This is a genomic window from Flexithrix dorotheae DSM 6795 (assembly GCF_000379765.1).
In the GTDB taxonomy this organism is placed as follows: Bacteria; Bacteroidota; Bacteroidia; order Cytophagales; family Flammeovirgaceae; genus Flexithrix; species Flexithrix dorotheae.
Genome location: NZ_KB903446.1, coordinates 1 through 108,737, shown reverse-complemented (window position 1 = coordinate 108,737; position 108,737 = coordinate 1). Strand labels below are relative to the sequence as shown.

Genomic DNA, 108,737 nt, shown 5'->3' with positions numbered 1-108,737 from the left:
GCCTCATTGTCGGGTTTAAGTGTACCGATAGGTTTATTTGAGAAACAGCGAAATGGTTCATCAGATGGAGCCCCCATGGAGTGGGAGTTTCCGGTTTCGGGCGGAACACAGGTGAAGGTAAAAATATTTTTAATAGAGTTATTCAATGGAGTAACCGGACCAGGCCAGCGTGTATTTGATATAGCGCTTGAAGGAGTAGTACCCTCAGCGATGGATGATATAGATATGTTTGCCAGAGCAGGGGCCAAAAAAGCATTTATGATAGAAAGTGTGGTCACGGTTTCAGGAGATGGAATCCTTGATATCGATTTTATCAACACCGGATTGGAAAACCCGGTGGTTAGTGGCTTTGAGATTGTTGAATTTAATGAGGCATCTTCCAGAAAGGCAAGTCAAACCCTGGTTGTTAAAGAACCACAAAATACTGATTATCAATTTGATGTATATCCGAATCCAACTTCAGGAATCTTGAATTTTGATTTGGAAAACAACAATGAATTACCATATAAACTAGAGGTTTTTAATACATTAGGAATTAAAATACACGAGCTTATGGGCAATGGCTCCGGGAAGGAGCAAATTGATCTATTTAAGTTGGGAGCCAGTCATGGCATGTATTTAATCGTATTAAAGGTTGGAAATTCAGATCGGGAACTTCATAAAATTATTCTGAGATAAAATGCTTGAACCTGAATTTGTTTAAGGTAATATTTTGTAAAAAACGAAGATTTCTCAAGACGGAAACGGAGAAAAAAAGGGGATGAATCTGAAGGAAGGAATAACCATAGGCAATTTCTCGCAGGAAAAATTTTTCATAGGAATCAAAATTAAATAAGATTATATTGAGCTAGATTACTGATTTATTTGAGGTTTTGTTCGATAATGGGATAGAGAATTTGAGGACTCTATCACCCTGATTGGCCTCATATCAAATTTTCACATTTTCATAATCTCATAAACTTCATTAATGCTAAGTTACAATTGGTATTTTAATAGGCTAAAAACGATGTCTTCACGGGAAATTCTTTTCAGAATTAACCAAAAAATACAATCCTCAGGAGAAAAGATTTTTAAAATGGGATGGAAATGCGATAAAAAGCTAATAAGCCTTCCCCCTTCCATTTTACCGAAAATTAATTTTGAGGCAATTCCCATGCCTCCCAACTACATCCAAATATTTGATTGTCAACTGAATTATTATGAAAACATAGATTGGTCTTTGGATTTGTCATCGAATAAAAGATTTCCAAAGACATTTAGTAAAAACATTGATATAAGGACAGATCAATTTGGAAGTGCCAAACATGTTTGGGAGGTTAATAGATTGCAATTTTTAACCTATATAGCTATTCATTACAGGAAAACCAATAATGAAAGTTACCTGGAAAAGTTTGTTGAAATCTTGGAAAGCTGGATAGATAATAATGGCTATTTGGAGGGGGTAAACTGGTATAGTAATATAGAGGTAAATATCAGATTAATCAATTGGTTTTTATGTTGGGAACTATTAGATGTAAATCAACTACTGAAGGGAAATCAAAAATTGAGTGAGTTTGTTCAAAACAAATGGATTCCTTCGATTTATCAGCATTGTGTTTATAGTTTCAATAATCCCTCTAAATTTTCATCAGCAAATAACCATTTAATAAGCGAATATGCCGGACTGTTTATAGCAGCGTCTTTTTGGGAATTTAAAGAATCAGCTTTATGGAAAAAACATTCGAAAAAAGGACTGGAATATGAGATTATTAACCAACATACTGCAGATGGGATAAATAAGGAGCAGGCTGCAGAATATATCCAGTTTATTACTGATTTTTTTCTCCTTTGTTATATTGTTGGTGAAAATACCAAGGACCAATTTTCAAGTGAATATAAAGAAACTCTTCATAAGATTATCTCATTCATATTTAACTTAATGGATAATTATGGGAATATTCCATTTTATGGGGATGAAGATGATGGGAAAGTTTTCATTTTACATACGAGTGCCCCTTTTGATAACTTCAAATCTTTATTAATATCAGGTTCTGTTCTCTATAATAAATCTGAATATAAAAAGAAGGGAGGTGGATTCGATTCAAAAAACCTGATACTATTTGGACAAGATGGGCTCGAGAAGTTTAATAAACTTGAGGGCTCAGAAAAAACAGATAAGTCAAAATATTATAAAGAATCCGGACATTTTTTATTCAAAAATAAATTTTATGACCAGGATGTCTACATTTATTTTGATGCGGCTCCATTAGGATACCTTTCCATTGCGGCTCACGGTCATGCAGATGCCTTATCCTTTGTATTATATTATAAGGGGCAACCTTTATTCATAGATTCTGGTACTTTTACTTACCATACTCAAAAAGAATGGAGGGAATATTTTATGGGTACCTCCAGCCATAACACCATCCGAATTGATGGCCAGAATCAGGCAGAGATAGCAGGTCCTACCATGTGGCTGAATCACTTTTCAACCCGGGTATTGTCCCACGGGAAAAATGAAAATTTCGAATGGATAGAAGCATCTCACAGTGGTTATCATCATCTTGGAGTTGAGCATCAAAGAAAGTTATTAATTGATATTAACCATTCAACTGTTTTTTTAGAAGATAAAATTGTTAACTTGGATAATAAGGCACATAAAATTGAAGTGTTTTTTCATTTTCATCCAAATGTAGAGTTGGGTCAGGAAAATTCACATGCTTTTTCCTTAAGTCTTGGTCAGAAAGAAAAAGCTTTACTTTCATTGGATGACAGATTGGAGGTAGGGTATGCAAAAGGAGGAACTGATCCTATTTTAGGCTGGTATTCAGAAGGTTTCCAAAAAAAAGAACCATGTGGTGTTTTGATATGTAACTATTCATCAGAGAAAACTATCACACTAAAGAGTCATATAAAATTTATACCATAAGTGCGAATACTCAATACAGATTATGTTCATCTTTTTTGAAGGTACTAAAGGTTCAAATTTTACTTAATTAGTCAAAGAGTTAATCCAAAATTATTATGAAAATAAGTGTTTTTGGTTTAGGTTACGTAGGAGCTGTTTCTTGCGGATGTTTTGCAAAAGAAGGACATCAGGTAATTGGGGTTGATATCAACGAGCATAAAGTAACTTTAATAAATAGTGGAAAATCTCCGATTGTAGAAAAAGGCCTTGATGATTTAATAGCTTTTGGAAACAGAAATAAACTTTTAGGTGCCACAACTGATGTTGAAACTGCTATTCAAGACACTGATTTATCCATTATCTGTGTTGGAACCCCGAGCCAGATTAATGGCAATATTGACTTGAGCTATATTTTTAAAGTGTGCGGTCAAATTGGGGCTGCACTTCAGAAAAAATCATCCTTTCATACCATTGTAATTAGAAGTACAGTAGTACCTGGAACAGTAAGGCAATGTATAGAAATAATCGAAGATGTTTCCGGTAAAAAACATAACAAGGAATTTGGCCTTGGGTCTAATCCTGAATTTTTAAGAGAGGGAACTGCTATAAATGATTTTTGGCATCCACCCTATACTATTATTGGAATTGAAAGTGAAAAAAGCCAGGAATTATTGAAAACACTTTACCAAAATATCGATGCCCCTATTCATTTTCTTAAGCCAGAAGAATCTGAAATGATAAAATATGCTAACAATAATTTTCATGCAGTGAAAATTACTTTTGCCAATGAAATTGGGAATATCTGTAAAGCACTTGGAGTAGATGGCCATGTGGTAATGGATATTGTCTCAAGAGATAAAAAACTTAATTTGTCTTCCTATTACATGAAACCCGGTTATGCATTTGGAGGCTCCTGTTTGCCAAAGGATGTTAGAGGCTTAAATTATAGAGCAAAATTACTGGATGTGAAAACACCATTGCTCAACAGTCTATTAAGTAGCAATGAAAATCAAATAAAAAGGGGCCTTCAATTAGTTTATAATACCGGAAAAAGGAAAATTGGTGTTTTGGGGTTTGCTTTTAAGGCAGGAACTGATGACCTTAGGGAAAGTCCAATGATAACCCTGATTGAAACCTTAATAGGGAAAGGTTATGATTTGGCTTTATTTGATGCCAATGTATTGATATCAAAGTTAATGGGAAAAAATAAGGACTTCATTATTGGTCGGATTCCACATATTTCAAGATTGCTAAAAGCAGGAGCCGAACAGGTAATAGAAGAATCTGAGGTGATCATATTAGGAAATAAGTCAGAAGAGTTTAAGGAATTGCTTCCCAGCATCCCCAAAAATAAAACCATCATTGATTTAGTCAGAATAGATAAAGATAAAATAACCCAAGATAATTATGTCGGTATTTGCTGGTAAACACATATTAATAATTATTGAAAATCTACCAGCACCTTTTGACAGGAGGGTTTGGCAGGAGGCAAATACCCTAAAGGAAAATGGGGCACATATTTCGATTATCTGTCCTAAAATGAAGGGGTATACTAAAAGTTATGAAGTAATTAATGGAATTGAAATTTATCGACATCAATTACCATTGGAAGCCAGAGGTGCTTTGGGCTATTTACTTGAATATACGGCCGCCATTTTTTGGGAATTTTTTCTAAGCTGGAAAATTTTTTTTAAAAAACCTTTTCATGTAATTCATGGATGTAACCCTCCAGATTTGATTTTTTTAACTGCATTGCCTTTCAAACTCTTTGGTGTAAAATATGTTTTTGATCACCATGATATCAATCCAGAACTTTACATTGCAAAATTTCAGCGGAAAGATTTTTTTTATAATCTAATGGTTCTTTTTGAGAAACTGACTTTTGCTGCTGCAAATTATTCCATTGCCACCAATGAATCCTATAAGGAAATTGCAATTAGAAGAGGGAATATGCCTGTTGACAAAATTCAGGTGGTGAGGAGTGGGCCTAGTTTGAAAAGACTCAAAATTCTTCCACCTTCAGAAAAAATTAAAAAAGGGAAAAAATTTTTAGTGGGTTATGTAGGTGTAATTGGGGAACAAGAGGGATTAGATTTATTAATGGAGTCTGCAAGCATTTTAAAATCTGAAAGAAATGATGTGCAGTTTGCCATTGTGGGTGGAGGAACAGATTTGGACAAGATCATTAATATTACAGCTGAAATGGGGCTAAGTGATATAGTGGATTTCTATGGACGAGTTAGTGATGAGGTATTATTGGAGGTATTAAATACTGCTGATGTTTGTGTTAATCCTGATAAACCGACCGAAATGAATAATCTTTCTACAATGAATAAAATCATGGAATACATGGCTTTGAAAAAGCCTATTGTTCAGTTTGATTTGAAAGAAGGTAGAGCTTCTGCTCAAGAAGCGTCTCTTTATGTCTCAAATAGTGATGTGAAGGAATTTGCAAATAAAATCTCCTATTTACTAGATAATGAAAAAGTTAGATTAAATATGGGTGAGTTTGGATATAATAGAGTATTAAATGAGCTTTCCTGGGAGTATGAATCTGAAAAATTAGTGAGGTTTTATAAGAAGGTTTTCAGTCTTTCTGAAGTAAAAGAGAAAATTGTAAAAAAACAGTTAAGTTAATTCTGGAGTTGGTCATCAATTTATAATGAATCCAAAACATTCCTAATGTTGTATAAAAAAAAGCAATACCGAAATGATATTGCTTTTTTTTCAGGTGAAATTTTTACTAAAACTACCTTTTATTAATTTTTAAGGTTTTGATTTTACCTTCCCAAAAAATATGAACCAGGTACATTCCAGAAGCATAACTATCAAAGTTTTGCTCTACGATTAATTCTTTTTGGTTTTTTTGAAAAAGGTTATTTTCTACGGTTTTCCCAAATGCATCCATAATCCGGATATTTATCTTTCCTTTATATGGGTGGTTAATGCTTAAATTTAATTTAGAATCTACGGGGTTTGGTCCAAAATTTACCTCAAGAGTAGCTTCTTCCAGTGTTTCCGATTCTAACTCAGGATCGAAGGCTATAGGATAAAACTCTTTAGGCTGTTCCTTTGGGTATGAGCCATCGGAATTTAAAACAACAAGATTAACAGACTCTGAAAAGGATGAATCCCCATCATTATCATAGGCTAATGCAGAAATGCTATAAATTCCTGGCTCAGGATATTTCCAGACATACTGATACATTCCTTTTGGCAATTCTACCAAAAAATCTGAGCCATTGAATAATTTGATTTTTTCAATATTGCCATCTTTATCTTCCGCTGCTACCTCCAACTCTACATTTGATCCAAGTTTATACTCAAGGCCAGGTTGATTAATTAATGAAACATTGGGTAGAAGGTTGGTAATTTTTATTACACCAACATGTACTTCTGGTGTAACTCCCAATTCTGCTGCATCAGGAGATAGTGTAACCATTTTTGCAGTAAGTTTATAGGCACCTTTAGTGAAAGTACTCCAATTTAACTGAAAAGGGTATTCAAGGGCTTCGCCTATTTTATAGTCATTGGCAAAGAACTCAACTTTCACATTTCCTGTTCTCCCGTTTGAAGAGTTTGGGACATTGGCTGTTAATGCAATCACTTCACCGGTCTCAAATGATTCACCATAGGTAGGTGAAACAAGAGTGAAATTATCTTCAATTGAGAAATTAAGAGTATATGTTGCCAACTTTTCTCCTTTACCTTTTCTTTCAGAAAATGCTTTGGCCTTTAGTTGGTAATTACCAGTTGGTAAATTTGCTGGAAAAAAATCTCCATTATCATCTCCTGCAAAGGCATAAGGTGCTGAATTTTCTGAAGAATACAGCTCTCCATTCAAATAAAATAAAACGCTCCCAAACTTTGATCTTGTTTTAGCTTCAAAAGTAATTTGTTTTGATTTCAGGGTAGCCAGATTAATTATTTGGTTGTTTCTAATTAAACCCAACATTTTATCATTTTCGGCATCAACAAGTTCAAAACCATCAATTAGGGATTTAATGATAAAAACTGTTATTTCATCTGAATCTAATAAATCTCCTCCACCATCTTTTGAAGCAAAAACTTTTACTCCAATTTTATGTTCTCCCAAATCTGGGTTCCAGGAAAAATAATCTCCATTTTTATCACCGAACATAGTAAAGGGAGCATTATTTTCAGTTCGAACTAAATTTCCATCCAGGTAAAACTCCACACTTCCTGGTTCTCCAGCTACATTGGCTTCAATATTTAATTCATTTGTATTTAAATAGGATAAATTAATTTTATCTGAATTTATTACTGTACCTAAGCCTTTTTCTTCCGCTGCATCTATTAAGGAAAATCCATTGAAACTAACTTTTTCAACTTCTGGCTGATCTACAAATTCAAAAGTTATGGATTTACTTTCTATGAGGTTCCCTGTTCCTTTTTTTTCCGAATAGATTTTTACAGTTAATTCATATTTTTGCAATTCCGGGTTCCATGGATAATAATCTCCATTTTTATCACCAAACAAAGTAAAGGGAGCCTGGCTTTCTGTTCTTACAGCCTTTCCATTTAAATAAAAGACAATACTTCCGGGGGCTTCTTCTGTGTTTACCTGAATATTAAAACTTTTATTTAAGAATGAATCGATATTAATCTTTTCATAATCATTAATTTTTTTAATTGAGCGGTCCTCTACTGCATCATATAAAACAAATTCCCTGATAAATCCGAATTTTGAGTCATCGTTATCATCATCACTATTTAATACATATCCTTCAGGATGCACACATGATTCTATATATTCATCACTGCCCAATCCATCCTTATCAGCATCAAGATACCATTTTGTGTTAGGATGAATTTGATGGTTTTCATCATCGCAATCGTCACTATTGTTGACATAACCTATAGGCTGTTCACAAGCGATAACTGATTCCGATCCTCCAAAACCATCATTATCTTTATCTACATACCACTGTGAAATTTCCTGATTTGGATTAGCCTTATTAGGGCAATTATCCTTCGAGTCTTCTATCCCATCATTATCGCTATCAAAATCTGATTTTAGAACATTGATAATTATTGGTTCAGAAAAGGTGGAGTTATTGTGGTTATCAATAGCTTTGGCTTTAATATTATGCTGTCCACTCTTTAGAGGTTCCCATTCTATAGAAAAGGGCTCGGCAATGGCAATTCCCACCTTAATTTCATTAATGAAAAACTCAACTGATTCCACTTCACCATCAGGGTCAGTGGCACTTGCCAAAACAGTTACAATTTCGCCAATATTTACTGGGTTAATTCCAACTGAGGTGGAAAGTTTAATTGTAGGAGGTTTGTTTTCAATAAAAGCAGATTTTCCTTCTCCTTTTAAAATAATAGTTAAAATATCATTTTCAGCATTTGAAATTATTTTCAAAATTCCATCAACTTTACCCACCGAATCAGGAGAAAAAGTTAAGGTTAAGGTTTTAGATTTTCCTGCGGGAATAACTTTATTGTCAATATTTCCGCTGAAATTTTTCGGGAATTCGATTTGACTAATTTCAATATCTTTATTGCCCTGATTTTCTAATGTTACCGCTTTTGTGATTGTACTATCAATAGAAATTACTCCAAAATCAATTTCATCAACTGTCTTCAATATAGCAGTTGGATTTCCTGATGCAGGAGAACTTTCAAATTCCTTTGCACCAATATCGGGTCCGTTTCCATGATAAGTTAAATTAACAGGATCATTAGTCTCCCATGCGACTGTTTCATTTACATAAATGATATTATTTTTATAATCTATTTTAGATATGGTTGTAACACTTTTTCCTATCTGAATTCTGTCTCCTGTGGTAATTCCAAATCCATCGTAAAAATATCTTGCATCACTAATTTTAATTTGTTTCCCAGACCCTTTTTGTTGATTTACAAAAGCTAGTGGTTCGCCTGCATCAATTAAAGAACTCTTAGGATTTAAATTGAAATTGCCATCTGCTTCCGGGTTTGATGAAAGGAAATTTGGATCCTGATTTCTATTTGAATGAACAAACTCTTTATATTTATTTTCAACTTCTAAAGCTCCCTGAAGCCCTATATTTTTTATGTATATTCCATCACCTGTGGTTTTGGGTGAATAAAAGCAGTTTCCTATGATTTTATTTTCATTAAAATAGCCATTATTTGCTTCGGCAACATTTAAAAACACATGACCACTAAATTTTGAACTTTTAGGTTTAGAACCTACTTCAACGGAAATATTATTTTTAAAAATATTGTTTTTACTTTCCAATCCTCTTGATTGCTCCAAAAGCCAACTTGGGCCTCCACTATTGCAGATGGTGTTATTGTAAATCCTCTGGTACAAAGCATATTTTACAGCATTGCTGGCAGTTCCGCTAATTCCAGAGTGAACACTATTATATATGACATTAAATCTCACAATTTGATTTTCGCCCTGCGCTTTCATTGCGTGTGGATAGTTATTATCCGAAGCCCTATAAGAATTTCTTACAACATTGTATTCGAAAATATTGTATCCCCCAATCGTATTTGAACATGATTTACCATCCTCATTTGTTATGGCTAAACACCTGTTTCCTATAGGGTTTCCATTCCCATCCTTTCCCCAGGAGTTGTCAAAAATATTATTTTTAATCACATTAAAACTACCAAAAACAGATAGTAGATTATGGCCTCCATGGGTTAAATGATTTCCTTCAATCAGGTTATTGTTAGCGCATTTCATAGAGATTGCATCTCCTTTATCCTCCCCCTTTCCATCGTTCCAGGTACCACAATAGTCAATTCTATTATTCAAAATTTTATTGAAACTACTGCCATCATCCAGACTTACACCTGACCATCCTTTTGCGTATTTAAAGTTGCATGATTTGATTATACAATGATGGGAATTGTGTAATTGAGCCCATTGTTGGACTCCTGACGTTTCGTAAAGTTTCTTTCCATCTATATAAATTCCTTCTACAATTATATATTTTTTATTATTCAACAAAATACCAATTGAAACATTGGTAAGGATAGGTTTTTCGTTTTCAAATGCTATATAACTGATTGGTTGCCCACTAGTTCCTGAGTTTTTGGGAGCGATTTGTTGACCAGAGAATTCTCCTCCTCTTAGAAAAACTTTATCTCCTGGCATTAAAGAATTATTTGCCTTTTCTATAGTTTTCCATGGTGAGGAAAATGATCCTGAGTTGCTATCATTTCCTTTGTTTTTATCGATGTAATAATCCTTTGCAGTTAATTCAGAAGTAAAATGTGTGAAAAGTAAAGTTATGTAAAAAGATGCCAGAAGGCATTTTTTTAAAAGATGAGTATTTAACATATAAATCTTGTTAATGTTTGTTAATTGGATTCTTCCACCTTTTTACAAGATTATTGCCAAATCGAAAAAAAAAAATATTATCAATATAGACTTACAATTGTTTGGAAGTTTAAAGATGCAGTCTTTAAATAACTATTTAGCCTTAAAAAGAGGGTTAAATTTTGTGAAAACAACATATTTGCTTTGTTTATATTAAACTGTTGATAAAAGAATGTTCAGATTGATGTAAGAAATTACCATTTATAAGACTACTTTTTATTTAAAAATCGTTGAAAAAGCTACTAAATTCTTGTTTTTGGGTCAATTAAATTGTGCTAATAACAAATGTTAATAGTTTCCAACATTTACAATTTTTCTAAATCCGAATTATTTTTTTGGTTAAATTTACTATAGCCTAACTCCTGATTTGAATCTGATTTCTACTCCTATAATCTGCTTTAGATGAATTTAACTTATGCTATTTATATCCAAAAAGCCAAAACTTAAAAGGGAGAATGTTTTTTTAATTTTTTTCCTGGTTTTTCCTTTATCAATATTTTCTCAGACCATTAATTTTAATTCGAGTGGATTAATTGGTGAAACTTCATATAACCCCACATCTCTTGATTTTGGCCCAGATAACAGATTGTATGTTGCTCAGCAGGACGGATTAATTTATGCCTATACCATTACCAGAGCAGGAGCCAACAACTATATAGTCACCTCTACTGAAACAATTGATATTGTTAAAAATCAGACTCCTAACCATGATGATGATGGTACCCCTAATAGCAGCAAGAAAAGACAGGTAACAGGTATTTTTCTTTCCGGGACTGCTATGAATCCAATTATTTATGTCAGTTCAAGTGATTGGAGAATTGGAGCAGGCGGTGGAGGGAAAGATTTAAATCTTGATACTAATTCAGGCATATTACACAAACTTACTAAAAATGGGAATGGTTGGGATAAAATTGATCTGGTAAGAGGCTTCCCCAGATCTGAGGAAAATCATTCAGTAAATGGAATAGTTGTAGATCCTTCAAATGAAGATATTTTATACCTGTGTATCTCTGGAAATACTAATGCCGGAAGTCCCTCTATTAATTTTGCATTTTCTACGGAATATGCATATGCAACCAGTATAGTTAAAATAAATCTGGCTGCACTTAATTCCATGCCTGTTAATTCTTCAACAGATTATGGATATTTATACAAATGGGTGTATGATTTACCCACTGTAGATGATCCTACAAGAACAAATATTGACAATAAAGATCCTGGAGATCCATTTGGAGGAAATGATGGTTTAAACCAGGCTAGAATTGATCCTAAAAGTCCAGTTCAATTATATTCCACTGGTTGGAGAAATGTATACGATGTGATTATTACAGAAACTAAGGGTAAAGCAGGAAGGATGTATGCAGTGGATAATGGGGCTAATCCTGGTTGGGGAGGGCATCCTGATGGAGAGCAAGATTATCCTTCGGAAATGACTATTTCCAAAGCAACTACAAAATACCTGGAAGGAGAGCCAGGTTCCTCTAACCCTGGGCAGGGTGGAGATGGAGCTGTGAATAATAAAAATGGGTTGCATTTTGTAAGAGAATTAGTGCCCGGTGATAAGAATTATGTAAAACCCGGAGAGATATACTATGCAGGTCATCCTAATCCTATCAGAGCAAACCCTGCTGGAGCCGGCTTATTTACAAAAGGTGCTCATACAGTTAATCCCAACGATAAATCTGATGCTTATTGGAGGAATAAAATACTCTCTGAAAGCGATCCAAACTTTGCAACATCATCATTGCCAGTAGATTGGCCCCCGTTACCTCTAAGTATGGCTTACCCGGCAGAAGGGGATTTTAGAAATTCGGGGATTACGGATGGTGCACTAGCTAACTATGGACCGTCAACGAATGGTCTCTGTGAATATACTGCAAGTAACTTTAATGGCGCAATGCAGGGGAATATTCTATTGGCTGGATTTAATGGAAAAATATACAGGGCTATATTAAGTGAAGACGGAAAAAAAGTAACTAATTGTCCTGATAATACCGAAAACAGTTGTAACAAAATTTTTGCCTCAGGTTTTGGATCTCAGCCTCTTGATGTAATAGCCCAAGGTGATGATGATGTATTTCCAGGTACTGTGTGGGCTGCTACTTATGGTGATGATAATATTATGGTTTTTGAACCAGGAGATTACGATGGTTCTGGCGGAACAAGTTGTGATGCCAAGTTTGAGTTTAATATCGATTCAGATAATGATGGTTTTTCAGATGCAGATGAATTTGAAAATGGAACAGATCCATGCTCAGGTGCTGATAAACCCGAAGATCATGATGGGGTAAAGGTTAATGGCTTTTTTGTATCAAATTTAAATGACCCTGATGACGATGAAGATGGAATCCCGGATATTATTGACCCTTTTGCATGGGATCCTGAAAATGGAAAAACTACAGAACTTCCTTATTTCAATGATTTATTTAATATTCTTGGATTTGGGTTTGGAGAAATTGGATTTACAGGATTGATGACCAATGGTGAAACGGATTATCATGAGCAATTTGATGCTGAAGAGACTATTTTTGGGGGAACAGCAGGTTTATTTACCATTCCCAAAACAACTTTTGGAGATCCCAAGTCCAATAATAACACCCAGGATAATGCATTTCAGTTTGGGATTAACGTAGGAGAAAGTACTGGGTTATTTACAGTTAGTTCCAAAATTAATGGACCCTATTTTAACGGAAATACTCCAATAGATTATCAAAGCCAGGGCTTTTATATAGGCAATGGGGGTCAGGACAATTTTTTAAAGGTAGGGCTTTCTTCAAATGGTGGGTTTGGGGGATTACAGGTGTATTTGGAAGAAAATCAAAAAGTAATTTTAGATGAAACCTATACTGTTCAAGATATTCTAACTGCAAATGAAATAGAGCTTTTCTTAACCATTGACCCTATTTTAGGAATAGTTCAGCCAAAATATGCAGTTGATTTAGGAGAAATTAAATCTTTGGGAAATGAAATTGAGGTAAATGGGGACCTCTTATTGGCTATAAAAGGATCTTATTTAATTCAGGGTAAACCATCTTCACTTGCCATTGGAACTATTTCCACCTCCTATAAAAGTGGAACTCCCTTTGCGGCTACATGGGATTATTTTAAGGTACAATATGGGGATGGGGAAATCAATCAATTACCAATTGCTAATGCAGGTGAAAATAAAACTATATCATTACCAAATAACACCGTAATTATTAATGGTAAAGCCGAAGATTTTGATGGCAAAATTGAATCCTATTTTTGGGAATTATTATCAGGTAAAAGTGCCTCTCTAAAAGGGATTAATACACCAACTTTAATTGCTGAAAATTTAGAAGAAGGAGAGTATAAATTCAAATTAACAGTCACCGACAATAAAGGTGGAAAGGGAGAGGATGAAGTAATAGTGAAAATTCTACCCGAAGGAAGTGGTGGTACGAATCCGATACAGCTGGCTGACATAAAAGCACAAAATCATTTGGAAAATGATGAAATTTCCCTTGCAGTAATTGCTTCTGGAGGAGCAGATAATCTTAAATATAGCGCATCTGGTTTACCAGCCGGTTTGGACATTGAACCCACAAATGGACAAATTTTTGGGCAATTGGATCCTGGTTCATCTATACTTAGTCCGTATGTTGTTACAATAACGGTAGATGATGGTGGCCTTAATGCGGCTCAAAATACCACTTTCTATTGGTTTGTAAATGACAACAGTATTCCAAATTCATGGGACAGTATCCAAAATACTAATGAACATATTGGTCGGCATGAAAATTCCTTTGTTCAGGTTGGAGATAAGTTTTACTTATTGGGAGGAAGGGAATCAAACCAGGTGGAAATTTATGATTATAAAAATGACACATGGACAACAGGAGCCGAAGCCCCTTTAGAATTAAATCATTTCCAGGCGGTTTCATTTCAGGGTTATATTTGGGTAATTGGGGCTTTTAAAGACAATGAATATCCTACAGAGAAACCTGCGGAAAATATTTATTTATATGATCCTGTGGAAGATTACTGGATAAAAGGTCCGGAAATTCCTGAAAATAGAAGAAGAGGTTCCGCTGGCTTAGTGGTATACAATGATAAGTTTTATTTGGTGGCAGGAATCCAAAATGGCCATACTGATGGTTGGGTCAACTGGTTTGATGAATATGATCCCGTCACTGGAACTTGGACTGAATTGCCAGGTGCTCCAAGAGCCAGAGATCATTTCCATGCATGTGTAATTGGGAGTAGAATGTATGTCGCTTCTGGAAGAAGATCATCGGATAATTCTGAATTATTGCCAGAAGTGGATGTTTTTGATTTTATTGAAAATAAATGGATTGAAAATAATCTTCCGGATAATTTACCAACCCTTAGGGCTGGAGCCAGTAATGTTGTATTCCAAAGTGAACTGGTGGTAATTGGTGGTGAACCTAAAAAAAGGGGGCCGGCTATATCAAAGGCTGAATCATTGAATATCCAAACAGGAAAATGGAAAGAGTTAGCTGAAATGAATTATGGTCGACACGGAACTCAGGCAATTGTTTCAGGTGCAGGTATTCATATAACTTCCGGATCTCCAAACAAAGGAGGCGGAAATATGACTAATATGGAAGTCTACGGTGAGAACAATCCAACAGGAAATAAAATAATTCAGGGTAAAATAAATTCATCTGATATTGAATTCTTTCCCAAAGAGAAAAGTGAAAAAAGAATCCTGATTGAGAATTTGTCGGATAATCAGGGATTAATAATTGATACACTAATTTTAGAAGGGCAAGATGCAAAGGAGTTTACAATAGAAAACGGTGAATTATTAGGTAATTTGTGGTTTTTACCCTACCAAAATCCATTTGAAGTGATTGTTGCCTTTGACCCTCAAGATACTGCAGATAAAGAGGCCAGTTTATCAATATTTTATGGAAATGGGGAAAAAACAAGTATATCACTGATTGCCAAGGACACTATTATAGACCCACTAGTTCTAACTTTACTACCCAATCAAAAAAATATTGAAGAAGATATAATTGATTTAACCATTTCTGCTAAGGGTGGGAGTGGAGAATATTCTTTCCATGCAGACGGATTCCCAAGTGGAATTTTATTGGATATTAATACAGGAAAGTTTTCAGGTACAGTTTCACCGGGTGCTTCTAAAGAGGGAACAAATAACTCCGGTATTTACTTAGTAAACCTGAAAGTAGAAGACACAATTAACAAAAATTCCGAAGAATTTACATTTCTCTGGACCATTCTCCATCCTGACTCTTTAAAAGGAGCTATTCCCTTTATTGCCCCTCAGGAGGATTTCATAATATTGGAGGGAGAAAGTGAAATCAAGGAAATATTAATTTTTGATCCGGATGGAGATAGCTTGGATATTAAGGTAGAAGTTTCTCCAACTGATAAAAACTTTTATTCCCAAAAACTAACTCAAAATGGGGAAGGCGATTACACGATAAATCTTTCTTTTTTTCCTACTTCAGAAGACTTGGGATCATATACATTTAAAGTTTCTGCAAGAGATAGTTTAAATTACGCTGAGTCAGTATTTAAGGTAAATGTGCTTAATGATAGCCTAACTCCGGGGAAAATATTATATCGGGTAAATGTAGGAGGGCCAACTGTGTTCCCCTTAATCCCGCAGGAACCTGCCTGGGGGGAAGATACCAATGGTTCCCCTTCTTTATACCGGATACAGGGAGGGGAAGAAACATTTTATAGTAGTTCAGAAGATGCTTATGAGGGAGAAATTGGTACTGACCACAATTCGATCAAAAATGAATTAATACCAACTTTGATTTTAGAATCTGAAAGATGGGATCGTAGGGATAGTTTAGAAATGAAATGGAGTTTTCCAATACAGCAAGGTACAGAGGCTTTGGTCAGGTTCTATTTTGCGGAAACTTTTAATTTAATTGACAGTGCTGAAAAAAGAGTATTCTCAATAGAACTTGAGAATGAGCCAGTAAAAAGGCTTTCGAATATAGATCCATTTACTATTGCAGGCCCCAATAACGCCTTTATTCTGGAGGCTACTGCAATTGTGAAAAATGATAATTCACTGGATATTGAATTTATCCATAATAAAGAAAACCCCTCAATTAAAGCTATCGAAATTATTGTTCATGATAATCGTAATTTGAACCACTTACCTTTAATTTCCGGATTTCAGGAGAATTACGAACTTTTTGAAGGAAACTTACTGGATATTTCCATGCATATTTCAGATTTTGAAAATGATAGCCTTTCAATACTCTACAGCATGGTCGACTTAAAATCTGGGAAGGAATTATTTTTTGATTCCATTTATCATGAATTGGATATCTGGCATTTCCAGGTTAACACCCTCAAGAGTAACAAAGGTGAATATTTAGGGACTATCAAAGTGCTGGATGGGAATAACACTATTGTGAACAGGCATTTTACTGTGCTCATTAAATCAAATTTTGCCGATGCATTCGTAAAATATAATTTTAGATCAGGGAATAAAGTTTATTCCCAAGTATTTCAGGACTCAGTGGAATTTTATCTATACAATCCCGATGAAACCAAACCACGATATACCATTCAAATTCGTCCAAACATAAAAAATGAGATTTTTCTTGAAAACATTCTACCTGGTCCCTACCTGATAAGTATGAATCCTAAAGGTGGTTTAAAAACAGCTATCACTGCCAACCTGGAAAAAGGAAATAATTATTTGCATTTTGGAAGTGTTCCTCATGGCGATTTAAACAATGATAACTTAATAAATGAGGAAGATATAGGTTTGCTTAAGGATAAATTTGGCATTAAGCCTTCCTCAGAAAGCAATGTACAATTTTTTGACTTTAATAAAGATGACATTATTGATATCCGGGATTTTTCAGTAATTGCGGGAAATATTGATTTAAATGGCTTCCAGGTTACAAAAAACTCATATAATCAATTAAAACAAATAATAATTGATACGGCTGTATCTGAATTAAAACCCTTTAAAAAATCAATTCTAAATATCGAATTTGAAAAAGATATTAATTTTGATTACAACCAATTCTTTTCGATTGTTTCCAAAATCGACACCCTTGAAGAGGGAATAAGTGGAATAAAAATCAATATGTTTTATGATATTGATATTTTGAAAGTTAATGATTTGATTATCAATGAAGATTTATTTCCCTTGATTTTTGAAAACAGGGTTAAAAAAAGTACTGGAGAAATAAGTTTACAAGTTGGAAGAATTGAAAAATCTGAAAAACAAAAAATAGAAGTATTTAGAATTGATGGAAGTGGAGTGGGCAATAATGAAGAATTTTCTTTAAATTTTAATGAAAATAATTTTATTTCAAAAGAAGGGTTTAATGCTGAATATGAGATAAAGGCCGAAGAAATTTTTCTGGAAAAGTTGGATAAAAAGGTTTTAATTTACCCCAATCCTTCCTCTGGAATTTTTTCTTTGGTTTTGAGTAACCCGGAATCCGAACAAGTTCAGGCAACAATTTACGATTCTTCAGGTAAGAAAGTATTTGGTTCAAAACTTAAAGGAAAAGAACACCAATATAATTTTGACTTAACAACATACACTCGTGGGCTTTACCTTATGTCCGTTCAAATTGGTAATTCAATATTTAACCACAAGTTTGTTATCATTAAATAAAAATTATTGAGAAAAAAGAGTTAATAATAGCAAATAATTTTTCATTAGTGAAGAATTTTTTATTAAATTTATAGACCATCAAATCCAATCTTCATTTAACCTGATATGGTCTAAATTTTAGACTAGGATAAGCTAATCTTTTTATTTAACTAATAATTCAAGTTCATCGATTTCTGCTGATCTCAGTGAATAATTATGTAATTATTTATGGCATACATCCATCAGTTAATTGAAAATAGGGTAATTGTTACGAAAACAATTACTACTAAGAAACAAAACAAGAAAAGATACGGGGAATTCATAAAAAGTATTTTTATTTTGATGGATTTAATATGCCTGAATTTTATTTCCATTGGAATTGTAGTTTTTTCCGGTTTAGTTTTAAATAACTTTTACTTTATTGTTTTTTTCAACCTATCCTGGCTTTTTCTGAATTTCTTTATTCGAAGGAATAATTTCGATAGAAATATTGAAACTTTAAGAATACTTTTTAATGACTTAAAATTAGTTTTCATTCATTTTTTATTCATAGCTTCCTTCAGCCAATTTATTTTTTTACCGGATTTGAATATTCTCAATTTGGGCATTTGGTATTTGGTATTTTTGCCTGGACTGGCTATTTCAAGGATTGTTCTATTTTTTTTACTAATCGAATACCGAAAACAAGGATATAATTACAGAAAAATCGCTATTGTAGGTGGAGGCCCCATAGGTCATGAATTACATGAATTTATAAAAAATAACCTCAAACTAGGTTATAAATTCTGCGGAATATTTGATGAAAAAGTTTCCCAGGAAAAATCTGATTTATACAAGGGAAATATTGAAGACCTTTTCAACTACTGTTCTCATAACAAAGTAGACGATATTTTTTGTGCATTATCCTCTAATAAATCAAAAGAAATACATCAAATTATGGAGTTTGCGGATAATAATCTAATTCGATTCCGATTAATACCCGACTTCAAAATGCTTTTTAATCCAAATAAAAAAATCGACCTTAGTTTTTATGATGGAATACCGGTCTTAACACCCAGGCATGAACCCCTTGAAAATGTACATAATAGGTTGATAAAAAGAGGTTTTGATATATTCTTTTCCTTTTTTATGATTACGATTTGTATATCTCTGATTTTACCCCTGTTAGCTATATTAATAAAGTTATCTTCTAAAGGACCTGTATTTTTCAAGCAATTAAGAACAGGAAAAGATAATAAAGAGTTTTATTGTTATAAATTTAGGACAATGGTGGTAAATCCCGATGCGGATAAAACTCAGGCTACCAAAAATGATTATAGAATAACTAAGCTTGGAGCTTTCCTTCGGAAAACCAATTTGGATGAACTTCCGCAATTCTTTAATGTGTTAAAAGGAGAGATGTCGGTTGTTGGACCAAGACCTCATATGCTTTTGCATACAGAAGAATATTCTAAAAAAATCAACAAATACATGGTTCGACATCTTATCAAACCAGGAATCACCGGATGGGCACAAGTAAATGGTTATCGAGGAAATACAGCTAATAAGTTTCTAATGGAAAAAAGGGTTGAACATGATATGTGGTATCTGGAAAATTGGAGCCTGTGGCTTGACATAAAAATTACTTTTTTAACAACCTGGAATGTTTTTAAAGGGGAAAAAAATGCTTACTAAAACTACACCTTTCATTAATAATCCAGACCTCAATTAACCTTTCAAAAATTCTTTCCTACATTTGAAGGAAAAGTTTGATTCTGTTCATCATAAATTTTTATTCAGATAAAAAGCTGAAGATTACTTTCTAATTGATTTTAATGGAATATATTCCTTTATGAAAAAACTACTAGAGCTGCTAAATATCGATATTTTCAAAAAATATTTTGATTTTTTGCTTCATATAAGTAAGGAAAATAGCCAAATTATCAAATTTATTATTGCAGGAGGAACCGGTGCAGTTTTAGAAATTGCACTGTTTATATTATTTAATGAAACATTTGGGATTCATTATCTTATTTCAAACCTTGTGGCTATTACCACTGCCATTTATGTAAACTATCTTATATCCCAAAAATGGGTTTTTGAATCCGGAAGATACTCTAAAGGAATGGAGTTAGTGGCTTTTGTAGGAATTTCAATTTTAATAATAGGGCTAAATCAGTTAGTGATGTGGGCATTTGTAGATGGATTAGATATCAATGAGAGAATTAGTAAAGTCACCTCTATTTGTATTGTGGCGGTTGTTAATTTTTTTGGAAAAAAATATTTAGTATTTAAGAATTAAAAAAGGGGAATATGCAATTCAATAAATTATCCATTATTATTCCTGCCTACAATGAAGGAAGAACTATTCATTTGATTCTGGATAAAATTAAGGAAGTGATCCTTATGCATAATATTCAAAAAGAAATAATCATTGTAAACGATTATTCTAAAGATAATACTGAAGAGGCAATCCTTGCATATCAATTTGACAACCCTGAATTAAACATTAAATATTTTAAACACGAAAAAAATAAAGGGAAAGGAGCTGCTTTGCACACGGGTATTAAACAGGCTACAGGAGAATATTTGGTTATTCAGGATGCAGATCTGGAATATGATCCGCAAGAGTATAATAATTTATTAAAACCTGTTGTAAATGGATTTGCAGATGTGGTTTATGGTTCAAGGTTTATGGGAGGAAAACCACATAGAATATTATTTTTCTGGCATTCTATAGGCAACAAGTTCCTTACATTTTTGTCAAATATGTTTACCAACCTCAATTTGACAGATATGGAAACATGTTACAAACTTTTTAATACAGCAATTATCCAGCAAATACCTTTAAAGGAAAAAAGATTTGGATTTGAACCTGAAATCACCGCTAAAATCGCAAGGATTCCTAAAATCAGAATTTATGAGGTGGGGATATCTTATTATGGAAGAACTTACCAGGAAGGGAAAAAGATTGGTGCCAAAGATGGTTTTAGGGCGATTTATTGTATTTTGAAATATGGGTTATTTAGGACTGGAAATTCCTTTTTGAAAAATTTACAAAAAGAAGAAAAAGATGAATTAAAGATTATGAAGTGAACCGTAATCGTAACTTTTTTCTTCAAATTGATATTGGAAGATTCAAGTCATTAAATAAATATGAAAAATGCACATTTGTTGATTCTGGCCTCCTTAATATTCTTTTTAAGCAGATTAAGAGTATTGTTTAATGAATATGTAATTTCAAATGACTCCAGTCAACACCATTTTTGGATGTATAAATTTACCGGAGCGTTTTTTAAAGAGAAGGACATTATAGCCCAATTTGCAGAAATTATCCAACCTAAGGCATACGTCCTGATATATCAATTCTTATTAAAATTTCTTGAATTGAAATTTGCTATTCTTACTGTTGAATACCTCATTTTTATAATTACATGTATAGCACTTTTGGAAATTTGCAAAAGATACTTTCCGAAAAATACTATCCTTTCCTTTATATTAATTATTGCGACTTTAAGCATTCCTGATGTTGTTGGAGGCTTTTCTCGTTCTTTTTCATTTTTTATTATCATTATTCCAATTTATTTCCTGACGTTTAAATTTGATCATTTATTAATTGGAGCATTTCTTTTCCTTTCAGGTTTTTTATATCCTGTCTCTTTTTTAATAAGTGCAGGTGTTATTCTGAGTTTTTATGGGTTTAAATATGTGCTCTCAAAAGAAAATAAGTATTTAAAAAAATCAGCAGTATGTATATTTTTTTGCCTTGGTGCTATATTTTTTTTGAAGCAGAAGTCAGAAAAATTTAATGAAGTAAAATTTGTTGGTCCTGTGATTACCAAACAGGACATCTTAAAAGATCCTTTAATGGGCAAAGAAGGAAGAGTTCACCTAAAACCCCAATTTGAAAAGTCTCCTTTGAGATTAATTGGGGGGCAATTTTCTAAAGCTACTTCTGCCTTTATCCAAATACCTGATTTATTTAAGAGAATAAACATTTACCTTGTTTTTATCCTTGGGCTCACACCATTTTCTCTTTGGATAAGAAGGATTTTTTTGGAGAAAAGATTGGATGAAATAAGTATTTTAATAATATCCCTATTGTTCACAGGTATTATTCTATTTTTTGCGGCCAGATTACTACCCTTTAAATTATATATGCCACTCAGGTATTTGGAGAAAACATTTCCAATTGCTGTAACCTTGGTTGTATTATATTTATTTAATCATTTAAGGAGTATAAAATTTTTTTACGCCATAAGCTATTCATTTTTTGGAATATTATTAATTGGAGCAATTTATAATAATAATTATCGGGGATTTAATGATTATTCGGAGTATAAATTTGTTTTTTCAGAATTAGAAAAAACAGATAAAAAATCACTTATAATCGCACCTCCCTTAACAGCTGACATGATTCCTTTTTTTAGTAAAAGGTCTGTTTTAGTAAGTAAGGAATCCTGTCATGGAGTATATTATCAGTATTATAGGGAGGATCAAATGCAAAAAATGTCTGATTTAATTAAATTATATGCGGCACCTGACCTAAATGACATAATTAAAATTACAGCAAGACATCAAGTTGATTATATTGTTTTAGATAAAAATTTCATTCCTTTTAGTGACCTAAACGAAGAAATGGAAATATTCTCTCCTTTCAATAATAAATTGGAAAATCTTTATGCTCAAAAAATGATAGATAAAAGTTTCTTTATTAATTTGCCTGAGGCAAAATTGCCAATTTTTGCAAAAAATGATAGATTCCTTATCGTTGAATGTGAAAAATTTAAAACTATCCAGAATATTTTTTCTGGGGATCAAAAATCCACGGTAGAAGTAAACTATTAATAACCTAAATTAAAAGTTCTTACACTATTCAGATTTTAAGGTAACTGTATTATGAAACTCACTATTATCATCATTTTTATTTTTTCGGCTACCAGCCTAAAGCTTTGGGGACAGGTTTATGATTTTGATTCTCTATACCAAAATGATGAGGAGTTTAAAGAGTCAATTTCTTCCAATAAAATATTTCAAAGCTTATTTGAAAGTGATGAGATTCTCAGAATCACTATTGAATCGGATTTCAGGAATTTAATCAAACGAAAATTTAAAGGAGAGTATCAGCCAGCTGTCCTCAAATATTTTTTAAGTGATTCTATTGTAGTTACCAGAGAATTAAAAATAAAACCAAGGGGAAATATGAGAAGACGTACTTGTTATTTTCCTCCAATCACGCTTAATTTTCCCAAAAAAGAGGTAGTTCTAAAACAGATTCAGGAATTTGATAAAATGAAAATGGTGCTTGACTGCAAGCGGGGAAAACTTTATGAACAATACCTGCTTTCAGAATACTATGCCTATAAAATTTATAACCTGGTTACCGACTATAGTTTTCGTGTAAGGTTGTGTGAAATTACACTGGTGGATTCCAACGATAAAATGAAAAGCCTCAAGAGTTATGCATTTATCATTGAAAATATGGAAGAACTTTCAGAAAGGTTAAACTCATTACCCTACGAAACCCAGAACATACGCGATCAATATACCGAACCGAAAACCCTGAGTAAAGGGTACTTGTTCCAGTATTTGATTGGCAATACAGACTGGTCAATTCCAGCCTTGCACAATGTAAAACTGGTGACCTCCAAAGACCCCACTAAACAAGGGCCAAGCTTCATTCCTTATGATTTCGATTATGCAGGAATTGTCAATACCCTTTATGCTGTTCCCGATGAAAACCTGGGTATAGAGTCGGTAAAGGAGCGGGTATATAGAGGGGTTTGTATAGAAGAAAAATATATTCTGGAAGCAGCCGAGAGCTTCAAAGCTGTAAAGGAAGATATTTACGGATTGTATCAAAAATCACCGTATATTGATAAGAATAATTTGAGTTATACCATACGATATTTGGATGAGTTTTTCCACATTATTGAAAATGAGGGTTATTTAAAAAGAAATATAATTGACCAATGCAGGGAATAATAACTGCCATAAGGAAAGAGAAGTAAAAGAATTGGCAGAAGATGCCACAATTGGCATTAAATCATGAATAACAACATTTCAAATTACCGGGATTTATGAATGAAAACCCAAATTGCAAACTTGAAAAAAGGAGTTATATTTGGGCAGAATTTTAACGCTCAACAAAAATCGACCACTGTATGCTGGATCATTTCTACTTCAAAATAAACGCCTTACTTTTTCTTATTGGTTTTACTTCTTCCATTTCATTTGCTCAAACTATTGATAGCACTCAGATTGGAAAGGAATATCCTTATGCACTACCGATTTTAGGAAAAAAAGCATATGAAAAGGGATATAAACTCCAATTGCCTCATGGCCTTTCAATAGGTACAATTTTCAACAAGCAAGGAATAGTTCTGGAAAACTTTGAGATGGCATTTACAAAACCAGGGGAGGATCCAGATTTTGGGAAATTGCAGCCCATTAGCGATCTGATTGAATTTGGCCCATCCAATGGTAGAATTAACACCTTAAATTATCGGTTTGATACATGGATTTTACCTTTTTTATCTGTAGGTGGATATTATGGAAATGTTTGGGGAGAACAAGTGGTAACCCTGACTGCTCCCATTGAGCTTTCCAGTGTTACCGACATAAAAGGGGAATATTATGGAATGAACCTGGTTGGGTTATTTCCTGTGGGTCCGGTAGTGATTTCGGCAGATTATTCCTGGTCATGGACCACTAATGTCAGATTGGATGATCCGGTGAAAGTAGAGGTAAGTGGCATAAGAGTGCTTAAAAGGGTGGTGAGTAAGAAGCGGTCCGACCGTTTTTGGGCTTTTTGGATAGGTGCTCAGCATCAAAAACTGGCCAACAGAACTTCTGGTAAAATAGGACTTGGAGAGGCATTGAGTATTGATGATGGTTTTGTGGAGGACATGGATTCAAAATGGGAGGCTTATAAAATGACACCCGATTATGAAAACTTACCTACTGGCGAAAAAATCAAAAAAGAAGCTGCATATCAGATTGTAAGAGAAGGAGTGATAAATGTCAGTGAAACCACTGTTCACTATAAATTCGATAAAAGATTGGAATATCCCTGGAATATGCTCCTTGGGGCCAACTGGAATATAAATGATCGTTTTCAGGTAAGGGCTGAGTACGGTTTTTTAAAATCTAAACAACAATTAATGGTAATGGGCAGCTACCGATTTGGTTTATAGCGATTATAGGCTGTTTTACAAACATGCCTGGACCATCATATTACCAGATTGGAAGAATAGGGGTGGTCCGAAATATATATATTTAAGCCATTTTCTACCACATTCAAAATTTGTAGGTGGGTTATTCATTTTTGTTGGTGATTAGTATTCTCGCCAAAACATCCAGGGTTCTTTTTGCTTGTCAATGGATAAGCCATTATATTCATTTTCCGGGATAAAAGTTCACCTCACTTATTGGTGTATGAAATCCCTATATTACAGCAATTTACAAAGAAGAATTTGCTGGAAAGAAAATTTGCAATAGCTACATGAATTCCAGAAGAATGGATTTTTTAAAATACTTAAACAGGATAAATTTTTTTGATCGACCTGATCCAACCCAAGAATCTTTAATCAGGCTTCACCAAAATCATCTTTTCCATATTCCTTATGAGAATCTTGATATCAGATTGGGGGAAAAGATTCTTCTGGAAGAAAAAAAGATATTTGAGAAGGTTATAAATCAGCATAGGGGAGGTTTTTGCTATGAATTAAATTACCTGTTCTTTAGATTATTAATGGAGTTGAATTTTAATGCAAAACTCATTTCTGCCCGAATATTTAAAGAAGGTGAACCTGGACCGGAAGGTGATCATATGGCCATTGTGGTTGAAATTGAAGGTGAAAAATGGTTGTGCGATGTGGGGTTTGGAGATTTATTCCTTAAACCCTTAAAATTTGATTTTGAAATCCCACAACCAGATGGAAATTATGTATTTAAGTTGCAGCAATTGGATGAAACAAGTTATTTGTTATTCATTTCTGAAGATGGATTAACCTTTGAAAAAAAATATATTTTCGATCTGGAAGACAGGAAACTGGAAGATTTTATTGATGAATGTGAATATAAACAAACTTCTCCAGCGTCTTATTTTGTGGAAAATAACATTTGTTCCATACCTACAAAAACCGGAAGAAAAACAATTTTTAATTCAAAATATACAGAGAAAATAAATGGGGAAAAATTGGAGACCATGATCACCTCTGTTGAGCAGGAAGATGAAATATTAAAAAAGGAGTTTAATATTATGCTGAACAGAAGGTGACCAAGCAACTGGCTACCCCTTTTGTTGAAAGAAGGACTAAAAATTAAGAATAAACTCCGCAAGATTTATTTCTCTGGTCAGGTTGAGCTTTTTCCTTAACCTGTACCTGCTAATTTCCACCCCTCTAATGGTAATATTAAGCAAACTCGCAATTTCTTTGGTGGTCATATTCATGCGGAGATAGGCACACAAACGCCTGTCTTGCGGACTTAATTTTGGGAATTTCTCAGTCAGTCTTTTAGAAAAATCTCCATGTACCTGATCGAAATATACTTCGAAATGTTTCCAGTCATCATCCCGGCTCATATTTTTTTCAATGCTTGCCATTAGTTTTTCTAATTCTCCTATAGGTACTGACCTGGAGTTCTTTTTGGTAAGGGAAGTTAAGTCCTGCTTGAGATCGGAAAGAAAATCGTTTTTATCGATGATGTGCATGGTGGCCGTTGCAAGTTCTTTATTTTTATGCCGAATTCTGTCCCGAAGTTTACCCGTCTTTAGTTCTTCTATTGCTTTTTCCGACTTTGTTTTGATCAGGTCCAATTCCTGATCCTTCTTTGTGAGTACATTCTTCTGCTCGTTTAATATTTTACTTTTCTCTTTTTTAAACTTTCTGCTTATAAAATACAGGGATGCTAATAACAGAATACAACCTAAAAACAAATAAGAGAAATAAGCCAGATTGGTTTGGTACCACGGAGGTAAAATAACAAATTTATAGCTTTCTTCTTCGCTTACTTTTCCTGTGAATATTTTAGCTCTTACTTTAAATTCATACGCTCCATAATCCAGATTGGTGTATTCTTTTTCATGCCTAAATTCCCATTTACTCCAGGAGTCATCAAATCCCTCCAGTTTATATTGGTATTGAGTCATTTGCTGAGGATCTATGTAAGTAGCACTATAGCTAAACTTTAATGAATTTTGATGATGGAGTAGTTCAGGTTTTGGTATTTGATTATCATCAAAGGTATTTCCAAAGTAAATAACAGAATCCGGGTCCTTGGATAAAGAGAAATTCCTGATCAGGACTTTAAAATTTTCTTGATCATCAACTTTTGCCAAAGGATCATAAATAATGAAACCATTTTTTGCACCAAATAGGACCTTGTCGTTGGGAAGCACAGTTACAAAATGAGGAGAATTATTTAGCATGTTTAAAATCTTACTAAATCTTGTTGTAAACTTGGTATAATTGTTACTCGCCTCTTTTCGTAATACGCCAACTTCTCCAATTCCCACGTAATAAATATTTTCATTCGCATCCTCTGCTAAATGAAAAATTCGAAAATTTGGTTTGAAAAACTGTTGATAAAAGGGATGTTTTTCAAAAGAATCACTTTTACTGTTATACCTGTATATGCCATCAGGAGTTGAAAAACATAGTTCTCCTCTTATTTTATTGACGATAATTGAGTGATCCGAGGGTAATCCATGGTCAATACTATACTCTTTTACCTCATTGGCGGTTTTTAAATCCTGGGTAAGCTTTATCCTGTAAATTCCTTTATAACCATGTGCCAACCAAAGGTTTCCCAAATCATCCTGTTCAAAATTTTGGCACGATTGGATAAAACCCTTAATCTTTCCTAAAAACCTCACCTCATTATTGTTCATTTCATTTAGTTCAAAGCCATCATAAGTCCCGTTAATGACATATTGCGAGGTGTGATTGAGTTTGCTAAATTTCCATGTACCTGTTTCATTAATCTTTACAGGTTTGTCATTGTCTAAATAATATGAATTTCTATATTGCCCGATTAGAATCTTATGATTGAGTTTAGAAAGCCCATAAATTTGTCCTTCCAATAGTTTTACAGGATGATTGTCTTCAGAAAGAGGTTTGTCTATATTCCATTTAAAAAGACCATTATTAGTACCTAAATAGAGCGAGTTCCCTTCCTGAAATCCGGTATGTCCCGAACCGGGCAAACCTACATTTTCATTGATAAAGGAAAAAGGAAGACCCAATTCCAGACAACTGATACCGTTATTATGGCCTGCCCAAAGGTTGTTTTGTGCATCTTCAAATAGAGAGTTTATGGTCAGTTGATCAAGGCCGGTATTTCTTGACAAATGACTTTTTAAAAATCCATTCCAGGAAAAAATCATCAGTCCATTTGTCTGAGTCCCAATAGCCAGGTCTCCGTTTCGTAGCCTGATTATAGTATTAATAATATACTTTGAGAATAATTTCTGGTAGGGAGGGTTCCAGGGGCGTAAGGTCTTTGCGCTTAAGATATAGATGCCATTGACGTTTGTGGCCACTAGTATTTGGTCACCTTTCATGCGGATCATATCCGAAACATAAAGACCTAAAATTGCTGGATCACTACAGACGGAAGTGAGTTTTCCATTCTTAAAAATTGAGATCCCTTTTTCAGGCTGATACACGTAAATTTGGTTGTTGATCAGGAAAAAATTATCCATTTTATTTTCGAATGGAAAAACGGTAATAGAGTCATTTTGAAGTTCTACGATATTATAGCTGCCACAGAAAAATTTGGATTGACCAATATGAAAAGCTTTCCAAACTTCATCGAATTTCTTGTCAATTTTAGTTGAAGTAGGTTGATATTTCCAGTTTCCATACTCGTCTGTTTTGAAATACCCAAATTTACCTGATCCTGCAATGGCTATTTCATGGTCTGCATTAATACTTAAGTGACGTAAAACGCCAGTCTCTCCTGTTTGCAAAAGTCTCCAGGAAGTACCATCATACTCAAGTAATCCAAAATTATTTGCGACATAAATAATTCCTCTTTCATCCTGCGCAATATGCAAATTATTCATTCCGGCACCATACTCATCCGTTGAATAGTATTTGATTAATGGAAGTCCAAAATGAGTTTGTGCAATTGTCGGTAAAGCTGACGCAATGAAAATCAGAAAATGAAGTGTAAATTTCATTTTTGGTAAATACTTCAGGGCTTTCAGCAATTTTCTCATTTTATGGTAAGGTAATAAAAGTGAAACTGAATCTGTAGGTGATATATGATGTAAATTCAGATTTGGTAAATGTAGCTCTGATTACTGAATAAACCATATTTTTTTAACATATGATGTATTTTTGATGTAGTTAAAATTACCGTTTGATGTAAAAATGATGTGTATCTTTTTTTGTTCTCTGGCTATCAAAAGTCTTCTTTTAGGGATTATTTAACTTAAAAGTATGATTATGAAAAAAATTTATTACTTTCTTATGTTTTCACTTATCCCCTTGTGTTCGCATGCACAAATTCTAGTGAATGGGAAGGTGACAGATGACTCAAGTGGAGAAGGCCTCCCGGGTGTCAACGTTGTTGTGAAAGGAACAACAACTGGTAGTGTAACAGATATAGATGGAGCCTTCAGGTTATCGATTGAAAGTGGAGAATCGGTATTAGTATTCAGTTCAGTTGGATTCCTTTCTCAGGAAATTACGGTAGGCAGCCAAACAACCTTTAATGTTTCATTAGTTCCTGATATCCAGCAATTGGAAGAAATTGTAGTGATTGGGTATGGGGAAATGAAAAAAAGTGACCTTTCTGGAGCTTCAGTTTCTTTGGATTCTAAAGATATTGATGAACAGGCGGCAGTTACACTAGAGCAGGCTTTACAAGGTAGAGCAGCAGGTGTATTTGTGACCTCCACATCGGGGCAGCCTGGATCAAGTGTATCTATGAGAATTCGGGGTACAAATACCATCAACTCAGATGCAGAACCCTTGTACGTGATTGATGGAGTTCCTATGGGTACAACTAATGTCAATAATTATGATATTGGGCTGGGTGGTTTACTTGGAGGAGGAAAGTCTCCGATCAGTGGTCTTGCAGGTCTTAACCCCAATGACATTGAGTCAATAGAAATTTTAAAGGATGCTTCTGCCACGGCCATTTATGGTTCCAGAGGGGCGAATGGTGTGGTACTTATTACCACCAAAAGGGGAAAGGCTGGGAAAGCCAAGTTTAGTTATGATGGATACTATGGTGTTCAGGAAATACCTAAAACCCTGGATATGATGAACCTACAGCAGTATGCGGTATTTAGCAATGCATTTAATACACATACCGATAGAATTCCAGTACCTGAATTTGCAGATCCCTCTTTGCTTGGAAATGGAACAGACTGGCAAAATGCAGTATTTCAATCGGCTCCAATGCAAAGTCATCAGCTATCTGCTTCAGGCGGGACCGAGCAAAGTAAATATGCCGTTTCAGTCGGGTATTTGGATCAGGATGGAATTGCGGTATCCTCAGGATTTAAACGATTGAGTACCAGGGTAAACCTGAACTCAAAACTAAATGACTGGTTAACCTTGAATGCTAACATTGCATATAGCCGTACAGATGAAGATTTAAACAACTTTAATGGGGAAGGGGGAACAATTAATGCGGCCACTCAGCAACCACCTAATATTCCGGTAACTAACCCTGACGGATCTTATGCAAGTGGTACCGGACAATATGCAAGAGTTAACCCAATTGCTTTAGCTGAATTATCCACAAATGAATTAAAGCGGGATTTATTTAATGGTAATCTGGGCCTTGATTTTGATATAGTAAAAGGATTGGTTTTTCATACCAGAGCTGGTGGTAATGTGAATTATTCAGATGTACTTACCTTTAGCCCAACTTATGATTTTGGCCCTCAGGCTCAAAATAATACAAACTCAGTAAGCCATAACAAAAGTCAAAACAGTTTCTGGCAGCTTCAAAATTATTTTACCTACTCCAAACTTTTTGCCGACAAACACGATTTTACTTTAACTGTAGGGCACGAAGCATCGGAGTGGGCTTTTACTTCAACATCAGGAGGTGGAACAGATTTGCCATCTAATGATATTCCTGTAGTTGGACTGTCTGACCCTGAAACTCGCATTGCTGGCTTTGCCTCAAGTAGCGGAGCGCTTCAGTCGTTTTATGGTCGATTAATGTATAATTACGATGGCCGTTATTTCCTAACCTTAACTGCAAGAAGGGATGGTTCATCAAACTTTGGTCCTCAGAATAGATACGCTAACTTCCCTGCAATAGCAGCATCATGGAGGGTGAGTGATGAGCAATTCTTGAGCGGAATCAGTGCCATCGACAATCTTAAAGTTCGGGCTGGCTGGGGAATTACCGGTAACCAAAACATTCCTGGATTTAGATATGATGTAAGTATGGCCACTTTACCCACCGGGCTTGGTCAGGGTTTCAGGGTAAGAAACTATGCCAACCCAGCAGTAAGATGGGAGGAATCCAAGCAAATAAACGTAGGTTTTGACCTTGATTTGTTTGACAGCCGAATCGGAGTTATTTTCGACTGGTATGACAAGAGAAACACTGACATGCTAATGGAATTTCCTTTTCCAGCCTATATGGGAGGTGTAGGAAATGATGCATTTAGATTACAAAATCCATGGGGAAATTTTGGTGAAATCAAAAATACCGGATTTGAAATAACCCTGAATGCGGATATTATCAGAGGAAATGACTTTACCTGGAATTCCAGCCTGATTTTTTCTCAGAATCATAATGAATTGGTTGATCTAGGACTTGGAGACCGGTATTTGGATTCAAATATTCAGTGGTTTACCCACGTGAGTAGAGTTGGAGCTGGTGACCAGATTGGATCTTTTTATGGTTACAAAGTTGCTGGAATATTCCAGGATAAAAATGACATCATTAATAGCCCAAGACAATATGAATTGGATGGGGAAAATAACCCCATTTTAAACAGAGCCAATACCGTTTGGGTTGGTGATTTGAAATTTGAGGACATCAATGGTGATGGGGTGATTGATGATGGTGATAAAACTTACCTGGGTTCACCACAGCCTAAATTTACTGGTGGTTTCAATAATACCTTTTCCTACAAAGGTTTTGAATTGAATTTATTCCTGCAGGGATCATATGGCAATAAAGTATACAATTTTACCCGACAAGGAAGAGCCTCTACGGATAATGGATTAGATGATATGTCAAGTGCAGTTAAAAACCAGCTGACTTCTGTATCGAATTTTGCAGATTATGAAATGATCGACCCCAATAAGGAATATGCGGAAGACGAAGACTGGAGAGATGATATAGACAATATCAGACTGGTTAATCCTGGAACTGATATGCCAAGGATTACTGCAAATGACCCCAATAATAACCAAAGGGTGTCCGATAGATACATTGAAGATGGTTCTTACCTGAGAATTCAAAACGTGTCTTTGTCCTATACCTTTCCAAAACAATGGTTAGGTTCTTCTGTTGGACTGAAAATTTATACTGTAATTAGAAATGTTTACACTTTCAGTAATTATTCTGGATACGATCCGGAGATTGGGCAGGATAGATTAGTTTCTACACTTTATGGCGTAGACAATGGTCGTTATCCTACACCTAGAATCTATACATTTGGTGCCAATCTTAATTTCTAAGCAACTAAATTTTAAAGAAATGAACAAAATAAATATATATATTAAAACATTTTTGTTGATCGTGACGCTTACTTTATTGAGCGCATGCTCTGAAGATTTTTTAGAGAGATCTCCAGAAGACAACTATGTAGCAAGTAAGTTTTACAATTCCCCAGATCAGATTAGAGCGGGAGTTAATCCCTTATATGGAGGGGTTTGGTTTGATTATTACCGATCTCTTTTGAACATCGGAGATGTAATGGCGGGAAATAGAAATGCGGGAAATCAAAATGCATTCTATACCTTTTCTATTACCCCTACTTTTGCCGGATTAAATGAGGCTTATGCTTCTCTTTGGATGGCTGTAGCCTATTCCAATAGTGTTTATGCCAACATCAAACAATATGCGCCAGCAACCATTAGTGATGAAGTCATAAATACAGCTATAGGGGAATCCTTAGTGATGAAATCTATGGCTTATTTTTTCCTTGTAAGATGTTTTGGAGATATTCCTATCATCCACAACAGTAATGAACTGGTGGCCACAGGGGTAGACAATGTAAGTAAGCTTCCCAAGAATAGAATGGAAGACGTTTATGAGTACATCACAATGATGCTAAAGGAAGCGGCTACCCTTTTACCTCCAGAAAATGAACCGGGAAGGATTCACAAATGGAGTGCCTATGCCCTGTTGGCAAAAGTATATTTGACACGTTCAGGAGTTGGACAGACAGGTGCACGTGCTCAGGAACATCTGGATGAAGCGAAAAAGTATGCTGCAATGGTAATCCATGAAAGTGGACTGCAATTATGGCCTTCTTATAAAGAATTATTTTGGATTTCTACCGGTAATTTAAATCCGGAAAATCTAATTTCCCTGCACTGGACTATTGCAAGTGACTGGGGAGCTCAGAATGCTTTTCAAGCGGATTTGGCTCCTGTGGGAATGACTTCGCATGGTGATGGATGGGGAGCCTGGAATGGGGTGACCTTAGATTTGTTGAACCTTTTTGGAGAAGATTCAAGTCTGCCTGGTGAGGAAAACAGGGTATATGATGATGAAAGAAGGAAGGCAACTATCATGATGGATGGTGACCACTATCCGGAAATTTGGCGTGGTCAGGGTGGATATACCTTACACTGGAATGGAAACCTGAGTGATGAGGAAATAGGAGCGGGAGGAAGAATTCAAAATAATACCGGATCGATGGTTAGAAAACACATTGTGGGTCATGCCGATGATCACCGGGCGGAAGCAGGACGTCCTAGTCAATTCATGAAAACAGATTTGTCTACACATATTCTCAGGCTTGCAGATATTTATCTTGTATATGCAGAAGCCATTTTGGGTAACAATGCCTCAACAACTAATGCTGAAGCACTTCAGGCTTTTAATGCGGTAAGAAGAAGGGCTGGTCATAAGGAAGATATAACTGAGCTTACCCTTCAAACCATTTATGATGAACGAAGAAGAGAGTTGGCTTTTGAGGGAGATAACTGGTTTGATTATGTAAGATTGTCTTACTATGACATGGATAAAGCCATTCAGTTATTGGCTGATCAGGAAAGAGGAAACTGGGATGGAGGAGATGCTTATGCTCCCGATGGCCTTGAGCTGAATAGCATATCTTATGCGCCAACCCCCAGCGATTTCACTTTACCCGTACCCGAGGTGGAAATTCTGGCTAACCCAAAGTTAGCACCTGAAGTCGAACCAGAGCCATTCGATTTTAGTTCAATCGAATTTTAAACTATTAATTGTGAGACTATGTACAAGATTAAAAATATTATTTTAGCCGTCTCTTTGTTGTCGGTGGTCCTCTTCAGTGCTTGTTCGGAGGATGAAATGCAAATACCAGTTGTTGAAAATGTAAGGGTAGTGGAAAAAGATTCGTCCATTACTGGAGCAGAATTTGGAACCTATCTGGCCCTTCAGGGTAGAGGATTTGATGATGTAGTAGACGTAGTTTTCAATACGGTTATTGCAGATCTAAATATCAATTATGTTACTTCAAATAATATAATTGTTCAGGTACCAACTGAATACCCGGAGGAGGTCAATGATATTGTTACTTTGATTACTTTGAATGGAACCAGATATGATTTCCCTTTTCAGATTGAAGTACCAGAACCGGCAATAGCAAATATTTCTTACCAGTTAGCCACAAACCTAATCCTAATTGAAGGAGAAAGCTTTGCACACATTAAAAAGTTAACTCTTGGTGGAGTGGAAATTACCAATTATGAAGTATCAACTGGGTTGGATAAGATTACCTTTCAATTGCCAGACGGTGTGCCCGTAGGTGTTATTAAGGTCGTCATAGAAACTCCGGCAGGAACAGCTGAGACTGATTTTGATCTGGAAGCTGCATCCAGTCCATCCATTATAAATATTCCTGTAGAATGGGTTGAAGCGGGCTTTAATATGAGAATTAATGGAATTAACCTGGCCAGAATCAGCAAAGTAACGATAAATGGAACAATAGATGTCACTTCAGGTTTTGAAACCAATGACATCAATTCCTGGTTGGAATTCCCTATGCCTGCAGATGTACCATCTGGAGATATGACTATTCAGGTTACCAATGAACTGGGTTCAGCTTCAAATAAAGTAACCTCTACTTACAAGACAAGTGAATACTTATGGTGGAATTATGATGATGTGGCTTATTGCTGGGGTGCTCCGGCAAGTGCTGTGGGAGAGGATCAGGTCCGTCCAGTTTCAGCTAAATTCGGCATGTTTCAGGGTGACATCGCACCTAGCTGGTGGGATCAGAATAACATGTTTAACGGATGTTTTGATGTACCTGCTGAAATAGTAAGTTCACCAAATGATTATGTATTGAAGTTTGAAGTGAATGTGTTGAACCCATGGTCGGTGGGTGTGTTTAGAATATCTTTTGGTGGAGAAGGAGGTGAAGAACAGTTTGGGTATGATTGGAAACCATATGCAGATGGGGAATCCTTCACTTCAGAAGGTTGGACTACCGTGGCCATTCCTTTGAGCGAATGGAATATCGATGGCTCTTCAGCTATACTCAATAACCCAAGGTTTAAGTTTTTTATAGCGGGAGATGCTACTAATCCATCTGAAAATACCGCCATTTATATCGATAACATTAGAATAGATTCTCTATAGTTAATGTTTTGAATCAACTAAACAGTCCCTGAATATGAGGGACTGTTTATCTTTTTTTGTTCACCCACATGAAAACCAGTTTTTGGTGTTTTTCAGCATTTCAATAAAACACCATTACCCAAAACGTATGAAAATGAATAAAATCTTAATATGTATCCTATTCCCCCTTCTCACCATTATTACCAAAGCCATCGGGCAAACAGCATTTACGGGGATGAGGGATATCAGTGGATTGGAGCTAGCAAGGGAAATGGCCCCCGGACTCAACTTATACAATACACTGGATGCAAGCTGCTGGTGGCTTCCGGTACCCCATGGTCTGGAAAGTGAAGTTTGTTGGCAACAACCCTATACCACCCCGGAAATGATTGCTGCAATAGCTGATAGAGGATTTAAATCCCTTAGAATTCCAGTAACCTGGTATAACCACATGGGTGCAGCCCCCGACTATGCCATCGATGAAGAATGGATGAATCGTGTGGAAGAAGTGGCCAATTTTGCATTTGATAACAACATGTATGTCATTATCAATATTCATCACGATGACCTCAAGGAAGACCAATCTGGTTCCTGGCTTGTCACTACCTATGCCCAACAGGAGAAAGTAACCGATCAAATAGAAAAGGTTTGGAAACAAATAGCAACCCGGTTTAAGGATTACGGAGATTACCTGATTTTTGAAACCATGAATGAACCAAGGGAAGTTGGGTCTTCCCACGAATGGAATGGAGGTTCTGCAGAACACAGGGAAGTGGTTAATGCGTTAAATCTGGCCGCTGTGAATGCGATAAGGAGTACTGGTGGGAATAATGCTTCCAGGTTTATAATGGTCCCCCAGGTGGGCGCGAATGTCAAAGCAGCTTTAGAAGACATGGTTATCCCTAATGATGATCCTAACATTATGGTTTCTGTACATAATTACGACCCATGGTTGTTCACTCTGGCTGATCCTGGAACTGATACCTGGGGAACGAATGCTGAAAAGGAGGAACTTGAAAAAGCCATTAAATCTATTGGTGATCATTTTGTAAAAAATGGCAGAGCTGTGATATTGGGAGAGTGGGGTGCAGGTGATAAAAATAATTTAGTGGACAGGATAGATTATTATGATGTAATGGCTAAAGCCTGCCGGTTAAATGGCATTACACCAATTTCCTGGATTTATTCATTAGACCGAAAAACCTTAAAATGGGAAACCCCTGAATTGGAGGATGCCATCCTGGATGCTTTCGATCCCAACCTGATCCTTGGAAATACGGAGGTTGAAAATAATGTAGGGATTTATCCTAATCCGGTAAGCAATACGGTAAAAATCAAATTAGCGAGTTTGCCCTCTCAGATTGAATTGTATTCTGTAAAAGGTGAGCAGACTCTTCAGTTGGATGATACCAGATCTCAGTTTGAAATAGATTTGTCTGGTTTTGAAGCAGGAGTTTATATGCTTAAATTGCAAATAGGAGGGAAGACCACCATACGAAAAATTGTAGTGGAATAATGAAATAATAGCAAGGTGAAATCTAATGGATAAAATAGAACGATTAGATTTTATTAAAATAAATTATTGAATTGAAGTAAAAATTCATGAAAAACAAAAGAAACACGAAAACTAAAAACCTCCTTACTAAAATTGCCCTGTTCCTTTTTGCTTTTAAGTTTGTATTTCCTGCAAGTGCCCAGCTACAGGAAACAGAAATGTTGAATGAACCAATTGATATAAGTGGGGACTTCTGGGATTTCCGAAATACGCATTACCTGGCAGACGAACTGACTTCATTTGATCCGAAAACCGGAAAAGGAACGGTAAAATACCTGAGGCATAATCTGGTAACTCGTCAGGCTTTTAACAATATGCTGACGGGATTAGATCCTGCAGAAGCTAACGAGTTCCCCTCCACAGAATATGCGGCTTCCCCAGAGCTGCCTTTCTCCCTGGAATTTATATCCTCCCGTACCTTGAGAATCAAAATGACTTCGGGACCTCAGTTGAGAGGTGAGGAGGAATCACTAATGTTTGTATCGGGGAAAGTTGTGGAAGATAGATCGGGTTGGAAGTATCTTAAAACTGAAGAGGGGCATGTTTATGAAAGTGAAAATGGAAGGGTAGTGATAACCGAAAAACCATGGCATGTTTATATTTATGATGCGAAAGGTAAGTTGCTGACGAGCACAATTCATAAATCAGACGTCAGTAATACCTTTACCCCAACAGCGCCATTTGGGTATATCCGAAGAGCCAAAGATTATTCCCGAAGTATGAATGCAGTTTTTTCCCTTTCTCCTGATGAAAAAATCTTTGGCTGTGGGGAATCTTATACTAATTTCAACAAAAGGGGCAGCAAGGTTATATTTTGGACAGATGATGCGAATGGAGTTCAAAATGAGACCATGTATAAACCCATTCCATTCTATCTAAGCAGCCGTGGTTATGGCGTTTTTATGCACCATTCATCACCAATTACCTGTGATTTCGGTAAATATTACAATCCGGTAAATAGTATGATGATCGGGGACGATGAACTGGATTTATTTATCTTTTTGGGAGAACCCAAGGATGTTCTTGATGCTTACACCGATGTAACAGGGAAAGCTTCATTACCTCCGCTTTGGTCTTTTGGATTTTGGATGAGCAGGATTACCTACTTTTCTGAAGAAGACGGGAAAAAAGTAGCCAAAAAACTGAGGGAGAATAAAATTCCCTCTGATGTCATTCATTTTGACACGGGATGGTTTGGTGTAGACTGGAGAAACGATTACAAATTTCCTGTAGATCGTTTTCCAAATCCCGAAAAAATGATTGAAGATTTTCAGGAAGACGGTTTTAAAATTTGCCTTTGGCAATTGCCATATTTCACCCCTCAAAATGCACTTTATAAGGAATTGACAGAAAATAACCTGGCGATTAAGGACAGGAAAGGGAATATTCCGGTGGAGGATGCCATACCTGATTTTACCAATCCGGCAACAGTGGAGTGGTATCAGGATAAAATCCGGGGATTAATGGAGAAGGGTGTGGGTGTGATTAAAGTTGATTTTGGTGAAGCGGCACCAGCGGATGGCCTGTATAGTAATGGCAAAACCGGATTTTATGAACACAATATGTACCCGTTGCGGTATAATAAGGTTGTGGCAGATGTTACCAGGGAAGTTACAGGGTATCCTTTCATCTGGGCACGGAGTACCTGGGCAGGTAGCCAGCGTTATCCTGTTCATTGGGGAGGAGATCCGGCAGCAACCAATTCTGCCATGTCTGCCACTTTACGTGGGGGACTTTCCATAGGATTATCCGGTTTTTCTTTTTGGTCTCATGATATCGGAGGTTTTGTTACCGCTACTCCCGAAGATGTTTACAGAAGATGGACACCATTTGGAATGCTCACAAGCCATGTCCGAAGTCATGGTAACCCTCCAACCGAACCCTGGGAATATGGGGAGGATTTTATGAATGCTTTCAGGGATGCAGATAATATGCGCTATCAATTGATTCCCTATATCTATTCACAAGCAAAACATGCAAGTGAAAATGGTCTGCCTATGCTAAGAGCCTTATTCATTGAATATCCGGATGATCCTGGATCGTGGTTGATAGACAATCAGTACTTATTTGGACAGGATATGCTTGTGGCACCGCTTTTCGAAAATACAGAGGGAAGGGATGTGTATCTTCCTCCGGGAAACTGGGTGGATTATCAGACTGGAAAAGCCTACACAGGAGGTTGGCACAAGATTATGGCAGGTTCCATTCCTATTGTCGTGCTGGTGAGAGCAGGAGCAGTTATTCCCCATTGTGAATTGGCTCAATCTACCAATGATATCGACTGGTCCAAAATAAAACTGAAAGTCTATGGAAATGAAGAAAATGCAACTGGTAAACTTTATTTGCCGGAAAAGGAATCGTTGGAAGAATTGACCTTACAAAAATCTAATTCTGGATATGAATTGAAAAACAATCCATTTAGTGGAGGTGTAAAATTTATTTTAGAATGATTTAAGGATTATAATTCAATTTATAGAATAATCGATTAAAGGGTTTAATTTTCCAATAGCACTTTATTCACTTTTTTTAATATCAGAGCAGCCATTGATAATTGGCTTTTCAGGGTTTGGAGTGGAATACTTTTGATTGGACAAGCACAAAATAAAAGGAGAGAAGCTGGTCAGTTTGATGAATTGATCTTTAGATAAGCACTAATCTCTCAAAATAGGGAGAATTACCGGTATTATTAAAATTCTTAATTGTAGAAATTAACAAATGAAAAAAGCAGCATTATCCATCCTGTTGGCTATGTGTTTATTAAAGGGCATGGCTCAGGATCTTACAACTCATATCGTAATTGATCAGTTTGGTTATCGACCATCTTCAGAAAAAATAGCTGTGATCAGAGACCCACAAACTGGTTTCGATGAAGGAGAATCTTTTATCCCTGGTGACAGCTATGCTTTAGTAAATGCTACTAATGACCAACATGTTTTTACGGGGGCTCCTATGTTATGGAATAATGGTGCAGAAGATACTTCCTCAGGTGATAAAGCATGGTGGTTTGATTTTAGTACCTATAGTTCTCCAGGAACTTATTATATTTTAGATATTAGCAACAATGTCCGATCTTTTGAATTTGAGATAAGAGAAGATATTTACAATGAAATACTCATTCAAGCAGTAAGAACTTTCTTTTATCAAAGAGTGGGGCAGGCCAAAGAGGCTCCTTGTGCGGAAGACGGCTGGACAGATGGTGCCAGTCACATGGGACCATTGCAGGACACAGAAAGCAGGGTATATGATGATCCAAATAATGCCGCTACCGAAAGGGATGTAAGAGGCGGCTGGTACGATGCGGGAGACTATAATAAATATACCAACTGGACAGCTAATTATGTACATACGATGTTGCTGGCTTATGAGGAAAATCCGGAGGTATGGGGAGATAATTACAACATTCCCGAGTCAGGAAATGGGATCGCAGATATCCTGGATGAAGCAAAATGGGGGATGGACCATTTATTGAGAATGCAAAAAAGCGATGGCAGCATGATTTCAATTGTAGGTGAAAGTGGAGCAAGTCCTCCTTCAGCCACCACAGGTCCCAGCTTGTATGGTGGGGTAAATACCAGTAGCACCTGGAACGGTGCAGGTACTTTTGCATATGGAGCTAAAATATATGCGTCATTAGGTATGGATGGCTATGCAGATACTTTAAAAAAAGCAGCTTTAAACGCCTGGACCTGGGCTGTAGCTAATCCCAATGTGATTTGGAAAAATAATGATGCTGCTTATGGATCTGTGGGAATCGGGGCCGGACAACAGGAAACGGATGATTATGGAAGGGAAATGGGTCGTCTGAAAGCAGCAGCGCATTTGTTTGAAATTACCGGTGAATCCACTTACAAAACACATTTTGAAAATAATTATAAAAAGACCCACATGATGGAATGGAATTTTGTTTTTCCATTTGAAACAAAGGAACAGGAAACTTTGCTCTACTATACTCAATTAGAAGGAGCTTCGCCAAGTGTGGTCAATGACATTATTACCACCTATAATAATTCAATTAACAACAATGACATCAACTTCCCTGCTCATGATGAGGCCGTTGATCCTTATGGAGCATTTATAGATACTTATACCTGGGGTAGCAATAATACCAAAGCCCAGAAAGGATTAAATTTTTATGTGGTGAAACACTACGGGTTAAATGCTTCTAGGGCGATAGATGCTGAAAAGGCGGCTGAAAGATACATACATTATTTGCACGGTGTAAATCCTTTAAATAAATTGTATTTAACCAATATGTATGCCTATGGAGGAGACAATTGTGCAGACCAAATTTACCATACCTGGTTTCATGATGGTACCGACTGGGATGAAACAGGAGTATCTAAATACGGGCCAGCACCCGGATTTGTACCAGGTGGACCGAACCCAAGTTATGATTGGGATAATTGTTGCCCAAATGGCTGTGGAGGTGCTTCAAGTAATGAGAAATGTCTTTCGATTGAAATTACCCCTCCCAAAGGACAACCAGCTCAAAAATCATATCTGGACTTCAATGAAACCTGGCCAATAAATTCCTGGTCAGTAACTGAAAATAGTTGTGGCTATCAGGTTTCCTACATCAGACTCCTTTCCAAGTTTGCTACTAAAAATGACAAATCAGTACCAGTGGAAAAAATAGTTTCCGGATTACCGGAGGATTTCATATCAGATTTGAAATTAATACTTTACCCCAACCCTGCCACCAATAGTGTGAAAATCAAACTTCCGGAAGGATTTAATGGGCAAAAGCTTTCCATATATGCGCTGGATGGGAAAAAATTATTTGAAACAGAGATAAAGGGAATTAATTCCATAGATATACCCCTTTTTGAAAGAGGTGTTTACCTGGTGAATGTGGAAGGTTTAAATGGTGGGTTAAGCCAGAAACTGGTCATTGAATAGGGGGGGTGAATGAAATTTAATGGCATTAACTACCGTATTTTGTACCAGCTTTTGAAGTAGTAATTCAAAATTAACCGTGTATTATCTTGCCATAAAATACTGATAGAGAGATTACTATATCTCGGAAAGAATACTACCCCGTGTGGAGCACCCGATGTGGAGTACCCGGTGTGGAGCACTGGTGCTTATTTTTAACTAAATACGATTAAAATTTACAGAAATGTCAAAATTTACCATACTCCTTCTAATTTCAATTTTGTGGTCTTGTGGAAACCAAAAGAATAATACAGACCAGACTGTAGCTAAAAAACAGCCTAATATCATCTTTTTTATAGCGGATGATATGTATCCCGAAATGTTTAATTGCCTTCCGGAAGGAAAGGGTAAAAATCTAACACCAAATATGGATCGTTTGGCAGCAGAAGGAACATTATTAATCAATCAGTATGTCGTTTCCCCAGTCTGCACTCCGAGTAGATATAATACTTTAACTGGTAAGTATGCAAGCAGGGCTAAAAACAAAACATTCCAGCAATTTACCCAAAAGAATGGAGGTCAGACTGTAATTCAGTGGAATTCTTTTATCACAAATAATGACAAAGTTTTACCGCACTATCTAAAAGAATTGGGATATAAAACAGGAATGGTTGGCAAAAACCATGTGATTGAAGTGGATAGTCTTTATCGCTTTCCGGACTTTTGGGCTGATCCAAAAAATCCTGAAATTAAGGAAAAGGTGGAAGAAAACTATTACCGCTGTGAACAAGCTATATTAAACAACGGTTTTGATTATGCTGGTGCCATATATCAGGATAATCCCGATTTTGTGGGACTTGGAGAATTGGCTGTTCAAAACATGGATTGGATTGCCGAGGCAGGCCTGAACTTTATTGATCAAAACAAGCATAACCCGTTCTTCCTTTATTTTGCTACAACTATTCCGCATGGACCTACAAATGCAGAGAGGTCCTGGGAAGCTAATCCATTGGTGACTGCAAAGGGTTATCTTGATCAGGCCCCGAATGTTTTACCTGCCAGAAATACATTATCCGCAAGAATTAAGGAGGCTGGTTTAAGCGGAGGAAACAAAGAAAATATACTTTGGCTGGACGATGCCTTAGGCGCTTTATTGAACAAATTGGAAGCAAACAATATTCTCGACAATACCATTATATTTTTCTTTAATGATCATGGTCAAAAAGCCAAAGGAACATTATATCAGGGTGGTGTTTTAAATCCAAGTATAGTCTGGAAGAAAGGTGGGTTTGAGAGTGGAAATGTGTGCCATGCCAAAGTACTGAATATTGATTTTGCACCAACAATAGTAGAATTAACCGGTGGAAAATTAACAGAAGGGCAATTTGATGGGAAAAGTTTTGTACCTGATTTAAATGGTGAGGAGAATCATTCTGATGAACCGCTCTTTTTTGAATTGGGATATGCCCGGGCGATTGTTAAAGGTGATTATAAATATTTAGCTGTCAGATATCCTGAATTTGCCGAAAACATGAGTAAGAAAGAAAGGGCTGAAGTCCTGGAGAAATACAATGAAGGCAGACGCTTCAGAGGAATGAATACCAATGATAGTGATCCAATGACTCCGTATAGTCATTTTTCGCTCATTCCAGGAGGCCAGGATGCAGAACATGGTTCTTATGGGAAGGTTCCCCATTATTTTGACCGTGACCAGCTTTACAACCTTAAAGAAGATCCTAATGAACAAATAAATTTGATTAATAGTGAGGCTCACCAAAAAATTTTCCAGGAACTGAAAGCTGAATTAACAAAACATCTCTCTAATATGCCTGGAAGCTTTGATATTTAGGTTCGCTCCAGGACGGTTTTTTTTATTTGAAAACCCTACGGAGGTACCCCTATAACCTTTTAATGACTTTGATTTGAAAAAGGATAAATTAGACATTAATTTACCAGCAAAATTAGTTGCTGTGCTTCAGCTTAATTCTAAATAATCCCCCAAAAACCAGAATTGAAGGGGGAAGTCCTTATTCATTAAAGCAAAAAAATGGATTCCAGAAGCGAAGCAAGCTGTTTTTTTACTTTTTTCTTTAAAATTAAAATGAGAATCAAACTTCTAATTTCGCTTCTTTTTTTATTTCAGTTTAGTGTTATAATTGGACAAAACCAAAAACCAGCTTTTAGTCAGTTGGATGTTTTTGAACTGGAATGGGCCTCAGATCCTCAAATTTCCCCAGATGGACAAAAAATTTTGTACCTCCGAAACGGGATGGATATCATAGAAGATAACCGTTTCAAAAGAATCTGGATGATCGACAGTGATGGCACAAATCATAGGAAATTAACACCTCATGATCAGAATGAATCTTCCCCGAGATGGTCTCCGGAGGGGAAAAAAATAGCCTATACTTCTTCTACAGATCAGGGTTCGGAGATATTTGTTTACTGGCTGGAAACCGGCCAACATGCCAGGCTATCCCAACTGGATCGATCTCCTGGAAATATCGCCTGGTCTCCTGACGGAAAATGGCTGGCTTTTTCCATGAAAGTGCCGGAAGAACCACCGTTTCTGGCTAAATCGCCTCAAAAACCTAAAGGCGCCAATTGGGCGGAGGCTCCCAGGGTAACCACCCGGATGAAGCACGAAGCTGATGGTTCGGGTTTTATTGAACCTGGATTTTACCACTATTTTGTAATACCATCAGAAGGTGGGACACCCCGACAAATTACCTCTGGAAATTTTCAGCACCAGGAGTCGGTACAGTGGTCGGCAGATGGAAAAATGTTGATTTTTTCAGCGAACAGACATGAAGACTGGGAATATGACTACCGCAATTCGGAAATATATTCAGTTGAACTTGAAACCGGCAAGATTAATAGTTTAACAGATAGAAAAGGACCCGATTATAATCCCGTGATTTCTCCTGATGGTAAAACCATTGCTTATTTGGGTTATGAAGATAAAATTCAAACTTACCAACTCCCTGAACTTTATACCATGAAAATAGATGGTAGCGGGAAAAAGAAAATCAATTTAAAACTGGACAGACAAGTTTCGAATATTACCTGGAATCAAAAAGGAGATGGCTTGTATTTCCAATATGACTCTGAAGGAAATTCTAAAATTGGCTTTACCACATTAGCTGGAAAATTCGAATTAGTGGCTGAAAATGTAGGTGGAACCGGAGTGGCCAGACCTTATGGCGGGGGTTCATTTTCAATTTCCCAAAATGATTTACTTGCTTTTAATATCACTACTCCAGAATATCCTGCTGATTTAGCCACTATCAGAAAAGGCAATCAGGTTTCCAGAATTACTCATTTAAATGGGGAATTACTGGATTATAGAACCTTGGGTGAAGTAGAAGAAATTTGGTACAATTCATCATATGATGACCGGAAAATTCAGGGTTGGGTAGTGAAGCCTCCATTTTTTGAGGAAGGGAAAAAATATCCATTGGTGGTAGAAAATCATGGTGGGCCCATATCCAATTACGGGGACCGGTTTTCCCCGGAAATGCAATTGTATGCCACAGCCGGATTTGTGGTTTTTTATCCCAACCCCAGAGGTAGTACCAGCTATGGTGAAGAATTCGGGAACTTATTATATCACAATTATCCTTCCCAGGATTATGACGATGTGATCTCCGGAGTGGATGCATTAATTGAAAAAGGCCTTGTGGATAAGGACAGTTTATTTGTAACCGGAGGAAGTGCCGGTGGAATCATGACTGCATGGATAATTGGAAAAACAAATCGATTTAGGGCTGCTGCAGTGGTAAAACCGGTAATGAACTGGTACAGTAAAACTTTGGTAGCCGATAACTGGTATGGATATTACCATTATCGATATCCCGGTTACCCCTGGGAAAATCAGGAGGCTTACATGAAATTTTCTCCGATTTCTTTAGTAGGAAACATTGAAACTCCGGCTATGGTGATGGTAGGAACCAATGATTTGAGGACACCTATTTCAGAAGCCAAGCAACTTTATCATGCCCTGAAGATCAGGAAAATAGAAACTGCTTTGGTAGAAATTCCGGGAGCTTACCATTTTATTGCCAATCGTCCCAGCCAGTTAATTACCAAAATCGATCATATTGTAGCCTGGTTCAATAAGTTCAGAGGTGAGAATGAATAAATTTCGATTAATTTTGCCTGAGTAAAAAACCTAACGATCAACCATATGAAAAACGACATGAAGATAGCCATCATAGGAACAGGAGGAGCCGGAGGTTATTTTGGGGGTAAACTGGCACAAGCCGGATTTGACGTTACTTTTTTAGCCAGGGGAAAACACCTGAGTGCCATAAAGGAAAAGGGATTAACAGTCAAAAGTATTTTAGGAGACTTTCATGTGGCACAGGCAAAGGCCACGGATAAAATTTCAGAAATTGGAAAAGTTGATTTAATAATTCTTGGGGTAAAGGCCTGGCAAATTAAAGAATTAAGTGCGGAATTGATACCATTACTTCATGCAAAAAGTTTGATTTTGCCTTTGCAGAATGGAGTTTTGGCCACCGAAGAACTGACTGAAAAAATTGATGCTTCCCATGTGTTGGGAGGAGTTTGCCGGATTATAAGTAAAATTGAATCTCCTGGGGTGATTAATCATTTTGCTGCTCAACCCTCAATCATTTTTGGGAAAATTAATGAGCCGGTCTCTGCACAAATGCAAGATGTGAAATCTGTTTTTGATACTGTGGGAATTGATTCTAAAATCTCAGAAGATATTGCTTCGGAAATATGGAAAAAGTTTGCTTTTATTTGCGTAGGAGGACTATTAGCAATCACAGGACAGACTTTAGGTGAACTTAGGACCCTTGAAGAAACCAGGGAAATGATGATAAAATTATTGGCAGAAATTCACCTGCTTTCCACTAAAACTGGTATTTCGATTGGGACTGATTATGTGGAGAAAACCGTAGCTTTTATAGATGCCCTTCCTATGGATTCTACCTTCTCTCTTGCCAGGGATATCTGGGAAAACAGGCCATCAGAAATTGATTACCAAAATGGCAGTGTAGTTCGGTTAGGGGAAAGGTATGCAGTGGAAACACCTTTAAATAAATTTGTATATCACAGTATTCTGCCAAAAGAATTGAAAGCGAGGAAGGAAAAGTAGCATTTTAGCCAGAAAAGATCTGAACAATTACATGAATGTTCGAGTAATAGGGACTGCAATTTTATAAACAATACTTATTTAAAAATACTCCCTATGCCGAACATCAATAAAAATGGTTCTTCTCTTGATCTTCCAGCACTCAATTGCAAGGCAAATTGCTCTTTGAAGGGTACAAAATAAAATCCTGCTCCATAGCCTCTGTGCCAATAGTCCGCGGATTCCGGATCGGTTTCGGCCCACACTCTGCCTATATCATAAAAAACACTCATCCCAATTTTGAATGGGATAAAAGTGTTTTTCGTTTCTACAAATTGCCACCTTAACAGGGAATTCAAAAAAGCTTTAGACTCCCCGGTAAACCGGTTCCGTCTGTATCCCCTCAGGTCATTGAGCTGGCCCAGAGAAAACAATTTGTAATAAGGCAACTGGCCGCTTGTAATACCTCCTCCTACTCTCAATCCGAAGGTGAGCGGATTTTTAGCATAAGTAGACAGGTATTGTTCCATTTCCAGGGCTGAGATATTGACAAGCTTATCTTCTGATTGGGTAATGTTGCCGGTAAACTGTGTCAGTTTTAATCTGAAACCTCTTTCTGGTAAAGCCACTCTGTCCCGGAAATCCAATTCCAATAAACCTTTGAAGTAAATTAAATCCAAAGCAGAGGTCCCGAAAATGTCAGGGTTTTCAGCCAGAAAACTGCCTGCTCTTACCAGTCCTCTGTTTTTTTCATACTTTCCGGTCAATTCGATCAGACTTTGTTTCCAGAATTTTCGGGAAAGACCCAATGAAACTTTGATAGAATTGTACTGGGCCCTGTAGAAATCTTTGTCCTTGTTCTGGTCATTTTCGGTATCATTTCCTATGCCAAAGAAATAATTATAATTTAAAGGCTGGGAGATTTGAAATTCAGATATACCATCCCATTTTCCTATCAGGTACCGGATCTGGTTAGAATAACTCAATTCAAAATTACCCTGGGTAGTGACCGAACCTTTGATATGGTGCTTGGCACTAAAATCTGGCTTGGAAAAATTTTGTCTGGTAAAAGTGATACCACTGTTTAAAGCTAGTCCGATAAAGGGGTTGTAGGTAAGGGAAATCTGAGGGAAATAGGTGTTGTACTTAAAAGCAGTCCGGTTGTAATAATACAGGTCATCCTCTTTCGGGCGAACGCTCTTGCCCTCATTTCCCAGTTGATAACTGCCAGCCTCATCTTTATCATAAACCAGTGTATGTTTTCCCCCTTTTCCCACAATGGATTGATCTGTAATTTTGTCTTCTCCAAATCCACTGATTATTCTTACAAGAATAGAGGTTTCTGCCTCACCTTCCAGCAGAAAAACATCATCATTCATTAATCCAAATAAACGAATTTCCTGAGTTTCTTCCGGGTAAAAAATTCTTTGGTAATATTTTCGGTTTTCAATCGGCTGTTGTGTTTTTTTATCCAAATCAGTGACTTTTACCAAGACACTTCCATCAGGATTTCTTTTCACATAAAAATATTCAGATTTATTTGATCCTACTACATCCACTTCTTTGGCCAGTAATTTATAATATTCCTCTGCATATTTTGGCAGGTCCTTAATTCTGGCTTTTAGTTTATTTTCAATGATTTTTCCATCCGTTTCATAGATTTCCAAAGGCATATTTTTTACAGCTGCTTCCAGGTCTTTTGCGGAAATGATGGATTGGATTTCCCCTGCTGCTGCAATCCAGTCCTCTTTCGTGAGTTCATTGCCTAAAAACCGGTCCAAATGCCTGGCCTGCCACATGAGGCTTCTGAGGCCTTTAAGTTCATAATCAAAATTTTCCCCGCTTGGTTTAGCCCATTCCCTGTCAGCCAGGTAGGGGAATACACCGTCCCAACTTGAAAAAACATGATCGCGATCCCGAGGGATGGGTCTGTATCGCTTCCCGCCATCAAAATCATATTCTGCCCATTTCCAGTTATCTTCATGCTTTCCCCAGTCGCCTACAAGGATATCAAAAACCCTGGCTTTACAGAATTCTCCCTTCTCAATATAGCTGTCATGATCTTCATATAATTCTTCAAATAATTTATAGCTTTTTACAATGTCATCTGCGTCACCAAAAATTTGCTCATCATCTACATTGTCGGTAGGCCGGTCTTCCAGCATCCCCAGCAGGTTTTTGTATTGAGTTCTAAAAGTCCCAAGTTTATGGGCGTCAGGCAGTAGGTATAGTTTGGGATGGGCATGTAAAATCCCGATTTTGTTGAGTAAGGGATCTACCGCCATAGCCCCATAGGGTTGTTGGGTAGTGGTCTGATCTTTTACTACCTTGGACACAATTGTTCCCCTTAGGTCATAACTAATGGCTTTGGAAGGGTCTTTATCCACCGACCGAAAAACATATTCTTTCCCATTTCCAGCTTTCATTTTTAGGGAAGTAGTTTGCCGGCCACCACCTTTTTCCTTCACTGTTAATCCATTGAAAGTCGTATCTAAATTTAAATAAGGAACTTTCACCGGAGTGGTCCATGATTTCCGGTAATGTTCCCCCAGCCAAAACTTACCAAAATTACTCATCTGGTACTGAGGCCCGGCCATTACATGCACTTGTTTACTATAATCAATGGTGTCATTCTCTGGATTTGGCGGTGGGGACATACAAGGTTGATAGGCCTGGTTTCGCTGTGTATCTTCTGGATTTTTACAGGGAGACTTCAGTATTACCCCGGAATTTGCTGTTTGTAAATATTCTTCCTTCCACTGGTAAAACTGATAACTAATTTCTCCATTCTCTTGATAATTTAATTCAATAAATCCCTGTCTTTTAGATACAAAAGCAGGCTTCCCTAAATGGCTTACAAAGTGGCTTTTTCCAATACCCCCGCTGTTTACATAAAAGTTTTGATTTACCTTGATAATGGAATGGTTTCTCTCGTGACCAGAAGCAAAAATGAGGGAGTTATATTCCAGTAAAATATCATTCAGTTTATGTCTGAAAGCATCAAATTCCTCATTTACAATATCGGTACTTTTACCAATATTCTGATGATAAGCCACTACTGCATTCCCTACCAAAGGAGGAAAAAGGTAAGCAGACACTGGAAATTTCCCCCCATATTTTCCCATAGATTCTAAAGGGAAGTGAGAAATAAGCAACTGGTTTTTATTGCCACTTTCGTCCAGAATATCTTTAAATTCTTCCAGAAAAATATCCTCATCTGCATGATCGCAGATATCCATTGAAGGCAGTGGTTTTTCAAATGGATGGTTCCACCATTGCGAGTTAATGATCACCACTTCGAGCATGGGAGAAAAATTGAATACCCAGGGCCCCGGACAACCTTCCTCCAAATACAAGTGAACCCGTGAATGCTTTTTCTTTTTCAGGTTTTTTTCAAGTTCCTTCACCTGATCCCATCCATTTTTTCCGGAGTTATTCCAGTCTCTGTCCCCCTGAGTGATAAGCAATTGTAAATTTTGGTGTTGGTCAAGTACTTTTTCAGCTTCTGCTATCCAGTTTACAATATCTTTTTCCTCCAATTTTTTATGAAACAAATCTCCATTTATGACCCATAAAACTGGTTGCCTGTTTTGTTGGCAATACTGATCAATCATCTGAAACAACTGTTCGGGCTGCTTCAGATCGGTGGTATTTCCAGTGAGCACTACCTTAACATCCTGGGAATAAACATTAAAAGAAATAATCAAAAAGAATGGAAAAAAAAGTAAGTTTTTGCTCATGTGGACCAGAAAAAAAATTAAAACTGTACACAAATAAATTGAAAAAAGTTGGCGGATAGTGATTTTTGACTAACAAATAAAAAGGTTAAGGTGTTTTGGTTAATTTCAGAAGGGACATTTTTTTATACCTCCAAAAATCCAGGTTCAAAATAAAAGAAATATAATGATCTTTTGATTGGAATAGTTTCATCTATTCACCCGGAACAATTTTATTCGCATTTTTAATTTTTCTGATTATCTCTAAGTCGTTTAACCTCAGCTTCCAGGTATTGAATATATTCAAACTGCGGTGCAAAAGCTTTTTCAATTTCCTCCTGTGTAAATCTTGGAGTAAGGTGTTGCGGACAATTCCAGTCGAATGCTTTGATATGAAGCAAAATAACCCGCTCAGGCCTGTGTTTATAATCTGGCAAAGAAAGTCGTGCAGTCAGTTCGGGATTTTCCTCAAGCGAAAGCACTTCCAATTCTGCATAAATTTTTAACCTGGCCCTGGCCGGATAATCCACCAAAATGAGCGCCACCTTATTGTTGGTTTGGGCATTTCCCACAGTAATGTACTGTTTATTGCCCGAGAAATCGAGAAAGCCAAGAGTCTGGCTATTTAGGACCTTTAAAAACCCGGTAGGTCCTCCTCTGTGCTGAATATACGGAAAATCATTTGCGCCATGGGAAGCCATGTAAAAACTATTCCGGCCTTCAATTAATTTCGTTTCTCTTGGGCTTAATCCTTCCTGATCAGAGAAGCGCTCCATTTTTTCATAATTGGAGCGACTTCCATAAGCTTGCTGCAATTTTTTTATGGCCTCGGTAAAGGCAAGTTTTGCATAGTTCATGGTCGTTTTTTTAAAGAGTTAAGATTTGTCTAATCATCTGACTGGTAAATCCCCATTCATTGTCGTACCAGGTGAGCACCTTCAATAAATCCCCATCCACTACTTTAGTCATGGAAAGATCGGCTATAGAAGCAAATGGACTTTTGATGATGTCGGTGGAAACAAGAGGATTATTCGTAACTGCAAATACATTTTGATACCTTTCAGAATTGGCCTCCTGGGTTAAAATCTCATTCACTTCTTCCACTGAAGTAACACGATCCGTCACCAAAGTAATATCGGAAATAGAGCCGACAGGAACAGGCACTCTTACAGATAATCCATCAAACTTTCCGGTAAATTCAGGTAAGGCTTTGGCGGTGGCTTTTGCAGCTCCTGTTGTAGTGGGAATAAGGTTGTGCAAACCAGACCTGCCCATTCGGAAATCTTTTCCGGAAGGTCCGTCTACGGTTTTATTAGAGGCAGTGTCTGCATGGATAGTTGTCATGATGGCTTTTCTAATTCCAATTCTTCTGCCTAAAATTTCCATTACAGGACTGATATTATTGGTGGTACAGCTTGCACAGGAAAAAATGGAAGTTTTACCCTTCTCTGAATTCACTCCATGAACTACGGTAGGTACATCAGGGCTTTTTGTTGGGCCGGAAAGCACTACCGTTTTTGCTCCTGCAAGAATGTGTTTGGTGGCATCTTCTCCACTGGTAAAAATCCCTGTGCTTTCAATCACCACATCAATTTTTAAATCCTTCCAGGGTAAATTTTCAGGATTTTTCTCGTTGAAAAAAGCGATTTCCCTTCCATCAATAACCAGTGCCCCATCCAATACTTCTACCTTTTTCTCAAACCTGCCATGTACACTATCATATTGAATTAGGTAAGCGATGTTATCAATGGGTGCAATATCATTTACTGCTACCAATTCCAGGTCAGGATTTTCCAAAATTATTTTAAGGGAAGTCCTGCCGATTCTTCCCATTCCGTTTATTGCAATCTTTTTCATAAGCCTTAAAATTTGCGGTCTTTTTCTTCAATTGCTAAATCATTAATACTGGCAAATCTTTTCGCCATCAGTCCATTTTCATCAAACTCCCAGTTTTCATTGCCATATGCCCTGAACCATTTTCCTGATGCATTTCGATATTCATATTCAAACCGAACAGCAATCCGGTTTTCGGTATGTGACCAGTATTCCTTCTTCAATTTATAATCCAGCTCTTTCTCCCATTTTTCAGTGAGAAATTCAACAATAGCTTCACGTCCGTTTATAAATTGATCCCTGTTTCTCCATTCGCTATTCGGAGTATAAGCCAGGGCTACTTTTTCCGGGTTTTGAGAGTTCCAGGCATCTTCGGCCATTTGGATTTTTTGTTTTGCCGTTTCCTCATTAAAAGGGGGCAGGGGATGTTTTTTTTCCATTTGAGTTTCTATTTTTTTTTTGATTAAAAAGGAGCCTCCTTTCGGAGACTCCCTGCACATAGGGTGATTAAACAATCAATTGGGTTATCTCTGCCTTTACTCCTTCTTTACTAATGGTATTTGATTTTCTTTTAACCAAATCTCCCTTGTTAAAGAAAAGCAGTGTAGGTATACTTTTGATGCCATATTCACCAGAAAGCTCCGGGAATTGATCTACATTCACTTTTGCCAGTGTGGCTTTTCCTTTGAAATCATCAGATATATCTTCCAGAATGGGATGGATGGCCTGGCATTGGCCACACCAGTCTGCGTAAAAATCGACTACCACGACATCGTTATTTCTGATAGTCTCTTCAAAGTTCGAATTATTTAGAGGCTGTAACATGTGTTTTAAAAGTTTCAGGGTGAAGAATTAAGATTAATGGAATGGCATAGAGCCAGTGTCTGGTCAGGGTGATCAGGGGTACAAGAGGACCCAGTTTGGTTCCGGCAATTCCAGCGCCCAAAAGCGGTAACATAAAAAGCCAGACTAAGGCGATTGTTTCAGCTGTTGTAAATGTTAATGCTCTTGCCCAATTCGGACCCCATAAGGATGGAGCAACTCCGGCATAGATTACTGCCAGTAGAATTCCGTTGGCATAATGCCCGATTACTCCAAAAGCGAGTCCCAGTTCCGTTTTTTGACCAATAATGCCGGGAATATCCCACCATTGGCCTAACAAAACAAACCCTGCCAGGTCGAATGCAACTGTTCCCAGAACACCTGCAACAATGGCCTTTAGCCAGTTAATTTTTGTTTCCATGATGATTAAAATTTAGATTGAACATTTTATGGAAAGGGAAGTATTCCCTTTTCTGGTTTTATTGATTATTGATTTTCGATAAGAATTTTAAAATAGTGTTTGACATTTCTTTTCCATAAGTTTCCAGGGCAAAGTGCCCTGTATCATACAGATGAAATTCCAGATTTTTTAAATCCTTTTTATAAGCCCTGGCACCACTTTCCGGAAAGATTTCATCATTTTTACCCCAGATAATCAGGGTTTTAGGCTGGTAGTTTCTAAAATAAGCCTGCCACTCAGGATACCGCTCCAAATTGGTTTGGTAATCATAAAACAAGGTCAGCTGAATGTCCCTATTTTCAGGTCTTTCAAGATGACGCATGTCTATTTCCCAATTGTCCGGACTAATTAATGAGGGATCATTCACACCATGTGTATATTGCCACTTTAAGCCTTCTGGGGAATGAAATTTCTCCAGTTGATGAGCAGCTTCAGTGGATTTATTTTTCCAATATTGTTTAAAAGGAATCCAAAAATCTTCCAGCCCTTCTTCATAGGCATTTCCATTTTGGATGATCAGTGAGGTTATCCGCTCCGGATATTTTTGGGCAATTCTAAATCCTATAGGAGCACCATAATCCATGAGATAAAAGCTGTATTTTTCCAGCTTTTTCAATTTTATAAAGCCCTCTACCGTATGTGTAATATGCTTAAATGTGTAATCAAATTCTGCCATAGGAGGTTGTTCGCTTCTGCCAAATCCAGGATAATCGGGAGCAAGTACATGATACTGAACAGACAGGTCTGTTATCAAATTGCGAAACATATACGATGATGTCGGATAACCATGCAAAAGCACTATAGTTGGGTTTTCAGGATTTCCAGCCTCCCGATAAAAAATAGAAAGTCCATCAACCTGAATAGTATTGTGTTGGGTCGGATATACCATTTTAAGTTGTTGTGCTCCTAAAGAAACATCCTTAAAAGAAAAAATGCTGATTGTGGCTATTGAAAGAAACACAAGGGCCATTACAGAGTTAAAGATTTTAGTTTTCATGATGGTATTTTGAATTATCCGATGAGATAATTTTTATTTTTTTAACAGACTTTCAACTTCTGCGGTAGAAAATACATGACTGGCCAGGAATCTAAAATTGGTTTGGGCCGCTGCGTTTCCATCCAATCCGGGAACAATAGCAGAGGCAGTGGCATCCCCAACTACAGCGACTTCAAAGCCATCTTCCAATAATTCCCTTAAATGAGATTCTACACAAAGATTTCCGGACATTCCCGCCAATATTACCTTATCTATTTTTTGCTTTCTAAGCTGTAAACTCAAATCATTTTGTTCCGGACCGAAGACTTTATGAGGCCCCACCACAGTGACCAGTTCTTTTTCAATATAGGGTTTGTAACGGTCCAGGAAATCGGCTCCTGAGCCTACAAAACCTTCTACAGATAATTGATCTCCCCGGTCGAACATGGAAATATTGTGCATAAGTTTTTCCAATGCTCCCTCAAACTTCCAGTGATGGTCGTGTTCATAATAATAGTGGGGTGAAATAAACACTTTAATGTCATTGGCCTCTGCGAGTTTAAAAAGTGTCTCCAAATTGTCTACAGTGTTATTTTTTGTGACACTTTCCCCAATCACCCCCCAGGATACTCCATCCGGACTCAGAAAGTCATTTTGAGGATCAGTAATCACAATTGCTGTGTATTCATCAACTTCGAAACCTGGATCAGGTATCTGTGCATGAACGCCAGAGCCAGACAGGATGATTACTACAATAAAGATAATGAGATTGAACATTTGCTTTTTCATTTTTTGTTTTGTTGGGTTATAGTAAAAAATTCATTTATATACAGACAAGTCTGTTTGTTTTGATTAAAAAAAATTCCCCTTTATTTGTTTAATAATTTTTGGCAAACATTTTTGGCTTTTAAAATTGGCCAGGCTGCTTTTTGAATTTGGGACAACATAATTGCCCCCTCAAGTAGTACCATGATTTCATCTCCGAGTTCCTCGGCTTCATTTTCTGAATATTGTTTATCCTCCTTTACCAGGTCCTGAATCCATTTCCTGAGCACATTTTTATGATATAGTGTCTGGGCTTTAATTTTTGTGTGGTCTTTTGGTAAATCCGTGATAATATTCTGGAAGCCACATCCCCTGAACCCAACCTCAGTTAGCCAGCTGTTAAGGTACTCAAAGCTTGATAACACCTTATTTTTATAATCAGTTTGGCCAGAAACAAAATCGAATAGATTATTCATCCAGATCTGGTGTCTTCTTTCCAGATAAGCCACTGCGATGTCTTCTTTAGAACGAAAATGTTGATACATACTCGCCTTTGCCACATTGGCCTCCTCAATAATCTGATTTATACCAGTCTGGTTATAGCCCTCATTGTAAAATAATCTTGAGGCTGTTTCAATTATCCGTTCTTTTACTCCCGATCTTTTCATATTACAACAATACGGGGAATTTTCCTAAATGAACAGACTTGTCTGTATTTTTAACATTTTTTAACATTTAGTATTCGCACAATTGTCCTGATTTTCATTTTCAGATTTTTAATAAATGTTCCTTTTTTGATTTCCTCCTAAAATAAGACCTGGATTTCCTTTCATTCCTGTTGCCCATCCTTAAAAGGTCCTGATAAATAATTCCGGACGAATAAGGGATCATCTCACCCCAACTTTGAAGTATTAAAATTTTTGAAAATCAAAAAACATCATGAAAAACTATTTAACTCTTGTTTTACCTATTGTCCTGGTTTTAATTCAAATTTCCTGTAGCGAGGATGACCCGGCTCCCGCACCAGTTGTGGGGACTTACACCTCTGCCAGCGCATTTTTGGAAGAAATTGAATTTTCGGGAAGTATTCTCATCAGGAAAGGGAATAAGGATATTGTGAGATCTGGTTTTGGTATGGCGGACAAATCTACTAACATCTTCAATTCCACAGCACACATTTACCGGATTGGATCAATGACCAAGGCATTCACAGCCATTGGAATTGTCAACTTGAAAAGGGATGGTTTCATCCAGAGTTATGACCAGCCCATCAGTGATTTTATAGACGACTTTCCAAAGGGGAATAAAATAACATTACGTCATCTTTTAACCCATTATTCGGGCATCCCAGACTACTTTGCCCATGTAGATCCATTTTCCCAAAATCAAAATGTCTCCATTTCTACAGAAGATATTTTGGATTTAATAGTGGAAGTGGCCACAACTGATGGATTATTATTCGAGCCGGGAGCGGAATATTCTTATTCGAATTCAAATTATTTTATGTTGGGATTGCTCATAGAAGATTTAACAGGTATGAGCTACCATGAATATTTAAATCAAAAAATTATGGAGCCTTTGGGACTTTCTACCATTAAGGAAGGGCCAAATGAAATGACAGATGAAAGTTATGCCAAAGGTTATAAGGATGGGGTAGAGGTGGCCCCGTATCCCATGCATTTTGCCTTTAGTGCCGGAGACCTGATTAGTAATATAGAAGATATGGAAAAATGGGGTGATGCCTTATTGGGAAATCAATTTTTAACAGAAGAAGAGAAATCAGAAGTATTTGTGGCAGCACCTGCGGAAGATGGTTATTATGCCATTGGTTTTGGCTGGAATACCATGAGAGAAAATGGAAACCTCATGTATTTCCACGGTGGGGATATTGATGGATATAGCAGCCTGATTGCATTGCTCCCGGAATCGAACAGCTTGATTGTAGTATTGGGAAATGAGGAAGATGGAGGAACCAAAAGAAACCTCATTCTGGAAGCGCTGACCAAACACGAATTTCAATTTAATTAATACCTAAGTACTCAAAATAATTATTTCCAATTTTCTTATTAAAAACTCAAAAAATGAAACAATTAGTTTTTTCAGCAATACTGTTATTCACGGCTTTTAATGCCTTTACTCAAAACATGACGCATACCACACCTGTAAGGAAGCGGTTTACCATTGGCGCATCTGTGGGTGGAGGAGTGATTCACTTTACAAATGGATTGGAATCATCCGAAACCCAGGGAGGATTTTCATTACTAAATTTAAAACTAGGATGGTTTGTGAATAATGATCTGGCAATTTATCTTAATACCCCAGGCCAAATTTATGAGCTCAATAACAAAGACCGAAGTTTTGAGGGATACATCCCTTCGGTGCAATATTGGGCTGCTGATAAATGGTGGGTAAGTGGAGGATTCGGAGTAGCCCTGGATATGCCTGCGATTTACGAAAAAAGAAGCGAACTGGATGAAAAAAATAATTGGGGAAAAGGGGTTTTGCTGGGTACCGGATATGAAATTAAACAGACTAAAAAATGGGCATTGGATTTACAGGCACATGTGTTTATGGCCAGTGTTAAGCTGGATAACGGAAAAAGTAGAGAAGGAACTTCATTCACCATGGGGCTTGGTTTTACATTCTATTAAATTTAAAAACAGGCTCTTATTTAAATAAACACAACAAATGAAAAAAATATTAGTAGCAGGATCGACCGGATACCTGGGAAGTCATTTAATAAAAGCACTTATTCAACATGACGTGGATTTTAAAGCGATTGCCAGGAATCGTACTAAGTTGGTGAACCTGGGTGTAAAGAAAGAACAAATGATTATTGCAGAAGCTACAGACCCAACTTCGCTAAAAGGTACATTTGAAGGGTTAGACATGGTGATTTCCTCATTGGGAATCACCAGACAAAAGGACGGGCTAAATTATATGGATGTGGATTATCAGGCTAATATGAACCTCTTAAACGAAGCGAAGGCTGCCGGAATTCAAAAATTCATATATGTTTCGGCCATTAACGGGGATAAGATGAGGCAACTAAAAATAATGGAAGCCAAAGAAAAGTTTGTGGATGCCTTAAAAGATTCAGGTTTGGACTATATCATCATCCGGCCAAACGGATTCTTTTCAGACATGAAGGATTTTTTAGAAATGGCAAAAACGGGAAAAGTGTACCTTTTTGGCAGAGGAGAATATAAGCTTAATCCCATTCATGGGGAGGATTTAGCCAACTTCATTTTGGAGTCGCTGGATTCTAAGGAAAATCAAATTGCTATAGGTGGTCCGGATATTTTAACACAAAAAGAAATAGCAACCCTGGCCCTGAAAGCTTTTGGCAAGCCAGAAAAAATTATTCATCTACCGGATTGGATCAGGAAAGCCACTATTTCAGTAATGAGGATTTTTACTTCCGCCAAAACTTACGGACCTTTTGAATTCTTTCTTACCATGATGGCCCAGGATAATATAGCCCCCAGGTATGGAATCCATCGCTTAAGTACCTTTTTCCACCAGGAAGCTGATCAAATATCAGTTATGGAAAGTACGGTTTGAAAGCAAGGGATGGCCCGGGAGTTTGATTTGGTTTTTCCCATGGAGAAAAAAAATCACCTTTTGGAAAGGGAAGAAATTGTTTACAAAAAACTAAAATCAGACTTCCATATACAAGCAAAAATTAACTTGAATGTAAAGCAGGTAATCATTTGATCCGGTGAATACCCTTTAAATTCTAATTTGTAACTTTCACATTTTCAGCAGGGTGTCTTATTCATTCAGTGTGAACAAGCATTGAACCGACTTTGGACGTCTCAAATTTTTCTTCTGTGGATTAAGCATGGTAAATTGAGATGAGTTATTCACTAATCTTTATTCACATGCTGCTCAAAACTACTGTTCTGCTGGTCTTTATTCTTTCCTTTATTTTTGAAATACAAACAACTTTAGCACAAAATGAGAACCCAAATATTATCTGGCTTTTAGCCGAAGACCTTTCTCCGGATCTAGGTTGCTATGGCAATGGGATTGTTCAAACACCAAATATTGACCAGCTGGCCAGCAATGGCCATTTATACCACAAAGTTTTTACCACTTCTCCGGTTTGTTCCCCAAGCCGGACTGCTTTGGGCACGGGAATGTACCAGAATTCCATTGGGGCCTATCACATGAGATATGCTGAAAAGGATAAGCCCGAATTGCCGGAAGGAATTATACCCCTCACCAAAATTTTTAATGATAATGGATATTTCACTGCAAAAATCAAAGATGAGATAGGGACAGGGAAGTCGGATTGGATGTTTAAAGTACATCAGAAACCTTTTCAGGGAAACAGTTGGGAAGATATTAAAAATCATCAGCCATTTTTTGCCCAGGTAAATTTCAGGCTGACCCACCGGGATTTCGAAGAAGACAAGAAACGGCCAATTTCTCCTGAAGAAGTAAGTGTTCCTCCCTATTATCCGGATCATCCTGTGGTGAAACAGGACTGGGCAAGTTATCTGGAAAGTGTGCAATTGTTGGATGCGCAGGTAGGACAGGTCATTCAAAAGTTAAAGGAAAACGGTTTGTATGAAAATACAATAATTATTTTCTTTTCCGATCATGGAAGGCCATTTACAAGAGGCAAGTGTTTTAATTATGAAAGTGGTCTGCAAATTCCCCTCATTATTTCTATCCCCCAAAACATTAAGGTGCCCAAAGGTTATAAAAACGGGAAAGAAAATTCCGATTTAATCAGTGCTATTGATGTGGCGGCCACTTCTCTGGCACTGGCAGGCATAAGCAAGCCGGAATATATGGAAGGGAAGGTTTTTTTGGGAAAGGAAAAAGAGGTTAAAAGGAAATATATTTTTAGTTCTACCGACCGGATTGGGGAAACCTTTTTCAAAACAAGAAGTATAAGAACGGAAAAATTCAGGTATAACAGAAATTATAACCATGGCTTTTCCATAAATGAAGGGGCTACCTATTACCGCAAAGCCAAACATCCAGTTTACCATGTACTGAATATTCTTGATGAAAAAGGAATGTTAACTTCGGATCAGGCCAGGTTATTAGCCCCATTACCTGAAGAAGAATTATATGACCTGGAGCGTGATCCTTTTGAACTACAGAACTTGGCAACAGCTCCGGAATGGCAAAAAGAAAAAAAGCGACTTTCCGATATTTTGGACAAATGGCTGGAGGATATCAATGACAAGGGCCTGGAAGAAGATTCAGAAAACATTAAGCAACATTTTGAAGACTATAGGAAAATGTCTTTTGAAAGGTATTCGGAAGCGATTGAAAAGCAAAAAGCAAGGGTAATGACTGCCATCGAACAAAAACCCTGATTCAGGCCTATTGAGTACCTCATTTTCAGGATAAAGAAACGATGAAGACAAAATAATTCCTTAAATTATAAAAAAAAACCTTTCCCATGGGGTCAAATTGAAAAAGGGCTCCCTATAGCTTACAAAGGGTTTCAATTTTTATCGAGCCTTTTTCAAACTTTCATCAGCCTTAAGTTTTATTACTATCCTTTAAAAAAGGAAATCTTACTATCCACAAACTGAATATGAAAAATGAAAGAACTAAATGCGGAAGGCTCCGGTCCTGAATATAAAGTTGGAAGTTTTAGCGGATCAGCTTTCAGCTCTGGTCAAAAGGAGGCAGGAAGGAGCGATTATGAAATTTGGATTTCCTTTAAAAAAGGGGATGAATCGGCCTTTAATCTTATCTACAGAAAATACACTGCTTTGTTGTTTAATTTTGGATACCAGTATACTGATAATATTGAGCTTATCCGGGATTGCACGCAAAACATGTTTATCGATTTGAGGAGGCAAAGAAACAACCTTTCGGATGTTACTTCTATAAAAGCCTACCTGTTTAAAGCTTTATCAAGAGAAATCATCAGGAAGCTTAACAAAGAAAAGAGGTACATTTTTAATTCCACTACTATTGAGGAAAAAGGATTTGGGATTGAATTATCTACAGAGACAAAAATAATTCGCGAAGAATTTTCCAAAGAAAATCTGGAAATGCTGAGCAAGGCACTGGAAACCCTTACCTCAAAACAGAGACAAGCCATATTGTTATTTTATAAAGAGGGATTTTCCTACATAGAACTGGCTCAGGCCATGGAACTCAAAAATGCAAAGTCAGCCCGGAAACTACTTTACAGGGCTTTGGCAGCCTTGAAAAAAGAGTTTGGAGAAGGACATAACGATGGATTTATGCCTTCTGTGCTTCTTCCGGTTTTGTTAAGTTCTCTGGGAACTTTCACCGCTTACCATTCAATAAAATAATTGAAAATTGAACAGAATGAATTATTCAGAATATCATATAAATGACTTCCTGACAGATGAGTTTTTTGTAAGTTGGGTAAGAGAACCAAATGAAGAAACAAATCATTTTTGGAGCAAATGGCTTGTAAATCATCCTGAAAAAGCTAAAGATATTAGAAAAGCCCGCCATTTAGTCAGCCTCATCCAATATAAGCGAAACATTGAACTGGAGGATAGCATGTACACCGGCATGTTTGAAGAGATCATGAAAGCTGAAAAAAGACAACAGGAGAAGCCAATATCCCGTCACTTTAAATTTCCCTTTTCCACCTGGATGAAAGGACTAGCGGCCTCTCTGTTAATAATGGGAGGACTTTCCTATTACCTGTTTTTCTTTGTTTTTCAACCTGGTCCCCATTCAGACACTGCTGTAAAAATTATTGAAAAGGATAATCCTTTTGGTGTGAAAACCTCATTTTCACTTAGTGATGGAACAAAAGTAAAACTGAATTCAGGGAGTAAGCTCCGTTTACCGGAAACATTCACAGGGGCGACCAGAGAGGTGGAATTAATTGGAGAGGCCTTTTTTGAGGTTAAAAGGGATACAGCTCATCCTTTCATCATTAAATCTGGAAATATTTCTACGCTGGTGCTGGGGACTTCTTTTAATATCAAAGCTTTTCCCTGGGAAAATTCTATTAAAGTTTCTGTAGTGACTGGAGAAGTAAGGGTAGAAAACCAGACAAAAAATGAGGCCATTACCCTATTGCCAGGAGAACAGGCAAAATTTGATATATCTTCTCTCTCGCTAAAAAAAGGGTGGTTTGAATCAGATGAAATCAGCTGGATAGATGGAAAAATTATTTTTAAGGCGGCTACATTCCCTCAGATAATCGACAAACTGGAGCAGTGGTATGGTGTAGAATTTATTCTGGAAAGGGAAATCAAATTAAAGAAAGGATTTACCAGTGAGTACCAAAACGAGTCTCTCGATCACCTGCTGGAAGGCTTAAGTTTCATTGGAAAATTCGAGTTTGAGATTAAAGATAAAAAAGTCTACATCAGATAAGGACTTTTTTAAATCCTCAATAATTCACAAAACCCGATTGAATAATGCATATAGTTTTCAACACTTCCTAAAAAATAAGCCAGTCCTACGATGGTAAAACTGGCTAAAATGAACAGGAACCCCTGAATAACACTTTGGCGAGCGGTCTCAGGGATATCCTTCAGATTTTTTCAAATAATTATTTTTCAAAAACCTACATAAAAATATGAAATTGAAAACATTACGGCAAATTATTATAATGACAAAATATGCCTTTTACGGATTGTTTTTGCAGTCCTTATTATACAGTATGCTTTTGGCCAGCAGTTCGGTGGCTCAAAAAAGTGTGGACGATATATTTTTAAGCATTCAGTTTAGAAATGATAATCTTGATGGAGTTTTTAACAAGATACAGGCGAAAACAGGTTTCATTTTCGCTTACGATGAAAAGCTGCTTGAAACAGAGAAGGAAATTGATATCGCTTTTAAAGACGAATCTCTTGGAGATATATTGAGGTATATTTCCAAAGACATGAAATTGAGTTTTAAGCGGGTAAATCAGCATATCAATGTTTCCCAAAAATCTTTTATCAATAAAAATGTAGTTGAAGTAATTGATAAATTTAAAGTCCCTCAGGTTCAGATAAGTGGGAAAGTTACCAGTGATGAAGCAAACGAACCTCTTCCCGGTGTGAGTATCCTGATTAAGGGAACCACAAACGGAACCACCTCAGATTTTGATGGCAATTATTCCCTGATGGTCAGCCCGGGAGCTATTTTAATGTACAGTTATATTGGTTATGAAACCCAGGAGGTAGAAGTAGGAAACGCCAGTGTCATAAATATTACCCTTAAAGCAGATTTGGAGCAATTGGAAGAGGTGATTGTGATTGGATATGGTACTCAGAAAAAGGAAAATCTTACCGGGGCAGTGGGAATTGTGGAATCAAAAGAGATTGTAAAACAACCTGTGATGCAGACCTCTCAGGCTTTAATGGGTACTGTTCCGGGGGTTACCGTATTACAAAACTCAAGTCAGCCGGGATTTGATGAAGCTACAATCAGAATCAGGGGAATTGGTACATTAAGCAATTCCGATCCGCTTGTATTGATTGATGGAGTTCCCGGTAATATCAACGGCATTGATCCCAATGATATAGAAAGTCTTTCCGTATTAAAAGATGCAGCTTCAGCCTCTATTTATGGCTCAAGGGCTGCCAATGGTGTGATTGTGATTACCACCAAAAGAGGGAAAGAAGGCAAATTTTCAGTTTCCTACAGAGGATATGGTGGATGGCAGGAGCCCACCAATTTACCCAATTACCTGGATGGTCAGGGTTATATGGAAAATTATAATCTTGCATTTGAAAATCAGGGCTCAGCACCGCCATTTTCCCAACAGGAAATTGACGATTGGGTAGCCAATCATCAAACTGACCCGGATCATTACCCCAATACAGACTGGCTAGGTGGAACTTTTACCGAAAGTGGTTTTCAACAACACCATAATGTAACTATTTCAGGTGGAAATGAAATGGCTCAGGTTTTAGCTTCTGTTTCCATCATGGATCAGGATGGAAACATTCCTAATTTCAATTTTAAGCGGTATCAGGCCAGAATAAATACTGACTTGAAAGTTTCGGAAAAAGTAGGGTTTAATTTTGATTTAAATGTGAGACGATCCATCCGGCAGATGTCTGCTGCTAGCCTGAGTGAAATCGTACAGCAGGCCAACAGAATCCCTCCAATATTTGTAGGACAGTATTCAGATGGTTCCTGGGGTCCAGGATGGAATGGTATTTCCAACAGTATTGCCCAGTCTCAGGCTTCCGGCTTTAACAGAGATCAGTTCAATTATTTCAGGGGAATAATTAAAGCCTATTACAGACCGGTTAAAGGTCTGGAGCTTTCGCTGAAGTATGCACCTGAATATTCGGGAAGCTTTGAAAAAACCATGCGAAAATCCTACAATGTTTACAACATTGACACCAAAGAGCTGGAACAGGTAGTTCCCCCATTAAACAACCTCTGGCAACAGCACTCTCAGGGATTCAATAATTATTTCAATGGATTGGTTACCTATGAAAAAACCTTTGGGGAAAATTATTTTAAAGTATTGGGTGGTTATGAATTGATCACCGATAAATATGAATATTTCAATGCTTATAGAGACAATTTTGCCTTGCAGGATTATGAGGAATTGAATGCCGGTGCACAGACCAATATGCAAAATGAAGGTTCAGCCAGAGAATGGGGATTACAGTCGTATTTTACCAGAGTAAATTATGATTATAAAGGCAAATATCTGCTGGAAGGTAATTTAAGATATGATGGTTCTTCCAGATTTTCGGAAGGAAATAAATATGGGCTTTTTCCATCCTTTTCTGCCGGGTGGAGAATCTCGGAGGAGGCTTTTTTGTCTTCAGCCACCCTTATCAATGAGTTAAAAATAAGAGGTTCCTGGGGGCAATTGGGAAATCAGAATATAGGAAATTATCCATTTGCTTCTACCATTGCTTTAGGCAGAGATTATATTTTTGGAAATGCACCAGCAAGTGGGGCTGCTCAGCTGGATATGGCTAATAATGACATTTCATGGGAAACTACTGAAAGTATTGATATTGGGCTGGACCTTTCGATTTTGGAAAACAGATTAAACTTTACCTTCGATTACTTCAAAAGAAATACATATGATATTCTATTGGAGTTGCCAGTGCCAGCCACAATCGGGCTGAATGCCCCCACCCAAAATGCCGGTGAAGTAGAAAACAAAGGCTGGGAAATGAGCCTGGGCTGGAATGATGAAAAAGGAGATTTTTCTTATGGAATTAATTTCAATATCTCAGATGTCATCAACAGAGTTACTGATCTAAAAGGTACAGGACCCTATATAAATAATTATTCTATCATCCAGGAAGGTTATCCTATTAATTCTTTATATGGTTACAAAAACACTGGTTTCTTCCAATCAGAAGATGAAATTGCCGGTAGTCCATCCCAAATCGGAACTCTTGCTCCTGGAGATTTGAAGTATGAAAACCAACTCACAATTGATACTAATGGAGATGGCATTCCGGATGAGGCTGATGATGTCATCAATTCCGAAGACAGGGTAGTGCTCGGTGATCCTTTTCCAAGAATGACCTATGGCATTAATCTTTTTGCGGGATTTAAAGGATTTGACCTGTCTGTATTTCTACAAGGCGTGGGGAAAAGAGATGTTTACATGCAGCAGGATGCTGTTTGGGCATTTTTCAATGGGGGAAAAATTCAGGACTGGCATTTAAATTACTGGACGCCTGATAATCCAAATGCTGCTTATCCACGGCTTACCGCAGGAACTACCGGAAACAATTATCAGGTTACCGATTTCTGGATGTGGAGTTCTGCATATTTAAGGATGAGAAACCTTACCATCGGCTACAATTTCCCAACTTCAGTATTGGAAAAAGCAGCCATTAATAAGCTCAGGATTTATTTTTCCGGCCAGAATTTATTTACCCTGGATGACATGCCCCAGGGTTATGATCCGGAAGCACCTAATGGTGTGAATGGTACGCTTTACCCAATTACTGCGGTGTATACATTTGGCCTTGATCTTTCTTTCTAATTTAAATAGTCAGATATTATGAAAAAATTATATATAAAAATCACTTTTCTCCTTTTCATTTTTTACCTGGGTTCATGTGAAAGTTCCTTGGAAAAATTTCCATTGGACCAGCCTTCCGATGCTACTTTTTTCTCTAATGAGGATGAACTCAATCTTGCAGTCAATGGTGCATACACTGATATTTGGTGGAATGAAGGGAGGGCTTCACTTTCAGTCTTTCTGGACGGGGTAACAGATTTGGGCTTCCTGAGAAGTAATTATTATGGGGGCCTGCAAACCATAAGCCTGGGTGAACACACCACAGAAACGGGAACATTCTATAACACCTGGAAGCATATGTACAATGGCATTTCCAAGTGCAATAACCTGCTCAACAATATGGATAAGGCTAAAGATGTAGTTCCGGAAGCCAATTATAATTTAATTGAGGCACAAGCCTTGTTTTTAAGATCATATTATTACTCCTGGTTAATTTCACTTTATGGGGATGTACCATGGATTACAACCTTGCAAACACTGGAGGAGTCGAAAATTCCAAGAGATCCCAAAAGTGTAATCATTACCAACTTATTCAGTGATTTGGATAAAGCTGCAGGAATTTTACCAGAAGAATGGTCAGGTTCTGATCAGGGAAGGGCTACAAAGGGAGCGGCCATGGCTTTAAAAGCCAGAATTGCCATAGAACATAATATGTGGGAGGAAGCTGCCGCTGCAGCTAAAGCGGTTATGGATATGAAGACGTATGCCCTCTTTCCGGACTATGAAAAGCTTTTCACTTATGAAGGACAAAGGAGCCAGGAAGTGATTTTTGACATGCCATTTCTGATTGGTTTTCAGGATGCAAGGCTTCCGAGATACCAGTCCACCAGAAATACAGGTGCATGGAGTACCATAGTACCTTCGCAGGTTATGATTGATTCCTACGAATGTACAGATGGCAAACTGATAAGTGAATCTCCATTATATGATCCAAAAAATCCATTTAAAAATCGGGATCCCCGAATGTTTGGATCAATCATTACCCCTCAGAGTGTATGGGCAGGCTTTATATTTGAAACCCATAAGGATAGTACAGAAACTTTCAGAGTAGAAAGTGATGGCTCAATGACAAGAGTCGCCAACCAGGATGCGACTAATCCTTTTGCCTCCTACACCGGATACTGCTGGAAGAAATATACAAGTGAGGCTGATTTACCCGGGAATATAGATCATTCTGAATTGAATGAAATCCTGATAAGGTATGCAGAAGTTTTATTGATTTACGCAGAAGCTAAAATTGAACTAAACCAGATTGATGCCTCTGTTTTAGAAGCCATTAATTTGGTGAGGGCAAGAGGTTATGGAGTAGATGCTGGCGATACGGGGAATTATCCTGCAGTAAGCACTACGGATCAAAACGAATTGCGCACTATTATCAGGAGGGAGAGAAAAATCGAACTGGCCAATGAAGGGTTTAGGTTAAAAGACATCCGAAGGTGGGAAATAGCAGAATTTGTAATGCCAGGTCCTTTGTTTGGAAGACCAAATAAACCGTACTCTTATGATAACCTGACCTCAGCCCCAACATTTGACCAATTTGGACACCCATCTTACGGAACAGATGCCGATTTTTATAGAGTTGTTCATGTGAGAACTTTTAATCCTGATCGGGATTATTTATGGCCTATTCCGCAACGGGATGTGGATATTAATGATCAATTGGTTCAAAATCCAAATTATTGAGCATAGTTGTATGTCCTGAATGAGGCTGAAGTTTATCTTAAAATTTTTGTATCAGCGGGGTCATAATGAGACCCCGCTTTAATCCAATCGCTTTAGTCCATGTAGTGGAAATTTCTCCATACACATGGATAATCAGGGCGTTTTGTAGCCAATAAAGGTTGTTTTCATTCTACTGGACATTTTTAAAAATTAAGGTAAAAATGAATATTGTTTATTTCCTCCCCCTAGCCCCCTCAATTGAGGGGGAAATTACTTTTTCCTCTCTGGAGTGTTGCGCCATTCCGAGGATACAGGGGAGGTTTTTAACTAAACAATAAGAAATAGCAAAGTTGATCTAAGTTGGAAAACTTCCATCTAAGATTAGTTATGTGCAGTAGTATGGGTTGTTTTTCTTTAATTCTGGGAATAATATTATGCTAATCAAAAACGTCATTTTTTTTATTTTACTGGTCCAAATTATGGTGGCCTGCTATCCAGTATATAAATCGGATGAAAAGCCACCCAATATCATTATCATTCTTACCGATGATCAACAATTTGATGCGGTTGGCCATAATGCCAATCCAATTATCCAAACTCCCGCACTGGATAATTTTGCCAGTAAGTCAATGCAGTTTTATAATGCGAATGTCGCTTTTGCACTCTGTAGTCCGAGCAGGGCGGCAATTCTTACCGGAAGATATGGAAGTGCCAATGGCGTATTGGAATTGGGAAGCAAACTTAATTCAGGCGAAGTGAGTATTGGCCAGTATTTGAAGGATGCAGGATATATTACCGGATTTACCGGAAAATGGCATATTGACCAGCAACCTCAGCAATTAGGGTTTGATTTCCATTCTTATTTTTATTCAAATGGGACTTATTATGGTAGAAAAACAATGGATATGGGAAAAACCATCCATCCGGAAAATCATTGTGATGAATATGCAGCCAAAAGGGCTATTGATTTTTTAAGGGAAAATAGCCAAAAGGAAAATCCCATGTTTTTGATGTTTTGTACCCAAACTCCACACATGGATCATCGGCATACCTGGCCTGCAAAACAAGCTACTATGGAAAAATACAAAGTGGAAGAAATGCCTGTGCCCAAAAATCATAAAGACAATCTGGCAGGTAAACCTGAATTTTTGAAAACAGTGAGGAATAGGACTCAGGCATTAAAGTATGGTTATCCGGATAGTACCGCCATTCAAACACATACACGTGATTATTATGCAGTCATTTCAGAAATGGATGATTTTATTTCTGGTGTAGTAGAAGAAATCGAAAGGTTAAACTTATCGGAAGATACCTACATTTTTTTCCTCAGTGATAATGGATGGATGTTGGGAGATCATGGATTCACCAGTAAGGTTTTACCCTACAGGCCAAGTGCGCAAATCCCGTTCTGGGTGAAAGGTCCGGGAATTAAAAAAAATACCCAGCAGGCATTGGTATCCAATATTGACCTGGCTCCTACAATAATGGAATTGGCAGGTTTGGAAGTTCCGGACAACATGCATGGGAAAAGCCTACTGCCCATTTTAAAAGGCGAATCTGAAAAGGTGAGAGAAACTTTTGTTTATGAAGGTTTAGGGAATTATGGAGGAGCAAAACCAAATTTAACTGTGATCAACGAAAATTTCAGGTACATTACTACTTATCAGGATAATAGCCTTCAGGAAGTGATTTTTGAGGAGTTATACCATCAGCAAAATGATCTCCTGGAAATGGAAAATCTAATAGATCACCAAGAATATGATGATCTGAAGATGCAATTAAAAAATGCTTTAGAAAAGCATAAAACTGAAATTCTAAACGGGCATAAAACATCGGAACATGGACATAATTAATTTGAAGGGATTTTTCATTTTCCCAATGCTCGTACTTTTATTTTCTTGTGGTAAAATACAACATAAACCAGTTGATTCAACCAGGCCCAATATTCTGCTAATTTATACAGACCAACAGCGATACAACACCATAAGGGAATTGGGAAATAACCATATTGAGACACCAAATCTGGATAATTTGCTAAAAACCGGAGTGGCTTTTAGCAATGCCTTTGTGACTGCGCCTGTCTGTACTCCTTCAAGGTGGAGTTTACACTCCGGTATGTATACCAGCAGTCACCAAACTTACTCCAACCACCATATTGGCAAAAGACCGAAAACAAGTCTACCCCTGGAGTTGAAGAAAATCGATTATACCACAGCGCTTATTGGTAAAAACCATTCCTTTCTTGATGAGAAGGATATGGATATAATTTATGACACGCCAAAATTTAAAAAAATGCCAGAGGATGGCAGAAGTGCAGCCATTCCCATGCCCTGGAAAGTTGAAGAAGACCCCATGCACCTGCTTACCGATTCAGTTATTAATTTACTGAAATCGAATGAGGGAAAGCCAACTTTTGTATGGTTATCTTATTTGCATCCTCATACCCCGTATGCTTTACCAGAGCCCTATTTTTCCATGTATGACCGTGTAGAAATTCCAGAGCCGGCAGTAGAACCTGAGGGATTAAAAGCGGCTGGAAAACCTTTCCGTCAGGTGTTTCATCAGGAAAATAATGACAGACTTATTCCCTATGATAGAAACAAAATAATGCGGATGAAAAGAAACTATTATGGTATGATAAGCATGGTAGATGATGAAATTGGACGTCTGCTTTCGTATTTGGAAAAAGAAGGATTAAAGGAAAACACACTGATAATCTTCACCTCCGACCATGGTGATTATATGGGTGATCATCACATGGTTACTAAAAGTCCAGCTATGTACGATTGCCTAATCAGAGTGCCTTTAATTTTTAATTGGGAAAAGAACTTTCCTAAAAAAATGGTAACAGATCATTTGGTTTCCCATGTGGATATTATGCCTACAATTTTAGCCTTGTTAGGTGCAGAAGTCCCTGAACAAGTACAGGGAAAAAGTTTTGCAGATTTTTTGAAAGGTGGGGAGATAAGTTCGGCCGAAAGGGAATATGTTTATGCAGAGTATGGAATTCCGGGTAAACCAATAGATGAAAAAAGCCTTCAAATGTTTATTCCTGATTATCAGGAGCGACCCATTTATTATAATAATCCAAAAATTCCCTGGGAAGCCAATCCGATTTCATTAACCGGAAGGTTTAGGATGATCAGAAACAAAGAATGGAAATTTGTGCAGGAGGAAAACGGCATTTCAGAACTTTATAATCTTCAAAATGACCCTGATGAATTGGTAAATCTTTGGCAAAACCCAGCATACCAGGCAATACAAGAACAATTAGAAAGTGACTTGAATCTATGGAAAAAAAATCTTCCAGGCATTGAAAAGGATACTTTAAACATGGGTAAAGAAAATATTTTAGCCTATCTCAAGAAAAGAAAAAATTAAAAAATAAATTAATTTCAAAAATGAAAAAAATAAATACGATAGCAATTTTATTCCTGCTTGTGTTCTCCTGCCAAAACAAGGTGGCAGTTGAGCAGGAAACAACCAAAACATATCCAAAATTTAGCGGAATTTATCCACACCTGGCTTACTATAATAATGAAGGAGAATGTGGTACAGGAGCAGTGGTACCCTGGGCCGGGAAACTTTGGGTAATAACCTATGGCCCCCATCTACCTCATGGATCTTCAGATAAACTCTATGAAATATCTGCGGACCTGGAACCAGTTGTAAGGGACGAGAGCACAGGGGGAACACCAGCCAACAGAATGATTCACAAAGAAAGTAACCAGCTTTTTATTGGCCCTTATGCCATTGATAAGAACAGAAAAGTGAGGGTAATATCTTATAAAGATGCTCCTGGTAGGTTTACCGGACTGGCCAGACATTTAACTAATCCTGCAGAAATGCTTTACCTTGGGACGATGGAAGAAGGTTTTTATGAAGTTGATGTGAATGCGCTGTCAACCAATACCCTGTATGTTGATGGAAATGTGCTTAGAAAAGAAAAAGACATGCATCAGTTTGGCCCGCTTTTACCTGGTGCCCATGGTAAAGGTTTGTATTCAGGACAGGGGGTAATGGTTTTCTCCAATAATGGTGAGGCAAACCAGGCTGCTTTGAAACAGTTTGATATTGAATCTGGTGCTTTAGCTGAGTGGGATGGAAAAGACTGGAAAGTGATCAGAAGAAATCAATTTGTGGAAGTTACCGGCCCGGGAGGGATATATGGGAACGAAAATCCAGATACAGATCCGGTCTGGGCCACCGGCTGGGATCATAAATCTGTCCTTTTGGGTACAAGGGATAATGGGAAATGGTCTTTTTTCCGACTTCCAAAAGCCAGCCATAGTTATGATGGAGCACATGGCTGGAATACAGAGTGGCCGAGAATCAGGGATATTGGCACAGCCGAAAATCCGGATTATTTAATGACCATGCATGGCATGTTTTGGAAATTTCCACAAACTTTTAAAAGTGACAATTCGGCTGGAATTAGGCCCAGATCTGCTTATTTAAAGGTAATTGGAGATTATACTCGATGGAATGGGCAACTAGTTTTTGGATGTGATGATTCTGCCCAAAAGGAATTTCTGAATAAAAGAAAAGTGAAAGGAGGAATAGAAGGACCAGGTCAATCCAACTCCAATTTATGGTTCACTGATTTAAATAAACCAGATCAGTTAGGCCCTAATACAGCTTCAGGAGCGGTTTGGCTTAGTGAAGAGGTAAAAGGCAATGAACCTTCGGAGCCGTTTTTATTTGCAGGATGGCCCCAAAGAAATGCCTGGATAAAAAATCAGGGTAAAGTGACAGTTTCATTTACGCTGGAAGTAGATTTAGAAGGAAATGGAAACTGGTCAACGCTTGAAAAAATTTCCTTAAACCCGAGGGAAGATACCAGAATTAATTTTTCGGAGAATGAAGCAGGAGAATGGATTAGGGCGATTTCCGATAAGAATACCAAAGCAACTTTACATTTTTCTTATTCCGATGAGGAGAACAGAGAAATTCAGCCTGACGCCAAATTTGCAGGTTTAGCCAGGGCTGAAAGTACAAATGTGAAAGGAGGCCTTTTGTATGGATTGGGGGATGACCGGAGGGCATTAGGGGTGGCAGCCAAAGTGATGGATGAAAGTGGTTTATCGGAAGTGGGCTACTATGAATTGGACGCACAGATGAACCTCACCCCAAAAGAAGATGTTGGAACCCATACTTTTATCAATGAAAAATTCGCCATTCCCGAAAATGTGATTACTATAGAAGAATCCTCCATTTTAATTGTGGATGATCAAAACAGAAGGTGGCGACTTCCCAAAGGAAATCAGATGTTCGATGGATTGATCAATAGTGCACAAACCAGAATTTGCCGGGAAGTAGCTACTGAGCGTGATTTATTGAATTGTCATGGTACTTTTTATGAACTTCCCGCTGAAAATGCGGATGGTTTTGCCAAAATCCGGCCGGTGGCTTCACATGATTTTAAAATTCATGATTATGCTTCTTACAGAGGATTACTGGTGATGACCGGAATTGATCCGGAGTTGGGAAAGGGAAATGATCACATTATTATTTCTGAAGATAAAAAGGCAGCCCTATGGGCAGGGACAATTGATGATTTGTGGGAAATGGGTAAACCTACCGGAGAAGGAGGTCCATGGAAAGACAGCCAGGTTTTGAAAAACATTCCCTCGGATCCCTACCTGATTGGTTTTTATGATAAAAAATCAGTGTCACTTTCTCATGATCAAAACAAGGAAGTAACTTTCACTTTGGAAGCTGAGCCCGTTGGTCATGGCCCATGGATGGTTTATAAAGAAATAAAAGTTCCGGCCGGGGAAACTATTTCGCATGAATTTCCAGCAGATTTCCAGGCCAGATGGATTCGTGTGAAATCAGATTCAGATGCAAAAGCCACTGCCTGGTTTGTGTACAAATAACACTTTTTAACAGGAACGCCAGAGAAATTTTTACAATTTCTCCTTTTACAAGTAGTCATAAACAGGGCAAATCGAATTTATATTTCGATTGCCCTGTTTTTGCTATGACATATTTTGAAAGAATCACTTCCTTTCGAACTACTTTTTTGCTATTGGACTTATTCCCCAAATAAATCTTTAAATCCGAAATCAAAAAAAGTAACCTAACCTACAGATATGCGTACCAGAGGAGCTTTATCTGGTCATTAATTGATGTTTCTGGAAGCGTCCGATCATTTGGAATTTAGCAAAACTTATGATTCTTTTATCGAATAATAAGGAGTGAGGACCGGAACTGATAATACCTATGTATAGTGAAAATTTGAATGAGACAGAGGATGAAAATCTCTGGAATCAATTGAGAAATGGGAGTGTGAAAGCATTGGATATTATCTACCAGCAAAATTACCAGGTACTTTTTAGCTTTGGTTATAAATTGATTCCTGATAAAGAAATTGTGAAAGATGGGATTCAGGAGCTATTTGCCAATTTATGGAATAAACATGCCGGGCTAAGTCAGGTAAAAAAAATAAGAGCCTATCTATTGAAAGCCTTATTCAATGCTTTAATCAAGCAGAAGCAACTAAATGGTTTGCAGGAAATTTTGCCTGATTATGATGATTACAAATACCTGGCTATTTTTTCGACCGAACACCTTTTAATTGAGCAGGAAAAAAACGAGGAACGATTAAGGAAACTCAAGGAGGGTATTAAGCAACTTTCTAAAAGAGAGAAAGAAATTATTTTTTTGTTTTATTATGAAGGTTATAGTTACAAACAGATTGAAAAACAAACAGGTCTAAAATATCAGAGCATCAAAAATTTAATGTATCGGGCCTTGCAGCGCTTAAAAGGCTTCATTTATATTCTTGCTTTTCTTATACTTCACCTCATAATATAATTGAAAGCATTCTTCTTTTAAACAGGGGATGAAAAATTTCAGAGATACTTCACCTCAATTTTTTTGGATAAAAAATGGCTTTAAGACATTAAGGAGAGGCTTTTTTAAACTTTTGTTAATTTTTTTTTAAAAAAAATGAGTACCAAATTTCACTTTTCAGATCAAACTAATAAACGACCTTATTAAATGGATTACAAAAATTTTGATATTGAAGATTTCATCACGGAGCAGTCCTTTATAAATTATTATTTAGGAACAAATCTGACGGATATCGAATTTTGGGAGGAATGGGTAAAAAGAAACCCGGATAAATCTGAGTTAATCATTGAGGCAAAATCGAGATTGGATGATATTTTTATAAAGCTTCCGGATAATGAATATGAGGAGGAATATTCCAGATTTCAAAAATCTATTGGGATCACTAATTCTGCTCCAACTAAAATTAACCCGGTAGTAAGGAAAATGCCGGGCTGGTGGTCGTTGAATAAAGTAGCAGCGGTAGTTGCTTTTCTTGTAGTTTGTAGCCTTTTATATTTTACCCGAAATGTGCAGGATTCAGGCAAAAATTTGGCTGAGGCTGAATTATCGGAGCCTAAAATAATTGAAAAATTTGCCAGGCGTGGACAAAAAAATACGATTGTTTTAAAAGATGGCTCCAAAATTAAATTGAATTCTGGCAGTAAGATTGAGTTTCCTGAAAATTTTGGTGAGAAGACCAGAGAAGTTTTTTTAGAAGGAGAAGCTTTTTTTGATGTGGAACATGATGCCACCAGACCTTTCATTGTAAATAGTGGAGGAGTGCGGACAAAAGTATTGGGAACTTCTTTTAACATCAAAAATTCAAAAACTCATAACAAAGTGGAAGTTGCATTGGTGACGGGTAAAGTCGAGGTGTTTCAGCAGGTTTCTCAGGAAAAAATCACATTAGCACCTCATGAGCTTTTAGAAGTAAACAGCGAGACGAATCGTGTAGTCAAACGAAATTTCGAGCCCGGAAATGAATTGGGCTGGAAGGATGGGATCATTCAATTCAAAGAGGCTAAACTAAATGAAATTGAAGAGGTGCTGGAGAGCTGGTACGACATTGAGATTCAATTCAAGCAGATACCCCACAATAAAGGTTTTACCGGAGAATTTGACAATGAAAGCCTGGAAACGGTGCTTCAGGGATTAAGTTATGCTATTGGATTTAAATTTAAGCTGGAAGGAAATAAAGTTACTATATATTAAAAATAATCACTTAACCACAAAATATAAATATATGCCTATGATATAGCTGAACAATAAGAAGTAGTAGTGAAATAAGGTAAAAAAACTCTTAAGCCAACGGGTTTGGTAGACAGGTTGAACTTAAGAGCTTACCGTTCTTGATTTTTTCAAACAAAAACATTTAAAAATATGAAATTGAAATTACTAAGACAAGTAATACTTATGTCAAAATATGGATTTTTGGGAATTTGCCTTCAAGCTTTTTTATGTACTTTTCTAATTGCGAAGGAAACAAGCGCTCAAAGAGTGAGCATTGAGGATGTGTATATCACCATAGATCTTGAAAATGCCACCATAGAAGAAGCTTTCGATCTCATTTCCCTTAAAACAAATTTTAAGTTTGCCTATGAACTTAATAAAGTGGATTTAAAGGAGAAAGTAGGTTTAAAACGCCTCAAAATGAACTATCAAAAAGAGACTTTGGCAAACCTGTTAAGGGATATTTCCAAAAGCTCCAACCTTAAATTTAAGCGAATTAATGATAACATTTTCGTAAGTTCAAAGGGTGTATTTTCCTCTCCAATAGAAGAAATAATTCTGGAGCAGAATCAACAAAAAATTACGGGTACTGTTACTGCTTCAGAGGATGGTGAGCCCTTACCAGGGGTTAGTATACTGATAAAAGGAACCAGTAAAGGAACTACCACCCTAATCAGTGGAGAATTTAGTTTGATGGTCAATCCGGGCGATGTGCTACAATTTAGTTTTATCGGGTACCAAAATTATGAGGTAGAAATAACAGACCAAACCACCATTGATGTGGCGTTGGATCTGGATATGGAACAATTGGAAGAAGTTGTGGTAGTGGGTTATGGTACTGCCAAAAGAAAAGATATTACCGGATCGGTGGTCAGTAAAAATCTGGAAGATTCTCCTGAGTCTAATTTACCAACAACTAATGTATTGCAAAATCTGCGGGGAATGGGTGGTGTAAATGTAGGCATTCAAAATTCACCGGGTTCCAACCCAAGCATTATTATCCGGGGACAAAATTCGATAAATGGCTCCAATTCACCCTTAATAGTATTGGACGGAATCATATATTTGGGTAATCTTTCATACATCAATCCACAGGATATAGCCACAATTGATGTTTTAAAAGACGCTTCCGCCACTGCGGTGTATGGATCCAGAGCTGCCAACGGTGTAATTGTCATCACCACCAAAAAGGGAAGGTCTGATAAACCTGTTATTAGCTATAATGCTTCTGTCGGTTTCAATACCTGGCAGAATAAATTCGACATGATGGATTTGGACAGGTATAAAGAAAAATATGCCGCACAGCAGGGACTTTCTTCTGTAGACGATATTGTTTTTGATGATGAAACCTCAAATGAATACCTCGCTCAGGGTGTTGATACCGACTGGATGGATCTTATTTCAAGAAACGGGTTTTTCCAGGATCACCAGGTTTCTGTTGCAGGAACTTCCAAACGACTGAGTTACTACTTTTCAGGGGGGTACAACAATTCTAAAGGGGTTATTATCGGAGATAATTTTGAACGAATTGCCGTGAGTTCAAAATTGGATGCGGATATTACCGACTGGCTTCAGGTAGGAATTGACGGTTCGTACAATCGGGGTGATTACTCTGGAATTCATGCCAATGTAGGGTTGGCTGCCCAGGCAACTCCTTTTTCTTATCCTTACCGGTATGAGGATATGCCATTTAATGTCAGTTCAGCCACAGGAACTCTTTTGGAAAGATGGCCTAAAGGTCAATCTGTACAAAATGCTTTATGGGGGACCGATGGAACCATTGATGATGTAAATGTCAATAATTTCTTCAGGGTAGCAAGTTATGCCAAAATCGATATTCCAAAAATAGAAGGATTGTCTTATAGGCTCAATTATGCCCTCTATACCAATATAAGGACTCAAAACAGATTCACTTATGAAAACTATTATATTCAAGAGGCTTCTAGTGGATATTATATAGAGCGGTATGATGATGCTGAAATACAAAAGCTACTTTCACAAGCCAATGGATACAATACCAACCGTACAGACTATAACTATGTGGTGGATAATATTGTTGATTACAAGAAAGAATTTGGAAAGCATTTTTTAAATGCCACACTGGTAGCTACCAGGGACTTTACATCCATTAAAACTTCCACAGTAAGTGGAAATGATTACTCTGTAGCAGGAAATACTTCATTGGGATTTAATGGTATTCAAAAAGCCAATAATATATTGTATAGTAACGATCTGGTAGAACGTGCAAACGTTGGATACCTGGGTCGGTTGAGTTATGTTTTCAATTCAAAGTATAACCTTACTGGTTCTATCCGTAGGGATGGTGCTTCTGTTTTTGGATTGGATAGAAAGTGGGGAACTTTTTCTTCTATAGGGGCTGCCTGGACGATAACCGAAGAAAACTTTTTGAAGCTTAATCCCATTGTAGACTATTTGAAGCTAAAAGTTTCTTATGGTAAAAATGGTAACCAGGGTGTTGATCCTTATTCAACTTTAGCTAGAGTGGCCAGTGGTAGTGATGGGGGCATTCGCTATGAGTTTGGAGATAATCCATCTCAGGTGTTATATGGTATTGCCTTATCGAACCTGCCTAATGATGCACTGGGTTGGGAGGAAACCACTTCCTTCAATGGAGGTTTTTCCTCGGCATTTCTAAACAACAGGATTTTCCTTGATTTGGATTTTTACTTTTCTAAAACTACCGACCAGATTTTTACCCGGGGAATTCCTATCATGACTGGTTTTTCTTCCATTATTACCAGTTTGGGACAGGTTAATAATAAAGGAATTGAAATCAATTTACGGACAGAGAACATAAAATCTGACGATTTCAGTTGGGAGTCAAGTCTGGTTTATTGGAAAAACAGAAACATTGTAGAAAGTCTGTACGGAGATGACATTGATGGAGATGGAGTAGAGGATGATGACATTGCCAATAGCCTGTTTATAGGAAAATCCCTTGGAGCTATTTATGGTTATGATTACATAGGTGTAGTACAGGAGGATGATACAGAATACATAGAGAATACAGGAGCTGTTCCTGGAGATCCAATGTTTAGGGATTTGAATGGTGATGGCTTAATTGATGCGGATAATGATCGTAAAATTTTAGGTTACCGAAAACCTAATTTTAGCCTCAACTTCTCCAATACATTGAGATATAAAAACTTTACCTTTTATGCTTTGATCACAGGTATTTTTGGTGGAGGTAAGGATAATTTTTACCTCAGAGAGAATCCTCTTCATAATTCCTTCAGAGACAGGTTTGATACCAATGAAGTGGATCATGGTTGGTGGACACCAGAAAATAAAAGTACAGAATTTCTTCGCCCGGATTATATTGGTAACCGCTACTTAGGTTTGCAATCAAGAGGGTTTTTACGTATCCAGGATATTTCATTATCCTACAGATTCCCAACTAGTGTTTTAGATAAAATCGGATTTGAGAGATTAGAAGTGTTTGGAAGTGCAAGAAATGTATATGTGTTTTCAGGCTGGTTTGGTGGGGGCGATCCTGAATATCAGGCAGACGGCACTGATGTAGGGGGAATTCGGCCTTTTGACAATGTGAATCCCGTACCTACTACACTTACATTTGGCCTTAAGTCAAGCTTTTAATCATTCATTAAGGATACAAAAAAATTATACTATGAAATCTTATAAAATTTTATATTGCTTCATTTTTTTATTGTTACCTATAATTGGTTGTGATGATGAAGCTTTTTTGAGCGAAGAACCAAAATCATTTAATACAGTTGATAATATTTTTACGTCTTCTGCTCAGGTAGATCAATTATTGATTACCCTTTACAGGGATTACAGAAATTTCAGGTTAGTTAACTGGCAGTATAAAGGGCATAGTACGGATGTATTTGATTCTCCAGAGTTCAGAATTAGCCAAAGTTTCAGTGACTATAGCCGGATTAATGCCCAATCAGGTGAATTCAATAGTTATTACAGTTTTTATTACCAATTAATTTCCAGAGCCAATAATGCCATTGAAGTGGCAAACAGGGAAGGCATTACCTGGAATAATGAGACTGACAGATTATATGCCATTGCCCAGGCAAGATTTTTTAGGGCTTTCGCTTATGGATGTCTGGCCGAACTTTTTGGAGGAGTACCCCTGGTTACGGAGGTAATTACTGAACCTAAATTTGATTTTGTCCGAACTTCCAGAATAGAAACTTACCAGTTTGCCATTGATGAGTTAGTGGCCATTCTGGATGACTTGCCAGAAACTACTTCACAGGATGGAAGAGTGGTAAAGGGAGCTGCCCAGCACTATTTGAGTGAATTTTATTTGGGATTAGGGGTAGAAAGTGCTGATGCTTCAAATTATGATCAGGCTATAAAATATGCTTCTGATTTAATTGATGGCGGAGTTTTCTCCTTAATGACTGAACGGTTTGGAGCAAGAATGGATGAAGAAGGTAAGGATGTATGGTGGGATTTGTTTCGTAAGGACAATGTAAATTATAGCGATGGAAATAAAGAATGTATCTGGAGTTTTCAAACTGATTTTGATGCCTATCTTGCTGAGGACGGAAATGCAGTATTGAATTATCCAAGGAATTTTATGCCTGTTTACAGAGCTATCCCGGGTGTAACTGGAGTGGCAGAAGATGTTGGAGGTCGTGGGGTAGCATTTATTGCTCCTACGCCATATGTTACCGATTTGATTTGGGATGAAACTATTTCGGGAAATGACCAGCGAAATGCAGAGCATAATATCAGACGTACTATATTGTATAACGATCCGAGCTATCCGGAAGATAATCCCGGGTCCTTAATCGGGGAGGTTGTACCACAGTCGGAAATTGATGCTGCTAATGATGGAAATGGGTGGATTTACCCCATCTTTGAAAAATTGACTACTGACCAATTTGTTGGTCTGGACCAGGGGGAAAACAGGAGTAACCTTTTTAGAGATGATTATGCTGTTCGTTTGGCCGAAACTATTCTACTAAGGGCTGAGGCATATCACAGAAAAGGGGATAACCAGTCGGCTGCTGATGACATAAATAAAATCAGAAGTCGTGCACAATGTGATTATTTGGTAAACGCTTCAGATGTGGATATCGATTTTATTCTGGACGAACGTGCCAGGGAATTATTGGCTGAAGAAAGCCGATGGCACACTTTATTGAGAATGGGCGGAACTGTAGCTGTAGATAGAATTCGCAAATACGGACTTCACGAACATTCATCGGCAACCCTTACTTTTGATTATAATCTCTGGCCTATTCCTCAAACAGTAATAGACAGAAATTCAGGAGCTGTTTTAGAACAAAATCCTGGTTGGGAAGGGAGATAATTATAAAAAAGAACAGAGGTATTACCAACTAGTCTGATCATGTTGGTAATACCTCTTTATCCATCTATTCAAATCATCTCTCAAAAACGCTGCTTTTTCACCTCAAATTTCCTTATAACTTTTACTGACAGTAATTACCGGATGAATAAATTTATCTATTCCGCAATGCTATTCCTTTGCATAAACTGGAATGCAAGCGCCCAAACGAATTATGAATATCTTTCCAAAAACTTCAAATCCCCGGAAAGAATTTATGGGGTAAATTGCTGGTGGTGGTGGCTAAATGGAAATGTGACCAGGGAGGCTATCACTAAAGATTTGGAAGCCATGAAGTCAAAAAACTTCCAGGGAGCAATGATTTTTGATGCAGGTGGACATAATCAAAGAGCAAATAAAGATATTCCTGCAGGTCCCTTATTTGGTTCAGATGAATGGAATCAGCTTTTTGTTTTTGCCTTGGATGAGGCTAAAAGGTTAGGCTTGGAAATTGGTTTCAACATTCAAAGCGGATGGAACCTGGGAGGCCCACGGGTTACCCCTCAATATGCGGCTAAACAGCTCACTTATACCGAAACTATATTAGCGGGGGGAAAGAAATTAAAAATAAAGTTATCCAAACCTGAATCCAGGAAAGGATTTTATGAAGATATTGTTGTACTGGCCTTCCCGCTTAAAGAATCCAACAAAACTAAGGATGTCATTACAAATCTGGACTTTAAACTAGGCTTTCATGAGCTTGGGGGTTCTGCCCCGGATACTCGTTTTCTTTTAGAGAATGGTCCGGAACAACGGAAAAAGCAAGCAGGTAAAGAAACTTATATTGTCATTAAAAAAGGTATTATCAATTTAACTACCATGATGGATAAGCAGGGGGATTTAACCTGGGTTGCTCCCGAAGGAAATTGGTGTATTCTTCGAATAGGATATACCTGTACAGATTCCCATGTATCTACTTCAAGTGGCCAATGGCAGGGAAATGTGCTTGACTACATGAGTAAAGAAGCATTTGATTTTTATTGGAATGATGTGGTGGAACCGATTTTTAAAGCAGCTGGAAGTCATGTGGGCTCAACCTTGAAATATATGGAGACAGACAGTTGGGAATGCGGAGGAATGAATTGGACGGCAAATTTCGATAAGGAGTTTAAAAACTACAGGGGCTATGATATGATCAGTTATTTGCCAGTGATTGCCGGTTATGTGATAGAAGATATGGAGGTTTCCAATGCTTTTCTGGCTGATTTTAGAAAAACCCTTGGAGACCTTGTTGCCTATAATCACTATGCACAATTTCAGATCTATGCTCATCAATATAATATGGGTGTTCAGCCCGAATCGGCCGGGCCACATGCTGGTCCAATGGATGGGATCAAAAATTATGGGTTTAACGATATCGTAATGAGTGAGTTTTGGGCCCCTTCTCCGCACAGACCACTACCTGAAAATCGTTTTTTCCTAAAGCAAGCCTCATCTGCTGCTCATATTTACGGGAAGAAAATAGTTGGTGCCGAATCATTCACTACCATTGGTCCTCACTGGAACGATGAATTATGGCATGACCAAAAATCTTCATTTGACCATGAAATTTGTGCAGGCTTAAACCGAATGTATTTTCATACATTCACCTGTTCCCCACCAGAAATGGGTTTGCCCGGCCAGGAATATTTTGCCGGAACACATGTAAATCCTCAGGTCACCTGGTGGAACCAGTCAGGTGCTTTTATTGACTACATGCACAGGACACAATTCATAGTACAGCAGGGTAAGTTCGTAGCTGATGTATTGTACTACTATGGAGACCATGTCCCCAATGTATTTCCATATAAGCATTCAGACCCAGCCGGTGTTATGCCAGGATTTGATTATGATGTGGCAGATGAGAATATCATTTTAAAACTGAAGGTGAATGATGGGAAAATAGTGGTGCCAGGCGGTATTGAATACCGGGTTTTGGTACTTCCTGATCACAAAGTATTGTCAATGGCAGTATTGGAAAAAGTAGAGGCACTATTACAACAAGGAGTTCAAGTAATTGGACCGAAGCCCACGCGTATGGTGAGCCTGGTTGGTGGAGAAAAAGCAAGTGAACAGTATAATGTATTAATTGATAAAATCTGGGGGAAAGAGCCTACAGCAAGAGGAGAGCGGAAATATGGAAAAGGGTCCATAGCCTGGGGTATGACAGCTAAAGAATACCTCATCTCAAAGGATGTCTCAGTGGATTTTAAGGTTCTTAGTAACGATAGCAAGACTGAATTTGATTATATCCATTATACCATTGATGGCACTCATGTTTACTTTATTTCAAATCAAAATAATGAAAGGAAAAATATAGATTGCCAATTTCGGGTATCAGGATTACAGCCAGAACTTTGGGATGCTTTATCCGGAGAGATCAGAGAGGCTAAATCTTTTGCCCAAAACGGTGGTAAAACAACTGTACCTCTGACTCTGGAACCTTACGGGGCTATTTTTGTGGTCTTCAATAAGCAGATTCCCAAGAATAAACAAGGCGTTGGTGAACAAAATTTTCCGTCTTATCATACGGTAAAAGTCATTGAGGGAGCATGGGAAGTTAATTTTGATCCCAGATGGGGAGGGCCTTCAAGTATCAATTTTCCGGAATTGATAGACTGGACTCAACATCCGGATGAGCGGATAAAGTATTATTCTGGAAAAGCTGTTTATAAGAAAAATTTTGTAATGGAGTTTGAACCTTCACCCGATCAACAATACTTTTTACAATTGGAAAGTGTGAAAGATGTGGGCATTGCAGAAGTAAAAATAAATGGTGTAGAAAAAGGAATACTTTGGACAAAACCTTTTAGGGTGGACATAAGCGAGGAATTAAAAAAAGGGGAGAATATCCTTGAAATTACAGTTATCAATTCCTGGTATAACAGAGTTGCCGGAGATGAAATATCAACTGATCAAAAGAGGTTTACCAATACCAATATTGTGTTAAAACATGATTTCAGAGGGCGTCCTATTGAGGAGATTCCATTGGAACCTTCCGGTCTTATTGGGCCTGTGAGCATTAAAGCAGCAAATTTTAAGTAGTTTGGAATGCCAAGTGAGTGGGGGAAAAACAATAGATAAAAAGCTCAAAAAGGAAAATATAAATTATCCATATTTCCCCCCTTCAATTTACTGATTCAGAATGTTTTGACTTTTGAAGTAAGCAAAAAAAAGGTAATGAAACATTACCTTTTTTAGATATGAAATTGTTGGACAGTCCCGACCATCCTCCTAATTATGAATCTTTAATATTGTGCTATATTTTTAGTAGTCTTTTCTAAAATTAAAGTGAGTAATTTTACCTTAATGCCAAATCAATTTGACATTTGAGAATTATAATCTCCGCCACTTTTTTTCAAATCATCATTTTCTACTTTTCTGCCCTTTCTTCGGGAATTTGCTCCAAAATCCATTTTACCCAACCGGTAACTAAAGTTGATTTTAAAATTCAGGTTGTTCATGGTGTTGGTACTGGATTGCGTAAAAAGCGGAGATGATGATTCTGTAATCATTTTCATTTGACCAGTCAGGAAGTTTTCGGCTCCTATTCCTATCGAGCCTTTTTTATCTTTAAAGTTCCTGTTTAAACTCAAACTGTACATATAAAATCCGCTTTGATAACCCTGCAACTGGATGTTTCTTCCTCTGGCAAATGCAAATCCCTGCAAGCTCCATTTTTCTGTAAGATTATAACTTCCAAATAGTCTTCCACTCACCACCATTCCACTATTCGAAGCTTTATAAAGGGGATCTTCCAAATTGTTATCCAATACCGCATAATACATATCGATACCAGTATTAATCATTGCCTTTTTCCCAAATCTCAAATTTCCAAACAAACTAAGCCCATAGGCACTTTCCTTTCCAATATTTTCATAGGTGGAATAAGTCACATCCTCTGAAAAAACACTTCTTACCTGCTGTATAGAACCGCTTGTATTCCGGACGAAAGCAGAGATATTTATGGATTTAGATCCTTTATAAGCACCATAAGAGGCTTCAAAGTTGTCTGTAAATTCCGGATTCAAATTTGGATTTCCCTGAGTAATATTTTTAGGGTTGGTCGCATTTACGTTTGGATTTAGAAATTCTAATGAAGGTCTTTGAATTCTTCTGTTGTAGGCTAGCTTAATCATATTTCCCTGCTTCAGTTTTTTTGAGAAGTTGATGCTGGGGACTAGGGTTCCGTAAGAAGGAATTTCCACAGTTTCCTCATTTGAAAAATTGGCAGAAATGGTGGTATATTCATACCTCAAACCTGCTTTTAAGCTATAATCTTTACCTAAACTTTGGGTAAGGGAAAAATAGCCCGCAGTAATATTTTGTTCGTAATTAAAAATATTGGTAAACTGTTCATCAAGCGAGGGCTGGTAAGGATCATCAGGTCCCTCACTGGTAAAATAAGTATAATCACTATTTACCATCCTGAGGATATTCTTGGCTCCAAATTCAATTATACTTTTATCATTTACAGGATTGACATAATCTACCTGAAAAGTCAGTTCTTTATTGTTACTTTTGTTTTCGTTTTTAAACCGATTTGTAGTTGGCTCTATTGAAATATTCTCGAAATCATTGGTCCGGTTATTTTGGCTGTAAAGCGATAAAAAGCTAATCTCCTTTCCTTTTTTCTCATAGGATTTAATGAAATTCATGCTCACATCCACTGTTTTTGAATGGTTTATAAAATCAACGTTTTGTGTAGTTTGATTCAAAAGTTCATTATTCCTAAATGATTGGGTAAGCAGGTTGTGCTGGCTTCCTCCCATATTAAACACCCCATATTTCACTGAAGTGGAAAGCCAGTTGTATTTGTTAAATTCATAATCCCAACCCAGGGTATATCTGCCAAAAAGCAAATTGTTATCTGTAGAGGCTTTTTGAGTGGTTAAGGTTTGGTTTAAAGTTTCCGAATCCGTTAAAATCTGATCGTTGGAAAATTCCCCTGTGATATTGTAACCAGCTCTGCCAAAGCCTCCAAGGGATAATCCATGGCGACCTTTCTTTACACTTCCATTAAGCCCAAGGTTTGTAGCTCGCAATCCTACTCCGGAATTCACGCTTAAAGTGGAACCTTCAAAATTGTTCTTTTTGGTAATAATATTAATGATTCCTCCAGTACCTTCAGCATCGTATTTGGCAGATGGAGAAGTTATAACTTCAACCGATTTAATCTGATCTGCAGGAATTTGCTTTAAAGCATCTGCAATACTTCCTGCACTGATAGTGGAGGGCCGGTTATCAATGAGTACTTTTATATTTTGGCTTCCGCGAAGAGAGAGATTTCCATCCAGATCTACTGTAAGTAAAGGCACTCTTCTTAATACATCTGTAGCATCTCCGCCAGCTGTGGTGGCATCACTTTCTGCATTATAAATCAGTCTGTCCACCTTTTCTTCTACTAATTCTTTTTCACCTTCCACAACCACTTCTTCCAGTTCGGTTACTGCTTCTTCCAGATACAGTTTTCCCAGGTTTTCAGTATTTCCTTTTTCAAAAATCTCTATCCCTTCAATAGACAATTCGGAATAGCCAATAAAACTCAACACCACTTTATACATCCCCTTTTTTAAGTTATTCACCACAAACTTTCCATTATCGCTGGCTATGGTTCCTCCGATAGGTTTTTGAGTGTTGACATCTATAATCGAAACCGTGGCAAAGGCAATTCCCTCTCCGGTATTTTTATCTACTACTTCCCCTTTAATTTTTCCATATCCTATCTTATTTTCTTCCGGAGGTTTGGTAAATCCTGATGGTGATTGTGCAAAACAAATTTGGGTAACCATCCATAAAATACTGCCTGCTAAAAACTTTTTCATATTAATTAAGTTAAATTTTCCCATTGGATGGGAAGCTGAATTTCCATACAAATCAACAGGCTACATCAGGAAAATAAAATATCCTATAGATGTATCAGGTAAAAAACTAGATAGTTGAAAATTAGTAGCCTATAAGGGTGTTTTTTATTGTTGAAAATTGTATTTTATCGGTTGTGAGCTTGAATTAGTCGATTTTAGGCAGCCATCCATAGATCGGGATTAGGTTCGCTCCAAAAAGGAACTATGTTTGGTTTTTCATCTTGAAAAAAATGATATGGCAATACTATCAGGGAAAAACTTGTCCCCTGTCCTTGGGGTTTTTATTCAGGCGCTAATTTGGTTGTCTTTCCTTTTCCTTATTCCCCTAAGTTTTAGTGTAAGTTTTCCTGAAGTATTTTGGATAAAGCAGGGGATTTTGGTTTTAGTGTTACTCGGTGTTTATTATTTTAATAGTCTGGTTTTAGTGCCCAGGTTGCTGCTAAACAATAAACTTATTGCCTATCTTGGGGCTATTGCTATTTGTATAGGCTTAGTGTTGGTTTTTATGCAATTGGTAGAAAATAGTCTGAACCTTCCGGAGCTTTTACATCAGGCATTCAAAAAAGAAAAACCTTATAAACCTGCCGAATCATGGTTTAGATTCGATTTTTTTATGTTCCTTATTTCCCTTCTGGTTTTTGGCGTGAGCACCAGTATTGCCCTGATTAATAACAGGAATCAGGAAAGGGAAACCAGACAGGCATTTGAAAAGGAAAAAATAAGTGCTGAACTTTCCAATTTAAAATCCCAGATTAATCCTCATTTCTATTTTAACATTTTAAATAGCATTTATGCTTTAACCTCCACCGATGCCAAACTTGCTCAAAAGGCGATTCATATGTTATCCAAAATGATGAGGTATGTACTTTATGACAGCCAGAAAAAAGAAGTACTCTTAAGTCAGGAGATCGCATTTATTGAAAATTATCTCGAGTTGATGCGGTTGAGGTTGACCGATAAAGCTGAAGTTCTGTTTCAAAAACCACAGGCTTTCAAAGATTTATTGGTTGCCCCCATGATTTTAATGCCATTTGTAGAAAATGCATTTAAACATGGAATTATACCGGGGGAGTCCTGCAAAGTGGAAATTAAAATTGAACAAACCGGAGATGAATTAAGGTTTTTGGTAAAGAATGATATTTATATAACTTCAGGACTGGATATTGAAAAAAACAGTGGAATTGGATTGGCCAACACCAGAAGAAGACTTGAGCTTTTATATCCTGGAACGCATGAATTGACCATTGAAGAAAATCAGAAAAATTTTAGGGTAGTACTTCTGCTCCATCTGGCATCGGTAAAACAATTCCAAAATAACTAGAGAAATGATGAAACTGAAATGTATCGCTGTGGATGACGAACCATTGGCTCTCAATTTAATATGTTCCTATATTGAACAAACCCCTTTTATGGAACTTGTTTCAAAATATGATAATGGTATTGATGCTTTGAAGTCCATGTATGATCAGGAAATTCATTTAGCTTTTCTGGATATTCAAATGGGAGGATTAACCGGGGTTGAACTCGCCAGAGTTACAACTGGAAGAGCCCCAAAAATAGGGATTATATTCACCACTGCCTACGATCAGTTTGCTTTAGAAGGCTACAAAGTAGATGCGATTGATTACCTCCTTAAACCTTTTAGTTATGAGGAGTTTTTAAGAGCGGCTCAAAAGGCAAAGGACAAATTTGAATTGATTGAAAATTCAAAAACCGGGAAAAAACCAGAGGAACAATATCTTTTTCTAAAAGTAGAGCACCAATTGGTAAGGGTGAATTACAAAGAGATATCCTTTTTGGAAGGGTATAAAGATTATGTGAAAGTTCATCTGGATAATGGAAAAATGATAATGTCGCTTACCAGCCTCAAAAACATGGAAGAAATTTTGCCAGAAGAACGGTTTATGAGAATCCATCGGTCATTTATGGTATCCCTGAGCAAAATAGACCTACTCACGAAAAATTCGGTTCAGATTGGTGAAACTTTTATTCCTGTCACGGAAAAATATAGGGAGAAATTTGATCAGTTCGTAAGCCAGTGGAAGAATTAGGTGTTATTTCCAGGATTGGCAAAGCAAGGCAAATTCAATAAGCCCAGTGCTCCACACGGGGTACTATTATTTCTGGGAAATAGTAATCTCTCTACCTGTTTTTTATGGCAAAAAAATATACGATTAATTTTGAATTACTAGTTAACAAACTACATTAATCGGAGTGGAAGCGGCTTAAACGAGTCAGCTCTTTTCCTCATTGATATCCTCTGAAAAACAGAAAATTGATTTGCCTTTCCTCTTTTAACCTAATGAAGTTTTAATCTTCAATTTGATCTTTTGATGATGACCAAACATCCTTCTTTTTAGAGTGAAATTTCTTATAAATGAAATTCAGATAATTTTCACAAAATAGCACTATGTGAAATATTAATATGATTTTTTTTATAAGTTTTAATCATTGTTAGGTTTTATTGGGTTTTTAAGTGTATAAATAGTAAATTTTATTGCTTTAGGAACGCTTAGCCAATAATATCGGTAAGCTTTTCCTTTTTGGTTAGTTATCAGGTGGTCAACAATACTATAAGATGGATTTTTTCAGCGAACTGTTTGGAGAGAATTTTATGCCACACGGACATTGCTACTTTTGGAAGCCGGAAATATTATGGCTTCATGTAGTTTCCGATGGGCTAATTACTTTATCCTATTTTTCTATTCCCATTGCCATGGCTTTTTTTATTGTGAAACGAAAAGATCTGGCAAAGTTTAAATACATTTTTTTCCTGTTTTGTGCATTCATTCTTTTTTGTGGGTATACCCATCTTATTGAAATTTATGTAGTCTGGAATCCAATCTATGGGATTTCAGGTATTGTAAAAGCGGTTACTGCCTTTTTTTCAATTGCCACGGCTGTAATGGTCTGGTTGGTTATACCTGTAGCTTTGGGACTTCCAAGTCCTGCAATGTTGCAAAAAAGTAATAAAGAGTTGCAAGTAGAAATTCTTGAGCGAAAAAAAATAGAATCCAAATTAGTGGAAAATCAGCATAGTTTGGAAGAAGTAATTGAAGAAGTAAAACTGACACATAAGGAACTGGAAAAGAGGGAGAAAGAGGCCGTTGAAAATAATAAATTTATTGAAAGCATTACCAATGTGGTCCCGGATACTATTTATGTATATGATTTAGAAGAGGAAAAGATTGTTTATAAAAATCAAAATTTCTCTGTGTTACTTGGTCAATTTACTCAGGAAGATGATATGCTGCAAAAGTCCTTTCTAACCAGTGTAATAGATGCCCAGGATATAAAAGGGTTCCAGGAATACCATGATAAAATCAGAAAAGATACTGATAACCAATCATATAAGATAAGCTACAGGCTTAAAAGAAAGGATGGGCAAAAAAAATGGGTGCAAAGCTATGACAGGCCCTTTTTAAGAAATGAATCAGATGGGGTGAAACAGATTGTGGGAATTATCAGGGATATCACCGAAAAAAAAGAAATAGAAGAGTCCAAAGAAAATTTACTTGAAGAACTAATTATTTCACAAGATAACCTTAAAAAGAATTCAAAAAGACTTGAACAAACAAATAATTCTTTGGTTAAAGTAAAGCAGGAGCTTGAAGAAATAATTAAAAGAGAATCAGAACAAAAAAATAAGCTTGACCAGGCTTATAAACAATTAAAGAACACACAGGGAAAAATTATTCAATCTGAAAAGATGGCATCCATAGGACAATTAACAGCTGGAATCGCCCACGAAATAAATAACCCGATCAATTTTATTAATAGTGGGGTAGATGCATTGGAAGTAAGTATGGCGGCTTTTTTACGAGTTATTAAGCAATATGATCTTCTGGAACATTTGGAGGAAAAAGAGGACTTTAAAAGCAAGGTTAAGGAACTTAAGAAAATGAAGGCTTTATTGGAGTGGGAGGAAATTCAGCAGGATACTACAGTAATGATACAGGAAATGAAAATAGGGGCTGAACGCGTTTCGGAAATTATCAGGAGCCTACATAATTTTTCTAGGATAGATGAAGCAGAATATAAACCTGCTGACATACACGAGGGTATTTTAACCACCCTTTTACTCTTAAAAAACCAAACTAAGAATGGTATAAGAATTACTACCGATTTTGATGAAAGTATTAACCGGATCTATTGTTATCCGGGAAAATTGAACCAGGTATTTATGAATTTGCTCATTAATGCGATTCAGGCAATTGAACAAACAGGTGAAATCAAGATAAAGACCTTAAATCTCGGTGATCATGTTAGTATTTCTATCAGGGACACAGGAATTGGAATTCCAAAAAAACTAATGAATAATATTTTTGATCCGTTTTTTACGACAAAAAAAGTAGGAGAAGGAACTGGTTTGGGCCTATCGATTTCTTATGAAATTATTAAACAACATCATGGAACTATTCAGGTGTTGAGTGAAGAAGGTGGAGGAAGTGAATTCATTATTTCTCTTCCCCTTCAGAAATAAAACATTAAAGATTTGAATTTTAAATATAATATAAAAAAACCGGCAATATCTATCATGACTAATTTAAAAAAATACCTTACTACTTTGAAAGTAGGAAGTATTCTGCTTGTATAAGTTTTCAATTAATCTTAAAAAAGAAATGCGCTGGCTACTTTACTTTTTTGATTTATCTGGGTGGTCTGAGCAATATTATTTTTTATTTAAACCAGACCCGGGTATGAGCCTATTCTAATATTCCCTGCTTTTTCCAAATCCATGTTATGGTATTGGCGCATTACAATGCGATTTCTATGATCCAAATACAATTCTCAATCAGGATCAGCACACAAAGCCCCAATTTGGTAACAGCGTATTTGAATACCTGGTTATTTATTTAGACTACAAAGAAAATTTGTACAACTACCATGGATAATAAATATAATGTATTATATGTAGATGATGAGTTAGGAAATTTACAAAGCTTTAAAGGAATATTCCGATTTACCTATAAAGTTTTCACTTCTCAAAGTGCAAAAGAAGGGCTGGAATTACTGGAAAAAAACCAAATTCATATTGTAATCACTGATCAGCGGATGCCTGAAATGACAGGATTAAAATTTTTGGAAGAAGCTATCAAGATCAGTCCTGATTGCATACGAATAATTGCTACTGGTTTTAATGATATTAACGTGGTGATGGATGCGGTGAATAAGTGTGGAATTTACCGCTATATTTCCAAACCGTGGAATATTGAAGAACTTAAAATTATCCTGTTACAGGCAACAGAATTATACAATTTACGGCAAAAAAATGCCCATTTGATTACAGAACTGCAACAGGTAAATTCATCCCTGGAAAATAAAGTGGCTCGACAAGTAGAGAAAATAACAGAACAGAATTTGGAATTAATTGAGCTAAATAATGAAATTCAAACGCAAAATGAAGAGCTATATACCCAGAATGAAGAACTGGATGCTACCATCCAAAATCTAAGGCTTACACAAGCCAGACTTGTGCAATCTGAGAAAATGATTTCATTAGGCATTTTAACGGCTGGAATTGCCCATGAAATTAACAATCCCATCAATTTTATAACCTCTGGAGTGGCTGGATTAAAAAAAGAGCTCCAAAATGTATTTAGTTTGCTTGAAAAGTATAGGGAATTGGATATATCTAATTTTGAGTCAGTGCTTCCGGCCATAAAAAGATATGAAAGACAAATTTATTTTGGCGATAAATTTCAATTACTCATGAAGGTAATGGGCAATATTGAGGTAGGGGCAAAAAGAACAAAGGAAATAGTGAAAGGTTTAACTTCCTTTTCGGGAAATGAAGACAGGGTAATTTCTAATTTTAATATTTGTGAGGGAATTGATACTACTTTATTATTAATATCCTACCTGCTGAAAGATAAAATTACTGTGGAAAAAGACTATCAAAAAATCCCGAGGATACAAGCATCTCCCGATAAATTAAACCAGGTATGGATGAACATTCTCATTAATGCTATTGAGGCAATAGGGGAAGAGGGCCACATTAGAATTAAAGTATACTGTCTTGAAAATCAAATAATTATTGCTATAAAAGACACTGGAAAAGGTATGTCCAAAGAAGTTTATGATCAGGCTTTTGTACCATTTTTTACTACAAAGGAAGTGGGAAAAGGTATTGGATTGGGTCTGTTTATTTCCCAAAATATTGTAGAAGATCATGGTGGTAAAATTCAGGTAGAAAGTGATGAAGGAAAGGGGAGTGAATTCAATATTTCTTTCCCTTTAATAAATGGGTCAGGTCCTTATAAAGGAAAAGTCTGAACTATTAGATAAAGGTTTTTTCACTTCACTGTGAAATTTTCCTGATTCAAACATCACTTAGTATAAGTATCAATATCACGAACCGACATTTCGAAAAGACAATTTTAACACTCAGGTTTAAATCAGAGCACGAAGAAAATATGTACAACTACCATGGATAAAAAATATAATATTTTATATGTAGATGATGAATTAGGAAACATACAAAGCTTTAAAGGGATATTTCGGTTTACCTATAGTGTTTTCACTTCTCAAAGTGCAAAAGAAGGACTGGAGTTGCTGGAAAATAATATTATCCATGTGGTGATTACGGATCAGCGAATGCCAGATATGACTGGATTAAAATTTTTGGAAGAAGCTATCAAGATTAATCCTGAATGCATTCGAATAATAGTTACTGGCTTTAATGATATTAACGTGGTGATGGATGCTATAAATAAGTGTGGTATTTACCGGTACATTTCTAAGCCCTGGAATGTGGAGGAACTTAAAATAATTCTAAAACAAGCAACAGAATTATACAAACTGCGGCAAAGTAATGCGCATTTAATTGAAGAACTTCAGCAGGTAAATTCATCTTTGGAAAATAAAATTGCTCAGCAATTAGAAAAAATTACAGAACAGCATACAAAACAAAAGAGAAGTGAAGACAAATATAGACTGATCGCTGATAATTCTACCGATATAATCTGTTTGCACCATATTGACAGTACGCTATCTTTTATTTCTCCTTCTGTGAAGGATGTTTTGGGATATAATGCTGCAGAAATTATCAAAACTTTTCCAATAGATTTCTTCTTTGAACCTGATCGTATCAAGTTTAAAAAACAATTAGTGCACTTCAGAAATAACAATTTTAAATCTTTTACAGCCGAATATCGGGTGAAAAAAGCAAATGGGCGTTTAATCTGGTTAGAATTCAATATTTCAGCCTTATTTTCCAATGAGAAAAAACTGAAGGGCTTTCAGAGCTCATCAAGAGATGTTACCAATCGAAAAAAAGCAGAAGAAAAACTTCGAAAATCCTATCAAAAAGAGAAGGAATTGAATGATTTAAAATCCCGGTTTGTAAGTATTGCCTCACATCAATTCAGAACACCCTTAACATCGATTCAGACCAATATGGATTTGATCTACTTAAAATTGGATAATGAGGAACCAGCGTTTAAGGATAAGTATTCAAAATATTTGGGTCGTATGACCGAGGAGGTAAATAGATTAACAGATTTAGTAAATGATGTCTTAATTCTTGGGAAAATACAAAATGGAAAAGTAGCCGTATCAAAACAATTTATTGATTTGGTTATATTGGGAGAAGGGTTAGAATCTAAATATAACGAAATCCATTTGCATTCTGGGCGGAAATTAATTTTCACAGTGGTCAATAAACCCTACCTGGTCTTGTTGGACTTCAAATTAATTCACATTGCTATTTCGAATTTTATCAACAATGCTTTTAAATATTCTGACACGAAAGGTGATCCGGAGCTTACCATTGTATTTAAAAAGAACCTTTTCCAGATAATTGTAAAAGATTATGGTATAGGAATTCCAGAAGATGAATTTGATAAATTATTTAATCCGTTTTTCAGGGCTACAAATGCGGAAAATATAGCAGGAACAGGCTTGGGGCTTACTATTTCAAAAGAGTTTATTGAGTTATCAGGAGGGATCATAACCATAAAAAGTCAAATAAATATTGGCACAGAAGTAATTGTAACTTTTTATAAATAGCTCAAATTTAAGTACAGCAGCACAGTTCTATTTTTTATTCTGCTTATACTTTTTTAGATATTTTAAGTTTCTAAATACTATTTGTTTCATTAATAGTCTGAATTTAGATCGTTTTTTGGGAATATCTCCAAGGAATCCTTCCATTCTTTCTACATTTAAAGAATTAAATACATTGCCCAAAACGGGCTTTTCACAGTTTTCCAAGTCCTTTTCATTTCTTTTATCAACTATTCTAAAAATTTTGTTGGCCATGAAAACATTAATAATATTATCTCCTATTTGAGCCCACTCCTGCCAGTCTGTACTAAAGGACATGGGCGGAGACACAACCAAAACAAAATCATAAACATTTAAAAGCTGATTTTTTAATGCTTTCCATCTTTCTTTGTCATAGATATCGTAAGGTGAAGATTTCGAGTTTCCAAACCATAGAATTCCAGATTCTTTAAGGTGGTCTATATTATCATTTAAATCGAAATGATATTCTTTGAGTAGTGAAGATCCAAATTCACTTTTATTTTTACTCATCCAATCAGCATGAATAATCAAGATATTAAAGCCGGTTTTTACCATTGACTCTGCTAATCTGGTGGCAATCCAGGTTTTGCCTTCTTCCTGATGGGAACTGGTAAATAAAATGACTCGCTCCTCCTCATTTAAATCCAATATTTTTTTCCTGATAGATTTAATTTGCTGACTGATGATCACACTGACCGCATTACTCATTAATTCGTCTTTTACCACTAATTTGTCCTTAAAATCAGGAATTACGGCCAACACATTAAATAAAGAAATCAATTCATAATCTTCTACATTTTTTAAAGTATTATCTAGAAGTTCTATGGCTGCAATTATGCCAATTATTAAAATAAATAACCCCATTCCTGCAGCAATTACCATAATTGCTCTTTTTGATTTTTGAGGTTTCAAAGGAATAGTTGGTTGATCAATGATTACAATATCGTTTGCAGCACTTCCTTGTTCAATTGTTTTTGCCAGATTAAATTTATTCAAAAGTTGGAGGTAAGTTTGCTGAGCTGTTTGTATGCCATCCTCCAGAGAACCAATACTGGATTCTAATGAAGCAATTTTGGATGTGTATTCTTTCAATTTATTGATTTCCCCCTGAATAATCGGAATTGTTCTATTGGCTTTTTCTACTTCAAGTTGATAATCGATAAACTTCGATACAAGTTCTTGTCTTGTACTTCTTACATCATAGGGTACATCAGCAATCAGATTGCTGATCACATTATTGATTTGCTTCTTGACAATAGCAGCTTCATGTTTCAATGAATCTCTATATCCAATTTGGTCCTGGTCAAATGCATTTTGAACAAGTTTAGCATTAAGCAAATTTAATTGTTCCTTCAGAAAAATAATTTCAGAGTTACTTTTTAGGGAAACAGGCATAGGATGACCTGTATCAAAAGTGTTTTGTAACCTATTGAGCACCTGTTGGTTGGCAGCCCGGGATTCATATAATTGGGCTTTTTCTATTTCCAGATTTACCAATTGATTTACAATGGCTTTTGTATGTTCAGGAAGGTTAATAATATTATTTTCAACTTTAAAATTTTCAAGGGCCTCTATTTTCTCATTGAGTTCTTTTTTGGCTTTTACAACTAAATCTTCATAAAGATCTTTGTCTTTGCCAAGTTTATTTTTTGTTAAGTATTTTTTTTTGTGGATAATGGCCGAAATAAAAAGTTGAATCAGATAGGCTGATTTTTCAGGATTATTTGAATCCATCCCAATCTTAATAAAATTACTATTGCCAATTCTTGAAATGGATAACTTTTTTAATAAATCCTCTCGTGAAATATTATTTTCATTTAATAATTCATTCACCTGAAAGTCGAGTTCATTATTCAGGTTAATAGTTTCATTGTTCTCAATATGAAAGGTAACTCGGTTTAATACCTCTGCGGAGTCAATTAATAAATCACTCGTTTTTTTTTTGACAAGAAAGTTATGTTTTCCTGTTAGAGCATCTTTCAGGAAATTAAGTCTTACATTATCTATTGTGGCCAGAGACTTTGATAATTCTATTAAATTTTGGAAATAAATACCAATTTCATATTGTTTGACAGCTTGTCCACTTAAACTTAAATTTCCATTTGTTTCAAGGTTTAAACTTATAGTAGCATTAGAGGTGAAAGTTTTTTCCTGATTCCTGGTAAGGTAAATTACAATACACACGGAAATACTTGGAAAAATTACCCAAAGTTTCCATTGTCTTTTAATTGCCCTAAGAATTTCAAAAAATTTTCTCATCAGAAGGTTAACGTCTGATTTAGTCCTTTACTGATGTTATTTTTTGTAAAATTTCCCTATAAATTTTTTCAGCAGTTATTTTATTTTTTAATATACCTAATTTAGCCTGATTTACTGCTCCTTCTATCATGAGGTATTCGTCCAAATCCGATTGTCCAAGCTCAAATTTTTCCTTAGTAAGTTTTGCCTGAGCTTCTAAAGAATTCATTTCGTTTATTTGGATTTTCAATGCTTCAATTACCTCAACATAATTTAGGTATTGTACATCCATCCATTTGCTAAGTTCAAGTCTTTGAACCTGAATCATATATTCCGATTTAATTACATCTCCTTTGGCAGATCTAATTCTGCTACCTAAGGTAGAAAGTCCGTACAAATCTATTTTCAAACTTCCTCCCAGGTTTGATAAAACCCCTATTTGTACATAATCAGTTTGTAAATCCTGGCTATAATTAAAAAATTGCAATCCTAAATTAAAACTAGATAACCAGCTTAGTTTTTCCTGAAAAACTTTTTCCTTTTTTTGAGCCCTTTCTGTCTCCAGAATTTTTAATTCCTGGGAATTTTCAAATAAATCTTCTTTAAGGTTTATTAAAACTTCCTGATCCACCAACTCTGCAATGTGTTCATCTGGTGATTGTAAAGTTTTCCTGTAAATATTAGTTTGTGCACAGCTAATAGAAATTATAAAAAATGTGCATATGAAAAATAAAAACTTCATAATCTAAAGAATGGTTATGTCCTTACAACGTATAGGTGAAATATTGCTCAATATGAATTAGCTAAGTTTTAGCTGCTTATCTAAGTATTAAAAACCTGTAATTTTAAATTCTGTCCTTCGGTTTAATTGATGTTTTTTTTCATCACAATCATCCCCTTCACAGTCAATGGCTAATTGTGACTCTCCATAAACCTTATAGGTTAATCTATATCTTTCAATATTGTGTTTAGTAAGGTAATGCAAAGCGGATAAAGCTCTTTTTTCAGATAAGGTATAGTTGTAAAATTCATCTCCCCGAATATCTGTATGTGAACTTAATTCCAGTGTCAGAGTAGGATTATCCTTTAATATTTGTACCACTTTATCCAGGGTGATAATTGCAGCTGGGGTAATCTCAAACTTATTAAATTCATAATATATATTTTCGATTTCAAGGATATCGTTAATTTTCATTTTCGCTAGTTTTACTTCAGAATTTAACTTAGCTTCTTTTGGAAATTTCTCAGTTTCAAATTGTTTTTTTTCGATAAAATGATTTTCCTTGTCAATAATAATTTCATATTGTTTTTCTTTATCCAAGGCAAATTGAAACTGACCCTGATCATTAGTTTTGGTAATCTCAACAGAATTATCAGATAAATCTATTCTGGTTACCTGGGCTTTTGAAATAGGGGTGTTTCCATCTTTATCCAAAGCCTGGCCTTCCAATATCGGAGATACACCTTTTACCATTTCAACTATGAGGGAAGTATCCTTGTCGGATTGAATACCCATTGTTGATATGTTTATTTGTTTTGTTAAATACCCTTCAGCAGAAAATATAAGAATTAATTTTTCTTCAGGGAGTAAATTTAATTCAAAAGCCCCTTGCTCATTGGTATAAAAATCGTTTGTAAAACCATTTTTATCTCTTGCTCTCACCTGTAAGTTTGATAATGGTGTATATTTTAAAGAATCCAAAACTAATCCCTGGATTTTCACTTCCATCTTCTTAAACAAATAAATGTCATCTCCACCTTTGCCATTTTTCCTGTTTGAAGAGAAATAACCAACAGAATTTTCATAATCCTCAAACACGATTCCAAAATCATCCTTTGGAGAGTTAAAAGGAGCACCAAGATTAGTTACACTTTTTACAAGTGATCCTTTTAAAACTGCCTTATAAATATCCAAACCTCCTAACCCACCCCTTCCTTCGGAGGAAAAATACAGCAAAGTATCATTAACTATTGTAGGGAATAATTCAGCTTCAGGAGTATTAATCTTTGGTCCAAGGTTAATTGGGGTAGTCCAACTACTTCCATTTTTTCTGCAAAAATAGATATCACTTTTTCCTTCTCCTCCTGGCATATCGGAGATAAAGAATAAAAGCTCTCCGTTTGGTGAAAGCGATGGATGCCCTGTAGAAAATTCTTTTGAATTATAGGTAAATTCAATTGGGTTTTCCCATTCTTCTCCATTCTTTATTGAAGTATAAATTTTTAACAGGCTAGTAGATTTCCCTTTTTTCTTTTTATAACTTAGATCATTTCTGGTAAAATATAAGGTTTGAGTGATTTCATCATAGGTCAAAGGACCTTCATGCATTTCGGAATTAATTGGTTTGGGTAGTAGAGTTGGCTCTTCAAACCTGCCTTCAATGGTTTTTGATGCATAATATAAATCTATATAAGGTTGCCCATCCCAATAATATGTTTTTTCCTTCCTTTTCTGAGTTCTGGATGAGGAAAAAATCAATCCATTCCCAAACGGGAATGGACTGAAATCGTTGTTAGAGCAATTCAATTCTAAATTTTTCACGTAAATGCTATTTCTAGCAAGAATTAAATTTTTTGCATTGTTACAGGACTGGATTTCCTCAACAATTTGCATGTCCTTTGGATCTAATTGAAGGACTCTTTTAAAAACGACTATGGCTTTACTGTACTCCCCGGTTTTTTTAAGTAGCCTTCCATATTTTATATAAATATTTTTTTTACCAGGGTTTCGTGCAATTAACCACTCTAAAACCTTCATTGCTTCTTCAGGTTGTTTCATTTTTGTAAAACAATCCACCAATTTTAAGTGTATATCGATATCAGATGTCATTTTTTGATTGATGGCTTCCTGAAAAAGTGGAGCCGCCAGTGTATATTCTAAATGCTCATAATGGTTATTCGCCTTATCCAAAATTACAGATTGTCCGAATAGGTTATATGAGGATATTATTAGAATACAAATGATATACGTTAATTTAGAGAATTGCCAGATTTCCATGAGCTTTGGTAAAATGATCAAAAATGTTTTAAAAGTATCTGGGACTCAATATTCTGGATTTGATTTTATAATAATCAATTCCAATAAAAATTTCATGTGACCCTGTAGTTACCCGATTCAAATCTGTAAGTGGAAAATCATATGCATAACCAAACCATAAAAATTTCTTAGTGTGGAATTGGGTGGACAAACTTATACCATCCATTGATCGATAACTAGCCCCTATCCAAAAAGCGTTATTTAATATTACCATCCCGTTCAAATCAAATTGCATTGGGGCACCTTCAACATATTTTAACATTACGGAAGGTTTTAATTTCAATTCTTTATTTAAATCAATTAAAGTACCTGCATGCATAAAATAATGCCTTACTGAACTTAAAACTACACCATTTTCCTTTGCTCCGTGGTCTTGTGATAATATTAAAGGAATTGAAATTCCTGCAAAATATTTTTCACTTTGCCAATATAAGCCCGTACCAAAGTTTTGAAGGAAATAGGATTCATCAGCTAAATTAAAGGCATTATCCCCTTCATCTATTGTATTAATTTCAGACCAGTTTTGAGTGTAATTCGTAAAAACACCCTGTAAACCAAATCTAAGTGAGCCTTTATTTAGTTTAATTTTATAACTACCCGAAAGAAAAACTCCTGTAGTTTTAGTAATACCAATTTCATCTCCTGTAATATTTACACCCAGAGCAATGTTTTTCTTTTTAATGGGAGAATGTATACCCAGGTTAAAAGTAGAAGGTGCTCCATTTAAGCCAACCCATTGTTTTCTATACCCAACCACCCCGCTTAATGTTTCTCTGCTTCCAGCATAAGCCGGATTAATGGCTAAGCCGTTAATCAGGTATTGTGAATACATGGCCTGTTGCTGGGCTGAACAATAGTATGCTCCCATGCTTAGGAACAAAACAAGGAAAATTTGTTTTAATTTATTTTTTGATAACAACATAACCCGAATAGGTTTTAAAATTTTTGTCAACCGTAATCAAATAATAATAAGTGCCATCAGGAAGTGATCCACCATTATTTGAGATCCCGGTCCAGTTATTTTTATAATTATCAGACCAATACACTTTCTGACCCCATCTATTGAAAATAGTGATGGAATGTGTAGAAAATTGATCTAATCCAATTATTTTGAAGGAATCATTTAGACCATCGTTATTTGGACTAAAGCCATTGGGAATAATTAAATTTTCCGGTTCTTCCACCACTAAAACTAGTGTAGCTAAAGCAGTTTTTTGGGGATTCCCATTATCAATAATCTGATATTTGAATGTATCGACACCAACAAATTTTGGAGAAGGTTTATAATATATTTCCCCTTCACTTATTATGATTTCACCTATTCCAGAATTATAAACTGTATCCACAGCTATCGAATCTCCATCAATGTCAAAATCATTTTCAATCGGATAAATTATTGTTTCCACACCATATTTAATAAAAATGGTGTCATTATTTGCTGAAGGAGGGTTATTGAATCGATTAATTTCAATAATCACATAAGCCTGATTACATTTTTCAGGGAGATCTTCAGTGCAAATCTGATAAATAAAAGTATCTGTTGCTGATATTCCTTCATTCGGAATATAGTTTAGTTTCCCATTCTCGTCTAAATTGGCAATTCCGTATTTTGGTTTTGTTACCAGGCCGTATTTTACCGGTACGTCAGAAGAATCATTTTCCCTTATATCAAGAGCAATGGGATTACCATCCACAACCACTCCAAAATCATTATTTCCATCAATCACTCTGGGATCAGGATTTACTTCAAAATAGACCTTACCTATATCGCAGATAACCGGAGAAGTATTTTTGCATAATTTATATTCTAAAGAATCAATTCCTTCAAAATCTTCATAAGGAGTATAGTAAATAGAGTCCTCTTTTATCGTGGCATCTCCATTTTCGGGTAATTCCAGAATCACAAATTCAACCGGATCATTTATACCATTGTTTGTTTTTAAATTTTCAGAAGTACTCACACCCTGAATGCCTTGAAATGTTAAATCCTTTGCTTTGACCTTTATATTTTCATCGCAAAGATTAGTGTTTTCTATTAATTCTACGCCATCTCTAATAGCACCATCAGTACCGTTTTCAGAAGCATAATTAGCTCCTCCCTGTACAACTATTGAAGGATTGTTGCTGTAATATATAATTCCGGATGTACCCCCACCAAAAGAAGGATTTATTTTACTAAGGTTAAAATTATTTGTCCAAATAAGTCCACCACCACCACCTCCTCCCGGACCATGATAATCATTTACCCGCTTGTAGTTATCCACATTTCCACCATTTCCACCATTTACATATACAGATAATCCAGACTGCAAATTCACTACATTTAATAACACAGTTCCTCCTGCTCCTCCACCTCCTGCACCATCATTTTCAGCAACGGTCAATACATCATTGCCATTAGACCGAATTAAATTGCCGTTATGGATAAGCGTGTTGCAACTAATGATTATTAATCCTCCACCATTTCCCCCATTTGAACTCACTCCATCTGAAGACTGAGTAGATTTATTTTGATGACCACCACCGCCACCGCTCCCCATAAACAACAAATTTTGACTTATAAAACTATTAGAACTAATTCCACCTAATCCTCCTACATCTGTATTTCCGCATCCTTTGGCTTGTTTTCCACCTTTACCTCCATTTCCGAAGTTGGCTCCACCACCTCCTCCTGTATTATGATTATTTCCACCTCCACCACCGCTTCCCAATGGTCCTCGACCACTATCATTATAACCGTATTCAACAAAAGATTCCCCTTTTCTACCTCCATTTCCATCAATGAAGGGATGAGCATAATTAGAATAGTTGCACATCACATCATTGGAAAGCGATTTGTCACCCCCTCTATAGCCCTGACCTGTTGTATTAATATCATCCTCTAAAACGATTGTATCCTTAACGTCTAAAAATAAAACGCCTCCTTTATTGCCATCCCAACTACGTGCAAAAGATTCAGAGGTAACATGAACAGATGAATAACTCGGAAATCCGATAATTTGAACAGAGTGATTTACATTATATGATTTCGATATTTTATTTCTTAAAAAAATAGTGTCCCCATTTACATAGGAAACTGTACTAATTTCATAGGTTCCGGCTTTTTTAAAAGATTTCAGCTTTCCATAATTTATTGATTCGGAAGTATCTATTTCAGCACCTTTCATCTGTATAATAAGCACTTTATCAAGAGGCTGGAATGCCGCTGCTGAATCGCTAATCAAAGAACAGTCAGACAGGAATTTGATCACTTTTGCATAGTGATTTACCTGCCCGCCAATTTCTTGACTCTGGGCAAAAGTCCCTCTAAAAATAAATAAGAATGTAAATAGTAAGATATTGAAATATATCTTATTGCCTTTAAAAATTGACATGAAAAAGTATTGTTATTTTTTGCCCTTGAATCATTTCTTCTCTTACATCATTGTAAAAGCCTTGTTATTTGTATTTATACATCTTCGCTTTGAATCAAAGCAGGAAACGTTTTGAGAATAATTTTAAAATCCATTAAAAATGAATTGTTGCTGGCATATTGGTTATCGAGGCAAACCCTTTCTTCTGTTGACATATCACTTTTACCCCGTTTGGTAATTTGCCATAAACCGGTTAAGCCTGCTGGTGCCAAAAATCGTAGAACCAAATCATCAGTAGTAAGTTTTTCCGCTTCGTATAAGGGAAGCGGTCTATTTCCAACCAATGACATATTCCCTTTTAAAACATTAATTAATTGTGGAACTTCATCTATGCTTGTGTTTCTTAGAATTCTACCTATCCTTGTAATTCTGGGATCATTTTTAATTTTATAAAAAGTATTATCGCTTTCAATATTTTCCGAAGATTCCAAACAATTTTTACATATAAAACTATCATCCCAAATTTTCCCTTCAATAATATTATGAATGGTATTATTGCATTTACTGCATTTTATCAATTGATCATTAAAGAGCTCTTCCGAACTTTCATTCCCATCCATTTGAATAGTAGAATAATTCTCTGATTTATTGTTGCCATACTCATTTAGGTGTTCAAGATCTTTGAGTTTTTTGTCTGCATCCACCTCCATGGTTCTGAATTTAATGAGGTTGAAAACTTTATAACCAGTACCAACCCTTTTCGACAGATAAAATATTGGCCCTTTTGAGTCAATTCTTATTAAAAGAGCCACTAAAATTAGTATTGGAGATAAAATTATTAGTGCCATAGATGCTGCTATAATATCAAAAACCCTTTTAATTACAGGTAATTTATATTGGTTAAAATCTTTTTCCTCACCGGCAATTTCCTGAAGTTGATCTTTATAATTTTCTATAAATTGGATTTTTAGTTTTATGGTTTCAGGATCAATCGGCAGCGTAAGCAAATCTGTTAACTTCAAGTCAGAAGCCAGTTTTTTTGCTTCATGAGGAATAGATTCCGATAGGCCAATTATGTAACTATTTGAACTGTTATTATGATTATTCAGGATTGTAGCAAAATTCCTAAAAGACATGCCTGGTAAATCTGTTTCAGAAAAAATCAGATCAGGTGTTACTCCTTTGTCTAGTTCATCAATGCAATCCTGATAATTGTTAAAAGTGAAATATTCTGTAATACTTAAAATTTTACAGAAAGTAGAAATCACATCCCGGTTTTTAGAAATTAAAAAAGTTATCATCAACAAATCTTTTAGAATCAATACAAGGTTAAACTTTTGAAGCTTTTGATCTTTTCAGTAAATTATCTACTCTGATAAGAAGTTCTTTCGGATTGAAAGGTTTCACCATATAATCCTCAACACCTACCTTGAGCAGCTTAATTTTGTCGTCAGATGAATCATTTCCGGATAATATTATTATTGGGATATCTGAGTAAAATACACCTGCTTTTAGTTGTTGGGTAAAGCTATACCCATCCAATTCCGGCATATCAATATCCGCAATTATTAAGTCAGGAATATTTTTATTAAATATCCATTTTATGGCCTCTAAACCATTTTGCTTTGTGATAACATTATAATCTTTCGCTAATACGAACTCTAAAAGCTTTCTAATAGAAACATGATCATCAATAATAAGGATTGTTTGTTTTTCCATGATAAATTTTAGTTTTAGGTAAATTGCTCTTTATTGGCTTATTCATCTTTTGATAACTTGGATTTATTCCTGTAAGTTGGTTCATTTCTAAACCAATCAGGATAAGTTTGCCCTGAACTTTCAGCCCATTCATGAAACTTTAGATACCCTTTTGTAATTGTAGTATTTTCATTAGGGAAGTTAAATGAAATAGGAATATTTATTGCCCAGGGAAAGTTTCTTGTTGTTTTATAATAACCGTTCTCTACAGAGGAATTATCATCATTTGTTTGAAATAATTCTGGGTTAGCTTTAGCTGTTGGTTGATATCCCGGAAGATGAATTTCAGCTTCTCTTTGGCCGTTTGGAATCATAAAATGATTAAATGTTTTTGAAGAAAGAGGCATTCTTTCCAACCCTGACTTAAACTTAAGAAGGGCTTCAATTTTCCCAAAGTTCTCATTACCCTGAGGAAGAACCTTTTTGGCATTGTCAAACAAAATAACCACTGGTTTTTTTTGACCAGCTTCCAATCCATTTGCAGAATATTCAATGAAATTTTCTGTATTTATGATTCCAGATAACGATACTACATCTTCGTTATCAACCAATGGCATTTCAAATCCGAAAGCATTTTTATAATAAGCCACACTGGCCCACAATTTATATTTACACAATAATTGTACAGGTTCTCTTTTACTATTCGACACTAAATGGTAGTTATAGTCAATAACAAGGTCATTAAAATCATAATCACCTTTAGTGGGCCATAAATCTTCAAAAGCGAGTGATCCATAAATGTTCTCTGCAGGATAATATTCATTGAAGGCCAAAAGTGGATCTTCAGGATATTCATCTAAATGGTCAGGAACATCATCACCATCCGAATCATCTAATTCTGAAGTTGTTTGCTCCAGATCTTCAGTTACTAAAGCCGTATATGGATTTGCAGAAATGTAAAAAACTGCATCATTAAAATCATTATCGCCAGAGGGTCGTGTGATATCTTCCATACCCAATAAAAGAATTTCCCGAGCATCATCCTTTAATAAGACAGTATGTTGTCTGAATTCTTCGTTGGTGTAAGTATTTAAATGTTTGCTTGAAAATTTTGTCTCTGGATGTGATACTACAGATTTTGAACTGTTATTCCATCCATTAGGAATTAAAAACCATCCTATTCCGGTATTTGCCGGAAATCTTCCAAGATGAACTTTATTCCCGGGATAAAGACCATTTCTTCCATAAGAGACATTTGGGAAAACAATAAATAAACTATCAATATTTTCAACAGAGCCAGGTTCGTTTCCTAACTCATATTTATAATAGCCCAATGAATTTGTATAACCTGCTCCCTCATGCACAAAAGTTACCCAAACATCTGCCTCTTCCTTTAAAATGGTATTGGTTCCGATTTCATCTTTAAGGTATTCAGGATTATATCTTGGTACCGGTCTGGTTTCTGGTAAACTAGAATTTATATCTTCTAATAACTCAGAAGGTATCACATCATTTTCAGGTTCCAGGTACTTGGGCACCCCTTTATTGGTCCATTCCCCTAAATAAGTGAAATTTTCGGCCGTTTGTTTTTTTCTTGTGGGTAAATCATTTGAGGTAGCTAATCTTGAATTAGAAAAGTTACTTTGATCTGAAAGGTTAATTATATACTCCACTCTATCATTTTTCAGGGAAATTAAATGCTCCAAGGGCATGCCAATATATTCTGTATGTAGGAATAACTCAGTTATATCCGAAGGAATATTCACCTCAGATTTAAATTTTCCTGAGTAATCAGTTATCCCTGTTAGTAATTTAGTGCCCCCTTTGTTCGGATCTGTATTGAAAAAGGTGATTAACACATTTTTTAAGGGTTTACTTTGAAAATCATAAATTACAATTTCAATATTGATATCCTTGGTGGTTTCAAAGTTAAAATCACTTGCGATAACTAAATCCTCCACCTCAATTTCTTGTACTTCCGGATTGATTTCCTCCAGATTACAGGAATTAAATAATACAATTATAAAAATGTAAATTATGAGGTTTCTCATTATTTAAAGAATAAAGGTGATATTTCTAATACGCACAAATCTAAATGGCAACTTGTGGAGAAAAATAGGTTAATTACCCAAAAATTAATGTTGGGTTTTTTGCCGATTCTTTAGGAGCTGATAATGATGCTGCAAGTTTAAAAATACGTTTATTACCTAAGGTTGGTTTTTAGGTTTTTTGCTCATAAAAGAATAATTCGATTCTGATTTTTTTGTAAATCAAAGTAATTTATAAAATCAGCCAGATGAAATACAACAGTAAATTTCTAGCAGAAATTCAAGCCATTGCAAAGATTGGAGGATGGAAATATGATTTCTCAAATGATGAAGTGACCTGGACCAATCAGATATATTATATACATGGGATTCCCACTCAGGTTAAACCGTCTTTGGATAGTGTACTTTCATTATATACAAGCCCGTCCAAAGAACTATTTTTTAAGGCTTTTGAAAAAGCAAAAATGCAGAGCATTCCTTTCAACATTGAATTAAAATTAAAAGCCCAAAAAAATGGAAGAGAGGCATGGGTTAGATGTATAGGGCGGCCATTTAAAAAGGAGGGTGAAGTATATAAAATTTCCGGAATTGTTCAGGATATAACAGAGGAAAAAAACAGTAGGGAACTTGCTAAAATGGGGGAGTGGCGAATAAATTTTAAATCTAGCAGGACGGAAGGATCAACAGAAATTTGTAAACAGTTCGGGTTGAATTCTTATGATTTTGATTTAAGTATTGAAGAATATTATAGCAAAATTCAT

At 36.4% G+C, this 108,737-nt stretch carries 63 protein-coding genes; 43 read left to right on the top strand and 20 right to left on the bottom strand.

Annotated elements, in window-relative coordinates; all coding sequences use genetic code 11:
• From A3EM_RS0119450 to A3EM_RS0119435, 4 genes are all read left to right on the top strand, one after another.
• Positions 1 to 678: T9SS type A sorting domain-containing protein (locus A3EM_RS0119450; RefSeq protein WP_026210418.1), on the top strand; the 678-nt coding region annotated here is incomplete at its 5' end.
• 328 nt (positions 679 to 1,006) lie between these two features.
• Entirely contained in the window at positions 1,007 to 2,908 is a 1,902-nt protein-coding gene (locus A3EM_RS0119445) for an alginate lyase family protein (RefSeq protein WP_020529914.1), read from the top strand.
• A gap of 95 nt (positions 2,909 to 3,003) precedes the next feature.
• Positions 3,004 to 4,314, top strand: a complete 1,311-nt coding sequence (locus A3EM_RS0119440; protein WP_020529913.1) for a nucleotide sugar dehydrogenase — start codon at positions 3,004 to 3,006, stop codon at positions 4,312 to 4,314.
• Complete coding sequence (locus tag A3EM_RS0119435) at positions 4,295 to 5,524, top strand: glycosyltransferase family 4 protein (protein WP_020529912.1); 1,230 nt, start codon at positions 4,295 to 4,297, stop codon at positions 5,522 to 5,524. Before A3EM_RS0119440 ends, A3EM_RS0119435 begins: the two co-directional genes overlap by 20 nt.
• A 112-nt stretch (positions 5,525 to 5,636) precedes the next feature.
• Here A3EM_RS0119435 and A3EM_RS0119425 read toward each other — a convergent pair whose 3' ends face one another.
• Positions 5,637 to 10,196 (bottom strand): Ig-like domain-containing protein, encoded by a 4,560-nt coding sequence (locus A3EM_RS0119425; protein ID WP_020529911.1) that lies wholly within the window; start codon positions 10,194 to 10,196, stop codon positions 5,637 to 5,639.
• Positions 10,197 to 10,650: 454 nt separating this feature from the next.
• On the opposite strand from A3EM_RS0119425, the gene A3EM_RS46015 reads away from it, so the two are divergent.
• The 8 genes from A3EM_RS46015 (at position 10,651) to A3EM_RS0119375 (ending at position 26,089) form a co-directional block, all read left to right on the top strand.
• Positions 10,651 to 17,850 carry a Kelch repeat-containing protein gene (locus A3EM_RS46015; protein WP_020529909.1) on the top strand — a complete coding sequence of 2,400 codons (7,200 nt, stop codon included), beginning with the start codon at positions 10,651 to 10,653 and terminating at the stop codon, positions 17,848 to 17,850.
• 207 nt (positions 17,851 to 18,057) lie between these two features.
• On the top strand, positions 18,058 to 19,503 hold the full coding sequence (locus tag A3EM_RS0119410) for an undecaprenyl-phosphate glucose phosphotransferase (protein ID WP_020529908.1): 1,446 nt from the start codon (positions 18,058 to 18,060) through the stop codon (positions 19,501 to 19,503).
• Positions 19,504 to 19,660: 157 nt separating this feature from the next.
• Complete coding sequence (locus tag A3EM_RS0119405) at positions 19,661 to 20,110, top strand: GtrA family protein (protein ID WP_020529907.1); 450 nt, start codon at positions 19,661 to 19,663, stop codon at positions 20,108 to 20,110.
• Between the two features lie 11 nt (positions 20,111 to 20,121).
• Complete coding sequence (locus A3EM_RS0119400; protein ID WP_020529906.1) at positions 20,122 to 20,904, top strand: glycosyltransferase family 2 protein; 783 nt, start codon at positions 20,122 to 20,124, stop codon at positions 20,902 to 20,904.
• An 822-nt stretch (positions 20,905 to 21,726) separates the two neighbouring features.
• Positions 21,727 to 22,656 carry a hypothetical protein gene (locus A3EM_RS47655; protein WP_211211992.1) on the top strand — a complete coding sequence of 310 codons (930 nt, stop codon included), beginning with the start codon at positions 21,727 to 21,729 and terminating at the stop codon, positions 22,654 to 22,656.
• A gap of 51 nt (positions 22,657 to 22,707) precedes the next feature.
• On the top strand, positions 22,708 to 23,793 hold the full coding sequence (locus A3EM_RS0119390; RefSeq protein WP_020529904.1) for a hypothetical protein: 1,086 nt from the start codon (positions 22,708 to 22,710) through the stop codon (positions 23,791 to 23,793).
• A 179-nt stretch (positions 23,794 to 23,972) separates the two neighbouring features.
• On the top strand, positions 23,973 to 25,004 hold the full coding sequence (locus A3EM_RS0119380) for a hypothetical protein (RefSeq protein WP_020529903.1): 1,032 nt from the start codon (positions 23,973 to 23,975) through the stop codon (positions 25,002 to 25,004).
• A 323-nt stretch (positions 25,005 to 25,327) separates the two neighbouring features.
• On the top strand, positions 25,328 to 26,089 hold the full coding sequence (locus A3EM_RS0119375; protein ID WP_026210415.1) for an arylamine N-acetyltransferase family protein: 762 nt from the start codon (positions 25,328 to 25,330) through the stop codon (positions 26,087 to 26,089).
• Positions 26,090 to 26,125: 36 nt separating this feature from the next.
• Here A3EM_RS0119375 and A3EM_RS0119370 read toward each other — a convergent pair whose 3' ends face one another.
• Positions 26,126 to 28,996: a ligand-binding sensor domain-containing protein gene (locus A3EM_RS0119370; RefSeq protein WP_026210414.1), complete on the bottom strand. Its 2,871-nt coding sequence runs from the start codon at positions 28,994 to 28,996 to the stop codon at positions 26,126 to 26,128.
• Between the two features lie 268 nt (positions 28,997 to 29,264).
• Between A3EM_RS0119370 and A3EM_RS0119365 the strand changes: the two genes are divergently transcribed.
• The 9 genes from A3EM_RS0119365 (at position 29,265) to A3EM_RS0119325 (ending at position 47,129) form a co-directional block, all read left to right on the top strand.
• Complete coding sequence (locus A3EM_RS0119365; protein ID WP_211211991.1) at positions 29,265 to 32,477, top strand: SusC/RagA family TonB-linked outer membrane protein; 3,213 nt, start codon at positions 29,265 to 29,267, stop codon at positions 32,475 to 32,477.
• A gap of 19 nt (positions 32,478 to 32,496) precedes the next feature.
• Complete coding sequence (locus A3EM_RS0119360; protein ID WP_020529899.1) at positions 32,497 to 34,206, top strand: RagB/SusD family nutrient uptake outer membrane protein; 1,710 nt, start codon at positions 32,497 to 32,499, stop codon at positions 34,204 to 34,206.
• Positions 34,207 to 34,224: 18 nt separating this feature from the next.
• Positions 34,225 to 35,595, top strand: a complete 1,371-nt coding sequence (locus A3EM_RS0119355; protein WP_020529898.1) for a glycan-binding surface protein — start codon at positions 34,225 to 34,227, stop codon at positions 35,593 to 35,595.
• Positions 35,596 to 35,728: 133 nt separating this feature from the next.
• Positions 35,729 to 37,090 (top strand): cellulase family glycosylhydrolase, encoded by a 1,362-nt coding sequence (locus tag A3EM_RS42975; protein WP_169513388.1) that lies wholly within the window; start codon positions 35,729 to 35,731, stop codon positions 37,088 to 37,090.
• An 86-nt stretch (positions 37,091 to 37,176) separates the two neighbouring features.
• Positions 37,177 to 39,579: a glycoside hydrolase family 31 protein gene (locus A3EM_RS0119345; RefSeq protein ID WP_020529896.1), complete on the top strand. Its 2,403-nt coding sequence runs from the start codon at positions 37,177 to 37,179 to the stop codon at positions 39,577 to 39,579.
• Between the two features lie 265 nt (positions 39,580 to 39,844).
• The gene (locus tag A3EM_RS0119340; protein WP_020529895.1) at positions 39,845 to 42,028 is read left to right on the top strand and encodes a glycoside hydrolase family 9 protein; all 2,184 of its coding nucleotides are present in this window, start codon (positions 39,845 to 39,847) and stop codon (positions 42,026 to 42,028) included.
• A 220-nt stretch (positions 42,029 to 42,248) separates the two neighbouring features.
• Positions 42,249 to 43,853 (top strand): sulfatase family protein, encoded by a 1,605-nt coding sequence (locus A3EM_RS0119335; protein ID WP_020529894.1) that lies wholly within the window; start codon positions 42,249 to 42,251, stop codon positions 43,851 to 43,853.
• Positions 43,854 to 44,105: 252 nt separating this feature from the next.
• Complete coding sequence (locus A3EM_RS0119330) at positions 44,106 to 46,145, top strand: S9 family peptidase (protein ID WP_026210411.1); 2,040 nt, start codon at positions 44,106 to 44,108, stop codon at positions 46,143 to 46,145.
• Positions 46,146 to 46,190: 45 nt separating this feature from the next.
• Positions 46,191 to 47,129: a ketopantoate reductase family protein gene (locus tag A3EM_RS0119325; RefSeq protein ID WP_020529892.1), complete on the top strand. Its 939-nt coding sequence runs from the start codon at positions 46,191 to 46,193 to the stop codon at positions 47,127 to 47,129.
• A gap of 74 nt (positions 47,130 to 47,203) precedes the next feature.
• On the opposite strand, the gene A3EM_RS0119320 is transcribed toward A3EM_RS0119325, so the two are convergent.
• From A3EM_RS0119320 to A3EM_RS0119275, 9 genes are all read right to left on the bottom strand, one after another.
• A complete protein-coding gene (locus A3EM_RS0119320) occupies positions 47,204 to 50,845 on the bottom strand; it encodes a BamA/TamA family outer membrane protein (protein WP_020529891.1) in 3,642 nt (1,213 codons plus the stop codon).
• Positions 50,846 to 51,066: 221 nt separating this feature from the next.
• Positions 51,067 to 51,678 (bottom strand): pyridoxamine 5'-phosphate oxidase family protein, encoded by a 612-nt coding sequence (locus A3EM_RS0119310; protein ID WP_020529890.1) that lies wholly within the window; start codon positions 51,676 to 51,678, stop codon positions 51,067 to 51,069.
• A 10-nt stretch (positions 51,679 to 51,688) separates the two neighbouring features.
• A complete protein-coding gene (locus A3EM_RS0119305) occupies positions 51,689 to 52,678 on the bottom strand; it encodes a type I glyceraldehyde-3-phosphate dehydrogenase (RefSeq protein WP_020529889.1) in 990 nt (329 codons plus the stop codon).
• Between the two features lie 5 nt (positions 52,679 to 52,683).
• Positions 52,684 to 53,094 (bottom strand): nuclear transport factor 2 family protein, encoded by a 411-nt coding sequence (locus tag A3EM_RS0119300; RefSeq protein ID WP_026210409.1) that lies wholly within the window; start codon positions 53,092 to 53,094, stop codon positions 52,684 to 52,686.
• Between the two features lie 67 nt (positions 53,095 to 53,161).
• Entirely contained in the window at positions 53,162 to 53,479 is a 318-nt protein-coding gene (trxA, locus tag A3EM_RS0119295; RefSeq protein ID WP_020529887.1) for a thioredoxin, read from the bottom strand.
• The gene (locus A3EM_RS42970) at positions 53,460 to 53,897 is read right to left on the bottom strand and encodes a hypothetical protein (protein WP_020529886.1); all 438 of its coding nucleotides are present in this window, start codon (positions 53,895 to 53,897) and stop codon (positions 53,460 to 53,462) included. Before A3EM_RS42970 ends, trxA begins: the two co-directional genes overlap by 20 nt.
• Before the next feature lie 58 nt (positions 53,898 to 53,955).
• Positions 53,956 to 54,933, bottom strand: coding sequence for an alpha/beta fold hydrolase (locus A3EM_RS0119285; RefSeq protein ID WP_020529885.1), 978 nt, complete (start codon positions 54,931 to 54,933; stop codon positions 53,956 to 53,958).
• Between the two features lie 33 nt (positions 54,934 to 54,966).
• Positions 54,967 to 55,701 carry a cysteine hydrolase family protein gene (locus A3EM_RS0119280; RefSeq protein WP_020529884.1) on the bottom strand — a complete coding sequence of 245 codons (735 nt, stop codon included), beginning with the start codon at positions 55,699 to 55,701 and terminating at the stop codon, positions 54,967 to 54,969.
• An 80-nt stretch (positions 55,702 to 55,781) separates the two neighbouring features.
• Positions 55,782 to 56,345: a TetR/AcrR family transcriptional regulator gene (locus A3EM_RS0119275; protein WP_020529883.1), complete on the bottom strand. Its 564-nt coding sequence runs from the start codon at positions 56,343 to 56,345 to the stop codon at positions 55,782 to 55,784.
• Positions 56,346 to 56,616: 271 nt separating this feature from the next.
• Between A3EM_RS0119275 and A3EM_RS0119265 the strand changes: the two genes are divergently transcribed.
• The 16 genes from A3EM_RS0119265 to A3EM_RS0119185 all read left to right on the top strand — a co-directional run bounded on the left by A3EM_RS0119265 (position 56,617) and on the right by A3EM_RS0119185 (position 84,755).
• Entirely contained in the window at positions 56,617 to 57,705 is a 1,089-nt protein-coding gene (locus A3EM_RS0119265) for a serine hydrolase domain-containing protein (protein WP_020529881.1), read from the top strand.
• A gap of 53 nt (positions 57,706 to 57,758) precedes the next feature.
• Positions 57,759 to 58,328 (top strand): hypothetical protein, encoded by a 570-nt coding sequence (locus A3EM_RS0119260; RefSeq protein ID WP_020529880.1) that lies wholly within the window; start codon positions 57,759 to 57,761, stop codon positions 58,326 to 58,328.
• 37 nt (positions 58,329 to 58,365) lie between these two features.
• The gene (locus A3EM_RS0119255; protein WP_020529879.1) at positions 58,366 to 59,241 is read left to right on the top strand and encodes an SDR family oxidoreductase; all 876 of its coding nucleotides are present in this window, start codon (positions 58,366 to 58,368) and stop codon (positions 59,239 to 59,241) included.
• 293 nt (positions 59,242 to 59,534) lie between these two features.
• Positions 59,535 to 61,016, top strand: coding sequence for a sulfatase family protein (locus A3EM_RS42965; RefSeq protein ID WP_052323369.1), 1,482 nt, complete (start codon positions 59,535 to 59,537; stop codon positions 61,014 to 61,016).
• A gap of 231 nt (positions 61,017 to 61,247) precedes the next feature.
• Positions 61,248 to 61,973: an RNA polymerase sigma factor gene (locus tag A3EM_RS42960; RefSeq protein ID WP_020529876.1), complete on the top strand. Its 726-nt coding sequence runs from the start codon at positions 61,248 to 61,250 to the stop codon at positions 61,971 to 61,973.
• A gap of 16 nt (positions 61,974 to 61,989) precedes the next feature.
• Positions 61,990 to 63,021, top strand: a complete 1,032-nt coding sequence (locus A3EM_RS0119235; protein ID WP_020529875.1) for a FecR family protein — start codon at positions 61,990 to 61,992, stop codon at positions 63,019 to 63,021.
• Positions 63,022 to 63,226: 205 nt separating this feature from the next.
• Entirely contained in the window at positions 63,227 to 66,610 is a 3,384-nt protein-coding gene (locus tag A3EM_RS0119230; RefSeq protein WP_020529874.1) for a SusC/RagA family TonB-linked outer membrane protein, read from the top strand.
• A gap of 18 nt (positions 66,611 to 66,628) precedes the next feature.
• On the top strand, positions 66,629 to 68,332 hold the full coding sequence (locus A3EM_RS0119225; RefSeq protein ID WP_020529873.1) for a RagB/SusD family nutrient uptake outer membrane protein: 1,704 nt from the start codon (positions 66,629 to 66,631) through the stop codon (positions 68,330 to 68,332).
• A 413-nt stretch (positions 68,333 to 68,745) separates the two neighbouring features.
• Positions 68,746 to 70,164 carry a sulfatase-like hydrolase/transferase gene (locus tag A3EM_RS0119220; protein WP_157637975.1) on the top strand — a complete coding sequence of 473 codons (1,419 nt, stop codon included), beginning with the start codon at positions 68,746 to 68,748 and terminating at the stop codon, positions 70,162 to 70,164.
• Positions 70,151 to 71,692, top strand: a complete 1,542-nt coding sequence (locus A3EM_RS0119215; protein ID WP_020529871.1) for a sulfatase family protein — start codon at positions 70,151 to 70,153, stop codon at positions 71,690 to 71,692. The genes A3EM_RS0119220 and A3EM_RS0119215 overlap by 14 nt, the downstream gene beginning before the upstream one ends.
• Positions 71,693 to 71,712: 20 nt before the next feature.
• Positions 71,713 to 74,190 (top strand): hypothetical protein, encoded by a 2,478-nt coding sequence (locus A3EM_RS0119210; RefSeq protein ID WP_020529870.1) that lies wholly within the window; start codon positions 71,713 to 71,715, stop codon positions 74,188 to 74,190.
• Positions 74,191 to 74,536: 346 nt separating this feature from the next.
• The gene (locus tag A3EM_RS0119205) at positions 74,537 to 75,130 is read left to right on the top strand and encodes an RNA polymerase sigma factor (RefSeq protein WP_020529869.1); all 594 of its coding nucleotides are present in this window, start codon (positions 74,537 to 74,539) and stop codon (positions 75,128 to 75,130) included.
• A gap of 186 nt (positions 75,131 to 75,316) precedes the next feature.
• Positions 75,317 to 76,360, top strand: a complete 1,044-nt coding sequence (locus A3EM_RS0119200; protein WP_020529867.1) for a FecR family protein — start codon at positions 75,317 to 75,319, stop codon at positions 76,358 to 76,360.
• Between the two features lie 168 nt (positions 76,361 to 76,528).
• On the top strand, positions 76,529 to 79,996 hold the full coding sequence (locus A3EM_RS0119195) for a SusC/RagA family TonB-linked outer membrane protein (RefSeq protein WP_020529866.1): 3,468 nt from the start codon (positions 76,529 to 76,531) through the stop codon (positions 79,994 to 79,996).
• 31 nt (positions 79,997 to 80,027) lie between these two features.
• A complete protein-coding gene (locus A3EM_RS0119190) occupies positions 80,028 to 81,695 on the top strand; it encodes a RagB/SusD family nutrient uptake outer membrane protein (RefSeq protein ID WP_020529865.1) in 1,668 nt (555 codons plus the stop codon).
• A gap of 141 nt (positions 81,696 to 81,836) precedes the next feature.
• On the top strand, positions 81,837 to 84,755 hold the full coding sequence (locus A3EM_RS0119185) for a glycosyl hydrolase (protein ID WP_020529864.1): 2,919 nt from the start codon (positions 81,837 to 81,839) through the stop codon (positions 84,753 to 84,755).
• Between the two features lie 272 nt (positions 84,756 to 85,027).
• On the opposite strand, the gene A3EM_RS0119180 is transcribed toward A3EM_RS0119185, so the two are convergent.
• Positions 85,028 to 87,535, bottom strand: coding sequence for a TonB-dependent receptor (locus A3EM_RS0119180; protein WP_169513387.1), 2,508 nt, complete (start codon positions 87,533 to 87,535; stop codon positions 85,028 to 85,030).
• Between the two features lie 274 nt (positions 87,536 to 87,809).
• Between A3EM_RS0119180 and A3EM_RS0119175 the strand changes: the two genes are divergently transcribed.
• The 5 genes from A3EM_RS0119175 (at position 87,810) to A3EM_RS0119155 (ending at position 95,584) form a co-directional block, all read left to right on the top strand.
• Positions 87,810 to 88,895 carry a sensor histidine kinase gene (locus A3EM_RS0119175; protein ID WP_020529862.1) on the top strand — a complete coding sequence of 362 codons (1,086 nt, stop codon included), beginning with the start codon at positions 87,810 to 87,812 and terminating at the stop codon, positions 88,893 to 88,895.
• A 7-nt stretch (positions 88,896 to 88,902) separates the two neighbouring features.
• The gene (locus A3EM_RS0119170) at positions 88,903 to 89,625 is read left to right on the top strand and encodes a LytR/AlgR family response regulator transcription factor (RefSeq protein WP_020529861.1); all 723 of its coding nucleotides are present in this window, start codon (positions 88,903 to 88,905) and stop codon (positions 89,623 to 89,625) included.
• A 527-nt stretch (positions 89,626 to 90,152) separates the two neighbouring features.
• Complete coding sequence (locus A3EM_RS46010) at positions 90,153 to 92,057, top strand: PAS domain-containing sensor histidine kinase (RefSeq protein WP_020529860.1); 1,905 nt, start codon at positions 90,153 to 90,155, stop codon at positions 92,055 to 92,057.
• Between the two features lie 404 nt (positions 92,058 to 92,461).
• Positions 92,462 to 93,850, top strand: coding sequence for an ATP-binding protein (locus A3EM_RS42950; protein ID WP_020529859.1), 1,389 nt, complete (start codon positions 92,462 to 92,464; stop codon positions 93,848 to 93,850).
• 153 nt (positions 93,851 to 94,003) lie between these two features.
• A complete protein-coding gene (locus A3EM_RS0119155; protein WP_020529858.1) occupies positions 94,004 to 95,584 on the top strand; it encodes a hybrid sensor histidine kinase/response regulator in 1,581 nt (526 codons plus the stop codon).
• Positions 95,585 to 95,611: 27 nt separating this feature from the next.
• Here the strand turns inward: A3EM_RS0119155 and A3EM_RS0119150 are convergent, their stop codons facing one another.
• From A3EM_RS0119150 to A3EM_RS0119115, 8 genes are all read right to left on the bottom strand, one after another.
• Entirely contained in the window at positions 95,612 to 97,861 is a 2,250-nt protein-coding gene (locus tag A3EM_RS0119150) for an exopolysaccharide transport family protein (protein ID WP_020529857.1), read from the bottom strand.
• A 19-nt stretch (positions 97,862 to 97,880) separates the two neighbouring features.
• Positions 97,881 to 98,582, bottom strand: a complete 702-nt coding sequence (locus A3EM_RS0119145) for a TolC family protein (RefSeq protein WP_020529856.1) — start codon at positions 98,580 to 98,582, stop codon at positions 97,881 to 97,883.
• 87 nt (positions 98,583 to 98,669) lie between these two features.
• Positions 98,670 to 100,838 carry an OmpA family protein gene (locus A3EM_RS0119140; protein WP_020529855.1) on the bottom strand — a complete coding sequence of 723 codons (2,169 nt, stop codon included), beginning with the start codon at positions 100,836 to 100,838 and terminating at the stop codon, positions 98,670 to 98,672.
• Between the two features lie 28 nt (positions 100,839 to 100,866).
• Entirely contained in the window at positions 100,867 to 101,799 is a 933-nt protein-coding gene (locus A3EM_RS0119135) for a PorP/SprF family type IX secretion system membrane protein (protein ID WP_020529854.1), read from the bottom strand.
• Entirely contained in the window at positions 101,780 to 104,251 is a 2,472-nt protein-coding gene (locus A3EM_RS46005; RefSeq protein WP_020529853.1) for a T9SS type B sorting domain-containing protein, read from the bottom strand. Before A3EM_RS46005 ends, A3EM_RS0119135 begins: the two co-directional genes overlap by 20 nt.
• 74 nt (positions 104,252 to 104,325) lie before the next feature.
• A complete protein-coding gene (locus A3EM_RS48360) occupies positions 104,326 to 105,531 on the bottom strand; it encodes a sugar transferase (RefSeq protein ID WP_020529852.1) in 1,206 nt (401 codons plus the stop codon).
• 28 nt (positions 105,532 to 105,559) lie between these two features.
• On the bottom strand, positions 105,560 to 105,949 hold the full coding sequence (locus A3EM_RS0119120; protein WP_020529851.1) for a response regulator transcription factor: 390 nt from the start codon (positions 105,947 to 105,949) through the stop codon (positions 105,560 to 105,562).
• Between the two features lie 38 nt (positions 105,950 to 105,987).
• Positions 105,988 to 107,979, bottom strand: a complete 1,992-nt coding sequence (locus A3EM_RS0119115; RefSeq protein ID WP_020529850.1) for an LruC domain-containing protein — start codon at positions 107,977 to 107,979, stop codon at positions 105,988 to 105,990.
• Positions 107,980 to 108,224: 245 nt separating this feature from the next.
• Here A3EM_RS0119115 and A3EM_RS42940 point away from each other — a divergent pair.
• Positions 108,225 to 108,737 (top strand): PAS domain-containing protein (locus A3EM_RS42940; protein WP_044239048.1); only part of this gene is annotated, 513 nt, incomplete at its 3' end.

Bases quoted from the DNA above. Each gene is read 5' to 3' on its own strand.
- A3EM_RS0119445 (WP_020529914.1), top strand. From the start codon at position 1,007: ATGTCTTCACGGGAAATTCTTTTCAGAATTAACCAAAAAATACAATCC.
- A3EM_RS0119440 (WP_020529913.1), top strand. From the start codon at position 3,004: ATGAAAATAAGTGTTTTTGGTTTAGGTTACGTAGGAGCTGTTTCTTGC.
- A3EM_RS0119435 (WP_020529912.1), top strand. From the start codon at position 4,295: ATGTCGGTATTTGCTGGTAAACACATATTAATAATTATTGAAAATCTA.
- A3EM_RS0119425 (WP_020529911.1), bottom strand. From the start codon at position 10,196: ATGTTAAATACTCATCTTTTAAAAAAATGCCTTCTGGCATCTTTTTAC.
- A3EM_RS46015 (WP_020529909.1), top strand. From the start codon at position 10,651: ATGCTATTTATATCCAAAAAGCCAAAACTTAAAAGGGAGAATGTTTTT.
- A3EM_RS0119410 (WP_020529908.1), top strand. From the start codon at position 18,058: ATGGCATACATCCATCAGTTAATTGAAAATAGGGTAATTGTTACGAAA.
- A3EM_RS0119405 (WP_020529907.1), top strand. From the start codon at position 19,661: ATGAAAAAACTACTAGAGCTGCTAAATATCGATATTTTCAAAAAATAT.
- A3EM_RS0119400 (WP_020529906.1), top strand. From the start codon at position 20,122: ATGCAATTCAATAAATTATCCATTATTATTCCTGCCTACAATGAAGGA.
- A3EM_RS0119390 (WP_020529904.1), top strand. From the start codon at position 22,708: ATGAAACTCACTATTATCATCATTTTTATTTTTTCGGCTACCAGCCTA.
- A3EM_RS0119380 (WP_020529903.1), top strand. From the start codon at position 23,973: ATGCTGGATCATTTCTACTTCAAAATAAACGCCTTACTTTTTCTTATT.
- A3EM_RS0119375 (WP_026210415.1), top strand. From the start codon at position 25,328: ATGGATTTTTTAAAATACTTAAACAGGATAAATTTTTTTGATCGACCT.
- A3EM_RS0119370 (WP_026210414.1), bottom strand. From the start codon at position 28,996: ATGAAATTTACACTTCATTTTCTGATTTTCATTGCGTCAGCTTTACCG.
- A3EM_RS0119365 (WP_211211991.1), top strand. From the start codon at position 29,265: ATGAAAAAAATTTATTACTTTCTTATGTTTTCACTTATCCCCTTGTGT.
- A3EM_RS0119360 (WP_020529899.1), top strand. From the start codon at position 32,497: ATGAACAAAATAAATATATATATTAAAACATTTTTGTTGATCGTGACG.
- A3EM_RS0119355 (WP_020529898.1), top strand. From the start codon at position 34,225: ATGTACAAGATTAAAAATATTATTTTAGCCGTCTCTTTGTTGTCGGTG.
- A3EM_RS42975 (WP_169513388.1), top strand. From the start codon at position 35,729: ATGAATAAAATCTTAATATGTATCCTATTCCCCCTTCTCACCATTATT.
- A3EM_RS0119345 (WP_020529896.1), top strand. From the start codon at position 37,177: ATGAAAAACAAAAGAAACACGAAAACTAAAAACCTCCTTACTAAAATT.
- A3EM_RS0119340 (WP_020529895.1), top strand. From the start codon at position 39,845: ATGAAAAAAGCAGCATTATCCATCCTGTTGGCTATGTGTTTATTAAAG.
- A3EM_RS0119335 (WP_020529894.1), top strand. From the start codon at position 42,249: ATGTCAAAATTTACCATACTCCTTCTAATTTCAATTTTGTGGTCTTGT.
- A3EM_RS0119330 (WP_026210411.1), top strand. From the start codon at position 44,106: ATGAGAATCAAACTTCTAATTTCGCTTCTTTTTTTATTTCAGTTTAGT.
- A3EM_RS0119325 (WP_020529892.1), top strand. From the start codon at position 46,191: ATGAAAAACGACATGAAGATAGCCATCATAGGAACAGGAGGAGCCGGA.
- A3EM_RS0119320 (WP_020529891.1), bottom strand. From the start codon at position 50,845: ATGAGCAAAAACTTACTTTTTTTTCCATTCTTTTTGATTATTTCTTTT.
- A3EM_RS0119310 (WP_020529890.1), bottom strand. From the start codon at position 51,678: ATGAACTATGCAAAACTTGCCTTTACCGAGGCCATAAAAAAATTGCAG.
- A3EM_RS0119305 (WP_020529889.1), bottom strand. From the start codon at position 52,678: ATGAAAAAGATTGCAATAAACGGAATGGGAAGAATCGGCAGGACTTCC.
- A3EM_RS0119300 (WP_026210409.1), bottom strand. From the start codon at position 53,094: ATGGAAAAAAAACATCCCCTGCCCCCTTTTAATGAGGAAACGGCAAAA.
- trxA (WP_020529887.1), bottom strand. From the start codon at position 53,479: ATGTTACAGCCTCTAAATAATTCGAACTTTGAAGAGACTATCAGAAAT.
- A3EM_RS42970 (WP_020529886.1), bottom strand. From the start codon at position 53,897: ATGGAAACAAAAATTAACTGGCTAAAGGCCATTGTTGCAGGTGTTCTG.
- A3EM_RS0119285 (WP_020529885.1), bottom strand. From the start codon at position 54,933: ATGAAAACTAAAATCTTTAACTCTGTAATGGCCCTTGTGTTTCTTTCA.
- A3EM_RS0119280 (WP_020529884.1), bottom strand. From the start codon at position 55,701: ATGAAAAAGCAAATGTTCAATCTCATTATCTTTATTGTAGTAATCATC.
- A3EM_RS0119275 (WP_020529883.1), bottom strand. From the start codon at position 56,345: ATGAAAAGATCGGGAGTAAAAGAACGGATAATTGAAACAGCCTCAAGA.
- A3EM_RS0119265 (WP_020529881.1), top strand. From the start codon at position 56,617: ATGAAAAACTATTTAACTCTTGTTTTACCTATTGTCCTGGTTTTAATT.
- A3EM_RS0119260 (WP_020529880.1), top strand. From the start codon at position 57,759: ATGAAACAATTAGTTTTTTCAGCAATACTGTTATTCACGGCTTTTAAT.
- A3EM_RS0119255 (WP_020529879.1), top strand. From the start codon at position 58,366: ATGAAAAAAATATTAGTAGCAGGATCGACCGGATACCTGGGAAGTCAT.
- A3EM_RS42965 (WP_052323369.1), top strand. From the start codon at position 59,535: ATGAGTTATTCACTAATCTTTATTCACATGCTGCTCAAAACTACTGTT.
- A3EM_RS42960 (WP_020529876.1), top strand. From the start codon at position 61,248: ATGAAAGAACTAAATGCGGAAGGCTCCGGTCCTGAATATAAAGTTGGA.
- A3EM_RS0119235 (WP_020529875.1), top strand. From the start codon at position 61,990: ATGAATTATTCAGAATATCATATAAATGACTTCCTGACAGATGAGTTT.
- A3EM_RS0119230 (WP_020529874.1), top strand. From the start codon at position 63,227: ATGAAATTGAAAACATTACGGCAAATTATTATAATGACAAAATATGCC.
- A3EM_RS0119225 (WP_020529873.1), top strand. From the start codon at position 66,629: ATGAAAAAATTATATATAAAAATCACTTTTCTCCTTTTCATTTTTTAC.
- A3EM_RS0119220 (WP_157637975.1), top strand. From the start codon at position 68,746: ATGCTAATCAAAAACGTCATTTTTTTTATTTTACTGGTCCAAATTATG.
- A3EM_RS0119215 (WP_020529871.1), top strand. From the start codon at position 70,151: ATGGACATAATTAATTTGAAGGGATTTTTCATTTTCCCAATGCTCGTA.
- A3EM_RS0119210 (WP_020529870.1), top strand. From the start codon at position 71,713: ATGAAAAAAATAAATACGATAGCAATTTTATTCCTGCTTGTGTTCTCC.
- A3EM_RS0119205 (WP_020529869.1), top strand. From the start codon at position 74,537: ATGTATAGTGAAAATTTGAATGAGACAGAGGATGAAAATCTCTGGAAT.
- A3EM_RS0119200 (WP_020529867.1), top strand. From the start codon at position 75,317: ATGGATTACAAAAATTTTGATATTGAAGATTTCATCACGGAGCAGTCC.
- A3EM_RS0119195 (WP_020529866.1), top strand. From the start codon at position 76,529: ATGAAATTGAAATTACTAAGACAAGTAATACTTATGTCAAAATATGGA.
- A3EM_RS0119190 (WP_020529865.1), top strand. From the start codon at position 80,028: ATGAAATCTTATAAAATTTTATATTGCTTCATTTTTTTATTGTTACCT.
- A3EM_RS0119185 (WP_020529864.1), top strand. From the start codon at position 81,837: ATGAATAAATTTATCTATTCCGCAATGCTATTCCTTTGCATAAACTGG.
- A3EM_RS0119180 (WP_169513387.1), bottom strand. From the start codon at position 87,535: ATGAAAAAGTTTTTAGCAGGCAGTATTTTATGGATGGTTACCCAAATT.
- A3EM_RS0119175 (WP_020529862.1), top strand. From the start codon at position 87,810: ATGGCAATACTATCAGGGAAAAACTTGTCCCCTGTCCTTGGGGTTTTT.
- A3EM_RS0119170 (WP_020529861.1), top strand. From the start codon at position 88,903: ATGAAACTGAAATGTATCGCTGTGGATGACGAACCATTGGCTCTCAAT.
- A3EM_RS46010 (WP_020529860.1), top strand. From the start codon at position 90,153: ATGGATTTTTTCAGCGAACTGTTTGGAGAGAATTTTATGCCACACGGA.
- A3EM_RS42950 (WP_020529859.1), top strand. From the start codon at position 92,462: ATGGATAATAAATATAATGTATTATATGTAGATGATGAGTTAGGAAAT.
- A3EM_RS0119155 (WP_020529858.1), top strand. From the start codon at position 94,004: ATGGATAAAAAATATAATATTTTATATGTAGATGATGAATTAGGAAAC.
- A3EM_RS0119150 (WP_020529857.1), bottom strand. From the start codon at position 97,861: ATGAGAAAATTTTTTGAAATTCTTAGGGCAATTAAAAGACAATGGAAA.
- A3EM_RS0119145 (WP_020529856.1), bottom strand. From the start codon at position 98,582: ATGAAGTTTTTATTTTTCATATGCACATTTTTTATAATTTCTATTAGC.
- A3EM_RS0119140 (WP_020529855.1), bottom strand. From the start codon at position 100,838: ATGGAAATCTGGCAATTCTCTAAATTAACGTATATCATTTGTATTCTA.
- A3EM_RS0119135 (WP_020529854.1), bottom strand. From the start codon at position 101,799: ATGTTGTTATCAAAAAATAAATTAAAACAAATTTTCCTTGTTTTGTTC.
- A3EM_RS46005 (WP_020529853.1), bottom strand. From the start codon at position 104,251: ATGTCAATTTTTAAAGGCAATAAGATATATTTCAATATCTTACTATTT.
- A3EM_RS48360 (WP_020529852.1), bottom strand. From the start codon at position 105,531: ATGATAACTTTTTTAATTTCTAAAAACCGGGATGTGATTTCTACTTTC.
- A3EM_RS0119120 (WP_020529851.1), bottom strand. From the start codon at position 105,949: ATGGAAAAACAAACAATCCTTATTATTGATGATCATGTTTCTATTAGA.
- A3EM_RS0119115 (WP_020529850.1), bottom strand. From the start codon at position 107,979: ATGAGAAACCTCATAATTTACATTTTTATAATTGTATTATTTAATTCC.